Annotated in this window: 115 protein-coding genes and 1 tRNA gene (1 of these 116 running past the window's edge); 73 read left to right on the forward strand and 43 right to left on the reverse strand. The window is 56.9% G+C overall.

The window, feature by feature from the left end:
• Positions 1–250: 250 nt before the first annotated feature.
• Positions 251–1,603, forward strand: coding sequence for a dicarboxylate/amino acid:cation symporter (locus tag CUC55_RS09030; protein WP_103087633.1), 1,353 nt, complete (start codon positions 251–253; stop codon positions 1,601–1,603).
• A gap of 93 nt (positions 1,604–1,696) precedes the next feature.
• Here CUC55_RS09030 and CUC55_RS09035 read toward each other — a convergent pair whose 3' ends face one another.
• On the reverse strand, positions 1,697–3,712 hold the full coding sequence (locus CUC55_RS09035; RefSeq protein ID WP_067654006.1) for a methyl-accepting chemotaxis protein: 2,016 nt from the start codon (positions 3,710–3,712) through the stop codon (positions 1,697–1,699).
• 368 nt (positions 3,713–4,080) lie between these two features.
• On the opposite strand from CUC55_RS09035, the gene rpmH reads away from it, so the two are divergent.
• The 5 genes from rpmH (at position 4,081) to argB (ending at position 8,651) form a co-directional block, all read left to right on the forward strand.
• Positions 4,081–4,218: a 50S ribosomal protein L34 gene (rpmH, locus tag CUC55_RS09040; RefSeq protein ID WP_042616368.1), complete on the forward strand. Its 138-nt coding sequence runs from the start codon at positions 4,081–4,083 to the stop codon at positions 4,216–4,218.
• Between the two features lie 31 nt (positions 4,219–4,249).
• Entirely contained in the window at positions 4,250–4,633 is a 384-nt protein-coding gene (gene rnpA / locus CUC55_RS09045) for a ribonuclease P protein component (protein WP_067654004.1), read from the forward strand.
• Positions 4,633–6,438, forward strand: coding sequence for a membrane protein insertase YidC (gene yidC, locus CUC55_RS09050; protein WP_103087634.1), 1,806 nt, complete (start codon positions 4,633–4,635; stop codon positions 6,436–6,438). The genes rnpA and yidC overlap by 1 nt, the downstream gene beginning before the upstream one ends.
• Entirely contained in the window at positions 6,435–7,103 is a 669-nt protein-coding gene (yihA, locus tag CUC55_RS09055; protein WP_103087635.1) for a ribosome biogenesis GTP-binding protein YihA/YsxC, read from the forward strand. Before yidC ends, yihA begins: the two co-directional genes overlap by 4 nt.
• A gap of 663 nt (positions 7,104–7,766) precedes the next feature.
• Entirely contained in the window at positions 7,767–8,651 is an 885-nt protein-coding gene (gene argB / locus CUC55_RS09065) for an acetylglutamate kinase (RefSeq protein WP_103087778.1), read from the forward strand.
• Between the two features lie 19 nt (positions 8,652–8,670).
• Here argB and CUC55_RS09070 read toward each other — a convergent pair whose 3' ends face one another.
• Positions 8,671–9,573 carry a DMT family transporter gene (locus CUC55_RS09070; protein ID WP_067653995.1) on the reverse strand — a complete coding sequence of 301 codons (903 nt, stop codon included), beginning with the start codon at positions 9,571–9,573 and terminating at the stop codon, positions 8,671–8,673.
• Positions 9,574–9,677: 104 nt separating this feature from the next.
• Between CUC55_RS09070 and CUC55_RS09075 the strand changes: the two genes are divergently transcribed.
• From CUC55_RS09075 to cysK, 4 genes are all read left to right on the forward strand, one after another.
• Positions 9,678–10,397: a pyrimidine 5'-nucleotidase gene (locus tag CUC55_RS09075; protein ID WP_103087779.1), complete on the forward strand. Its 720-nt coding sequence runs from the start codon at positions 9,678–9,680 to the stop codon at positions 10,395–10,397.
• Positions 10,398–10,503: 106 nt separating this feature from the next.
• Complete coding sequence (locus CUC55_RS09080; protein ID WP_067653993.1) at positions 10,504–11,106, forward strand: EF-hand domain-containing protein; 603 nt, start codon at positions 10,504–10,506, stop codon at positions 11,104–11,106.
• 127 nt (positions 11,107–11,233) lie between these two features.
• On the forward strand, positions 11,234–11,851 hold the full coding sequence (locus CUC55_RS09085) for a LysE family translocator (RefSeq protein ID WP_103087780.1): 618 nt from the start codon (positions 11,234–11,236) through the stop codon (positions 11,849–11,851).
• A gap of 142 nt (positions 11,852–11,993) precedes the next feature.
• Positions 11,994–12,962: a cysteine synthase A gene (gene cysK / locus CUC55_RS09090; RefSeq protein ID WP_103087637.1), complete on the forward strand. Its 969-nt coding sequence runs from the start codon at positions 11,994–11,996 to the stop codon at positions 12,960–12,962.
• 475 nt (positions 12,963–13,437) lie between these two features.
• On the opposite strand, the gene CUC55_RS09100 is transcribed toward cysK, so the two are convergent.
• From CUC55_RS09100 to dut, 3 genes are all read right to left on the reverse strand, one after another.
• Entirely contained in the window at positions 13,438–13,629 is a 192-nt protein-coding gene (locus CUC55_RS09100; RefSeq protein ID WP_103087638.1) for a hypothetical protein, read from the reverse strand.
• Between the two features lie 906 nt (positions 13,630–14,535).
• Positions 14,536–16,068 (reverse strand): YifB family Mg chelatase-like AAA ATPase, encoded by a 1,533-nt coding sequence (locus CUC55_RS09110; RefSeq protein WP_103087639.1) that lies wholly within the window; start codon positions 16,066–16,068, stop codon positions 14,536–14,538.
• A gap of 152 nt (positions 16,069–16,220) precedes the next feature.
• Positions 16,221–16,691 carry a dUTP diphosphatase gene (gene dut, locus CUC55_RS09115; protein WP_067649121.1) on the reverse strand — a complete coding sequence of 157 codons (471 nt, stop codon included), beginning with the start codon at positions 16,689–16,691 and terminating at the stop codon, positions 16,221–16,223.
• Positions 16,692–16,781: 90 nt separating this feature from the next.
• Between dut and CUC55_RS09120 the strand changes: the two genes are divergently transcribed.
• Positions 16,782–18,365 (forward strand): peptide chain release factor 3, encoded by a 1,584-nt coding sequence (locus CUC55_RS09120; RefSeq protein ID WP_103087640.1) that lies wholly within the window; start codon positions 16,782–16,784, stop codon positions 18,363–18,365.
• A gap of 251 nt (positions 18,366–18,616) precedes the next feature.
• Here the strand turns inward: CUC55_RS09120 and gshB are convergent, their stop codons facing one another.
• The 9 genes from gshB to rsmI all read right to left on the reverse strand — a co-directional run bounded on the left by gshB (position 18,617) and on the right by rsmI (position 26,818).
• Positions 18,617–19,573, reverse strand: coding sequence for a glutathione synthase (gene gshB / locus CUC55_RS09130; protein ID WP_103087641.1), 957 nt, complete (start codon positions 19,571–19,573; stop codon positions 18,617–18,619).
• A 103-nt stretch (positions 19,574–19,676) separates the two neighbouring features.
• Positions 19,677–20,183 (reverse strand): cupin domain-containing protein, encoded by a 507-nt coding sequence (locus CUC55_RS09135; RefSeq protein WP_103087642.1) that lies wholly within the window; start codon positions 20,181–20,183, stop codon positions 19,677–19,679.
• Positions 20,184–20,285: 102 nt separating this feature from the next.
• Positions 20,286–21,389, reverse strand: a complete 1,104-nt coding sequence (locus tag CUC55_RS09140; RefSeq protein WP_103087643.1) for a sn-glycerol-3-phosphate import ATP-binding protein UgpC — start codon at positions 21,387–21,389, stop codon at positions 20,286–20,288.
• A gap of 11 nt (positions 21,390–21,400) precedes the next feature.
• Positions 21,401–22,243, reverse strand: coding sequence for an ABC transporter permease subunit (locus CUC55_RS09145; RefSeq protein WP_103087644.1), 843 nt, complete (start codon positions 22,241–22,243; stop codon positions 21,401–21,403).
• A gap of 12 nt (positions 22,244–22,255) precedes the next feature.
• The gene (locus CUC55_RS09150; RefSeq protein ID WP_210200673.1) at positions 22,256–23,227 is read right to left on the reverse strand and encodes an ABC transporter permease subunit; all 972 of its coding nucleotides are present in this window, start codon (positions 23,225–23,227) and stop codon (positions 22,256–22,258) included.
• Between the two features lie 304 nt (positions 23,228–23,531).
• On the reverse strand, positions 23,532–24,830 hold the full coding sequence (locus tag CUC55_RS09155; protein WP_103087645.1) for an extracellular solute-binding protein: 1,299 nt from the start codon (positions 24,828–24,830) through the stop codon (positions 23,532–23,534).
• Between the two features lie 128 nt (positions 24,831–24,958).
• Positions 24,959–25,531 carry a sugar O-acetyltransferase gene (locus tag CUC55_RS09160; protein ID WP_067649145.1) on the reverse strand — a complete coding sequence of 191 codons (573 nt, stop codon included), beginning with the start codon at positions 25,529–25,531 and terminating at the stop codon, positions 24,959–24,961.
• 11 nt (positions 25,532–25,542) lie between these two features.
• Positions 25,543–25,905 (reverse strand): YraN family protein, encoded by a 363-nt coding sequence (locus tag CUC55_RS09165; RefSeq protein WP_103087646.1) that lies wholly within the window; start codon positions 25,903–25,905, stop codon positions 25,543–25,545.
• Entirely contained in the window at positions 25,895–26,818 is a 924-nt protein-coding gene (gene rsmI, locus CUC55_RS09170; protein ID WP_067649802.1) for a 16S rRNA (cytidine(1402)-2'-O)-methyltransferase, read from the reverse strand. Before rsmI ends, CUC55_RS09165 begins: the two co-directional genes overlap by 11 nt.
• Before the next feature lie 272 nt (positions 26,819–27,090).
• Here rsmI and dnaN point away from each other — a divergent pair, with 272 nt between their 5' ends.
• The 20 genes from dnaN (at position 27,091) to guaA (ending at position 45,872) form a co-directional block, all read left to right on the forward strand.
• Entirely contained in the window at positions 27,091–28,209 is a 1,119-nt protein-coding gene (gene dnaN / locus CUC55_RS09175; RefSeq protein ID WP_067649151.1) for a DNA polymerase III subunit beta, read from the forward strand.
• Positions 28,210–28,401: 192 nt separating this feature from the next.
• Positions 28,402–28,995, forward strand: a complete 594-nt coding sequence (pmtA, locus tag CUC55_RS09180; RefSeq protein ID WP_067649154.1) for a phospholipid N-methyltransferase PmtA — start codon at positions 28,402–28,404, stop codon at positions 28,993–28,995.
• 15 nt (positions 28,996–29,010) lie between these two features.
• Complete coding sequence (locus tag CUC55_RS09185; protein ID WP_103087647.1) at positions 29,011–29,601, forward strand: histidine phosphatase family protein; 591 nt, start codon at positions 29,011–29,013, stop codon at positions 29,599–29,601.
• Positions 29,598–30,290, forward strand: coding sequence for an orotidine-5'-phosphate decarboxylase (gene pyrF, locus CUC55_RS09190; RefSeq protein WP_067649160.1), 693 nt, complete (start codon positions 29,598–29,600; stop codon positions 30,288–30,290). Before CUC55_RS09185 ends, pyrF begins: the two co-directional genes overlap by 4 nt.
• Positions 30,291–30,302: 12 nt before the next feature.
• A complete protein-coding gene (locus tag CUC55_RS09195; RefSeq protein WP_067649163.1) occupies positions 30,303–30,590 on the forward strand; it encodes a DUF1330 domain-containing protein in 288 nt (95 codons plus the stop codon).
• 116 nt (positions 30,591–30,706) lie between these two features.
• On the forward strand, positions 30,707–31,687 hold the full coding sequence (locus CUC55_RS09200) for a complex I NDUFA9 subunit family protein (RefSeq protein WP_067649165.1): 981 nt from the start codon (positions 30,707–30,709) through the stop codon (positions 31,685–31,687).
• A gap of 335 nt (positions 31,688–32,022) precedes the next feature.
• On the forward strand, positions 32,023–32,178 hold the full coding sequence (locus tag CUC55_RS22870; RefSeq protein WP_170063849.1) for a hypothetical protein: 156 nt from the start codon (positions 32,023–32,025) through the stop codon (positions 32,176–32,178).
• A 231-nt stretch (positions 32,179–32,409) separates the two neighbouring features.
• Complete coding sequence (locus tag CUC55_RS09205) at positions 32,410–33,102, forward strand: glutathione S-transferase family protein (protein WP_103087648.1); 693 nt, start codon at positions 32,410–32,412, stop codon at positions 33,100–33,102.
• Positions 33,103–33,137: 35 nt separating this feature from the next.
• On the forward strand, positions 33,138–34,325 hold the full coding sequence (queG, locus tag CUC55_RS09210; RefSeq protein ID WP_103087649.1) for a tRNA epoxyqueuosine(34) reductase QueG: 1,188 nt from the start codon (positions 33,138–33,140) through the stop codon (positions 34,323–34,325).
• Entirely contained in the window at positions 34,326–35,204 is an 879-nt protein-coding gene (locus CUC55_RS09215; RefSeq protein WP_103087650.1) for an SDR family oxidoreductase, read from the forward strand. It abuts the gene before it with no gap.
• A 394-nt stretch (positions 35,205–35,598) separates the two neighbouring features.
• Positions 35,599–35,967, forward strand: a complete 369-nt coding sequence (locus CUC55_RS09220) for a septal ring lytic transglycosylase RlpA family protein (RefSeq protein ID WP_103087651.1) — start codon at positions 35,599–35,601, stop codon at positions 35,965–35,967.
• Between the two features lie 102 nt (positions 35,968–36,069).
• Positions 36,070–37,359, forward strand: coding sequence for an RsmB/NOP family class I SAM-dependent RNA methyltransferase (locus tag CUC55_RS09225; protein WP_103087652.1), 1,290 nt, complete (start codon positions 36,070–36,072; stop codon positions 37,357–37,359).
• Between the two features lie 143 nt (positions 37,360–37,502).
• Entirely contained in the window at positions 37,503–38,780 is a 1,278-nt protein-coding gene (locus CUC55_RS09230; RefSeq protein ID WP_103087653.1) for an imelysin family protein, read from the forward strand.
• 59 nt (positions 38,781–38,839) lie between these two features.
• Positions 38,840–40,333: a di-heme oxidoreductase family protein gene (locus tag CUC55_RS09235; RefSeq protein ID WP_103087654.1), complete on the forward strand. Its 1,494-nt coding sequence runs from the start codon at positions 38,840–38,842 to the stop codon at positions 40,331–40,333.
• Positions 40,333–41,454, forward strand: coding sequence for an imelysin family protein (locus CUC55_RS09240; protein WP_103087655.1), 1,122 nt, complete (start codon positions 40,333–40,335; stop codon positions 41,452–41,454). Before CUC55_RS09235 ends, CUC55_RS09240 begins: the two co-directional genes overlap by 1 nt.
• Positions 41,455–42,549 carry a DUF1513 domain-containing protein gene (locus tag CUC55_RS09245; protein ID WP_103087656.1) on the forward strand — a complete coding sequence of 365 codons (1,095 nt, stop codon included), beginning with the start codon at positions 41,455–41,457 and terminating at the stop codon, positions 42,547–42,549.
• Between the two features lie 50 nt (positions 42,550–42,599).
• Positions 42,600–43,052: a TspO/MBR family protein gene (locus CUC55_RS09250; protein WP_103087657.1), complete on the forward strand. Its 453-nt coding sequence runs from the start codon at positions 42,600–42,602 to the stop codon at positions 43,050–43,052.
• A gap of 73 nt (positions 43,053–43,125) precedes the next feature.
• Complete coding sequence (locus CUC55_RS09255) at positions 43,126–43,575, forward strand: PaaI family thioesterase (protein WP_067649194.1); 450 nt, start codon at positions 43,126–43,128, stop codon at positions 43,573–43,575.
• Positions 43,572–44,210, forward strand: a complete 639-nt coding sequence (locus CUC55_RS09260; RefSeq protein WP_067649197.1) for a 5'-methylthioadenosine/S-adenosylhomocysteine nucleosidase — start codon at positions 43,572–43,574, stop codon at positions 44,208–44,210. The genes CUC55_RS09255 and CUC55_RS09260 overlap by 4 nt, the downstream gene beginning before the upstream one ends.
• 84 nt (positions 44,211–44,294) lie before the next feature.
• Entirely contained in the window at positions 44,295–45,872 is a 1,578-nt protein-coding gene (gene guaA / locus CUC55_RS09265; RefSeq protein WP_103087658.1) for a glutamine-hydrolyzing GMP synthase, read from the forward strand.
• Positions 45,873–45,984: 112 nt separating this feature from the next.
• Here the strand turns inward: guaA and CUC55_RS22875 are convergent, their stop codons facing one another.
• Complete coding sequence (locus CUC55_RS22875; protein WP_170063850.1) at positions 45,985–46,152, reverse strand: hypothetical protein; 168 nt, start codon at positions 46,150–46,152, stop codon at positions 45,985–45,987.
• A gap of 198 nt (positions 46,153–46,350) precedes the next feature.
• Between CUC55_RS22875 and CUC55_RS09270 the strand changes: the two genes are divergently transcribed.
• The 3 genes from CUC55_RS09270 (at position 46,351) to CUC55_RS09280 (ending at position 48,496) form a co-directional block, all read left to right on the forward strand.
• Positions 46,351–46,698 (forward strand): ArsC family reductase, encoded by a 348-nt coding sequence (locus tag CUC55_RS09270; RefSeq protein WP_067649203.1) that lies wholly within the window; start codon positions 46,351–46,353, stop codon positions 46,696–46,698.
• A gap of 9 nt (positions 46,699–46,707) precedes the next feature.
• Entirely contained in the window at positions 46,708–47,184 is a 477-nt protein-coding gene (gene ybaK / locus CUC55_RS09275) for a Cys-tRNA(Pro) deacylase (protein ID WP_067649206.1), read from the forward strand.
• Between the two features lie 73 nt (positions 47,185–47,257).
• On the forward strand, positions 47,258–48,496 hold the full coding sequence (locus CUC55_RS09280) for an aminopeptidase (protein WP_103087659.1): 1,239 nt from the start codon (positions 47,258–47,260) through the stop codon (positions 48,494–48,496).
• A 1-nt stretch (position 48,497) separates the two neighbouring features.
• On the opposite strand, the gene CUC55_RS09285 is transcribed toward CUC55_RS09280, so the two are convergent.
• A complete protein-coding gene (locus CUC55_RS09285; protein ID WP_103087782.1) occupies positions 48,498–49,361 on the reverse strand; it encodes an EamA family transporter in 864 nt (287 codons plus the stop codon).
• Between the two features lie 81 nt (positions 49,362–49,442).
• Here CUC55_RS09285 and CUC55_RS09290 point away from each other — a divergent pair, with 81 nt between their 5' ends.
• On the forward strand, positions 49,443–49,943 hold the full coding sequence (locus CUC55_RS09290) for a MarR family winged helix-turn-helix transcriptional regulator (RefSeq protein ID WP_103087660.1): 501 nt from the start codon (positions 49,443–49,445) through the stop codon (positions 49,941–49,943).
• Between the two features lie 15 nt (positions 49,944–49,958).
• On the opposite strand, the gene xseA is transcribed toward CUC55_RS09290, so the two are convergent.
• Positions 49,959–51,557: an exodeoxyribonuclease VII large subunit gene (gene xseA / locus CUC55_RS09295; RefSeq protein WP_067649220.1), complete on the reverse strand. Its 1,599-nt coding sequence runs from the start codon at positions 51,555–51,557 to the stop codon at positions 49,959–49,961.
• A 195-nt stretch (positions 51,558–51,752) separates the two neighbouring features.
• Between xseA and CUC55_RS09300 the strand changes: the two genes are divergently transcribed.
• The gene (locus CUC55_RS09300; protein WP_067649223.1) at positions 51,753–51,983 is read left to right on the forward strand and encodes a hypothetical protein; all 231 of its coding nucleotides are present in this window, start codon (positions 51,753–51,755) and stop codon (positions 51,981–51,983) included.
• A gap of 66 nt (positions 51,984–52,049) precedes the next feature.
• Positions 52,050–52,406, forward strand: a complete 357-nt coding sequence (locus CUC55_RS09305; protein ID WP_067649226.1) for a hypothetical protein — start codon at positions 52,050–52,052, stop codon at positions 52,404–52,406.
• Here CUC55_RS09305 and CUC55_RS09310 read toward each other — a convergent pair.
• Positions 52,403–53,389 (reverse strand): Gfo/Idh/MocA family protein, encoded by a 987-nt coding sequence (locus tag CUC55_RS09310; protein WP_067649809.1) that lies wholly within the window; start codon positions 53,387–53,389, stop codon positions 52,403–52,405. The two genes, CUC55_RS09305 and CUC55_RS09310, sit on opposite strands and share 4 nt — an antisense overlap.
• 183 nt (positions 53,390–53,572) lie before the next feature.
• On the opposite strand from CUC55_RS09310, the gene CUC55_RS09315 reads away from it, so the two are divergent.
• From CUC55_RS09315 to CUC55_RS09330, 4 genes are all read left to right on the forward strand, one after another.
• Entirely contained in the window at positions 53,573–54,133 is a 561-nt protein-coding gene (locus tag CUC55_RS09315; protein WP_067649229.1) for an isochorismatase family protein, read from the forward strand.
• The gene (locus tag CUC55_RS09320) at positions 54,133–55,125 is read left to right on the forward strand and encodes a GlxA family transcriptional regulator (RefSeq protein ID WP_103087783.1); all 993 of its coding nucleotides are present in this window, start codon (positions 54,133–54,135) and stop codon (positions 55,123–55,125) included. Before CUC55_RS09315 ends, CUC55_RS09320 begins: the two co-directional genes overlap by 1 nt.
• Before the next feature lie 111 nt (positions 55,126–55,236).
• Positions 55,237–56,172: an aldo/keto reductase gene (locus CUC55_RS09325; protein ID WP_103087661.1), complete on the forward strand. Its 936-nt coding sequence runs from the start codon at positions 55,237–55,239 to the stop codon at positions 56,170–56,172.
• A complete protein-coding gene (locus CUC55_RS09330) occupies positions 56,173–56,616 on the forward strand; it encodes a GNAT family N-acetyltransferase (protein WP_067649235.1) in 444 nt (147 codons plus the stop codon). It begins immediately after the preceding gene.
• A gap of 1 nt (position 56,617) precedes the next feature.
• On the opposite strand, the gene CUC55_RS09335 is transcribed toward CUC55_RS09330, so the two are convergent.
• The gene (locus tag CUC55_RS09335; RefSeq protein WP_103087662.1) at positions 56,618–57,508 is read right to left on the reverse strand and encodes a LysR family transcriptional regulator; all 891 of its coding nucleotides are present in this window, start codon (positions 57,506–57,508) and stop codon (positions 56,618–56,620) included.
• A 117-nt stretch (positions 57,509–57,625) separates the two neighbouring features.
• Here CUC55_RS09335 and CUC55_RS09340 point away from each other — a divergent pair, with 117 nt between their 5' ends.
• Positions 57,626–58,627, forward strand: coding sequence for an aldo/keto reductase (locus CUC55_RS09340; protein WP_067649241.1), 1,002 nt, complete (start codon positions 57,626–57,628; stop codon positions 58,625–58,627).
• 56 nt (positions 58,628–58,683) lie between these two features.
• Here the strand turns inward: CUC55_RS09340 and pheT are convergent, their stop codons facing one another.
• The 6 genes from pheT to infC all read right to left on the reverse strand — a co-directional run bounded on the left by pheT (position 58,684) and on the right by infC (position 64,574).
• Positions 58,684–61,107 carry a phenylalanine--tRNA ligase subunit beta gene (pheT, locus tag CUC55_RS09345; protein ID WP_103087663.1) on the reverse strand — a complete coding sequence of 808 codons (2,424 nt, stop codon included), beginning with the start codon at positions 61,105–61,107 and terminating at the stop codon, positions 58,684–58,686.
• 12 nt (positions 61,108–61,119) lie between these two features.
• Positions 61,120–62,202: a phenylalanine--tRNA ligase subunit alpha gene (gene pheS, locus CUC55_RS09350; RefSeq protein ID WP_103087664.1), complete on the reverse strand. Its 1,083-nt coding sequence runs from the start codon at positions 62,200–62,202 to the stop codon at positions 61,120–61,122.
• Positions 62,203–62,223: 21 nt separating this feature from the next.
• A complete protein-coding gene (locus CUC55_RS09355) occupies positions 62,224–63,072 on the reverse strand; it encodes a lipopolysaccharide kinase InaA family protein (RefSeq protein WP_245417731.1) in 849 nt (282 codons plus the stop codon).
• 123 nt (positions 63,073–63,195) lie between these two features.
• On the reverse strand, positions 63,196–63,600 hold the full coding sequence (gene rplT / locus CUC55_RS09360) for a 50S ribosomal protein L20 (protein WP_045230035.1): 405 nt from the start codon (positions 63,598–63,600) through the stop codon (positions 63,196–63,198).
• A gap of 40 nt (positions 63,601–63,640) precedes the next feature.
• Entirely contained in the window at positions 63,641–63,844 is a 204-nt protein-coding gene (rpmI, locus tag CUC55_RS09365) for a 50S ribosomal protein L35 (protein ID WP_045230036.1), read from the reverse strand.
• Positions 63,845–64,037: 193 nt separating this feature from the next.
• Positions 64,038–64,574 (reverse strand): translation initiation factor IF-3, encoded by a 537-nt coding sequence (gene infC / locus CUC55_RS09370; RefSeq protein ID WP_245417735.1) that lies wholly within the window; start codon positions 64,572–64,574, stop codon positions 64,038–64,040.
• A 186-nt stretch (positions 64,575–64,760) separates the two neighbouring features.
• Here infC and CUC55_RS09375 point away from each other — a divergent pair, with 186 nt between their 5' ends.
• Entirely contained in the window at positions 64,761–65,549 is a 789-nt protein-coding gene (locus CUC55_RS09375) for an alpha/beta hydrolase (protein ID WP_067649818.1), read from the forward strand.
• A 119-nt stretch (positions 65,550–65,668) separates the two neighbouring features.
• Complete coding sequence (locus CUC55_RS09380) at positions 65,669–66,277, forward strand: transglutaminase-like cysteine peptidase (protein ID WP_067649250.1); 609 nt, start codon at positions 65,669–65,671, stop codon at positions 66,275–66,277.
• A gap of 15 nt (positions 66,278–66,292) precedes the next feature.
• On the opposite strand, the gene CUC55_RS09385 is transcribed toward CUC55_RS09380, so the two are convergent.
• Positions 66,293–66,886 carry a TetR/AcrR family transcriptional regulator gene (locus CUC55_RS09385; RefSeq protein ID WP_103087784.1) on the reverse strand — a complete coding sequence of 198 codons (594 nt, stop codon included), beginning with the start codon at positions 66,884–66,886 and terminating at the stop codon, positions 66,293–66,295.
• A gap of 201 nt (positions 66,887–67,087) precedes the next feature.
• Between CUC55_RS09385 and CUC55_RS09390 the strand changes: the two genes are divergently transcribed.
• Positions 67,088–67,486, forward strand: a complete 399-nt coding sequence (locus tag CUC55_RS09390; RefSeq protein ID WP_067649253.1) for a RidA family protein — start codon at positions 67,088–67,090, stop codon at positions 67,484–67,486.
• 45 nt (positions 67,487–67,531) lie between these two features.
• On the opposite strand, the gene mbfA is transcribed toward CUC55_RS09390, so the two are convergent.
• A complete protein-coding gene (gene mbfA, locus CUC55_RS09395; protein ID WP_067649824.1) occupies positions 67,532–68,515 on the reverse strand; it encodes an iron exporter MbfA in 984 nt (327 codons plus the stop codon).
• 309 nt (positions 68,516–68,824) lie between these two features.
• Here mbfA and CUC55_RS09400 point away from each other — a divergent pair, with 309 nt between their 5' ends.
• Positions 68,825–69,928 carry a TRAP transporter substrate-binding protein gene (locus CUC55_RS09400; protein WP_067649256.1) on the forward strand — a complete coding sequence of 368 codons (1,104 nt, stop codon included), beginning with the start codon at positions 68,825–68,827 and terminating at the stop codon, positions 69,926–69,928.
• A gap of 32 nt (positions 69,929–69,960) precedes the next feature.
• Here CUC55_RS09400 and CUC55_RS09405 read toward each other — a convergent pair whose 3' ends face one another.
• A complete protein-coding gene (locus tag CUC55_RS09405; protein WP_170063851.1) occupies positions 69,961–71,013 on the reverse strand; it encodes a helix-turn-helix domain-containing protein in 1,053 nt (350 codons plus the stop codon).
• A gap of 144 nt (positions 71,014–71,157) precedes the next feature.
• Here CUC55_RS09405 and CUC55_RS09410 point away from each other — a divergent pair, with 144 nt between their 5' ends.
• The 3 genes from CUC55_RS09410 to CUC55_RS09420 all read left to right on the forward strand — a co-directional run bounded on the left by CUC55_RS09410 (position 71,158) and on the right by CUC55_RS09420 (position 76,250).
• A complete protein-coding gene (locus CUC55_RS09410; RefSeq protein WP_103087785.1) occupies positions 71,158–72,225 on the forward strand; it encodes an alpha/beta hydrolase family protein in 1,068 nt (355 codons plus the stop codon).
• 1,510 nt (positions 72,226–73,735) lie between these two features.
• Positions 73,736–74,929 carry a methyl-accepting chemotaxis protein gene (locus tag CUC55_RS23625; protein WP_425352809.1) on the forward strand — a complete coding sequence of 398 codons (1,194 nt, stop codon included), beginning with the start codon at positions 73,736–73,738 and terminating at the stop codon, positions 74,927–74,929.
• A gap of 226 nt (positions 74,930–75,155) precedes the next feature.
• Positions 75,156–76,250: a glycoside hydrolase family 25 protein gene (locus CUC55_RS09420; protein ID WP_103087668.1), complete on the forward strand. Its 1,095-nt coding sequence runs from the start codon at positions 75,156–75,158 to the stop codon at positions 76,248–76,250.
• On the opposite strand, the gene CUC55_RS09425 is transcribed toward CUC55_RS09420, so the two are convergent.
• Positions 76,247–77,125, reverse strand: a complete 879-nt coding sequence (locus tag CUC55_RS09425; RefSeq protein WP_067649267.1) for a DMT family transporter — start codon at positions 77,123–77,125, stop codon at positions 76,247–76,249. The two genes, CUC55_RS09420 and CUC55_RS09425, sit on opposite strands and share 4 nt — an antisense overlap.
• 83 nt (positions 77,126–77,208) lie before the next feature.
• Between CUC55_RS09425 and CUC55_RS09430 the strand changes: the two genes are divergently transcribed.
• Positions 77,209–78,648, forward strand: a complete 1,440-nt coding sequence (locus CUC55_RS09430) for an aminotransferase-like domain-containing protein (protein ID WP_103087669.1) — start codon at positions 77,209–77,211, stop codon at positions 78,646–78,648.
• Positions 78,649–78,733: 85 nt separating this feature from the next.
• A complete protein-coding gene (locus CUC55_RS09435) occupies positions 78,734–79,048 on the forward strand; it encodes a hypothetical protein (RefSeq protein WP_067649273.1) in 315 nt (104 codons plus the stop codon).
• A gap of 154 nt (positions 79,049–79,202) precedes the next feature.
• Here the strand turns inward: CUC55_RS09435 and lepA are convergent, their stop codons facing one another.
• Positions 79,203–81,041 carry a translation elongation factor 4 gene (gene lepA, locus CUC55_RS09440; RefSeq protein WP_067649276.1) on the reverse strand — a complete coding sequence of 613 codons (1,839 nt, stop codon included), beginning with the start codon at positions 81,039–81,041 and terminating at the stop codon, positions 79,203–79,205.
• Positions 81,042–81,235: 194 nt separating this feature from the next.
• Between lepA and CUC55_RS09445 the strand changes: the two genes are divergently transcribed.
• The 7 genes from CUC55_RS09445 (at position 81,236) to CUC55_RS09485 (ending at position 87,801) form a co-directional block, all read left to right on the forward strand.
• Complete coding sequence (locus tag CUC55_RS09445) at positions 81,236–81,817, forward strand: helix-turn-helix domain-containing protein (RefSeq protein WP_425352803.1); 582 nt, start codon at positions 81,236–81,238, stop codon at positions 81,815–81,817.
• 18 nt (positions 81,818–81,835) lie between these two features.
• Positions 81,836–82,378, forward strand: coding sequence for a GNAT family N-acetyltransferase (locus tag CUC55_RS09450; protein WP_103087671.1), 543 nt, complete (start codon positions 81,836–81,838; stop codon positions 82,376–82,378).
• A 74-nt stretch (positions 82,379–82,452) separates the two neighbouring features.
• Positions 82,453–82,764 (forward strand): Rdx family protein, encoded by a 312-nt coding sequence (locus CUC55_RS09455; protein ID WP_067649282.1) that lies wholly within the window; start codon positions 82,453–82,455, stop codon positions 82,762–82,764.
• Between the two features lie 150 nt (positions 82,765–82,914).
• Positions 82,915–83,001, forward strand: a tRNA-Leu gene (locus tag CUC55_RS09460).
• Between the two features lie 1,046 nt (positions 83,002–84,047).
• Complete coding sequence (locus tag CUC55_RS23630; RefSeq protein WP_425352810.1) at positions 84,048–84,767, forward strand: site-specific integrase; 720 nt, start codon at positions 84,048–84,050, stop codon at positions 84,765–84,767.
• A 60-nt stretch (positions 84,768–84,827) separates the two neighbouring features.
• Positions 84,828–85,172 carry a hypothetical protein gene (locus tag CUC55_RS09470; protein ID WP_067649289.1) on the forward strand — a complete coding sequence of 115 codons (345 nt, stop codon included), beginning with the start codon at positions 84,828–84,830 and terminating at the stop codon, positions 85,170–85,172.
• A 1,435-nt stretch (positions 85,173–86,607) separates the two neighbouring features.
• The gene (locus tag CUC55_RS09485) at positions 86,608–87,801 is read left to right on the forward strand and encodes a helix-turn-helix domain-containing protein (RefSeq protein WP_157940941.1); all 1,194 of its coding nucleotides are present in this window, start codon (positions 86,608–86,610) and stop codon (positions 87,799–87,801) included.
• A gap of 69 nt (positions 87,802–87,870) precedes the next feature.
• On the opposite strand, the gene CUC55_RS09490 is transcribed toward CUC55_RS09485, so the two are convergent.
• The 5 genes from CUC55_RS09490 to CUC55_RS09510 form a co-directional block, all read right to left on the reverse strand.
• A complete protein-coding gene (locus tag CUC55_RS09490; RefSeq protein WP_067649301.1) occupies positions 87,871–88,674 on the reverse strand; it encodes a hypothetical protein in 804 nt (267 codons plus the stop codon).
• Positions 88,675–89,305: 631 nt separating this feature from the next.
• The gene (locus CUC55_RS23745) at positions 89,306–89,782 is read right to left on the reverse strand and encodes a hypothetical protein (RefSeq protein WP_170063853.1); all 477 of its coding nucleotides are present in this window, start codon (positions 89,780–89,782) and stop codon (positions 89,306–89,308) included.
• Positions 89,745–89,906 (reverse strand): hypothetical protein, encoded by a 162-nt coding sequence (locus CUC55_RS22720; RefSeq protein ID WP_157940943.1) that lies wholly within the window; start codon positions 89,904–89,906, stop codon positions 89,745–89,747. The genes CUC55_RS23745 and CUC55_RS22720 overlap by 38 nt, the downstream gene beginning before the upstream one ends.
• A gap of 53 nt (positions 89,907–89,959) precedes the next feature.
• Positions 89,960–90,286 carry a BRO-N domain-containing protein gene (locus tag CUC55_RS09505; RefSeq protein ID WP_067649308.1) on the reverse strand — a complete coding sequence of 109 codons (327 nt, stop codon included), beginning with the start codon at positions 90,284–90,286 and terminating at the stop codon, positions 89,960–89,962.
• A gap of 671 nt (positions 90,287–90,957) precedes the next feature.
• Complete coding sequence (locus CUC55_RS09510) at positions 90,958–91,299, reverse strand: pilus assembly protein N-terminal domain-containing protein (protein WP_103087787.1); 342 nt, start codon at positions 91,297–91,299, stop codon at positions 90,958–90,960.
• Between the two features lie 495 nt (positions 91,300–91,794).
• On the opposite strand from CUC55_RS09510, the gene CUC55_RS09515 reads away from it, so the two are divergent.
• The 9 genes from CUC55_RS09515 to CUC55_RS09555 all read left to right on the forward strand — a co-directional run bounded on the left by CUC55_RS09515 (position 91,795) and on the right by CUC55_RS09555 (position 100,685).
• A complete protein-coding gene (locus CUC55_RS09515) occupies positions 91,795–91,980 on the forward strand; it encodes a Flp family type IVb pilin (RefSeq protein WP_067649314.1) in 186 nt (61 codons plus the stop codon).
• A 62-nt stretch (positions 91,981–92,042) separates the two neighbouring features.
• Entirely contained in the window at positions 92,043–92,555 is a 513-nt protein-coding gene (locus tag CUC55_RS09520) for an A24 family peptidase (protein ID WP_067649317.1), read from the forward strand.
• Between the two features lie 129 nt (positions 92,556–92,684).
• Positions 92,685–93,494, forward strand: a complete 810-nt coding sequence (cpaB, locus tag CUC55_RS09525; protein ID WP_067649320.1) for a Flp pilus assembly protein CpaB — start codon at positions 92,685–92,687, stop codon at positions 93,492–93,494.
• The gene (locus CUC55_RS09530) at positions 93,491–95,083 is read left to right on the forward strand and encodes a type II and III secretion system protein family protein (protein ID WP_103087676.1); all 1,593 of its coding nucleotides are present in this window, start codon (positions 93,491–93,493) and stop codon (positions 95,081–95,083) included. The genes cpaB and CUC55_RS09530 overlap by 4 nt, the downstream gene beginning before the upstream one ends.
• A gap of 5 nt (positions 95,084–95,088) precedes the next feature.
• Positions 95,089–95,778 carry a CpaD family pilus assembly protein gene (locus tag CUC55_RS09535; RefSeq protein ID WP_425352811.1) on the forward strand — a complete coding sequence of 230 codons (690 nt, stop codon included), beginning with the start codon at positions 95,089–95,091 and terminating at the stop codon, positions 95,776–95,778.
• Between the two features lie 37 nt (positions 95,779–95,815).
• The gene (locus CUC55_RS09540; RefSeq protein WP_067649329.1) at positions 95,816–97,105 is read left to right on the forward strand and encodes a CpaE/TadZ family protein; all 1,290 of its coding nucleotides are present in this window, start codon (positions 95,816–95,818) and stop codon (positions 97,103–97,105) included.
• Between the two features lie 39 nt (positions 97,106–97,144).
• Positions 97,145–98,617 (forward strand): TadA family conjugal transfer-associated ATPase, encoded by a 1,473-nt coding sequence (locus CUC55_RS09545; RefSeq protein ID WP_067649332.1) that lies wholly within the window; start codon positions 97,145–97,147, stop codon positions 98,615–98,617.
• A gap of 65 nt (positions 98,618–98,682) precedes the next feature.
• Positions 98,683–99,687, forward strand: a complete 1,005-nt coding sequence (locus CUC55_RS09550; RefSeq protein ID WP_103087677.1) for a type II secretion system F family protein — start codon at positions 98,683–98,685, stop codon at positions 99,685–99,687.
• 11 nt (positions 99,688–99,698) lie between these two features.
• Positions 99,699–100,685 (forward strand): type II secretion system F family protein, encoded by a 987-nt coding sequence (locus tag CUC55_RS09555; RefSeq protein WP_103087678.1) that lies wholly within the window; start codon positions 99,699–99,701, stop codon positions 100,683–100,685.
• 65 nt (positions 100,686–100,750) lie between these two features.
• On the opposite strand, the gene CUC55_RS09560 is transcribed toward CUC55_RS09555, so the two are convergent.
• Positions 100,751–101,575 carry a tetratricopeptide repeat protein gene (locus CUC55_RS09560; protein WP_067649340.1) on the reverse strand — a complete coding sequence of 275 codons (825 nt, stop codon included), beginning with the start codon at positions 101,573–101,575 and terminating at the stop codon, positions 100,751–100,753.
• Positions 101,576–101,717: 142 nt separating this feature from the next.
• Here CUC55_RS09560 and CUC55_RS09565 point away from each other — a divergent pair, with 142 nt between their 5' ends.
• Positions 101,718–103,115 carry a leucyl aminopeptidase family protein gene (locus CUC55_RS09565; RefSeq protein ID WP_103087679.1) on the forward strand — a complete coding sequence of 466 codons (1,398 nt, stop codon included), beginning with the start codon at positions 101,718–101,720 and terminating at the stop codon, positions 103,113–103,115.
• A 33-nt stretch (positions 103,116–103,148) separates the two neighbouring features.
• Here CUC55_RS09565 and pncB read toward each other — a convergent pair whose 3' ends face one another.
• From pncB to CUC55_RS09590, 5 genes are all read right to left on the reverse strand, one after another.
• Complete coding sequence (pncB, locus tag CUC55_RS09570; RefSeq protein WP_103087680.1) at positions 103,149–104,453, reverse strand: nicotinate phosphoribosyltransferase; 1,305 nt, start codon at positions 104,451–104,453, stop codon at positions 103,149–103,151.
• 158 nt (positions 104,454–104,611) lie between these two features.
• Positions 104,612–104,971 (reverse strand): hypothetical protein, encoded by a 360-nt coding sequence (locus CUC55_RS09575; protein WP_067649348.1) that lies wholly within the window; start codon positions 104,969–104,971, stop codon positions 104,612–104,614.
• A 90-nt stretch (positions 104,972–105,061) separates the two neighbouring features.
• Positions 105,062–105,922 carry a C40 family peptidase gene (locus CUC55_RS09580; RefSeq protein WP_103087681.1) on the reverse strand — a complete coding sequence of 287 codons (861 nt, stop codon included), beginning with the start codon at positions 105,920–105,922 and terminating at the stop codon, positions 105,062–105,064.
• 39 nt (positions 105,923–105,961) lie between these two features.
• Positions 105,962–106,306 carry a MarR family winged helix-turn-helix transcriptional regulator gene (locus tag CUC55_RS09585; protein WP_067649354.1) on the reverse strand — a complete coding sequence of 115 codons (345 nt, stop codon included), beginning with the start codon at positions 106,304–106,306 and terminating at the stop codon, positions 105,962–105,964.
• A 316-nt stretch (positions 106,307–106,622) separates the two neighbouring features.
• On the reverse strand, positions 106,623–107,729 hold the full coding sequence (locus tag CUC55_RS09590) for a DUF475 domain-containing protein (protein ID WP_067649357.1): 1,107 nt from the start codon (positions 107,727–107,729) through the stop codon (positions 106,623–106,625).
• Positions 107,730–108,168: 439 nt separating this feature from the next.
• Here CUC55_RS09590 and kduD point away from each other — a divergent pair, with 439 nt between their 5' ends.
• Positions 108,169–108,927, forward strand: a complete 759-nt coding sequence (kduD, locus tag CUC55_RS09595; protein ID WP_103087682.1) for a 2-dehydro-3-deoxy-D-gluconate 5-dehydrogenase KduD — start codon at positions 108,169–108,171, stop codon at positions 108,925–108,927.
• Here the strand turns inward: kduD and CUC55_RS09600 are convergent, their stop codons facing one another.
• Both CUC55_RS09600 and CUC55_RS09605 read right to left on the reverse strand, forming a co-directional pair.
• Complete coding sequence (locus tag CUC55_RS09600) at positions 108,928–109,857, reverse strand: DMT family transporter (protein ID WP_103087683.1); 930 nt, start codon at positions 109,855–109,857, stop codon at positions 108,928–108,930.
• A 92-nt stretch (positions 109,858–109,949) separates the two neighbouring features.
• Positions 109,950–111,293: a formimidoylglutamate deiminase gene (locus CUC55_RS09605; RefSeq protein WP_067649366.1), complete on the reverse strand. Its 1,344-nt coding sequence runs from the start codon at positions 111,291–111,293 to the stop codon at positions 109,950–109,952.
• An 89-nt stretch (positions 111,294–111,382) separates the two neighbouring features.
• On the opposite strand from CUC55_RS09605, the gene hutI reads away from it, so the two are divergent.
• The 4 genes from hutI to hutU all read left to right on the forward strand — a co-directional run.
• A complete protein-coding gene (gene hutI, locus CUC55_RS09610; protein ID WP_103087684.1) occupies positions 111,383–112,630 on the forward strand; it encodes an imidazolonepropionase in 1,248 nt (415 codons plus the stop codon).
• Positions 112,627–114,162 carry a histidine ammonia-lyase gene (gene hutH, locus CUC55_RS09615; RefSeq protein WP_103087685.1) on the forward strand — a complete coding sequence of 512 codons (1,536 nt, stop codon included), beginning with the start codon at positions 112,627–112,629 and terminating at the stop codon, positions 114,160–114,162. The genes hutI and hutH overlap by 4 nt, the downstream gene beginning before the upstream one ends.
• On the forward strand, positions 114,159–114,980 hold the full coding sequence (gene hutG / locus CUC55_RS09620; RefSeq protein ID WP_103087686.1) for an N-formylglutamate deformylase: 822 nt from the start codon (positions 114,159–114,161) through the stop codon (positions 114,978–114,980). Before hutH ends, hutG begins: the two co-directional genes overlap by 4 nt.
• Positions 114,977–115,343, forward strand: the beginning of a protein-coding gene (hutU, locus tag CUC55_RS09625; RefSeq protein WP_067649378.1) for a urocanate hydratase. The gene runs 1,319 nt beyond the window's last position; only the first 367 of its 1,686 coding nucleotides appear in the window; it begins with the start codon at positions 114,977–114,979; its stop codon lies off the right edge, out of view. The genes hutG and hutU overlap by 4 nt, the downstream gene beginning before the upstream one ends.

Here is a 115,343-nt window from a genome sequence, read left to right on the forward strand (position 1 = left end):
AAACTTGTTCGTTGTCTTGCTCATGGTGACTCCACTTTCTCAGAAGTTGGAGCCTCCGGCAAACCCGGCGCGGTTCAAATTGCTTCACAAGTGAGCACCAAGTTTTGAAGTTAGAACGAATTTTCAGTCCAGCCCTTTCTCACGCAATCACATTCGTTGATATTTTAGGCAATTCGCTCGATACAGAAACCATCTCCTCATTGTCACATTAGACGGTCCGCACCGTCTTCTCGTTCTCACGGAATACAAAATGCCTGCTTCATCCACTACCCGGGCACATAAGCCCTTCTATACGTCTTTCGGCTTTCAAGTCTTCGCCGCCATGGTTGTCGGCCTCGTACTAGGCTACATTGCCCGGCAGATGGGGGCGTCCGAGGCTGGGCCAAACTGGCTGGTTCAGACGCTTTCCACCATTGGCACGATTTTCGTTCAGCTTCTGCGCGCGCTTGTGCCGCTGCTGATTTTCACGGCTATCGTGGCCAGCATCGCCAATCTGCGCGAGTTGAACAATGCGGCGCGGTTGGTGTGGCAGACACTGTTGTGGTTCGCGATTACGGCTTTGATTGCCGTTCTCATCGGCATCGCTCTTGGACTGCTGATCCAGCCGGGTGTCAATTCGGGTGTGGCAGCAACGGCGGCGGCGGCACCGTCCAGCACGGGTTCATGGCTCGATTTTCTGAAAGGATTGATCCCGGCCAACCTGCTTGGCCTTCAGGCATCCACCCGCATCAATGACACGGGCGCGACGACCTCGCTCAATTTCAACGTCTTGCAGATATTGGTGATTTCGATTGCCGTGGGTATCGCCGCCTTGCAGGTGGGTGAGAAAGCGGAGCCGTTCCTGTCCTTCAACCGCTCGCTGCTGGCGATCACGCGCAAGATTTTGTGGTGGGTGATCCGCCTGACGCCCATCGGCACGATTGGTCTTCTCGGCAATGCCGTTGCAGTCTATGGCTGGGAAGCACTTGCGTCCCTCGGCTGGTATTCCGCCGCGATCTATATCGGCCTCGCCATTGTGCTCTTCGTCGTCTACCCTATTATTCTTGCTGCCAATGGGCTGAACCCGATCCGCNTTTTTGCGGGTGCATGGCCAGCCATTCAGCTCGCGTTCGTGTCGCGCTCTTCGATTGGAACCCTGCCCGTCACAGAGCAGGTTACGGAGCGCAATCTGGGCGTACCGCGAGAATATGCGGCCTTTGCCGTGCCTCTGGGCGCCACCACCAAGATGGATGGTTGTGCTGCAATCTATCCGGCGATTTCCGCTATCTTCGTTGCGCAGTTCTATGGCCTGCCCTTGGGCATTCAGGAATATGTGCTGATCGTCTTCGTGTCCGTCCTCGGTTCCGCAGCAACGGCTGGCCTGACCGGTGCCACGGTCATGCTGACACTGACACTCTCGACGCTTGGCCTGCCTTTGCAGGGTGTCGGCCTATTGCTGGCGGTCGATCCGATCCTCGATATGGGCCGTACGGCAGTCAACGTCGCGGGCCAGGCATTGATCCCCACCATCGTTGCCAAGCGGCAGGGCATTCTCGATCAGGAAGCCTATGATCGGCAGGAAGGTATAGACGCGCTCGACCCCGTGATGGCGCCTGCCGAATAAGCTGGCGACACGTTATGCACCAAAAGAAAACCCCTCGTCTTGGCGAGGGGNTTTTCAGTTTCAGATTACGCATCGAAGCCGGATTTCCGAGTATCAGAATTCCTGCCATTCGTCACGGCTCTGGGCAACGGCTGCGTTACCGTTGAAGGCACGCGCTACATTTCCCATCATCTTGCGTGCGGGCGAGGCAACAGGTGCAGAGCGCAATGACATGGCAACGGGTCTGACTGAGGCAGGGGTGTAAGAGGTCTTGTCGTTGCCCAGGTGGAACCGGCCGACCAGCGAGACCAGATTTTCAGCCTCTCCGCTCAGCTTGTGTGTTGCCGCCGAGGTCTCCTCCACCATCGCCGCGTTGCGCTGGGTCACCTGATCCATCTGGTTGATGGCGGTGTTAACCTCATGCAAGCCGGTCGACTGCTCCTTTGCGGCTGTCGCGATGGAGTGGATGTGGTCGTTGATACCGAGAACACGGGTCTCGATCTCATCCAGCGCCTCACCGGTGCGCTGCACCAGTTTCACGCCATTACCGACTTCATCGCCCGACTTTGTGATGAGCGCCTTGATGTCCTTGGCCGCGTTGGCGGAACGCTGAGCAAGCTCGCGCACTTCCTGCGCTACAACGGCAAAGCCCTTGCCAGCTTCACCGGCACGCGCCGCTTCCACACCGGCATTCAGCGCCAGCAGGTTTGTCTGAAAAGCAATTTCATCGATGACGTTGATGATCTGGCTGATTTCACGCGATGCCTGCTCTATCCGGCCCATGGCCGACACGGCGTCACGCACCACCTTGGCAGACTCTGCGGTCTTCTCCTTGGTTTCGGATACCATCGTGCTGGCTTCTTGGGCGCGCTGGGTGGAGTTGCGCACCACGGCAGTGATCTCATCAAGAGCTGCGGAGGTTTCCTCCAGCGCGGCGGCCTGTTGCTCGGTGCGCTTGGACAGATCGTCTGCCGCGGAGCGCAACTCATTGGCATTGCCGCTGATGCTTTCCGTGCTGCCACGAACTTCGCTGATCGTACCCTTCAGCTTGGCGAATGTTTCGTTCACGTCTGATTGCAGCTGTGCAAAGACGCCGTGGAACGTACCATTCATCGTCTGCGTCAGGTCGCCATGGGCTAGGCTTCCAATGACGCGGCCTGTTTCCGTCACGCCACTATCGACGCTGGTCAGCAAGGCATTGATGTTCTGGGCGAAACGGTTGAGGTTTTCGTCACCGTAATCCTTGGTGATACGATGGCTGAAATCACCTTCGGCAGCAGCGCCGACAACCTCAGCCATGCCCGCCTGCAAGTCGTCGCTCTTGGCGCGCATGGCGGTTTCCTGCGCATTCATGCGTCGAACTTCCAGACCGTTGCGCTTCAATACCTCAACGGCTGCGGCCATTTCACCGATTTCGTCCTTGCGCTCCAGGCATGGAATTACTGTTTCGAAGTTGCCCTCGGCCACGGAGTTCATCGCCTCCGATACTTGAAGGATTGGTCCGCTGAGCTTGGAGCCGACGTATAGGCCAAATGCGGCACCTGCCACGACACCGCCCACCGTCACCAGTACGACGACCAGGAAGATCGTCTCGCTGAAGCTTTCGATGCCTGCCTTGATTGTTTGGAGTTCCGCCAGGTCGCCTTTGACGACTGCGTCTATCTCGGTCTGATAAGCTTTGCGGTTCTCGCGATTGGCCTCGTTGTTGCCCTGCGTATTGGCGTCCTGTGGGCTTACCTCACGGCCAAGACGTGCCGTTTCGGTGCGAAACGTGCGAAACTCTTCGAAGCGTTTTTCCAGATTGGTGAATTGCGCGGTCTGGCTGGCGGGTACATCCGGCTTCCATTGTTTGAGCAGAGTGTCCATATCGGTCAGGTTTTTGGCAAGACCATCGGCAAACTTGGCTGCGGCGGCAGTGTCTTTGGCAGCATATATGCCGCGCGATTCCATAACCACAGCGGTGACAAGACGGTTCAGTGTTTCACCGCTACGTGCCCGGTCGGCCACCGATTCCAGTGTCAGCGTCTGCTTATGGTATTCATTGACGGCAAAAATCGACAAGCCGCCAATCGTACATGCCACAAGGCTTAAAAGCCCCACCAGAAGATTAATTCTGCCCCGTATTCTCAACTGCCTACTCCCCCCAAACGCCCCTCTCACATAAATGTAAGAGGAAAGTCGAAATAATTGTTTATCCCCACAACATTTACCCATGCTCCGTTAAGAAAGAATTTCAGATTTTAATTCGTTGAATATCGGCCCAGTCGATTGAAGGTCACAACGGAAGAGCCGGGTTTGCTTCATGCAACCCGATTATACGATGTCGGACGATTGCCAGGGGAATGACCGTCAGCGATTGACTTTGCAGGCCGTAAGCCCTTATAAGNCCGCACGTTCGGGCATTTTGTGCTTGCGCAGGTTTCTGAACGCCAAAACGAAACGCTCTTGTCCCAAAAGGGGCAAAGTCAAGAAGGGCCGCANCCCGCGGTATTAAATAAATGTCTAAGCGTACTTTCCAGCCATCCAAGCTTGTTCGCAAGCGTCGTCATGGTTTCCGCTCCCGCATGGCAACTGCCGGCGGTCGCAAGGTTCTGGCCGCTCGCCGCACACGCGGCCGCGCCCGTCTCTCGGCTTAATCTGGCCGAAGCCCGATGAAAGTCGTGGCACATGACGCATGAGAAGAAAATACCCGGTCGGTTGAAAAACCGACCGGAGTTTCTTGCTGTCCAGGCAGGAGAAAAAAGGCGAGGCGGTACTTTCCTTATGGAAGTTCTGGATCGTCAAAAACCTGAAACCGAACCCAGGGTCGGCTTCACGGTTACCAAACGCCAAGGAAATGCGGTTGAACGCAACCGAATGCGCCGCCGTCTGAAGGAGGCCGTCAGGCTTTCGGCAGGGTTGGCAATGAAACCCGGACATGACTATGTGATTGTCGCCCGTAGGGACGTACTGAATACCGAATTTGCCGTACTGGAACACTTGCTCATAGAGCGGATCAAGGGACGAGCGAAATCCGGACGCTCCCGGGAGACCCGCTCCAGGAAAGAATGATGGNAAAAAACCGCAACTACTTTATCGCGATAGGCCTTTCGGTTGTCATCGTGCTTGCCTGGCAGTTCCTCTACATGAATCCGCGCATCGAGCAGCAGCGCCGCGCCGAAGAGACACGACAGGCGCAACAGGCGACGCAGCAGACAACGACGACGAATGCCGCGCCCGGCACCGCCACAGCACCGACCGGCACTCTGCCCGGCGCTACCGGCCAGCAGGCAGCAACGGTTTCGCGCGAGGAATCGCTGTCGAAATCACAGCGCGTCCAGATCGACACGAATGCGGTTCAAGGCTCCATCAGCCTGACGGGCGCGCGTCTGGATGACATCCGCCTCAAGGATTATCACGAGACGGTAGACGACTCGAGCCCGCTAATCACGCTGTTCTCACCCTCCGATACCCATGACGGTTATTTCACCGAGCTTGGTTATATCGCTGGCGAAGCGACCACCGGTTCGGCCCCGGGTCCTTCCACAGTCTGGACAGCCCCTGAAGGTGCGAAGCTGACTGAAACCACACCAGTCGTGCTGACCTTCACCAATGATGTCGGCGTGGTGTTCACACGCACGATCGCCATTGACGATCATTATATGATCACCGTCACCGACAAAATCGAGAACCCTGGCCAGACGCCTGTGTCTTTCTCGACCTATGGCCGCATCACCCGCAACAACAAGCCAACGACCCCTGCCGTCTTCGTCATTCATGAGGGCTTTCTGGGCGTCGCCGGTACGGATGCGGGCCTGACCGAAGATACCTACAAGAACATCGAGGAAAAGCCTGTTACCTTGCCAAAGGCAATGGGCGGCTGGCTCGGCATTACCGACAAGTACTGGGCAGCAGCCATCGTTCCTCCGCAGAACGTCGCGGTCGAAACGCGCTACTCGCACTTCACGGATGGTCAGGCACGTTATCAGGCCGATTACCGTAGTGATGCCATGACTTTGGCCCCAGGCCAGTCCATCGAACTGAAGAACCTCGTTTTCGCCGGTGCCAAGGAAGTTCCGCTGGTCGACCGTTACGAGACGCAATACAGCATTCCGAAGTTCGACCGCCTGATCGACTGGGGCTGGTTCTACTTCATCACCAAGCCGATGTTCAAACTGATGGATTTCTTCTTCCGTTATTTTGGCAACTTCGGCGTTGCGATCCTGCTGACCACCATCGTCGTCAAGCTTCTGTTCTTCCCGCTAGCTTCCAAGCAGTACGCTTCCATGGCCAACATGAAGCGCATGCAGCCGAAGATGGAGGAGCTGAAAGCCAAGCATGGCGATGACCGCATGGCCATGCAGCAGGCGATGATGGCGCTCTACAAGGAAGAGAAGATCAACCCTGTCGCCGGTTGCTGGCCGATGCTGTTGCAGATTCCCGTGTTCTTCGCACTCTACAAGGTCATCTATGTCACCATCGAAATGCGGCACGCGCCGTTCTTCGGCTGGATACACGACTTGTCTGCGCCGGACCCGACCTCGCTCTTCAACCTGTTCGGTCTTCTGCCTTACGATGTTCCGCACTTCCTGATGATCGGCGTCTGGCCTATCGTCATGGGCATCACCATGTTCATGCAGATGCGTATGAACCCGACGCCTCCAGATCCGACCCAGGCGATGATATTTACCTGGATGCCGCTGATCTTCACCTTCATGCTGGCGTCGTTCCCTGCGGGTCTCGTCATCTACTGGGCGTGGAACAACACCCTTTCGATCAGCCAACAGGCTGTGATCATGAAGCGCCACGGCGCCAAGATCGAGCTGTTTGACAACATCAAGGGATTGTTCAAACGAAAGCCGGTGGAAACCAAATGACCAGCGATATCAATGGCGGTGTACCGGTAACGGAAAAGCCGCTCTTCGGTCGGCCCTGGATTTTCATTCGTGGCGTTCCCGCCATGAAGTTCCTACCGCCCGAAGGACCGCCGGAGATTGCCTTCGCCGGACGTTCCAACGTCGGCAAGTCTTCGCTCATCAACGCGCTCGTCGGCCATAAGGGGCTGGCGCGCACGTCCAACACGCCGGGTCGTACGCAGGAACTCAACTACTTCGTTCCTGAGGGCTACTCCGGTGAAGCTGGCGATATGCCACCAATGGCGCTCGTTGACATGCCAGGTTACGGCTATGCAAAGGCTCCGAAGGACCATGTCGATGCCTGGACGAAGCTGGTGTTCGATTATCTGCGTGGCCGCGCGACCCTGAAGCGCGTCTACCTGCTGATCGACTCCCGCCACGGCATCAAGGCCAATGATGAGGACGTTCTGNAAATCCTCGATAAGGCGGCCATATCCTATCAGGTCGTGTTGACCAAAACCGACAAGATCAAGGATGTTGCCGTGCCCCGCCTCGTCAACGAGACGTTGGAGAAAATCCGAAAGCGTCCTGCTGCCTACCCTGAGGTTCTGGCAACATCATCAGAAAAATCCGCCGGGCTCGACCTTCTTCGCGCAGAGATTTGCAAGACCGTGGGTATTGTCTGAGATTGGTGAGGTGGCGGCGTCAGCCGCCTCCCGCCTTACCGGCTACAGCTACTCAAGCAACAGAGAACAGTAGAACTGCGGCCCAAAGTAGCGCCGCAGATGTGGTCAACCGCCAGAACCGAACCGAATTCCACACCGCTGACAAAATCTCGAACCGCCCATATATGCCGCGGTTGAGCCTGTCACCCTGCCTGCGCAGGGCATGATCGTTCGACGCATTCATGTAATAAGAGAAACTGCGATGCTCGCTCGCAGTCGTGTGGCCAAGGNTTTCCTGCCAGCGACGAACCATGGCCGCAAACTGCCGGTCCGTCTTCATGCGTTTGGCAAGCTCGGCATTCACATCGGCGCTCAGTGCTCCCAGCACGTATTCGCCCGCGAGTACCTCGTCTTTCAAACCGCTTCGCTTCTCCCGATCCGGCGAGGTCATTCGTCTTCGAACTCCTGGCTTTATGCGCGGCCGNCCCAACGGTCCGTCAGCAATCTATCGCCGACGCGCGCTAATCCCCGTGCCAAAGCTGGTCCGATTGTCCGCATATGTCAATCATATTGGCCGTCACCATGCGTTCACGTTCGAATTTTCTGCGGCTGATCGGCTCTCCGTTGTTTCTTCCGTCAAAAACTTGGGTTAAAAGCGCGGCAATCAACGACGAGGTTATTCCCATGACGTCTTCCGAAAGCGAAATGCAGGCCCGGCTTCTCGCACAGGCTTTGCCTTTCATGCAGAAATACGAGCACAAGACCATCGTCGTGAAATATGGCGGCCATGCCATGGGAGATAACAGTCTCGGCAAGGCTTTTGCAGAAGACATCGCCCTTCTCAAGCAGTCCGGCATCAATCCTATCGTCGTCCATGGCGGCGGTCCGCAGATCGGCGCGATGCTGAGCAGAATGGGTATCGAATCGAAATTCGAAGGTGGCCTGCGCGTTACCGACGCCAAGACCGTCGAGATTGTCGAAATGGTTCTGGCCGGTTCGATCAACAAGGAAATCGTTGCCCTCATCAACCAGACCGGCGAATGGGCCATCGGCCTGTGCGGCAAGGATGGCAACATGGTCTTTGCCGAAAAAGCCAAGAAGACCGTGATCGATCCCGACAGCAATATCGAGCGCGTTCTCGATCTTGGTTTTGTCGGCGAAGTGGTGGAAGTCGACCGCACGCTGCTTGACCTGCTGGCCAAGTCCGAAATGATCCCGGTCATCGCACCGGTGGCCCCGGGCCGGGATGGCGCGACCTACAACATCAATGCCGACACCTTTGCCGGCGCCATCGCCGGTGCGCTGCATGCCAGTCGCCTGCTGTTCCTGANCGACGTCGAGGGCGTTCTGGACAAGAACAAGGAACTGATCAAGGAACTCACGGTGTCGCAGGCCCGTGCGCTGATCAAGGACGGCACGATTTCCGGCGGCATGATCCCGAAGGTCGAGACCTGCATCGAAGCCATCAAGGCGGGCGTTCAGGGCGTCGTCATTCTCAATGGCAAGACACCACATTCCGTTCTGCTGGAAATATTCACCGAAGGCGCAGGCACACTCATCGTTCCCTGATCTTGGCCGGAACGCGCNTTTACCAGAACAGCAATCCCAGGATGCCGCTGACGATCAGCAGGCATCCTGCAAGCTCCATGGCGTTGACCCGTTCGCGAAACAGGAACCACGACGCCATGAAGGTGAAGACCAGCTCAATCTGGCCGAGTGCGCGCACATAGGCCACCTGCTGCAGCGTCATGGCCGTGAACCAGCCCGCCGACCCCAATACCCCGGCGATGCCGACAAGGGCCGATGAGCGCCATGTCACGAGAACCTGCACGATCTCGCGCTTGTCTTTCCAGAACATCCACACCAGCATGAACGCCGTTTGAAACGTGGTGACGCAGGCAAGCGTCACCGCTGCCGACATGACGGGCCCTGCTCCGTGCAGCGACAGCGACGCGCTTCGGTAGGCCACCGCCGAGATGCCGAAAATGCCGCCCGAGGCGATGCCGATCAAGGCCGTGCGGCTGGTCATTGCTGTGATGGTATTGCGCCACGAGAGCGGCAGACGTGCCATGGAGATGACCATCACGCCGATGACGCCAACGATGATCGCGCCGACAGCACCCGGCGTCAGCTTTTCGCCCAATATGACGAAGCCGAACAGTGCGGCCTGGACCGGCTCCGTCTTTGAGTAGGCCGTGCCGACGGCGAAGTTGCGCAGCGAAAACAGATACACCAGCATCATGGTGGCGAAGATTTGCGCAAGCCCGCCTACCACCGCCCATATGAAAAAGCCGGTACTGAAGGTTGGAAAAATCTGCTCCGCACCGAAGCGCAGAAACATCACATAGGCGATGGCAATCGGGAAGCCGTAACCGAAGCGCACGAAGCTCGCCCCACGCGTGCCGAGCGAGCCCTGCAAATGTTTCTGCAAGGCCGAGCGCAGGTTCTGCATGAAGGCAGCGGCGATGGTGATGGGTATCCAGAGTTCCATACTCCATGATTATCACGCGTCAGCTTGACGCCCCAAGGTCGGAAAGCGGCAGGAACGTCGCCTTTTCGATTTTCTTTGCAGCGATGACAGGGCATAAGAGGGCCATGAGCACGAAACCGAAAAATGAACCAAACCCCGCCGAATTTACCCATGTTACCGAATGGGTGTTCGATCTCGACAACACGCTTTACCCCCATGAGGTGAACCTGNTTTCGCAGATCGACNAAAACATGACGGCCTATGTTGCCGAGTTGCTGCAACTGGAACCGGACGAAGCGCGCAAGCTTCAAAAGCAGTATTACCACGAGCATGGCACCACGCTTCAGGGCCTGATGATCCATTACGGCATCGACCCCAATGCCTTTCTGGAGCGGGCGCATGCCATCGATTATTCCGCTCTGCTGCCCAACCCGGAACTGGGCGAAGCCATCAAGGCTTTGCCGGGACGCAAATTCATTCTGACCAATGGCAGCGTGCCGCATGCGCAGGCCGCCGCTGGTGCACTGGGTATACTCGACCATTTCGAAGACATCTTCGACATCGTCGCCGCCGATTATCTGCCCAAGCCGGCCAGTGCGACCTATGAGAAATTCGCAGCCCTTGCCAAGCTNGACACGACCAAGGCGGCGATGTTCGAGGATTTGCCGCGCAACCTCACCGCGCCGAAGGCTCTGGGCATGAAGACGGTGCTGCTGGTGCCGCGCAATCTCGAAGGCATCATCATGGAGCGCTGGGAAATTCCGGCGTTGAGCGACGATCACATCGATTTCATCACCGACGATCTGACCGGTTTTCTAAAGGAGTTGACCGTCAGGGCTGGCTGAACCGGCAGGTTACCGATTTGTCATCCACATTGCTGATGTTTAACTGGTTAAGGTGCCAAGAGGGCACTACCTTTCAATCAGGGACAGCATTTGAAAGGTACAGACCATGACAATTCGAAAATTTGCGCTGACAGCTCTTGGCGCAGCACTGGTGCTCAGCACCACAGCACCCATGTCGATGGCGGCACCCCGCGGCCCCGGCCGAGACGGCCCGCCCATGCGCCCTGAACTGGCCTATGTCTATCTGCTGAAGACGGCCGATACCAACAAGGACGGCAAGGTTTCCAAGGAAGAGTTCGCAGCCCGCCAGGATGCACTGTTCACCGAGATCGACGCCAACAAGGACGGCTCGATCACGCCGAAGGAAATGCGTGATTTCCGCAGAGCCAAGATGGAAGCGTTCCGCGCCGCCAACCCACGCCCTGATCGCGCCAATGCGGACGGCAAGGACGGCAAAAAAGGCGGCCCCGAACAGGCGGACCGTGACGGCAAGCGCCATGAAGGCCGCAAGTCCGAAGGTGGTAAGGGTGGCAAAGGCGGCCACGGTGGCCGGGTGAACGCGATGTTCTCCATGGTCGACGCCGATGGCAACGGCCAGATCAGCAAGGCCGAATTTACCGCTGCTGGCGAGAAAATGTTCACACGCCTCGACAAGAACAATGACGGCGTCATCAGCATCGACGACATGCCGGACCGTCCGTTCCTGTAATCTCGCTTTCGATCCTGAGACCAGCAAGGCCCGCCTCACGGCGGGCTTTGTGCATTCGGACGTTTCCGCTTTTCAACATCCTTCCTCATGGTATATCGATGCCTGGAGATTTCAGAAGGACTTGATCGTGAGCATCGCCACCCTCCTCGCCTATGCCACCGCTCTCTTCATTGCCGCAGCCATTCCCGGCCCCGGCATGACGGCCATTGTTGCCCGGGCGCTGGGGTCTGGCTTTCGCGAAACCTTCTTCATGGGCCTGGGGCTGGCGCTCGGCGACATGGTCTATCTGACCGCCGTCATTCTCGGTCTCGCCTTTCTGGCGCAGGCATTTCAGGAAGCCTTCATGGTTCTGAAAATCGCCGGTGCCGCCTATCTCCTCTACATCGCATGGAAGCTCTGGACGGCTGGCCTGTTGCCGCAGAATCTGCAGGCNAAAAAGAGCACCAGCATCGCCATGTCGTTTCTATCAGGCCTGCTCATCACACTCGGCAACCCCAAGACCATGCTGNTTTACGTGGCGCTGGTGCCGACGCTGATCGACATTCGCACCATCGGCAGCAGCGAATATGTGGTTCTGCTGGCGGTTACCTTTACCGTGCTGATGGCGGTTCTGCTTCCCTATATCCTGCTCGCTTCCAAGGCCCGGCTGCTGCTGAAGCGCCCCAGCGCGCTCACCATTCTCAACCGCACCGCCGCCGGTATCCTGGCCGCCACGGCTGCGATGATCGCCANCCGCGCGACGTGACGTCATCANTTCGATAAATGCTGCATTTTGAGAACGATATACCAGAGACTGCGCTACATACGCATTCTCGTTCTCTAGCGTCATCAGACCATTCCTCCTATTCTGCGCAAAATTCCAAAGCATTGCACAATGGGAGCATGTCATGTCTGAAGCCAGAAAACCGGGACGCGGGCGTATCTATTCCTCGATTACCGAGACGATCGGCGATACGCCGCTGGTGCGCCTCGACAAGCTGGCGAATGAAAAAGGCGTCAAGGCTACTCTTTTGGCGAAGCTTGAGTTCTTCAACCCTATAGCCTCTGTAAAAGACCGTATTGGCGTCGCCATGATCGAGGCGCTGGAAGCGCAGGGCAAGATCACGCCCGGCAAAACGACCCTGATCGAGCCGACATCCGGCAATACCGGCATCGCTCTCGCCTTTGCCGCCGCCGCCAAGGGTTACAAGCTGATCCTGACCATGCCCGAAACCATGTCCATCGAGCGCCGCAAGATGCTGGCGCTGCTGGGCGCGGAACTGGTTCTGACCGAAGGTCCCAAGGGCATGAAGGGTGCCATAGCAAGGGCGCACGAACTGGCGGCAACATTGCCTGATGCCATCATTCCCCAGCAATTCGAAAACCCGGCCAATCCTGACATCCACCGCAAGACGACCGCCGAGGAAATCTGGAACGACACCAATGGCGCCGTCGATATCTTCGTTTCCGGCATCGGCACGGGCGGCACGATCACCGGGGTCGGCCAGGTGCTGAAATCCCGCAAGCCCGAGGTCAAGGTGGTGGCCGTCGAGCCAGCCGACAGCCCGGTTCTCTCGGGCGGCACCCCCGGCCCGCACNAAATCCAGGGCATCGGCGCAGGCTTTACACCCAGCGTTCTCGATACGAAAATCTACGACGAAATCATCACCGTCACCAATGAAGACGCGTTTGAGACCGCCCGCCTCGTCGCCCGCCTCGAAGGTGTGCCCGTCGGCATTTCTTCCGGTGCGGCACTCGCCGCCGCCATCAAGATCGGCGCGCGGGATGAAAATGCGGGCAAGACCATTGTGGTGATCATTCCCTCCTTTGCGGAGCGGTATCTTTCGACGGCGCTGTTTGAGGGCTTGGGGTTATAAGGTCTAATATTGGTAGCAGCATTATCCAGCGGTAAAACGATACATATTTGACGCAGGGGCAAGCTCGCCCCCCTCTGCCCTGCCGGGCATCTCCCCCACAGGTGGGGAGATCAGGCTCGGCGCGATGTCTTGGCCATCTTGAATATCGTGGATGAGCGAGAGCACGTTTTGCTGGTTGTCCTTCTGACGTCCCCGGATGGAGTGGCAAGCGTGCCTCTTGCCAATCTCCCCACCTGTGGGGGAGATGCCCGGCAGGGCAGAGGGGGTGAGCCACACCCGCAAACGCAAACATACACTCCACCACGAATCCCATCCCGTCAAAAANCCCGGCCACCACACACGCACGCTTCGCCGTTCACGCGGCAGCACCTGCCCGTGGTTTGATCTCTTCTCAGTGCCCATCGCCGGGTTCGGCCATGGTATTCGGACNGGGCGCTGCAAGCTGCCTCGTTGGGTAGTGTAAGAATGGCACCTTTCAGCGCCCCGTTCGGCGGTTGTTACCCGCCAGCGATCCCTTTGCCACGGCTGACTTGGTCCCGGATGGCGAAGGGCGAGCCTTGCCGGAAAGCCGGTCGGACGTGTTCAAGGTCCGACCCTTCCCACCCGGGCGGCAATATTGCGTTTCCGCACCATTGCCTGCCAGTTCGGTCACATCCGTGCGCATCATCTCTGACGCGGACGGATGCAGCGTGTTCCTGTGTACCGCCTGACTTTCGCTTCAATCCCGTATGGTCGCGTTCGACCAGAGGACGATGAGCTGTCGGTACACCCGGGGCTGGCGAAACGGAGCGGTGGCACCTTAAGTCTCGAAACCGGTTAGGGTATTCGAGGCAGGCACGCCGATCCGGTCCGAACATCGGGAGAGCAAGACCAGCCGGTCCGAAACCGATGCTGCTCCCCACCCGTTGCCCCNGGGGGATTCGCTGCCGGACCCCGGCGATGAAGGTTTGCGTATCCCTTCACCACCAGCGCCGGTCCCGCCTCGCCGCAACGCCTTGCGGTGTATCCGAGGGCGGAACGGGGTGATTGTGCGGGTGATTCGCGAGGTGTGGAGAAAACTGCGGGAGGATTTTTTGATGTTTTTGCGGGTTTTCGTTAAGGTATTGATTTGATTGGGGAGTANTTTTGTGGAGAGGTCAGAATATGCCGCTCANCCCCCTCTGCCCTGCCGGGCATCTCCCCCACAAGGAGGGAGATTGGCTAGGGGCGGGCTCATTGGGCATCTTGAAAGGTGCGGCGGGGCGACAGCATGTTTTGCCGGTGCATCCCTCTGACGGCTACGATTGGAGCAGTGAACGTGCCNTTTACCAATCTNCCCACCTGAGGGGGAGATGTCCGGCAGGACAGAGGGGGGTGAGCGGCATGCTCTGCTCTCATACATCATCCTGACTACGTCGAAGAAAATATGCTTTGGTACATGGGAAGGGCTTGATCATCCAGCTGCGGTCCTCCCTAACCCGCACCACTCGTCCTTCGAGGCCTGTACGGAGGAACCCCAGGAGGTGAGCGCTACCATCGGCGCCTCTTCTGTGACTGACTTAGGATGAGAATGAGAGTTGCTCGTGANTTTCCATCAAGCCGCTGCCGTCAATCGCTCCCCCGCGATACGATAGGAAATCGCTTCTGCCAGATGAATGCGGGTCACGGTCGCCTTGTCGTCCAGATCGGCGAGCGTGCGGGCGACTTTGAGGATGCGGTGGTAGCCTCGGGCGGAGAATTTTAGTTTTTCGGCGGCGTCGCGGAGCAATTGCAGGCCCGGGGCGTCGGGTTCACCGAATTTTTCGATGAGAGCCGTGGAGCAGCGGGCGTTGGTGCGGATGCCGGTAAAGCCTGCGCGCGCGAAACGGTCCTGCTGCAGATCGCGGGCGCGGGCGACGCGTCTGGCGACATCGGCGCTGGCTTCGGCGGCCATGGGGCGAATGAGGTCTGCGGCGGAGACGGCGGGGACTTCGATGCGGATATCGATACGGTCCATCAACGGGCCGGAAATGCGCTGCTGGTAATCTGTAACGCAGCGCTGACCGCGGGCGCAGGTAAAGCCGGGCTCACCCGCCATGCCGCATTTGCAAGGGTTCATGGCTGCAACCAGTTGGATTTCAGCCGGATAGCTGACGCGATGGTTTGCGCGGGCAATGATGCATTCACCGGTTTCCAAGGGCTGGCGCAAGGCATCCAGTGCTTGCGGCGAAAATTCCGGAAACTCGTCCAGAAAGAGGACACCGTGATGGGCAAGTGACGCCTCGCCGGGTCTGGCGCGCAGACCGCCACCGACGAGGGCAGCCATGGTGGCGGAGTGATGCGGAGTGCGGAACGGGCGGCGATCCGACAGCTTGCCGCCGGAGAGTTGGCCAGCGATGGAGTGGACCATGGAGACTTCCAGCAGTTCCGACGCCAACAGGGGTGGCAGAATGGATGGCAGGCGCGAGGCCAGCATGGATTTTCCCGAGCCGGGCGGGCCAACCATCAGCAGATTATGTCCACCGGCGGCGGCCACTTCCAAAGCGCGCTTGGCGCTTTCCTGCCCCTTGATATCGGCCAAATCAGGCAGGTTGGCGGGATTGGCACGAATGGCTGGAACGGGGCGTGACAGACGTTGTGTGCCGCGNAAATGATTGACGAGGGCAATAAGGCTGCGTGGCGCGAGAATATCGAAATCGACCCCCGCCCATGCCGCCTCTCCACCGCTATCTGCCGGGCAGATCAGGCCCTTGCCCTGCGCATTTGCGCCGATGGCAGCGGGAAGCGCCCCGGAGACTGCACCGATGGTGCCATCCAGATTAAGTTCACCTAAAACGACATAGGAACCCAGCGCATCAGCGGGAATGGCACCCAATGCGGCCATGAGCCCGAGCGCGATCGGGAGATCGAAATGGGAGCCTTCTTTTGGCAGATCGGCAGGTGCCAGATTGACGGTGACNTTTTTTGCGGGGAGCGCCAGGCCGGAGGCATGGAGAGCTGCCTGCACCCGTTCGCGGCTTTCCGCCACGGCCTTGTCCGGCAGGCCGACGATCTGCATGCCGACCTTGCCGGGCGCGACCATGACCTGAACTTCGACCGGCACACCTTCTATGCCCTGAAATGCCACCGTATTGACGCGCGCAACCATGTAAGCCCCCAACAGTCGGACTTTAGAAAACGCGCAATCAAGCGTGTATGTGTCCGCCCATGCAACCTTGCACAACGCAAATGATAAAACAAGAACAAGAAGTGAACAATTTCACTTATACCGGGCAGTAANTTTTGCGCNGTTGTGAGACGTCAGACACCGGTTGAGCCGAAGCCGCCGGTGCCGCGCTCGGTATTGGACGTCTCGCTAACCTCGAAAACCTCTACCTGTGTAACGGGCGCAATAACCATCTGGGCGATGCGCATGCCGCGCTCGATGACGAAATCCTCCTGGCCCAGATTGGCGAGAATGACTTTGACCTCTCCGCGATAATCGCTATCCACTGTGCCGGGAGTATTGAGACAGGTAATGCCGTTCTTGATGGCCAGGCCGGAGCGCGGGCGGATTTGCGCCTCGTAGCCGTCGGGGACCTCGAAGATGAAGCCGGTGGGCACCAGTGCTCTTGCGCCTGATGTCAGAACCATTGGCGCGTCCTTGGCTACTGCGGCGCGCAGGTCCATGCCAGCGGCACCGACGGTTTCGTAAGATGGCAGTTCTATGCCGTCTGCATGCGCCAGACGAAGGAGATTAAGGGCGGGGCGATTTTCGTTTTTTAGGGTCATGCGGCATTAGTTTGCCGCGTGGGTGCCAAGGTCAATTGCAAAAGCGGCCCCGAAACGCTAGATACCGCGCAATTCCACAGGATTTGTTTGATGCCCGAAACACTCGCAGAGGCGGTTTCCCGCCGCCGCACCTTCGCTATCATCGCGCACCCGGACGCCGGTAAGACGACGCTGACCGAAAAGCTGTTGCTGTTCGGTGGTGCCATTCAGCTGGCCGGTGAGGTGAAGGCGAAGAAGGATCGCATCCAGACGCGCTCCGACTGGATGAAGATCGAGCGCGAACGCGGCATTTCGGTCGTGACCTCGGTGATGACGTTCGAGTATGACGACAAGGTCTTCAATATTCTCGATACGCCGGGCCACGAAGACTTTGCGGACGATACTTACCGCACGCTGACGGCGGTGGATGCGGCCATCATGGTCATCGATGCCGCCAAGGGTATCGAGCCACGGACGCTAAAACTGTTCGAAGTCTGCCGCATGCGCGACATTCCGATCATCACCTTCGTCAACAAGATGGACCGCGAAAGCCGCGACATTTTCGAGATTCTCGATGAGATCGAGGAGAAGCTGGCGCTGGACACGGCACCGATTACATGGCCGATCGGTCGCTCCAAGAGCTTCTGCGGCTCTTATTATCTGACCAGCAACAAGGTGCGCGGTTCCGACAAGGAAGTCGAGGCAACGCAGGTGAATGGCCCGCAGGATGTGGCCAACCGGTTGCCGGNAAATGAGAGGGCAGCCTTTATCGAGGAAACGCAACTGGCGCTGGAAGCCTGCCGCCCGTTTGACCGCGAGGCCTTCCTGGAAGGCCATTTGACGCCCGTATTCTTCGGTTCGGCACTGCGTAACTTCGGCGTTCGAGACCTGATCAATGCGTTGGGCGATATCGCGCCGCCACCGCGAGATCAGGTTGCCGATACGCGCACCGTACATGCCGACGAAGACAAGATGACGGCTTTCGTCTTCAAGATTCAGGCCAATATGGACCCGAACCACCGCGACCGCATCGCTTTTGCCCGCATCTGCTCCGGCAAGCTGGAGCGTGGCATGAAGGCGCGGCTGGCGCGCACGGGCAAGCAGATGGGCCTGACGGCACCGCAATTCTTCTTTGCCTCACAGCGCCACATTGCCGATACGGCTTTTGCGGGTGATGTGGTGGGCATTCCCAACCACGGCACGCTGCGCATTGGCGACACGCTGACCGAGGGCGAGAACCTTGTGTTTCAGGGTGTGCCAAACTTCTCCCCGGAAATTCTGCGCCGCGTGCGGCTGGAAGATGCGATGAAGGCGAAGAAGCTGAAGGAAGCGCTGCACCAGATGGCCGAAGAGGGTGTCGTGCAGCTGTTTTCACCGGAAGACGGTTCACCCGCCATCGTCGGCGTCGTCGGTGCCTTGCAGCTGGACGTGCTGAAGGAACGGCTGATGGGCGAATACGGCCTGCCGGTTTCGTTTGAAATGTCGCGCTTTTCCATCTGCCGCTGGATTTCGGCCGAGCAATCTGCCGACATGGAGAAGTTTCTGACCATCAAACGCGGCGATATTGCCCGCGATCTGGACGGCGACCCGGTGTTTCTGGCGCAGGATGCGTTTTCGCTGCGCTACGAGTCGGAACGGTATCCAGCGATCAAGATGGCTGCGATCAAGGAGTATCACGTCGCAAAGGCGGCGTGATGTTGGGACAAGCGGTACGCCTATAGTAAGCAGCAGTGGGTGGGGCTTACCCCCCTCTGCCCTGCCGGGCATCTNCCCCTCAGGTGGGGAGATCGACTCGCGGATGCCACCCGGCCATCTCGAAGGCTGCGGATAGAGTGGGGAGCATGTCTCTAGCCGATCTCCCTCCTTGANGGGGAGATGTCCGGCAGGGCAGANGGGGGTAAGCCCCACCCGCTGCCGCGCANTTTCACACGTTGTTGGTTTTCGACTTAACCCTGCGCGTCGCGTTTGCGCTCGATGGCATCCCACAACAGGCTGGCAACATCGGCGCCGCCGAATTTCTTGACTTCACGGATGCCGGTTNGGGACGTGACGTTGATTTCCGTCATGTAATCGCCGATGATATCGATGCCCACGAAGAGGAAGCCGCGTTCGCGCAGGGCCGGGCCGATGCGCTCGCAAATCTCTTTTTCGCGGCTTGTCAGTTCCGTCGGTTCAGGGCGGCCACCGGCATGCATGTTGGAGCGGGCATCGTTTTCCGCAGGCACGCGGTTGATGGCACCGACCGGCTCTCCATCCACCAAAAGGATGCGTTTGTCGCCCTTGCGAACGTCGGGCAGATACTGCTGGGCGATATAGGGTTCGCGGAACATCTGGCCGAACATTTCCAGAAGCGAGGAGAAGTTGCGGTCATCGCGGGTGGAGTGGAAGACGCCAGCGCCACCATTGCCGTAAAGCGGCTTGAGGATGATGTCGCCCATCTCTTCGCGGAAGCGGGAAATTTCGGCCACGTCCTTTGTGATGAGGGTTGTCGGCATCAGATCGGCGAATTCGGTGACGAAAATCTTTTCGGGTGAATTGCGCACCCATGCCGGATCATTCACCACGAGCGTCTTGGGGTGAATGCGCTCGAGCAGATGGGTGGAGGTGATGTAGGCCATGTCGAAGGGCGGGTCCTGGCGCAGATGGATGACATCCATCGTCGAGAGGTCAACACGTTCCGGTTCCGACAGGGAGAAGTGGTCGCCTTTGATATCGCGCAGTTGCATCTGCTCGACGGTTGCGTAGATTTTACCATCGCGCATCGACAGGCGATCCGGTGTGTAATGGAACAGGCGGTAACCGCGGGCTTGCGCCTCAAGGCTGATCGCGAAGGTGCTATCGCCCGCAATGTTGATGCCGGAGACATGATCCATCTGGATCGCGACGTTCTTGATTTTGGCCATGCGCAATTTCCNTTTGAAAGCCCGAAATGTGTAGGGCAGGCAAGCTTCAAAGGCAACTGCTACGCGGTGGCGTATCTATGAGTTTTATTGACGTTATCGGCGCCTAGAGTGTCGGCGTTTTGGCGGGCAACAGCTTGTTCTTCAAGCGGTAGGCAAAGGCGATGGGCGCAGGGAACGGGCGACGCAGGAAAGCAACTTTGCGCACGTAAGTGTCCACCCGCCATGTGGCCCAGGTGCCAGCCTTGAAATAGGCGACATCGCCCGTGCGCAACATGTGAACGGAGCCATCCTCCGCCGTGACATGAACTTCGCCTTCGAGAATGTGGACGGTCTCGTCCCAGGCGNAAAACCAGCGGAAGGTGCCAGCCGTGCAATCCCACAGCGCGGTGTAGGCAGCGCGGTCTGCGCTTTTGGAATGGTCGGCCATGCGGGCAACGGGTTCGCCTGCGATGATCCAGTCCGGATTGATGGGGGCCGGTTGCATCTGCATGGCGCTGGACGCGGCAGAGACGACAGGCGCGGCCCTCTCACGCNTTTTCGGCAGCGCCATCGACGGCACGGAGCGTCCGGCCAGTGCCGCCACACTTGCGATTACGACATGTNAAACCATATTGCGTCCCCACTTTGCAACGGGAACGCAATAACACGATTGGCGTAAGAATGCTCTTCCATAAATTGAATCATATTTAATGGAAGTGTATTTTCAACAGACTTAGTGAGCCGCTGCCAGCTGTTGCGCTGGCTGCTGGATGGCGGCGGCAGCGCCCTCTATGCGCTTTCCGCTTTCCTTGTCGAAGAAATGCAGCTTTTCCGATGCGATGGACAGCGACAGTTCCTGCGGAATATCCGTCTCAGATGCGCAGGCAACGGTCAGTGCCTGTTCGCCCAGCATGCCGTGAATGAGGCGCTGCGAGCCAAGTTCCTCGATATATTCGACGCGGAACGGCATGCCCGGCGCTGTCCCATGAACAAAGCGCAAGTCTTCGGCACGCATACCAACCGTCACCAGACCGGAGGTGGGCGCATAACCGTTGAGCGACAGGACCGTCGGACCGATGGCAAGGCTATCGCCATGCAGCTCGCCGGATAAAAGATTCATGGCGGGCGAGCCGATGAAGCTGGCGACGAAGGTAGAGGCGGGCTTGTGGTAGACCTCCAGCGGCGCGCCGATCTGTTCAATGCGACCGGCGTTGAGCACCACCAAGCGATCCGCCAGCGTCATGGCTTCGAGCTGGTCATGCGTCACGTAGATGGAGGTGGTGCCGAGGCGGCGTTGCAGGCGCTTGATTTCACCGCGCATGGAGACGCGCAGCTTCGCATCCAGATTGGACAGCGGCTCATCGAAGAGAAAGGCGGCGGGCTTGCGCACGATGGCACGACCCATGGCCACACGCTGGCGCTGGCCGCCGGAGAGAGCACGGGGTTTGCGATCGAGATAGGGCTGAAGTTCCAGCATGCGGGCGGCTTCCGCTACGCGCGCATCGATTTCGGCCTTTGGCGTCTTGCGGNTTTTCAGGCCGTATTCCAGGTTCTGGCGCACCGACATATGCGGGTAGAGCGCGTAGTTCTGGAACACCATGGCAATGTCGCGGTCGGCGGGTTCCACGTTGTTGACGACGCGGTTGCCGATGCTGACGGTGCCATCGGAAATTTCCTCCAGNCCCGCGACCATGCGCNAAAGCGTGGACTTGCCGCAGCCCGACGGGCCGACGAGCACGATGAATTCACCATCCTTGATGGAGATATCCACATCGTGCACGGCGCGCATGCCGTTGGAGTAATCCTTGCAGACCTGCGTGATTTCGATCTCGGCCATTGTGGTGTCCTTTATTTGTCGCTCTCGGTGAGGCCCTTGATGAACCAGCTCTGGAAGATCACGACGATCAACACAGGTGGCAGCATGGCCAGAACGGCAAGCGCGAAAGCTTCGTTATAATCGGGGATTTGCGAGCCGACCCACACTTGCAGGATCGATTTGATGCCGCGCATGAGCGTGAAGAAGCTCTCATCATTGGTCATCAGCATNGGCCAGAGATACTGGTTCCAGCCGTAGACGAACATGATGATGAAGATGGCGGCCACCATGGTGCGCGACAGCGGCAGCAGGATGTCGATGAAGAACTTGACCGGTCCCGNCCCATCGATGCGGGCGGCTTCCAGTATTTCATCTGGTACGGATTTGAAGAACTGCCGGAAATAGAACGTGCCGGTGGCCGACGCCAGAAGCGGCACGATCAAGCCAGTATAGGAGTTCAAAAGGCCCAGTTTGCTCATGACTTCGTAGGACGGCATGATGCGCACTTCGAGCGGCAGAAGCAGTGTCGTGAAGATGATCCAGAAGGCGAACGTGGCGAAACGGAAGCGGAAATAGACGATGGCGTAGGCCGCCAGCATCGACAACACGATCTTGCCGACTGCAAAGCCGACGCCGAGGATCATCGAATTGACGAACATGTTGAAACCGGTGATCTGGCCCGTGAAACCGCCCTTCTGGGTCAGTACCTTCTCGTAGGTCGCGATGAAGTTATTGCCGGGCGTAATGGCAAGACCATTCATATGGATTTCGGTGGCGGTATGGGTCGACGTCATGAAGGACACGATGACCGGCATGATCAGAAACAGCGAACCGATCATGAGAATGAGATGGTCGAGGGGCTTTGTCTTGTACATGTCTGATATCCCTCAACCGTAATGGATGCGTTTTTCGAGGAAGCGGAATTGCAGCACGGTCAGCACGAAGACCACGATCATGAGAATGACGGATTGTGCGGATGAGCCACCGATATCGTTGCCACGGAAGCCATCCAGAAAGACCTTGTAGACAAGGGTGATGGGGTTGTTGGCAGCCTTGTCCTTCACCATCACGTCAATGACGGCGAAGGTATCGAACAGCGCGTAGGTGATGTTGATGATGAGCAGGAAGAAGGCTGTGGGCGCGAGCAACGGCATGATGACCGTCCAGAACCGGCGAAAGCCAGAGCGGCAATCGATGAAGGCGGCTTCGCGCACGGACACCGGCACGCTTTGCAGGCCCGACAGGAAGAAGATGAAATTATACGGGATTTGCTTCCAGANCGACACGAAGATCATGGCAAAGGCGGTGTCGAAATAATTGACGCCTACCTGCATGTGCCAGCCAAGCATCGCGGCCATCTTCACGAAGGGGCCGATGTGCTGATCGAAGAACATCATGCCAATGAGGCCCGCAACCGGCGGGGCGATGGCATAGACCGAAATCAGCAGCGTCTTGTAGGTGGCACTGCCGCGAATGATCGCATCTGCCTTGACCGCGAGCAGCAGGCCGAGCGCCAGCGAGAAGACGGTGACCAGCACGGTGAAAACCACCGTGAACTTGGCGATGTTGAGATATTCGGTGCTGAACAGCGCATCGGAATAATTGGCGAGACCGACGAAGGTGGAGCCGAAGCCGAACGGGTCTTCGATATAGAATGAGGACTGGACCGCCTGCACCGAGGGCCAATAGAAAAACACGAAAATGACGAGCAACTGCGGCGCGATCAACAGATAGGGCAGCGCGGATGACGAAAACTGCACCCGTTTCGCCGCTTCAGCNTTTACCGCAGGCNTTTTTGCCTTGGTCATGAAGCCGGACAAGAACCGCACGGGACGCGGTTGTGAAGACGTATAGGCCACGCGCGCAAACCTTTATGTGTTGTGGACTTCTCTTCGAGGGTGAAGGGACGCCGGGATTATGACAGGCTAGGGCTGCATCATTGATGCCGAACGCAGTTCTCCACTCTCCGTCATTCCGGCCTTGAGCCGGAATCCAGCAGCGCCGCGTCTGCGGTGCAGAAGAGTCTTTCGCGATCAAGGACTTGATCGCACTGGATCCCGGATCAAGTCCGGGATGACGGGAAGAAGATGCGCTTCGTAAACTATCGCAGACAGTCTACGGACCTTCTCTCATCAAGAGGGAAGGTCCGCTCGNTTTCAGTTATCAGCCAGCGGTCTTGGCAAAGCGGGCCAGAAGATCGTTGCCTTCCTTCTCGATGATGTCGAAGGCATCCTTGACGGAGACTTCGCCGGAGAAGATGCGGCCATATTCACGTTCCATGATGGTGCGGATCTGTGGGTAGAAGCCGAGGCGATAGCCCTTGGACCATTCGCCACCTGGAAGAGAAAGCTGCTTGATGCCGACTTCGGCAACGGGCTGCTTTTCGTAGTAGCCTTCCTTCTTGGCCAGCTCGTAAGCTGCCTGCGTGATGGCAACGTAGCCGGTTGCCTGGTGGTAGAACTTCTGGATTTCAGGCGATGTCAGGAACTGGAAGAAGTCTGCAACGCACTTGNTTTCAGCTTCAGACTTACCGGACATGGCAAACAGGGCAGCCCCACCGATGAAGGAGTTGGTGCCAGCGCCCTTGATGGAGCCCCAGTAAGGAAGGAAGGTTGCCGAGAACGGCATCTGTGCCGTCTTCTGCAGGCCACCGAAGGAACCGGAAGAACCGATCCAGAGTGCAACCTTGTTTTCTTCGAATGGCTTCTGGTTATCGTTCCAGCCAGCGCCGTAATAAGCGAAGTAGCCCTGATCTTTCCATGCCTTCAGCNTTTCGAACATCATGACGAGGTTCGGGTCGGTCACCTTCAGCTTGGTATCGACAGTGCTGTCGTAACCATTGTTGTTGGTCGCGAACTGGAGATTGTTGCGCGAGAAGAAGTTCTCGGTGAATTCCCAAGTCAGCTGCGTCTGAACGAGCGGGATGAAACCGGCTTCCTTCAGCTTCGGTGCCGCTGCTTCAAACTCTTCCCAGGTCTTTGGTGCTTCAACGCCAGCCTTTTTCAGGGCTTCCGTGTTGAAATACATGATAGGCGCGGAAGAGTTGAATGGCATGCCGACGAACTTGCCATCAGCGGCGGCAAAGAAGCTGCGCACGCCGGGAATGAAGGCTTCGCGGTCAAACTTGTAGCCAGCCTTGGTGATGATGTCTTCAGCAGGGATAACGGCGCCCTTGGCATTGATGATGGTGGCGGCACCGGCATCGAAGACCTGGAGGATGTTTGGCTGTTCACCGGAGCGGAAGGCAGCGATGCCGCTGGCCAGGGCTTCTTCGTAAGAACCCTTGGAAACCGGCGTTAGCGCGCACGCGCTCTGGGCGGCGTTGAACTTCTGGGACACTTCATTGATGACTTCGCCGTTGCGGCCACCCATGCCGTGCCACCAGGTGATGTTCGTCGCCGCCATGGACGACGTCGCCGAAAACGTGATGGCCATCGCGGCCATGGAAAATTTCTTGATCATAGTTTCGTCCTCTACCGCCCTTGTTGGCTGAGGATGCGAATAGGCCCCTTCCATGACGGGGNTTTTACAGTTTTATGGCAGATTTATTACGGCGCAACCTGGTCACGTATGCCGATGAAGAGGATACATCAAATGAGAGTATCGGCATCTTTGGGGATGATCTTTCGCGCCGGATTTCCGACGACAGTCTGACCGGGTGCCACGTCTTTCGTGACGACGGAGCCTGCGCCGACAATCGCGCCTTCGCCGATGGTGATGCCGGGCAATATGATTGCGCCGCCGCCAATCCAGGCATTGTTGCCGATCGTGACGGGTTTCGCGATCTCGATACCCTTGGAGCGTTTCTCTACATCCCTGTGATGATCGGCGCAGTAAATTTGCACGCCAGGCCCCAGCATTGCGCCCTCCCCGATTTTGACCGGAGCGGAATCCAGGATGACGCATCCTGCGTTGAGGTAGACGTTTTTGCCCAGAGAGATATTGAAACCGTAGCTGCAATGGAACGGCGCTTCGATGAAAGCGCCCTGTGCGACCGATCCGAAAAGGGTTCGCAGAAGCGGTGCCATTGCGCCGCGGGCATCCGGTGCCATGGTGGCGTGCTGATGTACCGCGAGCCTTGCTGTGGCGCGAAGGGCATCGAGCTGTTCATCAAGGCAGCAATACCATTCCCCGGCGGCCATTTTTTCCCGCTCGCTGCGCATAGGCTACCCTTTCAAAAGGCGTCGACAAAATGTTTCGGCAGGCGTCGCGGCAGGACCGCGACGATATCAAAGCGTAGGGACAAGGTACCGGCATCCTTGCGACGGGACAGCCACAGGTCTGCGGCAGCGCGAATGCGGNTTTGCGAAGCGTAACCGACGGCATCCACAGCGCCGGTCTCCGACGCCCGCGCCTTGACCTCGATGAAGGCGATCACGTCCTTCTTGCGGGCGATGATGTCGATCTCGCCCACTCTGGTGCGATAACGAAGGGCCAGAATGCGGTAGCCCTTCAACAGCAGATAGAGCGCTGCCCAATATTCGGCGATATGGCCACGCCGTTCGGCACGGCGTTTGCTGTTCGCCTCACGCGCCATCGTTGTCCTTGAGGTCGAGAATACGCTGGTAGAGCTCCTTGCGCGGCAGGCCGGTGAGTTTGGCGGCTTCTGCGGCGGCCTTTGCGGCGGGCATTGTGGAGACGAGGTCTTTCAACAGCTTTTCCACGTCTTCCATATCGGGAATTTCGTCGTAGGAAGGCGGCTCTATCAGCAGAACGATCTCGCCCTTGACGATGCGGTCTTCGTTATAGAATTCCGTGAGCTCGCCCAGCGTGCCACGGCGGAATTCCTCGAAGGTCTTGGTCAGTTCACGGCATACGACGGCGCGGCGGTTCGGCCCCAGCACTTCCGAGGCGACCTTGATGGTGGCGCAGATGCGGTGGGGGGATTCAAAGAACATCATGGTTGCCGGGATTTTCGACAGTTCCGAGAAACGGTCGCGCTTGCCCTTGTCTTTGACCGGCAGAAAGCCTGCGAACATGAAGGCATCGCTGGGCATGCCCGAACCGACGAGTGCTGCCAGAGGTGCAGACGCCCCGGGGATCGGTACGACGCGGTGGCCTGCGTCCAGCGCCATCTGGCCCAGGCGATAGCCGGGATCGGAGACGAGAGGCGTTCCGGCATCGGACACCAGAGCCACGGATTTTCCGGCATCCAGAGCTGCGATGAGTTTGGGACCTGCCTCTTCGGCATTGTGTTCGTGGTAAGAATAGGGGCGGTTGCGGATGCCGTAACGGTCCAGCAGAATGCGGGTGACGCGAGTGTCCTCGCAGGCCAGCACATCGGCCGAGGCCAGCGTTTCCAATGCCCGTACTGTAATGTCACCCAGATTGCCGATGGGTGTGGCGACGAGATAAAGAGCGGCATCGATAGGGCGCGCAGGAACCGTGAAGCCGCCAATCTTGAAACCGCGCCCTGTGCCGTCGGCATCCGTTGTAGACTGTTCGCTCAACGCTTCATCTGTCACTGCATCATTCCCGTCATGTCTCATTCCATGTCTTTATGGGCAAGACGGGGGCTTCGAACAAGGGCAGTTGTTGGCGCTCAAGCCATGTAAGGAAATGTATAGCGTGGAAAATTGAGGAATGACGCGGTCTGGCCCCTTGCCTTTTCCTCGATAACTCTGCCATTTTGCCGGTCCACATTATCCGGCCAAAATGCCGGAGACACTATCTTGGCGATCCGGCCTATCCAGGATCGCATCGGTTGAAAGCGGAAGTCTTCATGCGTATTACCCTCGAGCGGTCGAACCTTCTGAAATCGCTGAACCACGTTCACCGCGTGGTGGAACGGCGCAACACGATCCCTATCCTGTCCAACGTGCTCTTGCGCGCATCCGACGCGAAGCTCGACATGAAGGCGACCGACCTCGATCTCGAGATCACCGAGGCGACACCGGCGATGGTGGAACAGGCTGGCTCGACGACCGTGCCTGCGCATCTGCTCTATGAAATCGTGCGCAAGCTGCCTGACGGTTCCGAGGTGCTGCTGGCCACCAACCCTGATGGTTCGACCATGACGGTTGCGTCCGGTCGCTCGAAGTTTTCGTTGCAGTGCCTGCCGGAAACCGACTTTCCGGACCTGACGGCCGGCACGTTCAGCCATGTCTTCAAGCTGAAGGCAGCGGATTTGAAGATGCTGATCGACCGTACGCAGTTTGCGATTTCGACCGAAGAGACCCGTTATTATCTGAACGGCATTTTCTTCCACACGATTGAAAGCGGCAATGACCTGAAGCTGCGCGCTGTCGCGACCGACGGCCACCGTCTGGCGCGCGCCGATGTAAATGCACCTTCCGGTTCGGAAGGCATGCCCGGCATCATCATTCCACGCAAGACGGTTGGCGAGTTGCAGAAGCTGGTCGACAATCCCGAGCTGGAAGTGACCGTCGAGGTTTCCGATGCCAAGATCCGCATTGCCATCGGCGATATCGTTCTGACCTCCAAGCTGATCGACGGCACGTTCCCGGATTACCAGCGCGTGATCCCGACCGGCAACGACAAGGAAATGCGCGTCGATTGCCAGTCCTTCGCCAAGGCCGTGGATCGCGTTTCGACCATTTCATCCGAGCGTGGCCGCGCCGTGAAGCTGGCGATCACCGAAGGGCAATTGACGCTGACCGTCAACAACCCCGATTCGGGCAGCGCCACGGAAGAAGTGGCCGTGGGCTACGAGCACGACAGCATGGAGATAGGCTTCAATGCCAAATACCTGCTGGACATTACCGCGCAGCTGTCCGGCGAAGACGCGATTTTCCTGCTGGCCGATGCCGGTTCGCCAACGTTGGTGCGTGATACGGCAGGTGACGACGCGCTTTACGTGCTGATGCCGATGCGCGTTTAGAACTCTCTCATTTTAGATAAAGCGCAACAAAACGCCGGTGACACCATCACCGGCGTTTTTGTTTGCGCATTCGTCACAGTTTGTTAAGANTTTCCTATTGCGACATTTTTCATTTTCTTTACGACAGACCGAAACAACATATTGCCACAGTTTCACCAAATGTTGTTTTGACGGAACACAGAGGGGGACCGGATGGGACTGAGCCTGAAACAGCGCTTCGGCAGAAAATTCGAAGAAGAAATTCGTTTCTTCAAGGGCATGGTGAACCAGCCGAAAAAGGTTGGCGCGATAGTTCCGACCTCAGGCGTGACCGCCCGCCGCATGGCAAGCGTCATCACGCCGCAATCCGGTCTCCCCGTTCTGGAGCTCGGGCCTGGAACCGGCTGCATCACCAAGGCGATATTGGCGCGTGGCGTGAAGCCTGAAAACGTGACGGCGATCGAATATTCCACCGATTTCTATCAGCAGCTTCTGCGCAACTATCCCGGCGTCAACTTCATCAATGGCGATGCTTTCGATCTTGATACGACACTGGCTGCGCAGAAAGACCAGATGTTCGACTGCGTGATTTCGGCTGTGCCCATGCTGAACTTCCCGATGGCAGACCGCATCAATCTGCTGGACGAGTTGTTGAAGCGGGTGCCGCATGGACGTCCGGTGATCCAGATTTCCTATGGTCCGGTATCGCCCATCGTCGCGCAGCCGCATCTCTACCACATCCGCCATTACGACTTCGTCGTGCGCAACATTCCACCGGCACAGCTGTGGACCTACACCCGCGCTTGAGTTAGCGTCGGTGTCATGTACGCACTTTACATCACCCACCCGCAGGTCAGGATCGAGGCGAATGTCCCGGTCCCGGAGTGGGGTTTGTCCGACATTGGACAGGCAAGGACGCGGCGAGCGAGCGCCCTGCCCTTCGCCAAANCCCTCCGGCGTATCGTTTCCAGCACCGAGAAAAAGGCCACCGATACCGCCCAGATTCTGGCAGCGGCGAGCGGTGTCGCCTATGAGACCGCTGACGATCTGCACGAAAACGACCGCAGCGCCACGGGATTTCTGCCACCCGATCAGTTCGAACGGGCGGCGGACTGGTTTTTCGCTCATCCGCATGCCAGCTATAAGGGCTGGGAAACAGCAGTCGATGCGCAGGCCCGCATCGTAACCGCCATAGACGCCATCCTCGCCAGCCATGATCCGACACAGCCGATTGCCTTTATCGGCCATGGCGGGGTTGGCACATTGCTGAAATGCCACCTCGCAGGCAGCGAGATTACCCGAAGCGCCGACCAGCCACCGGGCGGTGGAAATCTCTTCTGTTTTACCCTTGCAGACCGGCGCATCACATGCGACTGGACGGCAATGGAAACGTGGCAGGGGATGACACTATGACCGCACGCGAGCGCCTGATCGTCGGGCTTGACCTTCCAACCGTGGCTGAAGCCGAGAGCATCGTCAGCGCATTGGGCGACGATGTCCTTTTCTACAAGATCGGCCACCAGCTGGCCTTTGCGGGCGGGCTGGAATTCGCCAGGGAACTGGCGCAAAGCGGCAAGAAAATCTTTCTCGACATGAAGCTTCTCGATATCGACAACACTGTGGCCTCAGGCGTGGAAAACATTGCCAAAATGGGCATGTCGATGCTGACGCTGCACGCCTACCCCAAAGCCATGCGGGCAGCGGTGAAGGCAGCGGAAGGCTCTGGGCTGACGCTGCTCGGCGTGACCGTGCTGACGTCAATGGATGATGCCGATTTGATCGAGGGAGGATATCAAGGTGACGCCCGTTCGCTGGTGTTGAAACGGGCAGCCCAAGCGCGGGATGCTGGCATGGGCGGCATCGTCTGCTCGGCGGAAGAATCTGCTGGCGTGCGTGAGATCGTTGGAGCCGACATGGCGGTGGTAACCCCCGGAATTCGCCCTATTGGTGGCGATGCAGGCGACCAGAAGCGGGTTGTCACGCCGTTCGATGCGATCAAAGCCGGTTCCAGCCACCTTGTCGTTGGCCGCCCTATCGTGAAAGCCGCCGATCCGAGGGCTGCGGCACGCGCTATTCTGGATGAAATGACAAAAGCAATCTGAAAGGNAAACATCATGGCAAAGGGCTACTGGATTGCACAGGTGGATGTGCGTGACGCCGAGCGTTACAAGGATTATATTTCCACCGCCAAACCGGCATTTGAACGCTACGGCGCAAATTTTCTGGCCCGTGGTGGCGTCGTGACGCAGCTCGAGGGCAAGGGCCGGGCGCGCAATGTCGTGATCGAGTTTCCCTCCATGCAGCATGCACTCGATTGCTACAATTCGGATGAGTACCAGCAGGCGCTGAAAATTCGCCAGGAAGTGGCCGACACCGAACTGATGATCATGGACGGCGCCTGATCTTAGCCAGCATCCGTTCATTCTGGTTGGGGCGGATGTTGTTCTCTCTTCCCGTTGTATCGGCTTTAAGCTAAGAGACGGAAACACCTCTATTCAACGCTTCGCAGGAGCCTCCCATGCCTTTGGCCAACCTTCCCCCTCTCGTCACCGTTTTTGGCGGCTCGGGCTTTGTCGGACGGCATGTGGTGCGCTTCCTCGCCAAGCGTGGCTATCGCATACGGGTCGCCGTTCGCCGCCCTGATCTGGCTGGCTTCTTGCAGCCGATGGGCAATGTCGGGCAGATTTCCTTTGCGCAGGCCAACCTGCGTTACAAGGATTCGATCAACAAGGCTGTCGAAGGTGCCGACCACGTGGTCAACTGCGTTGGTATTCTGTTTGAAAGCGGACGCAACACATTCGACGCCGTTCAGGAATTCGGTGCGCGCGCCGTGGCCGAAGCCGCCAAGAACGCTGGCGCGACACTGACGCATATTTCCGCCATTGGTGCGGACGCGAATTCGACTATTGGTTATGCCCGCACCAAGGGCCGTGCCGAAGCCGCGATCCGCTCTGCTTTGCCGGATGCCATCATTCTGCGTCCTTCGATCGTGTTCGGACCGGAAGATGATTTCTTCAACAAATTTGCCGGCATGGCGCAGCGCATGCCTTTCCTGCCGCTGATCGGCGGCGGACACACCAAGTTTCAGCCCGTCTATGTGGAAGATGTGGCCGAAGTGGTGGCCCGTAGCGTCGATGGCGCGTTGAAGGCTGGCGCGACCTATGAACTGGGTGGGCAGGACGTCATGACGTTCCGCGACTGTCTTGAGGCCGTTCTGGCCGCAACCTATCGCCAGCGCCCGATGGTCAACCTTCCCTTCGGCATTGCCTCACTTATCGGCAAGATCGCATCCATGGTGCCGCTGATCACACCGCCTCTGACATCCGATCAGGTTGCCATGCTGAGAAACGACAATGTCGTCTCTTCCGAGGCCGCACATTCCGGGCTGACACTCGATGGTCTCGGCATCACGCCGGTGCGTGTCGCCTCCGTTCTGCCGTCCTATATGGTGAGCTACCGCACCCATGGGCAGTTCAGCAATGCTGGTAAAGCCGCTTAAACGTTATCGTATCTGGACGGNAAATCGGCATCCGCTTTTCCGTAAAATACTTTTGAAAGATGCGTGCAACCAAATTCAAACTGGTGAGTTATGCACCCAACGGGCAGCGATCACGTTCGCTGCCTTTTCNTTGTATGTGGGGGCACATCATGAAACCAGCAGAGCGTAAGACAAAGCGTGGCACATGGGCAACTGTGGACAAGAGTTCGCATTAACCCGGTGTTCAGCAAGGTCCTTTATTGCTAAACGCCACATCCTACACACAATCCAGAACCTAACAATCATCGTACGGCGGCTGATGTCGCCACGTTCATCGTCTGAAAGGCAAATATAAAATGGGCAAGTCTATCGCACTCNTTTTTGCGTGTGCGGCGTTGGTTGTTCTGGCAGGTTCGTTCATGGCGCCGGGCACGGTTGCAGCTGGCAAGACCGGTTGTTCGCCAGCCTATGGCGTCGATCCATGCGCCACGAGCTCGATCTCGGCAAACTGATCGATTTCAAGCAAAGCGCTTGGGTATGATTTTNAAAAAAGCGCCATCGAGTTGATCGAAGGCGCTTTTTTCATGGTTGGGTGCCGGTTTTCAGCAAGAAAGTGATGCACCAATCGCCCGGATGTTAAACTTGTCTTAAAAAAGCTGAACTTATAGTTTCTGCACAGGCCATACCTGTCCGCCCTCTGGCGATAAAGACAACCTTTCCTTTCATCAAAAATTTGAGTGCCGATGCCAACCCNTTTTCATTCTCCGATGTCGACTGCCTCACGATTCGTTCGGCTGATCCTGACCGAATACGGTTTCCAGGCTGATCTGGTCGAGGAGCAGCCATGGGAAAAGCGGCGCGAGTTTCTGGCACTCAACCCGGCGGGAACGCTGCCGGTCTATCTGGATGACAATATGCGCTCGCTGTGTGGGCCATATGTTCTCGCAGAGTTTCTGGACGAGACGCATGGTGTGTTGAAACGGGACAGGCGTTTGCTGGCTGAAGACCCGTTCCAGCGCGCCGAAATCCGCCGCCTGACGGAGTGGNTTTTGCAGAAGATGGAAACAGACGTGACCCGCCCGCTGGTGCGCGAGCGCGCCCACAAGCTGCAAATGTCCACCGCACAAGGCGGCGGTCCGCCAGACAGCAAACTGTTGCGCACGGCGCGCTCGAATGTCCATCAGCATATGAAATATCTGGAATGGCTGGCGGGATCACGCACGTGGCTTGCGGGCGACCGGTTGAGTTATGCCGATCTGGCCGCCGGTGCATCAGTCTCCATTCTCGACTATCTCGGCGAGATCAATTGGCTGGAAGCGCCGATTGCCAAGGAATGGTACCAGCGCGTCAAATCACGGCCCTCCTTCCGCCCTCTGCTGGCGGAACGCGTGCCGCGTCTCGCGCCCTCGTCCCATTATGCGGATCTGGATTTTTAAGCCTGCGACATGGGCTTGCTATATAATGACGCGCAATGCGGGTTCCTATCCGCATCAATTGCGGGAGAAGCGCCATCGACACAGCTTTGCAAAAGCAGCAGTTGCGCGCCGGCAAGCTGACGGACTTCGTTCGCGCAGAAGCACTCTCGCTCGGCTTCGATCTCTGTCGCGTCACTTCTGCCGACAGCATTCCACTTGCGCCGGAAAGGCTACGGGAATTTATCGGCAACGGCTTCCACGGCACGATGGGCTGGATGGAAGAAACGGAAGAGCGCCGGGCCAGCCCGAAGACGCTGTGGGGCGACGTGCGCTCGGTGGTGATGTTCGGCCTGAACTATGGCCCCGACGAAGACCCCCGCGACATTCTGACCAAACCCGACAAGGCGGCCATTTCCGTTTATGCGCGCAATCGCGATTATCATGACGTCATCAAAGGACGGCTGAAGGAGATTGCCACGCGCTTTGCCGCACGAGCTGGCGAAGACGTGAAGGTTTTTGTGGATACCGCCCCGGTGATGGAAAAACCCCTGGCGGCAGCGGCGGGTCTGGGCTGGCAGGGAAAGCATACCAATCTCGTCAGCCGCACACATGGTTCCTGGCTGTTTCTGGGTAGCATGTTCACGACAGCGCAACTCCAGCTGGATGAGGCGGAGCGGGACCATTGCGGCTCCTGCCGGGCCTGTCTCGACGCCTGCCCGACCAATGCCTTTCCGGAACCCTACAAGATCGATGCGCGGCGCTGCATTTCCTATCTGACGATCGAACACAAAGGCCCGATACCACCGGAATTCCGGCCGATGATCGGCAACCGCATCTATGGATGCGACGATTGCCTTGCTGCCTGTCCGTGGAACAAGTTTGCCGCAAGTGCTTCCGAGATGAAGCTGCAGGCGCGTGAAGACCTGAAGGAACCCTCCATCGCTTTTCTGTTGACGCTGGATGATGCGGCGTTTCGAACTTTCTTCAGCGGGTCGCCTGTAAAGCGGATAGGTCGAAATCGTTTCGTGCGTAACGTGTTGATTGCAGCAGGAAATTCCGGCGACAGCGACTTCATCGCCCAGTGCCAGACACTGGCACGAGATAGCTCCGCGGAGGTCCGCGCCATGGCGGTCTGGGCGCTTTCAAGGTTGATGGATGGGAAAAGCTTCACTACCTACGCAGCGGCCCNGGCGCCCGAAAGCGATTCGAATGTGCTGGACGAATGGCGGATAGCAGGAGTGTAAATGTCGCATCTGATGANTTTCGGCGCCGGATATTCCGGCAAGGCCATTGCCAGAGCGCTTCAAGGCAAAATGGCCAAGGTTTCGGGTANGACACGCAGCAGACACAATGTGACCGGCCTTCAGTGTCAGGCGATTGCACCCTTCATCTTCGATGGTGAGACGTTGAGCGAGGAGTTGCGCACGGAACTCAAAGGCGTGACACATTTCGTTCAGTCCATCGCGCCTGGTACCTCCGGTGACCCGCTGCTGCGGCTTTGCGCGCGCGACCTCAAGAGCCTGATGCCGGACTTACAATGGGCGGCCTATCTTTCCACCGTCGGCGTCTATGGCAACCATGATGGCGCGTGGGTGGATGAGAACACGCCCTGTCGTCCGGTGTCAGTGCGCTCGACGGAACGGGTGGAGGCGGAAAGTTCCTGGCTAGCAGCGGCAGAGACGGCAGGAGTACCGGTCTGCATCCTGCGGCTATCAGGTATCTACGGACCGGGGCGCAATGGCTTCGTCAACCTGGAAAAGGGAACGGCACGGCGGCTGGTCAAGGCAGATCAGGTGTTCAACCGCATTCGCGTTGAGGATATCGGCGGGGCAACGGACTTCCTGATCGACAAACATGCAGGCGGTATTTTCAACGTGACGGACGACGAACCGGCTCCGCCGCAAGACGTCGTTGCATTCGCGGCAGACATGATGGACGTCGAACCGCCGGAAGAGCAGGCATTCGAGACCGCCGAGCTCAGCCCGATGGCACGCTCGTTTTATGGGGAGAACAAACGCGTCTCCAACCGCAAACTGAAAGAACTTGGTTTTAACTTCACTCACCCGGATTACCGGCAGTCACTACGCCAGCTTTGGCAAGATGGTGTATGGAGAGATGAATAAACGTTCATCTTCATTGCAATGNAAAATCCTTCCAATGGCACTTTTCAGGAAGGAATTAATCTCATTTTGGCCTTTTAACCTTTCGTTAATGCGCAAATTTGGCTAAAATTTTCATACGGTGGAAAATTATTTCAACATGATTTCGTGATCCAGGCCATGCTACTTGGCCCGCGCAACGAATTTCTTGCTTATTGTTGATTCTAAATAAATTTTTGCTGGAAGCATCGAAGGCTATTTAAATTTCAATACCTTCTTTCAATCACGAATGTTACAAGCTGTAACACTTCGTGATTAGCGCTCGGCCATTTTTTGCCATTTTTCGCTCGCTCTACACTCACCTCAGTTCAGTTAGCCTAGTTTATCGGCGCGGGGCCGAGTATCAGGGAAGCACAGTTTGACGAATATCCGACGCATGACTTTTGCGGCTGCGACTATAGCCGCATGTTCCATCCTCACTCCACTTGCAGCGAATGCAGCAACTGGCTGTGGCGGCGCATCCTGGTATGCGCTGAACTCCAAAACAGCCTCTGGCGAGCGAATGAATCCTGCAACGCTGACGGCGGCGCATCGTTCCCTGCGGTTCGGCACCAAGGTCAAAGTAACGAACGCCAACAATGGCAAGGCCGTTGTTGTTCGCATCAATGACCGTGGTCCGTTCATCAAGGGTCGCGTTCTCGATCTTTCCAAGGCTGCCGCCAAGAACATCGGCATGGTCAGCTCCGGCACGGCGAAGGTCTGCTACGAAGTCATCGCTTCCAAGTAAGAGCGCGGGCGAAGCCGCTGTTGTTGAGCGAATTCTTCGCAAAGACTTGCCCTCGCCACCATTCGCGTCTACCAACCGCCATTCATAATGATGAGGTAGACAATGCGTTTGGGCGGGCGTTTAGCCGGGGCTATAGAAGTACTGGCGGATATCGAGGCGCGTAGACGCCCCGTCGCCGATGCCCTGAAGGACTGGGGACTGGCACATCGNTTTGCCGGTTCAGGCGACAGGGCTGCCATAGGCAACATTGTCTATGACGCGTTGCGCATGAAGCTTTCCCACGCATGGCTGATGGATGACGATAGTGCGCACGCACTTGGCTACGCCGTCATGTTGCGGCAATGGGGCAAATCCGCCGAACAGTTGGTGGCGGAATTCGATGGCGACAAATTTGCGCCCGAACCCCTTTCCGAAACCACTTTGAGCGCCTTTGCATCTCGCGCGCTGTCCGATGCGCCTGCCCATGTGCAGGGGGATGTTCCCGACTGGGTGCAGGCATCTCTCGAGGCGTCCTTCGGTGAAGACTGGTTGCGGCAGGCGCAGGCGCTGAACCAGCGCCCGACGCTCGACCTGCGCGCCAACACATTGAAAGCGACCCGAGAAAAGGTCATCAAGGCGCTGTCTGACGCCGGTGCCGCGGCCACCCGCCTTGCGCGGCAGGGCGTGCGCATCGCCGCTGGCGAAGGTCCATCACGCCTGCCGAACGTGACCGCGGAGCTTTCCTTTCAGAAGGGCTGGTTCGAGGTTCAGGACGAGGGATCGCAGATCGTTGCCGATCTGGCCGGTGTGCAGGAAGGCGAACAGGTTCTCGATTATTGCGCGGGCGGTGGTGGCAAGACGCTGGCCTTGTCTGCCAGCATGAACAATAAGGGGCAGGTTCACGCCTTCGATACAGACCGCAAGCGTCTCGCCCCCATCATCGAGCGGCTGAAGCGTGCGGGGACGCGCAATGTGCAGGTTCACGACCGCGCCGAAGGGCTCAAGAGCTATGTCGGCAAATTCGACCGCGTTCTGGTCGATGCACCCTGCACCGGCACGGGCACATGGCGCCGCCGCCCGGACACGAAATGGCGGCTGACACCGCACAATCTGGAAGAGCGCGTCGAGCAACAAACCCAGGCGCTGGATCAGGCCAAGACCTTCGTGCGGCCCGGTGGTGAGTTGCTTTATGTGACATGTTCGGTTCTGCCCGAGGAGAACGAGCGCCAGATGGAACGTTTCTGCACGCAGAACCCGGAANTTTCCATGCGGCCGGTGCTGGACCGGTGGAACAGCATATTTGGCGCCCAGGCCATCAAACCGCATTCGACAGATGGACATTCCGTGACGCTGACGCCCGCAACGACGGATACGGATGGCTTCTTCTTCTGCGCCATGAAGCGTACCGCCTGACCACTTTCTATCCAGCGGGTTGCCGGATCTGATTCCGGCATCCTGCTTGGAAAGCTTCTAAACTAGAATATTTGACACAAGTTTGTGATTGGTTCAGAACTCGCCTTCACGGCCTCGTTACGAGAGGGCTGATAGGAGAGATCATGTTTCGCNAAACCGTTCTTAGCGCCAGCGCGGCGCTTCTGGCCGCTTCCGTTACGTTCAGCGCGCTTCCAGCCCGGGCCGCGACCGATCCGGCCGCCGTGGTAAAGCACTACGCAGAACTGGGCTACGCAAAATATCAGGATTCACTGACGACGGCGCAGGCGCTCGACAAGGCTATCGATGCCTTGATCGCGACACCAAGCGAAGCCAATCTGAAGGCCGCACGCGAAGCCTGGATCAAGGCCCGCGTTCCCTATCAGCAAACGGAAGTTTACCGCTTCGGCAACCCGATCGTCGATGAATGGGAAGGCAAGGTCAATGCCTGGCCGCTGGACGAAGGCCTGATTGACTATGTTAACGGCTCCTATGGCACCGAAAGTGACGAGAACGAGCTTTACACCGCCAACATCATCGCCAACAAAAAGATCAAGGTTGGTGGCGAAGAGGTCGATGCCTCCAAGATCACGCCGGAGCTTATCCAGAGCCTTGCGGAAGCGGGCGAAGTGGAAGCCAACGTGACCACCGGTTACCACGCCATCGAATTTCTGCTGTGGGGCCAGGACCTGAACGGCACGGGACCGGGCGCGGGCAACCGCCCTTACACCGATTATGACACCAAGAATTGCACCGGCGGCAATTGCGACCGCCGCGCCGATTATCTGAAGGCAGCATCGACGCTGCTGGTGGCCGACCTTAAGGAAATGACGGGCAACTGGGCGCCGGATGGCGAAGCGGCGAAAACCGTCGAAGCTGATCCGAAGAAGGGCCTGACGGCCATTCTCACCGGCATGGGTTCACTCTCCTACGGCGAATTGGCAGGCGAGCGCATGAAGCTTGGCCTTCTGCTGCACGATCCCGAAGAAGAGCATGATTGCTTTTCCGACAACACCTACAACTCGCATCTGAACGACGCCATCGGCATCGCATCGGCCTACACCAGCGAATATACCCGCGTAGACGGCACCAAGATGACCGGCCCTTCCCTTTCGCAACTGGTCGCCGCCAGCGACAAGACGCTGGATACCGAAATGCAGGGCAAGCTGAACAAGACGCTGGATGCCATGCACGCCATGGAAAAACGCGGCCAGACGGTCGAGGCTTACGACCAGATGATTGCCGAAGGCAACAAGGACGGCAATGCCGTGGTGCAGACCGCGATTGACGGGCTTCTGGACCAGACCAAGACCATTGAGCGCGTGATTGCAGCGCTTGACCTTGGCAAAATCCAGCTCGAGGGCTCCGAGAGCCTTGATAGCCCGAACGCTGTGTTCAAGTAGCACGATTATGCGGGCCGCGTGAGGAACGCGGCCTGCCCCTTCCCTCCCGGTCAATCATCATGACATGCTCGCGGTCGCTTCTTTTTCTTTGTCCGCTGCTGATCGTGGCCGTTACTGGCGGTTTGCCAACAGCGGCTGAAACCAGCAAGCGGCTCGACCTTTCCGCCGAAGACAGAACGCGCATTCAACACGTCACTCGACCCACGACAGACTTTTCNAAACCAGAACCCTTCGAGGCCATGTCGGCGGGGGCGGCAACCACGACAGCGACACGCGACCCATTTTCGCAACCCTCCGCCAATATGACCTTCGAGCGCGGACAGGATTTCAAGCTGGGCAACGCCCTGTTCCAGAAGCTGTGGGTTTCCTCGCCCTCCTCCACGCAAGCGTCGGATGGGCTGGGACCGCTTTACAATGCGAGGTCGTGCCAGACATGCCATATCAACGACGGTCGCGGACGTCCGCCGGTAGGAGGCGAGGATGCGGTTTCGATGTTTCTGCGCCTTGCCCGCCCTGCCCGCACGCCTGAAGAGATGAGGGCGATAGCCGACCATGATATCTTGAANTTTCCGGATGCGACCTATGGCGGGCAGCTTCAGAATCTTGCGGTTCCAGGGCTGAAGGCCGACGGCACGCTTGTCGTATCGTATGAGGAGCAGACGGTGACGCTTGATAGTGGCGAGACCGTATCGCTCCGCAAGCCAACCTATGGGGTAGACCGACTGAATTACGGGCCGCTGGAGCGCGACACCACGCTGTCTGCCCGCATCGCTCAGCCGACGCTCGGTCTGGGATTGATCGAGGCGATTGCTGACGAGGATATTCTGGCCAATGTGGGCGAAACCGGCAAACCAGCATGGGTGCGCGACCACCGCAGCGGCGCGTTGAAGCTGGGTCGCTTCGGTTGGAAGGCTCAGAATGCCAGCGTGCGGGATCAGGCCGCCAATGCGCTTTCTCATGATATCGGCATTTCCTCGCCGGATGCGCCCAATGCCTTTGGCGATTGTACCGACAAGGAACCCGACTGTCTTTCCATGCCGACCGGGGTGCAGAAGCGGCTGGGCGATGTGGAAGCACCCTCCCCGGTTCTCGATCTGATGACCTTCTACACCGAAAATCTGGCCGTGCCTGCGCGCCGCAATGTCGATGACCCCACCGTACTGCGCGGCAAGCAGCAATTTTATGCGGCGGGATGTGCATCCTGTCACGTGCCGAAATTCGTGACGAGGCGTGATGCGAACGACCCGCTGCATTCCTTTCAACTGATCTGGCCCTATTCCGATTTTCTGCTGCATGACATGGGCGATGGCCTAGCGGATGGTCAACAGGTGGGTGAGGCAAGCGGGCGTGACTGGCGCACCCATCCGCTGTNGGGCATCGGCCTGACGCAAGCCGTGAACGGCAATGGCTTTTACCTGCATGACGGACGGGCGCGCAGCCTGACGGAAGCAATATTGTGGCACGGCGGAGAAGCGCAAAAAGCGCGCGATACTTTTGCTGCCTTGCAAAAGTCTGACCGGCAGGCTTTGCTGACATTTCTGGAGTCTCTGTGATGGACAATGCGATGCGAAAATTTCATGCCCTTCTGCCGCTCGCTTTTCTGATAAGCTTCGGCACGGCACTGGCGCAAGATGTGGAGCTGATGCCACCACCGCCTCTTGACCCGGTCAAGGTGCGCAGCGTGATGGCAAAGGCCGTGGATGGCTTTATCCGCCCTAGCTATGACGGTTTTCGTGATAGCGCCAAGGCGCTGGAGGGCAAGATGCAGGCGCTGTGTGCTAGCCCATCCGCGGACACGATGGCAGCGGCAAAAGCAGGCTTTGCCAATGCGACGCACGCATGGGCGGAGATCGAGATCGTCCGCGTCGGTCCCGTTATTGAGGAGAACCGTTTCGAGCGGGTGTTGTATTACCCTGACAAAAAGGGTCTTGGCCTGAAACAGGTGCAGCGTTATCTCTCGGNAAAAGACGAGAGCGTAACGACGCCGCAGGGCGTTGCGGCGAAAAGCGTAGCTGCACAGGGGTTCGGCGCACTGGAATATGTGCTTTACGGCACTGGCGCAGATGACATCGTGGCTGAGNAAAACGGTTTTCGTTGCCGCTATGGCGCAGCCATTGCCGGCAATGTCGCCAATATCGGCACGGAGCTTTCCGATCTCTGGGACGCGCCGGATGGTACGGCGAAGAATTGGAAGGAGCCGGGGCCGGACAATCCGGTATTTCGTGACGAGAGAGAAGCGCTGGTGGCGCTGCTGGGCATTCTGGTGCACGGCTCGGAAGCCATTCGCGACCAGCGTATCGAAACCTTCTACAAAGGACCGGACAATGCCAAATTTCCGCGTACCGCGATCTATTGGCGTTCCGGCCTGACATGGAAGAGCATCGGCGACAATGTGTCTGCCGTGCAGACGCTGTTGCACAAGGCTGGCATGAGCGATCTTCTGCCGCCCGACCAGCGCTCCATCATCAGTTCCATCGACTTCATTGCCAAATCCATGGTTCGAGTAGCCGGAACCATTGAACCCGATGTGGAAAAGGCGCTTGCCGACGACAAGCAACGCTCCAAGGTCGATTATCTACTGCTGAACGGCAAGGACCTGATCTACCGCATCAACGATCAGTACGGCGGAGCCATTGGCCTTAGCTCCGGCTTTTCCTTTTCGGATGGGGATTGAGTGGTGGCGCGCGACAAACGGCTGCTGATCGACCGGCGCGCCTTTATCAAAGCGGCGGGATTGCCGTTTCTGGCATCGCTTGCGCCGCGTTCGCTTTATGCGCTGGAGCGCACGGACGCGGTCTTCGCCTCGGCCTTCCGCGACCGCGATGGCGCTTATGGCGTGGCGACTGTGAGCGAGGCGGGCGAGATCATCGACCGGCTGATTTTGCCCGCCCGTGCGCATGGCATGGCGACCAGCCGCGCGACGGGTGTAACGGTTGCCTTTGCGCGCAGGCCCGGAACTTTCTTCATGGCTTTCGATCCGGCCAGACGCCGCGAACCCATCGTCATGCACACGCCGGAGAATCGGCATTTCTACGGCCATGGGCAGTTTTNCCCCGACGGATCGATCCTTTATGCGAGCGAAAATGACTTCGACCGCAATCGCGGTGTGATCGGCCTTTATGACGCCCGCGATGGCTTCAGGCGCATTGGTGAATATGATGCGCGCGGCATCGGTACCCACGACATGACGGTCAGCGATGACGGGCGGATGATCATCATCGCCAATGGCGGCATCGAGACCCACCCGGATTTCGGGCGCACGNAACTCAATATCGATACCATGGAGCCTTCGCTGGTGCTGCTGGATGCGGCGACGGGACGACTGATCCAGCGGCACGGGCTTGCGAAAGATTTGCGCCAGCTTTCCACCCGCCATGTCGATCTGGGCCGCGACGGGCGCATCTGGTTTGCCTGTCAGTACGAGGGACCGCGCAACGACATGCCGCCGCTGGTGGGGTANTTTTCCAGGGGCGACGATCTCCGCTTCATCGATCTGCCGGAGGAAACCACCGTTCGGCTGGCCAATTATGTCGGGGCCATCGCCATCAACCGGCGCGACGGTATCGTCGGCCTCACCTCGCCCAATGGCAATTCCACCGTAATGCTGGACGAAAAAAGCGGCAAGGTTGTCAATGAGACGACGCTTCGCGAGGCTGCGGGCGTTGCNGCGGCCGCAAAGGGTATCGTCACCTCATCCTATGACGGGCAATTCGCGGCGAAAACCAGTGCTGTGGCGTGGGACCAGCACATCGTCAGACTTGCCGGATAAATTGCTAAAATAACACCGGAACAGAAGGCACGTCTGCGCATTTCATGCCTATGNAAAAAGCTCTGGTCTATCTCATCTTCGTCTTGGCAGTCGTCACCATCGGTGCGTTCGTCGGTATGAACAATGTCCCAGGCGAATGGTACCAGTCGCTCAACAAACCCTTCTTCAACCCGCCCAACTGGATTTTCGGGCCGGTTTGGACGGCACTTTACGTGATGATTGCAATTGCCGGTGCACGCACATGGCTGCAAAGCCGGATGGGCGGCCGCATGCAGCTGTGGGGCAGCCAGATGCTGTTGAACTTCATGTGGTCGCCGATCNTTTTTACGATGCAAAGCCCCGCTGGGGCTCTTATCCTCATCGTACCCATGCTGATCTGCGTCATCGCCTTCATCATCATGACAGCAACGCGCGACCGCATCTCCATGTGGCTGTTCGTTCCGTATGCTGTGTGGGTGGGCTTTGCCACGCTTCTCAACGCCAGTATCGTCTATCTGAACTAGCAAACGCGCTCGCCCTTGCCTTGTGGCCCTGCACACGCCATGTTTCGATAAAGAAACAGGGAAAGGCAGGGGAATGAATTTCACCGATCCCGGCGATTACCGCCAGCGGATAAAGAAGAGCTTTGCTCGCCAGGGCGTCGTTCAGGCCATCAATGCCGAGATATCGCGCATCGAGCACCGTCTGGTGGAAATCGAGCTGCCGTTTCACCCCAAACTGACGCAACAGCACGGCATTTTGCATGCGGGCGTGATTGCGGCTGCCCTCGACACCGCCTGCACCTATGCCGCCTATACGATCATAGAGCCGGATGCCTCGCTGCTGACGATCGAGTTCAAGGTGAACCTGATGTCGCCTGGGCGCGGCGAGCGGTTTCTGTTTCGTGGTGAAATCACCAAGCCGGGCAGCAACATCATCGTGGCAGATGGCCGCGCTTATGCGCTGTCAGATGGGCCAGCCAAGTTGATCGCTTCCATGACCGGAACGATAATGGTGATGAAGGGCCGCGAAGGTTTCGAAGAATGAGTTATGAGATTGTCGAGGTGGCGGGCAAACGCCTGCTGTTCGTCATGGCTGCCGATGCCGAATACGGCCCGCATCTGAAGGCGCGCTTCAAGCCGCTGATGACGGGGGTCGGCCCGGTGGAGGCGGCGGTTTCGCTGACGGTGGCGCTGAGTGATCTCCGTGCCGCCGACAATCGACCCGAACTCGTCGTGTCGCTTGGCTCTGCCGGTTCGCGCACGCTGGAGCAGGCGGAGGTCTATCAGGCCGTCTCCGTTTCCTACCGCGATATGGATGCCTCGGCCTTCGGTTTCGAGAAGGGCCGCACGCCGTTTCTCGATCTGCCCGCCGAGATTACCCTGCCGCTGCGCATTCCCGGCGTTGGGGAAGCGCGGCTTTCCACCGGCGCCAATGTCGTCTCCGGTGCCGCCTATGACGGGGTGGATGCGGATATGGTTGAGATGGAGACATTTGCCATTTTGCGCGCCTGCCAGCGCTTTGATATTCCGCTGATCGGCCTGCGGGGAATCTCCGATGGTAAGGCGGATGTGCACCATATCTTCGACTGGACGGAGTATCTGCATGTGATCGACGAGAAGCTGGCTGATGCTGTGGGCAGGCTGTACCGAGCAATAAAAGACGGAAGCATTTCGCTCTAAATCTCTTGCGCAACCGCTTATTTTCTGGCTTTTCAGGCCATGTCACGGGTTGCCTAAAGCCCCGGATTTCTTTAAAGGCTCGCCATGACCCAGATAGCCCATCCCGACAGCATCCTCATCATCGATTTCGGCAGCCAGGTGACGCAGCTTATTGCGCGCCGTGTTCGCGAAGCCGGAGTCTATTGCGAAATCCACCCGTTTCAGAATGCCGCGGACGCGTTCGAGACACTGAAGCCGAAGGGCGTGATTTTCTCTGGCGGACCGGCATCCGTAACAGCGGAGGGAAGCCCCCGCGCGCCGCAGGCGGTTTTCGATTCAGGCATCCCGATACTCGGTATTTGTTACGGCCAGCAGACGCTGTGCACCCAGCTGGGCGGCACTGTTGAAGGTGGGCATGCAGCGGAATTCGGGCGCGCCGATATCGAGATCAAAAAAGCAAGCCCACTGTTTGACGGCTTCTGGGAGCTGGGCGGACGTTATCCTGTGTGGATGAGCCATGGCGACCGCGTAACGCAATTGCCGCATGGTTTTGAAGTGGCCGCGACGTCCGAAAACGCGCCCTTTGCCATCGCCGTCAATGAAGAGCGCCGCTACTACACCACGATGTTCCACCCGGAAGTCATGCATACGCCCGACGGTGCGAAGCTTCTGTCCAACTTCGTGCACAAGATCGTTGGCCTGAAGTCCGATTGGACGATGGCTGCCTATCGCGCCGAGATGATCCGCAAGATCCGCGAGCAGGTCGGCACCGAGCGCGTGATCTGCGGTCTGTCCGGTGGCGTCGATTCCTCCGTTGCTGCGGTTCTCATTCACGAAGCCATCGGCGATCAGCTGACCTGCATTTACGTTGACCATGGCATGATGCGGCTTGCCGAAAGCGAGCAGGTCGTCACCATGTTCCGCGACCACTACAATATTCCGCTGGTGCATGTGGATGCGTCCGACCTGTTCCTGACGGAGCTCGCCGGCGTTTCCGACCCGGAAGTGAAGCGCAAGACCATCGGGCGCCTGTTCATCGAAACATTCGAGGCCGAAGCCGCCAAGATCGCATCCGATGGCAAAGGCGCGCCCGCGTTTCTGGCGCAGGGGACGTTGTACCCGGATGTTATCGAAAGTGTTTCCNTTTCCGGTGGCCCATCCGTCACCATCAAGAGCCACCACAATGTCGGCGGTCTTCCCGAGCGCATGAACATGAAGCTGGTGGAGCCGCTTCGTGAGCTTTTCAAGGACGAGGTTCGTGTTCTGGGCCGTGAACTCGGTCTTCCCGAAAGCTTCATCGGCCGCCACCCCTTCCCCGGTCCGGGCCTCGCCATCCGCTGCCCAGGCGTCGTGACGCGTGAAAAACTGGATATTCTGCGCAAGGCCGATGCCGTCTATCTCGATGAAATCCGTAAGGCCGGTCTCTACGACACCATATGGCAGGCCTTTGCCGTGCTGCTGCCGGTGCAGACCGTTGGCGTCATGGGCGACTACCGCACCTACGACTTCGTCTGCGCGCTACGCGCCGTGACCTCTGTGGACGGCATGACGGCAGACTTCTATCCTTACGACATGAACTTCCTGGGACGTGCGGCAACCCGCATCATCAACGAAGTCAAGGGCATCAACCGCGTCGTGTATGACGTGACCAGCAAGCCGCCCGGCACGATCGAGTGGGAATGAGGTCAGCTCTTCTGCAATAGGAAAAGCCGGTCGATGAAAACTCATCGACCGGCTTTTTGTTGGGTAATATGTATGAGGCGAAACGTTATCGTCTCGCCATCAAATGTCAGCCTTAGAGCTGAACCTTGTCGAACGCTGTACGTTCGATGCCAAGGGCGTCAAGGTCTGCGCCAGCTGGCTTGCGGTGGGAGCGGACAGCTGCGGATACTGCCAGAGCCGCGCCGAAAACGGCAAATGTTTCGCCAAAGAATTTACGGGATGTCTTAGCAACGTTACGCATGTGGGTCTCTCCTTCGTGTTGCCCAGAATATGAGCATTTGAAGCGCTTTGCACAACTCACGATATAGCAGGCAAGCCATGCAGCTTAGCTCGAACTCATTTGGATGACTGGTCATGCAAATTTGCATAGCTAGCCGAGATTTGAATGCGGCGGANTTTTTGCTATGCCTTTCGGAGAGCATGGAAAAGGCTGACGGATATGACGATTACGATCTACGGGATCAAGAACTGCGACACGATGAAGAAGGCCCGCACATGGCTGGAAGCAAAGGGCATCGACTATGTGTTTCATGACTATAAAAGCACCGGGATCGATGAAGCGCATCTCAATGCGTGGTGCGATGCCGCTGGTTGGGAGACCGTGATGAACCGCGCTGGCACCACTTTCAAGAAACTGGATGAGGGCGATAAGGCCGACCTTGACCGCGAGAAAGCGATTGCCTTGATGCTGGCGCAGCCGTCGATGATCAAGCGCCCGGTTCTGGAAGCCAAGGGAAAGATAACGGTCGGCTTCAAGCCTGAATTCTACGCCGCGCTGTTCTGTTAGGCGTGGCCCATGTCGAAGACCACGCGCGCGACCCAGACGCTGACCAAAGCGGGTATTTCCTTCACGACGGTGACCTATGAGTATGATCCGAATGCAGAACGCATCGGCCTTCAGGCAGCGGAAGCCATCGGGGCCGAGCCGCATCTGGTGTTGAAAACGCTGATGGCGGAGGTTGATGGCAAGGCGGTCTGTGTTGTGGTGCCATCCGACCGTGAGGTCAGCATGAAAAAGCTGGCGACGGCCTTTGGCGGCAAATCTGCCCATATGATGAAGCCCGCTGATGCCGAGCGCGCAACGGGATATCATGTTGGCGGAATCAGTCCTTTCGGCCAGAAAAAGCAGGTGCCGACGGCGATTGAAGTGCAGTCGATGGGTCATGAACTCGTCTATATGAATGGCGGGCAGCGTGGATTGCAGGTGCGCCTTTCACCGGGGGATGCACAGGCGGTCTTGAAGGCACTGGCGGTTTCCCTGGTCACCGAATAGCAGAAATCCGGTTGGCTTTCGCAGCGAATGGGCTATGTTTTGCGCCTCGCAATGAAGACATTGAAGGCGTACCATGACAGTCTCCCCTATCGATCCCGTCAAACTGGNAAAGCTGGCTGAAGTTGCCATCAAGGTCGGGCTGCAATTGCAGAAAGACCAGGATCTGGTCATCACTGCACCGCTTGCGGCGCTGCCGCTGGTGCGGTTTCTGACCAAGCATGCCTATATGGCTGGCGGCGGTCTGGTGACGGCTTTTTATTCCGACGAGGAAACGACGCTTGCGCGTTACAACCATGCCAGCGATGCCAATTTCGACCGTGCATCCGGCTGGCTTTATGAAGGCATGGCGAAGGCCTATGCCAATGGTGCCGCCCGCCTCGCGATTTCAGGCGACAATCCGATGCTGCTCGCGGATGCGGACCCTGCCAAGGTNGCGCGCGCCAACAAGGCCAATTCCATGGCCTACAAGCCGGCGCTGGAGAAGATTTCCAACTTCGACATCAACTGGAACATCATCTCCTANCCCAACCCGTCCTGGGCCAAACAGGTGTTTCCCGGCATTCCAGAGGATGAGGCCGTAACGAAGCTGGCGGATGCAATTTTTGCCGCATCGCGTGTCGATCTGGCCGATCCTGTGGCGGCGTGGACGCAGCACAATGCAAACCTTGCCAAGCGCTCCAAGTGGCTGAATGACGAGCGTTTCTCCTCGTTGCATTTCACTGGCCCCGGCACGGATGTGACCATCGGTCTGGCAGACAGCCATGAATGGCATGGCGGCGCATCGATGGCCAAGAACGGCGTGATCTGCAACCCCAATATTCCGACCGAAGAGGTCTTCACCACGCCGCATGCGCTACGGGTGGATGGCTACGTCTCCAGCACCAAGCCGCTGTCGCATCAGGGCACCCTGATCGACAATATCCAGGTGAAGTTTGAGGCAGGCCGCATTGAGGAGGCCAAGGCTTCCAAGGGTGAAGCCGTGCTAAACAAGGTTCTGGATACGGATGAAGGCGCACGACGTCTGGGCGAAGTGGCGCTGGTGCCACATTCCTCCCCCATCTCGGCCAGCGGCATATTGTTTTACAACACGCTGTTTGACGAGAATGCGTCCTGCCACATTGCGCTGGGACAGTGCTATTCCAAGTGCTTCGTCGATGGCGCTTCGCTCACGCCAGATCAGATCAAGGCGCAAGGCGGCAATTCCAGCCTCATCCATATCGACTGGATGATCGGCTCCGACAAGGTCGACATCGACGGTGTCAGAGCAGATGGCTCCAAGGTTCCTGTCATGCGCAAGGGCGAATGGGCCTGATTTAACGAGGGATCTGGCTTTTCTGGCTGAGCCAAACGCTGAACAATACCATAACAAACCCTGCAATCTGGACTGGAGCGAGGCTTTGACCGAGCGCCATCCAGCCCAAAAGCGTGGCGGTGACGGGGCTTAGGAAGCCGAGCGATGCCGCCACGGATGGCTCGATGCGTGAAAGGACACGAAACCACAAGAGATAGGTAAAGGCCGCGCCGATCAGGCCGAGATATGCCAGGCCAAGTATGNTTTCCGTACTGAGTGGGGGCAAAGCGGGTTCCAGACACCAAGCGACCGGCACCAGCAAAATACCGCCCGCTGTGAGTTGCCATGCCGTGAAGGTCAGACTGGAGACCGGCGGCTGCCATCTGCGCGACAGGACCGTGCCGAAGGCCATGGAGACCGCACCGGCAAGAGCGGCTGCAATGCCAACGGGGTCTAACGCCGCATTTGGTGTCATCACCAAAAACGCCACGCCTGCCATGCCGATGATGCCAGCGACGATCGCCAGTGCGCGAATGGGGCGTGCAAGAAACACGTGGGACAGCCCGATAACGATCAAAGGCTGTACCGCGCCGACCGTTGCGGCCACGCCACCGGGCAGACGATAAGCTGCAACGAAGAGCATCGCCCAAAAGAAAGCGAAGTTTAACGCGCCAAGAAAAAAGGCGCGGCTCCACCAGATGCCGAAGGGCAGTTTACGAACAAACAGCAGCAACAGCAGACCCGCAGGCAATGCGCGCAGCATGGCAACGTGCATGGAGTAGCCATACGGCAAAAACTGCGTCGTGACGAAATAGGTACTGCCCCAAATGGCCGGGGCGATTGCCGTCAAGGCAATATCAGCGATGTCGTGTGAATTTTTCTTCATTTCAAGAATCTCTATATCAAGATAAATATAGAATATGCGNTTTTGTCTTGACGTCAAGATACCCAATGCTATCNTTTCTCCATGGCCGAAAAACCCGCAGATGATCACGTCGACAGAATTCTGGCGCAATGGGCGAAGGAACGCCCGGATCTTGATGTCGAGCCGATGGGTATCATGGGGCGTCTGCACCGGCTGGCCACCCATCTCGGCCGCGAGGTGGAGGCCGTTCTGCTGCAACACGGATTGTCATCTTCGGCTTTCGATGTGATGGCAACCTTGCGGCGCGCAGGCGCGCCCTACCGCCTCTCCCCCGGCGAATTACTTGATATGACCATGGTCAGTTCCGGCACCATGACCAACCGCATCGATCAGTTGGAAAAAGCAGGACTGGTGGAGCGAATCAACAATCCCGAAGACCGGCGGAGTGTGCTGATTGCGTTGACGGACAAAGGGTTTGCCACAGTGGACGCGGCGGTGACGGCGCATGTGGNAAACCAGCACCGGCTGCTTGCCGCCATAAGTGAAAAAGACAAGACAGAATTCAATCGGCTGCTGAAAACGTTTCTCGCTGGCCTTGAGTGAGCCAGTGACGACCGACTAAAACAGGCTGCCCTGACCTGCCGGACCTGATATCGGGGCCTTTGCGGGCTTTTTCTTCGGCGCAGATGAGACGCCTTCTTCTGTCGGCCCACCCTCTCCAGTAGCTATTGCGGAGACGATGCCATCGGCGAACTCGATAGACAAGGCAGCACCTGATGTGACGGTCGCAGCGCGTGTCAACGGGCGGTTTTCGTCATCGCGAATGACAGCATAGCCGCGCCTCAGCACGTTTTTGTACGAAAGAGATTGCAGAATGCGATCATGAGCGGCGATGCCGGAGCGGTTTTGGGACATACGGTGCAGCACGGCAGTATCGGTGCGTCGGGCAGCACCCGCCACCCTCTCCCTCTGGCGTTCCAGTTGACCAAGGAGCCGGGCCGGCAGTGCGCGCAGCGACGAATCCGACGATGAGACGCGCGATTGCGCCTGTAACAGCCGACGTTCCACGAGACTCTCGGCGCGCTGCATGCGCTCCTGAATGCGTTGGCGTTGCTGCTTGAGGCCATGGGCCAGCACATCCGGGCGAAGACCCGATGTGGTGCGCTCGAAGCTGCGGCGTTTGTTGAGCGTATTCAGCTCCAGCCCGCGACCGAGACCGCTCGCAGCCTCGTCAAACCGGCGGCGCGGCAGAGCCAGCAACTGATCCAGCGACGGAAGCGCACGAACGAGCGCCCTTACGCCCTGCCGGCGATTGTCCATCTGGCGCGACATGGAGCTGGAAAGACGGGCGGAAAGGCCTGCAAGCTGGGCTTCCAGATCGGCCCGGACAGGCACGGCCATTTCCGCAGCACCCGTGGGGGTCGGCGCACGAACATCGGCGGCATGATCGATCAGTGTCGTATCGGTTTCGTGGCCAACGGCCGATATCAGCGGTATTTCACTTTCAGCAGCAGCGCGCACGACGATTTCGTCATTGAAGCTCCAAAGGTCTTCCAGACTGCCGCCGCCACGCGCCACGATCAAAACGTCGGGGCGCGGAATGGCACCACCAATCTCCAAGGCATTGAAGCCCCGGATGGCGTTGGCCACTTCCTCGCCTGAGCCCTCACCCTGCACCTTCACCGGCCAGACCAACACGTGCACGGGGAAACGATCCGATATACGGTGCAGAATATCGCGGATGACGGCACCGGTTGGCGAGGTGACGACGCCAATGATCCTTGGCATATAGGGCAGACGGCGCTTGCGTGTCTGATCGAAGAGACCTTCGGTGGCCAGCTTTCTACGGCGCTCCTCCAGAAGCGCCATCAGCGCACCAGCACCGGCGGGCTCCAGGCTTTCGATTACGATCTGATATTTGGACGAACCGGGGAAGGTGGTGATCTTGCCGGTAGCAATGACCTCCATACCCTCTTCCGGGCGGAATTTCAGCTTGGAAAAACTACCCTTCCAAATGACGGCATCAATGCGGGCCCGATCGTCTTTCAACGAGAAATAGGCGTGACCCGATGTGTGCTGGCCGCGATAACCGGAAATCTCGCCGCGGACCCGCACCTGGTCGAACGCCGTTTCCACCGTGCGTTTGATGGAGCCGGATAGCTCCGACACCGAAAATTCGGCGAGGTTGGTGAGAGGCTGGCTGAAAATATCGCTCATGCCCGTTTCTACCCGATGGGCTGCGATTCGCAAATCGCATCCTCCGATCAATTCCGCGTTTCCACGTCAGATAAAATTTCACAAAATTGCAACAATTTGCTAGCGTGTGGGTTGAGAGTGCATGCATGGAGGAGAATAAGGGCTTTTGAGGATGACGGTGCCTTTCCTCAAGCCCCCTGGAGGAGGAGCGGCATCATGGTATTTATTCTTGGATTGTCACTGGGCGTCACCGCGCTCTTTTTTCGCTCCGCAATGGTAATTGCAGCGGTCGGATTGCTGGTTGTAGCGGCGTTCTCCGTTGCGGCGATCGTCTCATACCCTGCGTTTCATCTGCTTCCACTGTTGATTGCCTTGGCAGGCTATAATGTCGGCATCGCAAGTGGCTTTATTGCAGCGATAACGATCCGGCGTTTCGGCACTGTGTAAGCGCTGACCGTTCGTGGAAATTGCGTTATGCAGATGGCATCGCAATTCGAACATCGGAATTAAAGCGTGCCACTTCTGCCATTCACTGCGCTGAACCTTGCCTTAGTGGCTTTTGACGGACTTGCGACATATGGCCTGATCGGTATTGCAGGCTTGGACATTATTGTTGCCCGTTTGTTGGGCCTGTGTGTCGCGTTTGTTTCTCTTGTCCTGTTTCAGCGCTACGCACAGCGAAAAGACGCATTGGCTACCATCATAAGTGGCATCACCATGCTCGTAAGCTCCGGGCTTTTTGCGCTCATACTGACGCGTAACCCGGCGATCCAATGGCCAATTGCCTTCATCGTCGCGTCCTTGGCGTCGCTCGTGCTCGGCGTATTTGGATATCGCCGAGCCCTGAAGCGACGCGAGAGCGTGGTTTAAACCGTTTCCCACCCGTCCTTCTCAGCCGCCCGATAGATCGCATCGATGAAACGCTGGCTGTTTCTGGAGCTTTCCAGCGTCACGACATCCGCAGCCTCACCGGTGGCGGCCTTGGTAAAGGCTTCGATCTCGCGCCGGTATTGTCGGCTATCCTGAAAGCGGAATATCTGTGACACGCCGTGGTTCTGGTTGGTGAGTTCCACCTCTTCGGCACCCCAGCGGTCCGCATTGAAGGGTGACTTGACCTCGATATAACCTTCGGTGCCGTGCAGAACCATGAGCTGGCGGCCCGCAAGCTGGGTGGAGATGTAGAAGCTGAGTTCGAAATCACCAAAATCTGCCTTCACGCTGGCATAGATATCAGTGCCAAATTCCGGGTCACGCTCGACAACGGCCTGAACACGCTTCGGCTCTTTTCCGGTCGCGAAGCGTGTGGTGATGGTGGGGTAGACCCCGATATCCGGCAAAGCGCCGCCACCAAGTTCGGGGATGTTACGCATATTGCCGGGATCGCGGTTGAAATAGGTGAATGATCCCTGCACATGCTTGAGCGTGCCGATGGCACCGGCGGCCAGCAACTCGCGCACTTTCAGCCACACCGGCGCGTAGGTCACCATATAGGCTTCTGATATCAACACATTGTTGCGGTCTCGTGCGGCAATCAGGCTGTCGATTTCATCTGCCTGGAGCGCAATCGGCTTTTCACACAACACATGCTTGCCCGCATCGGCGGCCTTGATCGACCACTCCACGTGCTGGGCGGTGGGCAGCGGAATATAGACGGCATCGATAACATCCGAGGCCAGCATTTCCTCGTAGGACCCAAAGGCATGTGGCACGGAGAAACGGTCGGCCAGTTCCCGCGCCTTGCTAAAATCACGGCTGGCGATGGCGGTGACGACAGCATTTTCCGCGTCCTGGATGGCAGGAATGACAAGCTCCCGACCGATTTTCGCCGTCGATAGAATTCCGAAACGCAACATTCTCATCTCCCNTTTTCTGGGCGGCACCTTACCACGCGAAAGCCGCGAGGCAACACGGTGGCGCCACAGCCGATCAGCTGGGTGTATCATGGCTGAAAACGTCCTTTCTTCGGCAATATCCTGTCTTTCGCCTTCCAAGTAAAAAGGAAAAACTGTATTCACACTGAACCGGAGATACAGAAAATGTCCCATGATAACACAGCGCTTCTGGTCATCGACGTGCAGGAATCGTTCCGACAAGCGCCCTATTTCGATGAAAGCGGCCTATCCACTTTTCTTTCCGCCCAGCAGAAGCTAATCGATGGCGCGCAGGCAGCGGGAATTCCGGTGATCCAGATATTCCATGTCGATGGCGACAAGGCCTTTGCAGAAGAAAGCGGATTCATTCGAGTGCTCGAAGGCATTCGCCTTACCCCGACGGTCACCTTCCGCAAGAGCCGCCATTCGGCTTTTGTCGGCACGGGCCTAGATGTATGGTTGACGACACACGGTATCAATCGCCTGATCGTATCCGGCATTCGCACGGAACAATGCTGCGAAACCACAACGCGGCACGGCTCCGATCTCGGCTACACCGTCGATTACGTCACTGAAGCGACGTTGACATTTCCGATGACGCACGCTTCCGGTGAGATATTTTCCGCTGAACAGATCGCCACCCGTACCGAGCTTGTTCTGTCTGGACGTTTCGCCCGTATCGCGACCGTGGATCAAGCTTTGAGCGCGCACAAGAAAGCAGCATGATGAGACCAAGCGGCGGCACCAGCACCNAAATCATTTCGGTTTTCGTCGTCTTGCCGCCGCAAACCCTACTGCTGGATGTCGCCGGTCCTCTCGAAGTTCTGCGGTATGCCAATCAACAACAGAGTGCGATCCGCTACGATTGCACCTATATCGCGGCACATCCCACCCAGACCACCACGATAGGGCTTTCTCTGTCAGGGCTGCTGGCCTTACCAGAGACACTGCCTGAAGACGCTATGGTGATCATCTCCGGCAGTTCCTCCCAGGAACACGCGCAACCCGCCGCGCAAAACGAACGGCGCATTCTCGCGGACTGGCTGCGGGGCACGGTCAGAGACGACACCACGATTGTCTCCATCTGTTCAGGCGCGCTCATTGCTGCCGAGGCTGGCGTGTTCGATGGCCATCAATGCACCACCCATACGCATTGCGTCAGCGACCTTCGACGCATTGCGCCGCTGGCGCAGGTTCTGGAAAACCGGCTTTTCGTGGAAGATCGCAAGCGCTTCTCGAGTGCCGGTATTTCGACCGGTATCGATCTTTTGCTACACATGGTTTCCAATCTCACCAGCCCGGCCATTGCGGCCCGCATCGCGCAGATCATGGTCATCTATATTCGCCGCACGGCAAATGATCCGCAAATGTCTCCCTGGCTGTCCGGTCGTAACCACATCCATCCCTCGGTCCACAAAGTGCAGGATGTGATTGTCGCCGATCCCGCTGCCGATTGGTCACTTGCCAGACTTGCCGATGTGGCAAATCTCAGTGAACGCCATCTCTCCCGGCTGTTTCGAGAGCATACAGATGTCAGCGTTGTCGATTATATCAATCTGATGCGCGTCAATCTTGCCCGCGATATTCTGGAACACTCCCGCCTGGATATGGAGGCGGTTGCGGAGCGGTCCGGCTTTGCCTCTGCCCGCCATCTTCGCCGTGTCTGGCAGCAACATCATGCACAGCCGCCGAGTTTTTACCGAACCGTTTCAGCCTGAGCGCTGTTTGCATCACAGACGCGACATCCGGTCATCAAGGAAATTCAATGGTTATGCGCGCGCACGATTGCTAACCTCACTCTCAACAGAAACGACATTGGGAGAATCTCCATGGNAAAACGTGCACTTGGGAAAACCGGCCTATCCGTTGCCCCGATTGTCTTTGGCGGCAACGTGTTTGGCTGGACGGCGGATGAAACGATGTCCTTCCAGTTGCTGGATGCCTTTTTCGACGCAGGCTTCAACACCGTCGACACTGCGGATGTCTATTCCGCTTGGGTGCCGGGACATGANGGGGGTGAGTCGGAAACCATCATCGGCAAATGGCTGAAACGCGGCACCGTTGCCCGTGAGAAGGCGGTGATCGTTTCCAAGGTTGGATACGACAAAGGCCTCAAGGCAGACCGGATTGCAGAAGCAGTCGAAGCATCGCTACGCCGCCTGCAGACCGATTATATCGATCTCTATCTGGCCCATAAGCCTGATGCCGAGACACCAATCGAAGAGACGCTTGGCGCTTTCACCAAGTTGAAAGAGCAAGGCAAGGTCCGCGCCATCGGCTGTTCCAACTATGATGCGCCGGACCTGCAAGCTGCCCTCGACGTCTCTGCAAAAACAGGATTAGCACGCTTCGATGTTGTGCAGCCGGAATACAACCTCTACACCCGCGAACGCTTTGAAGGGCCGCTTGCGGAACTGGCTGTCAAAGAAGACATTGGCGTCATCAACTATTACAGCCTTGCGGCTGGGTTCCTGACAGGCAAATATCGCAGCAAGGCGGATACGGAGGGAGTGGCGCGCTCTTACCGGGTTGGTGACTACGTCAACACACGCGGTCTGGCCATTCTCGGCGCGATGGACACGATTGCGGCCGAAACGAACGCAAAGCTCGCGGATATCGCGCTGGCATGGCTGTTGCGTAAAAAGGCAGTGACCGCGCCAATTGCCAGCGCCACCAGCCTTTCACAACTGGAAAGTTTCAAGCGCGCCACAGAGCTAAAACTGACGGACGAAATGATGGCTCTTCTGGACAAGGCAGGCGCATAAATGGACCTGGAAATTCGCGATGCCCGTCCGGAAGACCGGGCGGATTGGCTGACGCTGTGGAATGATTACCTCAACTTCTACAATGTCGATCTCGCCGAGGATGTAACCGCCCACACATGGGCGCGCATCATCGACACGACCTCTCGCGTATCTGCGCGTCTTGCCGTTCTGGATGGACGGGTGGTTGGCTTCGCCATTCACCACTTCCACGATTCCACCTGGGTCAAAACGCCGGACTGCTACCTCGAAGATCTGTTCATCGATGCCACCATTCGCGGCAAAGGCGTCGGTCGGGCATTGATCGATGACCTCATTTCCATCTGCAAGGACAAGGGATGGTCGCGCCTCTACTGGCACACCAACGACGACAATGCCCGCGCTCGCAGGCTGTACGATACCTATGTCCAGAGCGACGGCCACATCCGTTATCGGCTCAAATTCTGACTCACGCCCTGGCGCGGAAAAAATCCAGNAAAGCCCTCAGTGCCGGACGCATCTGCCGGCGTGAGGGGTAATAGATGTAAAAACCGTCGAACGGTGCGCACCAGTCCTCAAGCACTCTGACCAACTTTCCATCCNTTATATCGTCTTCGATGCGCTGCTCAAACACGAAGGCAAGGCCCGCTCCATCGATCACCGCAGAGCGTATGAGGCTCTGGTCGGAAAGGATCAGCGGTCCTTGTACGTCAACGACCAACGGCTTTCCGTTCTTCTCCAACTCCCAGCGATAGATGAGGCCGCTTGAGAACCGACGGCGAATGCAGCGATGCTGCATAAGATCACGCGGGTGCTGTGGTGTCGGATGCCTGCTGAAATAGGCGGGAGAGCCGACGATTGCGCCGCGCCATGCACCGCTGGCGCGCACGGCAATCATATCGGCCTCAAGATTTTCTCCCAGCCGAATGCCCGCATCGAACCCTTTGGCGACGATATCCTCGAACCGGTCGTCAGTGGATATTTCCAGAGAAATCTCAGGATAGAGCATCAGGAATTCGCCGAGCCTGGGCAGAACAATGTCTTCGGCGGCAAGACGTGGCATGGTGACCCGCAAGGGACCGGCGGGCCTTCCGCCGTGTTCGGCAAGGGCGCTGATCACCGCATCGATATCGGCCAATGCCGGGGCCAAGGTTTCCAGCAGCCGCCTGCCCTCTTCCGTCGGCGAAACGCTGCGTGTGGTACGATGGAGAAGGCGAAGGCCAAGGCTCGCCTCCAGCGAAGATACGGCGTGGCTGACAGCAGAGGGCGCGACGCCAAGCTCCGCAGCCGCCTTGCGGAAACTGCGCCCTTCGGCCACGGCAGCCAGCACAGCCAATTGGGAAAGTTGTACACGGTTCATTGTTCTNAATGATAGAACAAGCTGACAAGAATTGCAGCGATTANTTTTGCCGTCTTGCCACGCTATCTTCGTCATCATGCTGAATAACGGGCGGTTCCGTTATGGAAGGACAGACAGATGCACAACAGAACTCTTGGAAAAAATCTCTCGGTTTCGGCACTTGGCCTTGGCTGCATGGGTATGAGCCATGCCTACAGCCCCTCCTCCGATGAAAATGCCTCGATTGCGACCCTGCACCGCGCCGTCGAACTCGGTGTGACCTTTTTCGACACGGCGGAAGTCTACGGCCCCTACACCAACGAAGTCCTCGTTGGAAAGGGTTTGAAGCCCTATCGTGACAAAGTCACCATCGCCACCAAATTCGGTTTCAAGATCGATGCCAGCAAGCCAGCGGGACAGATGATGGTGGGCACTGACAGCAGTCCGGAAAATGTTCGCGCCGTGGCCGAAGCCTCCCTCAAACGTCTGGGTGTCGACGTCATCGATCTCTTCTACCAGCACCGCGTCGATCCCAACGTGCCGATAGAAGATACTGTTGGCGCCATGGCAGAACTGGTACAGGCGGGCAAGATCAGGCATCTCGGTCTTTCGGAAGCCAATGCCGAAACAATCCGCAAGGCGCATGCCACCCATCCCATCACAGCACTTCAGAGCGAATATTCGCTGTGGACCCGCGATGTAGAGACGAATGGCGTACTCGACACCTGCCGAGACCTCGGCATCGGCTTCGTGCCGTTCAGCCCGCTAGGACGTGGTGTGTTGACCGGAGCATTGAAGAAACTCGACAGCCTCTCCGACACGGACTTCCGCCGTTCGCTGCCTCGTTTCCAAGCCGAGAATTTCGACGCCAATCTGGCACTCATCACATTGCTGGAAGAGATGGCTGCAGAAAAAGGTGTAAGTGCCGGGCAACTGGCTCTGGCATGGGTGATGGCGCAGGGCGACTTCATCGTCCCCATTCCCGGCACCACCAAAATAGCCAATCTGGAAAAGAACATCGCAGCGGCTGATGTTTCTCTCAGCAGGGAGGACGTGACGAAGCTGGGCGATTTGCTGTCTCCAGCAAAGGTCGCAGGCGGGCGTTACCCCGAACAAATGGCGGCTATGGCGAACCGTTAAAAGCAAAGGCCGAGGAACATTTCCTCGGCCTTTTTAATCTTATATGACGTAGGTCTCTAAGCGCGCAGCACGCCACCGGTCGATTTCTCGACATTGCCGACGATCTTTGCCGTCAGAGCTTCGAAGTCTTCATCCGTCAGTGTCTTGTCGACTGGCTGGATCTGGACTTCGATGGCGACCGACTTCTTGTTCTCTCCGACAGACGCACCTTCGAAGACGTCGAAGACATTGACGCCCGTGACGAGTTTGCGGTCAGCGCTGGTGGCTGCCTTGATGATGGAGCCCGCTTCGACAGAGCGATCCACAACGAAGGCGAAGTCACGCTTGACGGTCTGGAAGGGTGAAAGCTCAAGCGCCGGCTTGGTGCGCGTGGCCTTCTTCTTCGGCTCAGGCATGGCGTCGAGATAAATCTCAAAGCCGCTGTAGATGCCCGACACATCCAGCGCAGAAAGCGTCTTTGGATGGAATTCGCCAAAATAGCCGAGAATGACCTTTGGTCCCATTTTGATGGTGCCAGAGCGACCGGGATGATACCAGCCGGGAGCGCCCGCTTCGATTTGCACATTGCTCATCGGCAATCCGCAGGCCTCGATGACGGCCAAGGCATCGGCCTTGGCATCATAGACATCCACCGGCTTGCCGCCGCCCTTTGCAACATTCGACCACATGCGACCGGAGCCGGACAGCGATGCTGTGCCACGGCGGACACCGCCAGCCACGCGTCGTTGAGCTTCCGGCGTATCGCCCTCATAGGTGCCGGAGACTTCAAAAATTGCGACGTCGCCATAACCTTTATCGGCATTGCGCTGTGCGGCCGTCAAAAGACCTGGCAGCAGAGAAGGACGCATATCCGACATGTCGGCAGCGATTGGGTTGGCAAGCTTCAGCGCTGCCGAACCACCACCGAAGAGCCTGGCCTGTGCTTCTGGAATGAACGACCATGTAACGGCTTCGAGCATGGCGCGGCTGGCCAGCGCACGGCGCGCGGTGCGGGTGCGGATTTGCAGCGTGGTCAGGATACGGCCATTGACGGCACCGAAACTTTCCAGCGGTTCCGGCTTGATGTTATCGACGCCATGAATGCGCATAACCTCTTCCACCAGATCCGCCTTGCCATCAACATCCGTGCGCCACGAGGGAACGGAAACACTGACGCGTTCGCCTGAGCCTTCGATACCGAAACCGAGGCCCTTGAGGATATCAAGACTCTCGTCGGTGGAAACCTCAAGGCCGGTCAGCCGCTTGACTTCGGATAGCGGGAAATCGACGATCTTGGGCTCAAAAACCTTGTAACCGACGACCTTTGCTTCACCCGCCGTGCCGCCACAAAGCTCCAGCACCAGTTCCGTCGTGCGCTCCAGACCAGCCACCATATATTCCGGGTCAACGCCACGCTCGAAACGGTACCGCGCATCGGTGATGATACCGAGCGAACGTCCGGTCTTGGCAATATTGATCGGGTCCCAGAGCGCGGATTCGATCAGCACGTCGACGGTGTTTTCATCACAACCGGAATGCTCGCCGCCCATGACGCCGCCGATGGATTCGATGCCGTTATCATCGGCGATGACCACATTGTTCGGACCGAGCTTATATTCGCGCTGATCGAGCGCAAGGATGGTTTCGCCGTCATTGGCACGACGAACGACGAGGTTGNCCTTGACCTTCGCAGCATCGAAGACGTGCATGGGGCGACCCTGATCGAAGGTCATGTAGTTGGTGATATCCACCAGCGCGTTGATGGGACGAAGACCGATGGCGAGCAGACGCTGCTGCATCCATTTAGGGCTGGGGCCATTCTTCACCCCGCGCACAAGGCGCAAGCCGAAGCCGGGGCAAAGTGCCGCGTCGTCCAGATCGAGTGTCACATCAATCGGGGTTGCGCCTTCGACCTTGAAGCTTGGAGCGGGCTTTGTCTTCAGCGTGCCGAGGCCCGACGCTGCGAGATCGCGTGCAATGCCATAGATGGACGTGCAATCCGGGCGATTTGGCGTCAGATTGATCTCGATGACAGGATCGTCAAGACCGGCATAGGTCGCGAACGACGTGCCGACCGGCGCATCGTCCGGTAGATCGATAATGCCGTCATGGCTATCGGACATGTTGAGCTCTTTTTCGGAGCACATCATGCCATGGCTTTCCACGCCGCGAATTTTGCCGACAGCCAGTGTCACATCAATGCCCGGAACATAGTCACCCGGACGCGCCAACGCGCCGACAAGACCGGCACGCGCATTTGGCGCACCGCAGACGATCTGCACCGGCTTACCCTCGCCCGCATCGACAGACAGCACTTTAAGTCGGTCAGCTTCCGGATGTTTTTCAGCCGTTAAAATCTTGGCGATGACGAAGGGTTTGTAAGCCGCCTTATCATCGACATCCTCGACTTCAAGACCGATGGCGGTCAGCCGTTCGCAAATCTGTTCGAGAGACGCATCGGTTTCGAGATGCTCTTTCAGCCAGGAGAGTGTGAATTTCATTTGTCTATCTCCTTAACTGCTCAAACCGCCAAACAAGGTAGGCATGTCGAGCGGGCGGAAGCCGTAGTGGGTCATCCAGCGAACGTCGGCGTTGAAGAAATCGCGCAGATCAGGCATGCCGTATTTCAGCATGGCGATACGGTCGAGNCCCATACCCCAGGCAAAGCCCTGATATTCATCCGGATCGAGGCCACCAGCGCGCAGAACGTTGGGGTGGACCATGCCGCAGCCGAGGATTTCCATCCAGTCCTTGCCTTCGCCGAACTTGACGATGGGGCCGGAACGATCGCACTGGATGTCCACTTCGAAGCTCGGCTCCGTGAAGGGGAAGAAGGAGGGGCGGAAGCGCATGACGACACTATCGACCTCNAAAAAGGTCTTGCAAAACTCTTCCAGCACCCAGCGCAAATTGCCGACATTTGATTTTTTGTCGATGACCAAACCTTCGACCTGATGGAACATCGGCGAGTGCGTGGCATCGCTGTCCTGGCGATAGGTCTTGCCGGGAATGACGATGCGGATCGGCGGTTTCTGGGCTTCCATAGTGCGCACCTGCACCGGCGAGGTATGTGTGCGCAGCACCTTGCGCTCACCATTCTCGTTTGGTGGAAAGAAGAAGGTGTCATGCATTTCGCGGGCCGGATGTCCCTCGGGGAAGTTCAGCGCCGTGAAGTTATAATAGTCGGTCTCGATATCCGGGCCCTCAGCGATCGAGAAGCCCATATCGGCAAAAATTGCGGTAATCTCATCTACGATCTGGCTGATCGGGTGAATGCGACCACGCTCTGCCGGTGATTGGCGCACCGGCAGGCTGACATCCAGTGTCTCGGCCTTGAGGCGCGCCGTGATGGCAGCGTCTTTCAGCTCGGTCTTGCGCGCGGTAATTAGATCCGTCACATCGGTCTTGAGCTGGTTGATCGCTGCGCCGCGCGTCTGGCGCTCTTCCGGCGTCATCGAACCCAGTGTTTTCAGAAGCTCTGATACCGAGCCCTTTTTGCCCAATGCAGAAACACGCACGGCTTCGATGGATGCTTCATCTCCAGCGCCTGCGATGTCCGACATCAGTTGTGATTTCAAGGTATCCAGTTCGGTCATTTTTTCCTGCCTCGCCGGGCTTTAGCCTGCGGCTTCGGGTTCAACAGCATTCTTCAGATAATCGGTCGCCACGATAAAGCGTTGCAGATCACTACCCATCTGCACGCGCCCAATCAACCGGGCGAGCGGCNAAAAACGGCCAAGAACACGCACCAGCCGCCGCAATTCAATGATTGCAGCTTCAGGTGCACGCGACGCCCATGCCTGATAGGCCGCATCCAACGTCGCACGGCCGTTTTGCGCGAGTATGCAAAGCGGTAGAAACAGCAACCAGATATCCCGCGCCTGCGCGGTCTCGAGTGGCATAACGGCTTGTGGCTCTTCTTCGAAATCCATGAAACCGATGCGGCCATCGCGCAAAAAGAAATCGCGGACATGGGGACGACCGTGACACAGGCTGGCTGCATGCAAATCCCCGATCGCCGCAGCACAGTCGATGAGAAGCGCGTCATGATCTGTTTCGCCCGCCCGCCGTTTCCATTTCAAAATTCTTTGAACGGTGGGACCAACATCGGAAATGACGATGGCCGTCTGCGAGGAATAGATGATGTCGGGAACGGGAAAACCCTTAGCGCCAAACTCCATCATCCGCCGCCTTTCACGCTCCATCATCTCGACGGGCTTGAGGATTGGTGACGGCTTTAGAAACTTATACGGCAGAGCCGACGCCGCAAGCGCCTGGAGCTTTATCCACCACGGTGCTTTTTCAATGCCCTGGCGTTTGATCCAGACAGATCCCGCAGACAGGTTAAGCTGCTGTATGCGGCCATCACTCGCCAGCAGCACCTGCATCAGGGCAGCAATATCCGCGTCCTCGAGATGGACGTGAAATCCCCGTGCTTGCTCCTGTGGGTCGGCGGCTTCCAGCATTTGGAACTCATATATGGGCGTTTGCCCGGTTTGTGATATCCGTAGGACGGTGATCNAAACGGCNAAACCCGCACCGGTGACCGGCGCGGGTTTCAAATGAACAACAGATTGTCCGCGCCGTAATTACTTTACAGCGGTTTCAAATTCGTTGGTGGTGCCTGCATCCTTGAGGTACTCAAGAGCCTTCTTGGCGCTATCGACGAGAACGCCGAAAGCAGCTGGCTCATGGATAGCCATGTCGGACAGAACCTTGCGGTCTACTTCGATACCAGCCTTGTTCAGGCCGTCGATGAAGCGGCCATAGGTCAGGCCGAATTCGCGAACAGCAGCATTGATACGCTGAATCCACAGAGCGCGGAAGTTGCGCTTGTTAACCTTGCGGTCGCGGTAAGCGTATTGCTTGGAACGATCCACAGCAGCCTTGGCTGCGCGGATGGTGTTCTTGCGGCGGCCGTAGAAGCCCTTGGCTGCCTTGAGTGTCTTGGTGTGCTTGGCGCGGGAAGTTACGCCACGTTTTACGCGTGCCATGTCATGATCTCCTTAAAATGTCCAAAAATGCGGAAAAGTCTTAAAGACCGTTCGGCAGGTAGTTCTTGACGACCTTCTTGGCGTCAGCTTCGGCCAGAACCATGGTTCCGCGCGCGTCGCGAATGAACTTGTTGGACCGTTTGATCATGCCGTGGCGCTTGCCGGCNGCAGCTGCGAGAACCTTGCCGGTGCCTGTGATCTTGAACCGCTTTTTAGCGGCGGACTTCGTCTTCATCTTGGGCATTTTGCTACTCCANTTTTTGTATCGAAAGACAGGCAGACGAAGCCTGCTTTCAAGCTATTCTAGAACGGACTCGGCATGCCCTGCCGGACCGTTCGGACGCGCTCCTATAACCGTAGTTATNAAAAAGAGCAACGGGGAATAGGTAATCCTCCTGCGGATTTGTCAAAACGCCTGCGATACAGACGCTCTCACATTANTTTGGTGCCAGAACCATCATCATCTGACGGCCTTCCAGCTTTGGTTCGGCCTCGACCTTGGCAATCGCCAGGGTGTCTTCCTTAACCTGCAGAAGAAGCTTCATGCCGAGTTCCTGGTGAGCCATTTCGCGGCCACGGAACTTCAGAGTCACCTTTACCTTATCGCCTTCGTCAAAGAAACGGTTCATCGCCTTCATCTTCACCTCATAGTCATGGGTGTCGATGTTGGGGCGCATCTTGATTTCCTTGACCTCAACGATCTTCTGCTTCTTGCGCGCTTCTGCCGCCTTTTTCTGCGACGAATACTTCAGCTTGCCGAGATCAAGAATTTTGCATACGGGCGGTTCTGCGTTCGGCGAAATCTCAACGAGATCGAGACCGGCGTCTTCCGCCATCTTCAGAGCCTGGTCCGTCGCCATGACGCCAAGGTTCTGGCCTTCTTCATCAANCAGCTGAANTTTGGGAATTCGAATTTCCCTGTTGGAGCGCGGGCCCTCTTTGACGGGGGCATCGGCTTTGAACGGTCTGCGAATGGTCGTATTCTCCTGATCTGTTTCGGGATCGCGTCGGCAAAAACCAGCTTGTCGGTGCAAATGGCGGAAATGTCGTGAATGCCGCCGCGAAGTCAATAGCATACCCACGCNAAAAAATCACCTCCTGTCGTGCTTTTTCCGAATTTACGCTACATGGAGAGCAAAATGCAGGAGATTCTCACCGATATGACTGAGCAAACGATTCAATACTTGACGGTTGGCACTGCCGATGAGGCTCGCGACATCGCCATACTCTCACGCGCAGCGACAAATGGTGAGGATGCTCCTGCTCTCGTCTGGCTCGGCGGCTATCGCTCCGACATGACCGGCACCAAAGCCGCGGAGCTCGACCGATTTGCCGAAGAGAACGGCCTCGCCTGCATCCGCCTCGATTATTCCGGCCACGGTGCATCCAAGGGCGACTTCAACAAAGGCACGATCTCGCGCTGGCTGGAAGAAACAATGGCCGTGCTGCGTCACACGGCACCGAGACGTATCGTGGTCGTCGGCTCCTCCATGGGCGGCTGGATTGCACTGCGGCTGGTCGAAGAGCTGCGCAAGGCTCAAATCGGTCCGGAAATAGCTGGCCTGCTTCTCATCGCCCCCGCTCCGGATTTCACCGTCGAACTGATAGAGCCCAATCTGTCAGATGAAGAAAAGACATCACTAGAGGGCAGAGGTTATTTCGAAGAGCCGTCCGAATACAGCACAGAGCCGAACATCTTCACCCGTGACCTGATCGAAGACGGACGCGACAACCGCGTGTTGCAAGGCATTATCCAGACCGGATGCCCGGTCTACATTCTACAGGGCATGAACGACGAGGATGTACCCTATACGCACGCCCTCAAACTGCTTGAGCATCTGCCTGCCGACGACGTGGTGCTGAGCCTTATCCGCGATGGCGACCACCGACTGTCGCGCCCACAGGATATAGAGCGCATGCTGGCAGCGGCGAAAAGCCTTGTTTCGTAGGCAAACTGGCTACAGTCTTAACCATATTATTCATCTTGCGTTCATGGACACCGAGTTCCGATTGACACATACCCCCACCGTCTCTTAACTTTTCATTAAGATTTTAAGGGACGGGTTTCATGATGAACGCAGCGCGGGCACTGCTTCTGGCAGTTGCGGCCGGAATACTTTCTGTGGCCTCTGCACAGGCCGAGAACAAGGGCAGCCCGGCCATGGTCACCGGTGGCATCACGTCCCAGCCTATCGGTCATTACGAGTTCTGCCAGAAGTACATGGCCGAGTGCGATATTCGCAGCAAGCTGACCCCTCCCCCGCGTGTCACTGAATATGGCTGGAAGGTCATTCGCGACGTCAACAAGGAAGTGAACACGACTATCGTCGCCATGACCGATCTGGAAGTTTACGGCAAGGATGAAGTCTGGGAATATCCCAAGACCGCTGGTGACTGCGAAGATTTCGTGCTTTTGAAGCGCCGAAAGTTGATGGAACGCGGCTTTGCCGTGTCCGACCTTCTGATCACCGTCGTTCGCAAGCCGGATGGAGAAGGTCATGCGGTGCTGACGCTGCGCACCAATGACGGCGACTTCATTCTCGACAACCTTTCGGATGACGTAAAGCTCTGGACGGATACGAACTATACATATCTCAAGCGTCAGGCCTCGTTCAACACGGGCCGCTGGGTTTCCATCGAGGACGGTCGAGACGTTCTGGTTGGCGCGTTGCGATAATATCCGAGACGAGCGTCAGGCATCTGCCAGCAAGCCTGAAGCCATCTGGCGNAAAGCCTGGACGGCTTTGGGAAAGGCTTCGCGCGGATCATCGGCGGCGGCGATCCAGAGCGCCGCGTTCAACACAGCACCATTCAGCAGCCATGTCGTGGCTCTTGCATCGACCGGCTTTAACGTGCCGTCATCGACCAGCGCCTGAACCGTTTCCTCGATCCTCTTGAGGCAGGCCGTCTGGTTCGGCCATTTGGCGGGGTCACCTAACACTGCCGGGCCGTCCAACAGCATGATGCGTTGTATGTCCGGCTCCAGGGCCATTTCGATATAGGCCACGCTTTCGGCCAGCAGACCCAGCCAGGGCGTGTCCGCCTCCTGCTGCACGACACGCAATCTCGCCAGCATTTCGGCATCGATCTGGTCGATCACGGCCTGAAGCAGCCCCNTTTTGTCACCAAAATTATGATACAGCGCACCGCGCGTCAGTCCGGCTTGCGCTGTCAGGTCATCCATGGACGATGCGGCATAACCCTTTGATGCAAAGGCTTTTCGCGCCTCCGCGATGAGTTTCGTGCGCGTCTCTTCGACCATTTGCGACCGGGTTTTTGGTGTCATGTTCCACCCCACGATTAACATACGATGCGTATACCTATTGACATACGTTCCGTATGTTTACATATTTAGACATACGGAACGTATATCAAAATTCGTCCCGAACAGTAAAGTCATCAAAGGCCTGACCATTCGACCTCGCAAGGCGCATTTGGCGCATTTACGAGGACTGGACGCTGCTGCCTTGAAATCTGGAGTTNAAAAATGAGCAAACGCGACGCAATTTTTCCCGCCAATCGGCATGCGCTTTATGAAAAGCACGGCTACTCGGCAGCAGTCCGCGCTGGCGACCTTCTGTTCGTCTCAGGACAGGTCGGCAGTCGCGATGATGGTTCCGCCGAACCGGATTTCGCCAAGCAGGTGCGGCTTGCCTTCGAAAATCTGAAAGCTGTTCTCGCAGCAGCCGATGCGACCTTCGATGACATCATTGATATCACCACATTCCATACCGACCCGGAAAAGCAGTTCGACACGATCATGGCTGTCAAGGCCACCGTCTTCAGTGAAAAACCCTACCCCACATGGACTGCCGTTGGCGTGAATTGGTTGGCGGGTTTCGACTTCGAGATCAAAGCCATCGCCCGCGTTCCGCAGGCTGCATAGTTCATTGAAGAGGGCTCAAACAACGCGTTGAGCCCTCCCTTCGCCTCAGCCGTGACCGATGATTATGCCTGCCGCCAGCACCAGCGAACCACCCAGCACGACCTGAAACACAGCGCGCAGGAACGGCGTTTCCATGTAGCGGTTCTGAATGAAGGCGATGGCCCAGAGTTCCATGAAGACGATGACGGCAGCGACGGCAGTGGCGGTCCAGAAATGCGGAATGAGGTAGGGCAGCGTGTGGCCGAGACCACCGATTGCGGTCATGATGCCGGACGCAAGACCACGCTTGAAGGGTGAACCACGGCCGGAAAGCTTGCCATCATCATGAGCCGCTTCTGTAAAGCCCATCGAGATACCGGCACCGACGGAGGCTGAGAGACCGATCAGGAATGTTTGCCACGTATCCTGCGTGGCGAAGGCGGCGGCAAAGATGGGGGCGAGTGTCGAGACCGAACCATCCATCAGGCCCGCCAAACCCGGTTGGACGTAAGTCAGTAGAAATCGGCGCTTTGCGGTTTCCTCTTCTTCGGATCTGGCGTCTTCCGGTAGATGCTTGCCTTCCAGCATCCCGGCAATGTCCTGATGCCCACGTTCCGCCTCGGCCAGATCGCCCAAGAGCTTGCGGGTCGATGCATCAGTGACATGTTTGACTGCCTCGTCATAGAAGCGGATCGCTTGACCTTCCATCAACTCGGCCTGTTCGCGCATGGTCCCGACAGACAGGTTCTTGACCAGCCAATCCGGCTTGCGCTCGTAAAAGCCGCTGACATGTTCGCGGCGAATAAGCGGAATGACGTCGCCAAATCTTTCCTGGTGCATCCCGATCAGCATATTGCGATGCGCCTGCTCCACCTCCGCCATCTCATCGAACACCTTGGCCGATTGCGGATAATCCGCTCGCAAATGTCCGGCATAGGACCGGTAAATGCGGGCATCGTCTTCTTCTGACGATATTGCCAAGGCCAGGATTTCCTGTTCGCTTAAAGACGAGAAAGGACGCTTGGACCGCGAAAAGAGGTTGAGGAGCATGAGAACCATCCAATTTAGAATAATTCTAAATACCCTCGGTCAGGAATTTTGGCAAGACAATTTAGAATAATTCTAAAACTCAATGGAGTCAGATAATCAAATTCGAAACGAGGCGACGACAAGAGCCTCGCCCAGACCGCTCATTCACGTCAAGGTTGATATTGAACCCTGCCTCTACTGGNAAACAGAGGGACCCACCTCAATATGATCAAGATTACCTTGAAGACTGCAACCGGACATGGTTAGTAGTCCACGGGAGGCGTACCAGGCGGTTCGCCTTAAATCTTCATATTCAAGGCTTAATCGAACATGGATCGCAGATCATTCATCCGCAAGGCCGGCGCCGTTGGTGCAGGTGTTACAGCAACCGCGCTCGCCGCGCCCGCCATTGCCCAGGAAAACCCAAAGATCACCTGGCGCATGACGTCCTCTTTCACCAAGGGTCTCGACATCCTGTTCGGCGCCGGGCAAATCGTGGCCGATCATGTCAAGGAAGCGTCCGGCGGCAATTTCGTCATTCAACATTTTGCCGGTGGCGAGATCGTTCCAGCCCTTCAGGCGGCCGATGCCGTGACGACGGGCACAGTCGAAATGGCGCACACCTGCTCTTACTACTATGTCGGCAAGGACCCGACCTTTGCGCTTGGCACCTCCGTACCTTTCGGCCTCAATGCCCGCCAGACAAACGCGTGGTTCAACCAGGCTGGTGGCAACGAATTGATGAACGAGTTTTTGGCCAAGCACAACATCTATTCCATTCTGCTGGGTAACACCGGCGCGCAGATGGGCGGCTGGTTCCGCAAGGAAATCAACACCATAGACGACCTCAAAGGTCTGAAGATGCGCATTGCGGGCCTCACCGGTCAGGTCATGCAGAAGGTGGGCGTCACCCCGCAGCAGATCGCAGGCGGCGACGTCTATGCGGCGCTGGAAAAGGGCACTATCGACGCAACGGAATTTGTCGGTCCCTACGACGACCAGAAGCTTGGCTTCTACAAGGTCGCGAAATATTACTACTATCCCGCATGGTGGGAAGGCGGACCGGCTTGCCATGCTTTCGTGAATCTGGAGAAATTCAACAGCCTTCCGGACAATTACAAGCGCATTCTGAAAGACGCTTGCGCGGCCGGTAGCGCTTCCATGCTGGAACGTTACGATGCCCGCAACCCGAAGGCGTTGAAGGAACTCGTCGCACAAGGCGCGATTCTGCGCCCGTTCAGCCAGGAAATTCTAGACGTCTGCCACAAGGCGGCGCTCGAAACCTATGCCGAGATTTCTGCCGTCAACGAGAACTTTAAGAAGATTTACGAAAGCCAGCAGGCATTTAAGAAAGATGCCTATCTTTGGGCTCAGATCGCTGAATACACCTACGACACCTACATGATGATCCAGCAGCGTAACGGCAATCTGTAATCATCTTCTGTCCATATTTGATGGCCATCCGGTTACGCCGGGTGGCCATTTTTATGCGCTGACACCAGCTTCCAAACCTCCCGCTCCCGCCACGCCAGCGGGTTCATGCCGGTGATGCGGCGAAATTCCCGGTTGAAATTGGACTTGGTCTGGAAGCCGCTTTCGAACATGATGGACGTCACGGATTGATCCGTCTCCTCCAGCAATCGGCATGCATCTCTCACGCGCAGTTGGTTGATATATTGAGAGACATTACCGCCCGTTGCGCGGTTGATGGCATTGGAAATCTGGCGGCTGGGCAATGCCAGCTTGCGGGCTAGGCGGGAGAGATTGAGATTTTCGTCTCTGTAGAATTGATGCCGCGCCATCAGTTCTTCCAGCCGCGCCATGATCTCATGGTCTTCGGTGGTGGCGCTCACTGGCTCTGTTTCCGTTAGCGCCGAAAANTTTTCAGGCTTGCTGTCGCCCGCAACCCATGCCGTCAGCCCAATCAGGAGCAGGCCGAGCACATTGCAATTGCTGATGATGACACCGGCATTCTGACCCCGCGTCCATTCGTAGTCGAGAAGGATCACAATATCGAAGGCTGCGGAAAGGCAAAGGGCGGCAGCGGCGATATAGAGTGCGCGGTGAACGGATGTGACGCTCGCAAATTGCGCCTCCTCCAGCCCATCCGGCCCACGCCGTCCCAACAGGATGATGGCCAGCGCATAGCCGACAAAAAGAGAAATGAGGGCAAAATCGATAGCAACCGGATAAAGGATCAGCAAGGCTATGATGACGAGTGGCGGAACAGCAAGGCTGGCAAGCGTTTCCGCACTTTTCAAACGCCAGTCGTTCATCAGGCTGCGGAAGCTGGCATAGGCCAGCGGCGGCAAAAGAGATGCCGTTACGGGCAATGAAAATTTCAGCCAATCGACTTGATAGCCCCAGCGCAGACCAACAAGTGCCGACTGAGTGGCGCTCAGCACGAGCAACGCCAGAAACGGTAGATTGGCCTTTCCTTCGCCATTGGCTCGAAGGATCGAGATCAACATCAGACAAAGAAGTAGGGCGACAACAAGGGGTAAAGGCAGGAAAATCAAGGCGAACGACCCAGGTTGGAAATGATGAACCCTTTCTACATGGACCAGATCGCGTTCGCGAACGACCTCAAACGTGTTTCAGGGCGTNAAAAAACGGCGATGCGCAGACATCAGCCTCGTTGTTTCATTTCAAGAGGCTTTCCCATGCGCTGCATTCTTTCCGCTACCGTATTATTCGTTCTCGCCACACCGCCCGCTTTTGCAGGCGAAAATGTCGGCACCCGCGATATAGCCATCCAGTCCTCTTCTCGCGGCCGGGATTTATCCGTTACCGTCTGGTACCCGTCTGGAGGGATGAGCCAGAAAGTCAGCGTGGGTGACAACAGGATTTTCGAAGGAGCGCCCGCTTTCAAAGATGCCCCCATCCAACCGCATCGCCTGCCATTGGTGTTGCTATCCCATGGCTCCGGCTCGCGCGCGATCGGTATGGCATGGATTGCGACAGCTCTTGCGCAAGCCGGTTTCATTGTTGCCGCACCAGATCACCCCGGCACGACCAGTGGCGATTCCACGCCGGAAGACACACCGAAAATATGGGAGCGCACCGATGATCTCTCCACCATCATCACATCGCTCACAACCAATGCCGAATGGTCAAAATCCATTGATGAGAGCCGCGTTGGCGTTCTGGGATTTTCGCTGGGCGGGAGTGCTGCGATGGAGCTTGCAGGTGCGCGCGCCGACCTTAATGCCTACGTAAAATATTGCGTGGACTATGCCACATCCATGGATTGCCAGTGGNTTTCGGGTGGACGTGGCTATAAGAACGATGAACAGATCGTTGTTCCGAAGTTTGATTTGCGCAGCGTCGATAAGGCACGCTTTGAACAATCCAATCGCGACGCGCGCATCCGGTCTGCCGTGCTTGTCGACCCNGGGCTGGAGGCCGCCTTCACGAAGGACAGTCTTGAGACTATCGACATTCCGATGACATTCATCAATCTCGGCAGCGTCGGCGACATTCCTGTCTCTGTGCTTTCGGACCAGTTGGCTAAGGACGTGCCGCATGCAACTTACATGCAAGTCGATGACAGCAACCATTTCAGCTTTTTGCCCGTCTGCNAAAAAGATGCAGACGCATTTTTGAAATCGGTCGGTGAAATCGATCCGATTTGTGAGCAGACGCATAAGCGTGACAGAGCAGACATTCACAAGGAACTGGTGAAGCTAATCATCGATGCGTTCCAGAGCACGCTCAAAGCAAGCGACTGATCGTGCAGCAAATGCCCGTCAAAGAAGCCGGTTCAAGCATACCGGCTTCTCCCTTGGCATTATTCGCGAAATATCGAACTCACTGAATATTAACATTANTTTCAAACCTCGGTTGCAGAAGTGTAGGCACGCTGATCTTTTCGGCTTCAAAGAAATTGAAGGCCAAAAGCGGACTTTGGGGAAAATAATGATGATCGATAACTTGCTGGCACGTTTCAAGATACAAACGAAAGTCATCGTGTTCATAGCGCCATTTATTGCAAGTATTCTCGCAGTGGGATTGTCGGGGCTTTACGCATCAAATCTACTGCAAAGCCGCATGGATGTTTCCAACACGATCCTGCAATCCTTGACCGGATTCAAAGAAGTGTATGGCGGCATGACATCGTTTCTTACCAACACTAATGAGGAGACCCGCACCACCTTGCACCGCCAGCTGGCCGAACAGGCCAATTTTCTGCGCGCGACCGAAGATGGTAACTCCAGCGAAATAAAAGACGCGATTGACAGAACAAAAGTCATCACCAATCAGGTCGATGAATTGTGGTCGAGCCACCAGAAAGAGCAGGCACTTCGTGCTGGTATGGATACCGACCTTTCAGTCATCAAGAAGGAACTGAACGGCCTTCTGGCGAACGCAACCAACATCCGAAATACGCTTCAGACCGACGAAGCCAAAGCCAAGCTGCTGTTGCGCGAAGCAGACAAACTTAATCGCGGCGCAAACCTCATTGCCACTGTGGTCACAGACTTCAACAGAGTGACATCGCCCGAGGAAAAGACGGCTGTCGTAAAGGCAGCCATTTCCAATCTGGAAACAACGGCCAAGGAACTGGTCAGCATCGCCTCCGTCGATCAGAAAATGATTATTGACCAGCTGGCCGAGGGCGTGACCCAAATCCGCGCCCAGCTCGATATCGGCCTCGTCAATGACGCGACAGTCGGCACGATCGACCGCGTGGTCAACATCATGCGCCCGTCGACCATTCGACTTCAGGGTTTTGCTACCGTCAAATCCCGCCAGGCGACTGAGGTTTTCGGCAAGCTCGACCAGCCTATCGAACAGGCAACAGCATTTCTTGCCACCGCACGGCAGATTGCCGAAGACGCNAAAAATCTAGAGCTTGAAATGGCAGGCTTTGTTGCGGCCCCAGCCAAGGCGTCATTGGAGAAATTCAGAGATGTCGCCTTCCGCCTGAACGTCTCTGCCGGCGAGATGATCGGCGACAAGACGATGTCTGAGGCGACGCGCAAGAGCGCCGAATCGATCGACGCCATGGCCACCAAGCTGGACCGCGCATCGGCAGACCTGTTCGCCATGTCTCAGCAGCGTCAGGTCGCGTTCCGCATGGCGGAAGACGAGATCCGCAACGTTTGGACCAGTCTGACGAGTTTTGCCGAAAAGCAGCGCACTGCCGCCGATACCGAGCGCATCAAGGCGGATGGCATCTCGCTTTCAGCCATGGTGATCGGCGTACTCGTTGCCATCTTTGCCGGTATCGGCCTGGTGATGACGTTCAAAGGCCCTATCCTTGGGATCGTCGGCGCCATGAAGCGGCTGGCAAAGGGCGATATCGATATTCCACTGACGGGCAAGAACCGTTACGACGAAATCGGCGACATGGCGCGCGCGCTGGAAGTGTTCAAGGAAAATGCCGAAGAGCGCATTCGTCTCGAAGCCTCCACGCAGGAACAGCGCGCCTCTGCCGAAGCAGCACGCCAGTCCAACGATGCAGAGCGGAAAGAGCTGGACCGCCAGATCCAGTTCGCCGTTGCGGCCTTGGCCGGTGGGTTGGAGCGCCTGTCCGCAGGCGACATTTCCACCACCATCGATACGCCATTCAGCGACCGTCTCGAGCAATTGCGCGTCGACTTCAACCAGTCCATGCTGCGATTGCGCGAAACCATTGGCGGCATTCTCGAAAACGTCGGTGCCATCCGCGGTAACGCGCAGCAAATGTCGGAATCCGCTGTTGATCTGGCGCGCCGCACGGAACGTCAGGCCGCTTCGCTGGAGGAAACGGCAGCAGCCGTGGATGAGGTCAACTCCAACATGCGCAACGCCGTGGATCGTGCCCGGGAAGCGAACACCATTGTCGATAAGACACGCCGCAATACCGATGAGTCACTTGTCATCGTCGGCAATGCGATTTCGGCCATGGAGCGGATCGAGAATGCATCGAAGACCATCGGCAACATTACCGAGGTCATCGATTCCATTTCGTTCCAGACGAATTTGCTGGCTCTGAATGCGGGCGTTGAAGCAGCGCGCGCCGGTGAGGCGGGCAAGGGCTTTGCCGTTGTCGCCCATGAGGTTCGCGAGTTGGCGCAAAGATCGGCCGCAGCCGCCAAGGAAATCCGTCAACTGATTGCCGTTTCGAACAAGGAGGTCGCCGCAGGTTCCAGCCTCGTTACCCAGACAGGCGAAGCGTTGGCCCAGATCGGCACGCAAATCTCCCATGTCAGCGACCATGTGCAGCAGATCACGCAATCAACGCAGGACCAGTCGATTGCCATGCAGCAGATCAATAGCTCCGTTGGTGAAGTTGATCTGCTGACGCAGCAGAATGCGGCGATGGTGGAAGAGACAAGTGCGGCCAGTGAGCAGCTGAATGAAGAGACGGATCAGTTGCTTGGTCTGCTGGAGCAGTTCCGCCTCGACAGCGCGCAGGATAGCCGCCGGGATCATCGGCGCGCTGCCTGATCAGNAAAAACGGGAATTTCGAACATGAGCGCGGGCGGTTTCGTCCGCGCTTTTTGCTATCATGCTCACCGCAGTCTCACGCAAATGTCAGCTCATCNTTTTTATCANTTTCCGATCGTAAAGATTGGATTCAGCCNTTTTTGATAATTTGTCGTTAGTCATCNTTTTTCAAGGTTCCAGGGCGGTGCGTTTTGTGTTTGCCCGTCTGTTTTGCGTACGGATTCTCATGTATCGATCGACAGTGCCAGCCATTATTCTAGCCTGCCTATCCCTCACGGCCTGTACGTCCAGTTCTGGGCCGGAAAGCCTGATGGCGGGAATTCCTTCCAAGGAAACGACGAGTTCCGTAACGCCTTCGGCGCCTGTGCCGCAGGCCAGTGTTGGCCAAACGCGTGCGACGCTTCGTGCCGAACCTGCCCAGAAGGTCCTGGCCTGGGGTGGGCCGCTTCCACAGGAACCAAAAGCCTTTGCCGCTGTGGACCAACAAGCCGAACCCCGTCGCGCCATGCCCCAGATCGACACGTCGATGTCGCCACAGGCTGGTGTCGGTCTTCCAGATGAGAAGTCGGTGCAGATGGCCATGGCCGCAGCGCCTGCCATCAATGCCGGACCAGCCGTACGCTCCCGCATCTTCCGGTCCAACTTCAGCGATGCCAAGCCGATCAATTTCGGCAAGGTCACGCCTCGGCATTTTGCCGTCCACGGCGTCGATGTTTCCCGCTGGCAGGGCAATATCGATTGGGAGAGGCTGAGATCACGCGGCGCCAACTTCGCCTTCATCAAGGCGACCGATGGCGGTGATCATCTGGACCCCATGTTCAAGACCAACTGGAACCGCTCCAAGGCAGCAGGGCTGCGCCGGGGTGCCTACCACTTCTTCTACTGGTGCCGCCCTGCAAGCCAGCAAGCAGACTGGTTCATTCGTAACGTGCCGCGTGACCCGGATGCGCTGCCGCCTGTCATCGATGTGGAATATAATGGCGAATCCAGCTGCAAGATGCGCCTGCCGCGCGCCAAGGTGCTGGNAAAGATGCAGGTATTCATGGACATGCTGGAACGCCATTACGGCCAGCGCCCGATCATCTACACTGCCCCGGATTTCTACAAGGACCATCTGTCGGGTGAATTCCTGAACTACCCCTTCTGGCTGCGGGCCGTGGCCCAACACCCGTCCAAGGTCTATCCAGACCGCAAATGGATGTTCTGGCAATATTCCGGCTCTGGCCTGTCCCATGGCGTAGAGGGCAAGATCGACCTCAACGTCTTCAGCGGCAACGAGGAAAGCTGGCTTCGCTGGACATCCCGACGCGGCAACGGCTAACAGGGCTGTGGCTTCGTCGCGGATTTCTTTGCACCGACGACACAGGCCACGACGCCAACCGTTGTCAGCAGCATCGGGATGCTGACGGCTTCGCCCAGCAAACTCGCCGCCAGCACAAGGCCCATGAAGGGTTGGAGCAATTGCAACTGACCAACGGCGGCAATGCCGCCCAGCGCCAGTCCACGATACCAGAAGATAAAGCCGATCAACATGCTGAACAGCGACACGTAGATAAGCCCGGCCCATGCGCCACCTCCAATAGTGCTCCACGACGCTGGCATGGTGAAGAGTGCGAGCGGCAGCATGATGGGCAAGGACAGAACCAGCGCCCACGAAATGACCTGCCAACCGCCAAGCTTGCGAGACAAGGCCGCCCCCTCCGCGTAGCCAAGGCCACAAAGCGCGATGGCCGCCAACATCAGTAGATCACCGGCCAGCGACGCCGAGCCGCCCTGCGTCATCGCGAAACCAGCGACCAATGCGCTGCCCAGACATGAGTAGAGCCAGAAGGCCAAACGCGGGCGCTCGCCTCCGCGCAGCACGGCAAATATGGCCGTCGCCAATGGCAGCAGACCGATGAAGACGACAGAATGGGCCGAGGTGATGTGCTTCAACGCCATGGCTGTCAGCAGCGGGAAGCCGACCACGACACCCAGCGAAACGATGGCCAGTGACAGCACGTCATTCCGTGCAGGACGCTTCTGCCGAAAGACCGCAAGCAGCGCGACCCCGAGCAACCCGGCAATGCTGGCCCGCGCCAATGTCAGAAACACGGGATCGAACCCCGTAACCGCCAAACGTGTTGCTGGCAAAGAGCCGCTGAAAATAACCACGCCCACAAAACCGCTCACCCAACCAGCCGACTGCCTATCCATTCCAATGCTCCATTTCGATGGATTTATGAACCGGAATGGATGGTGCAGACAGCTACACTGCGGTACAGTTTTGTAAAACTGTTATGGTATTGAGAGCAATACGGATGAATCTGATCCCGAGCAAAACTCACGATAACGCGCCTCGCATCAACAGCGTGATGGCGGAAGTTCGAAAGCGTATCTCGGCACGCATCCTCGCGCCGGGATCAAAACTTCCATCGGTTCGCGCCTTCGCCAAGACAATGCTGGTTTCAACCTCAACCGTTGTCGAAGCCTATGAACGGTTGATGGCAGAGGGCACCATTCACTCCCGCCCCNGGTCGGGATTTTATGTGGCGGCCGCCCTGGCTCCTCTTTCACTTGCCGAAATAGGCCCGAAGCTCGACCATGCGGTTGATCCCTTCTGGGTCTCGCGCCTTGCGCTGGATNGGCAGAGTGGGATGATCAAACCCGGTTGTGGCTGGATGCCGCCTTCATGGATGCCGGAAGAGGCAATACGCCGTGCCATGCGCAGCGTGGCCCGCGCGGACACAGACCTGTTGACCGACTACGGTACTCCGCTCGGACTTCTACCATTGCGGAAATTGCTTTCGCGGCGACTGTCGGAGAACGGCGTGCACGCTGCGCCGGAACACATCATGCTGATGGATAGCGGCACGCACGCTATAGATCTGCTCTGCCGTTTCCTGCTGGAGCCGGGGCAGACCGTTTTGGTCGATGACCCCTGTTATTTCAATTTCCATGCTCTGCTGCGCGCCCACCGGGTCAAGATCATCGGCGTACCCTATACACCATCCGGACCGGATGTTGCGCTGTTTGAAGAAGCTCTGAACGAACACAAGCCCCGCCTCTACATCACCAATTCTGCAATCCACAATCCCACCGGCGCGGTTCTTTCTCCGGTTACAGCGCATCGGGTGCTGATGTTGGCGGAACGTGCCGGACTGACGATTATCGAGGACGATATTTTCGCAGATTTCGAAAACCAGAAAGCGCCGCGACTTGCTGCCTTCGATGGTCTGAGCCGGGTCGTGCAGATCGGCAGTTTTTCCAAGACGCTCTCGGCGTCCATTCGCTGCGGTTACATCGCAGTACCACAACCTTGGATAGAGCCGCTGACCGACATGAAGATAGCCACGAGTTTTTCAGGCAACCAACTATGTGAGGCAGTGGTGCTGGCAGCGCTTAAGGATGGCAGCTACCGGCGACACATCGAGACCGTGAAAGTGCGACTGTCCAGAGCTAGAGTGGAAACAACATCACGGCTTCGCGCGCTCGGCATCACACCGTGGATCGAGCCGCAAGCGGGTATATTTTTATGGTGCATCTTGCCTGAAGGGGTCGACGCGGCAAAGGTCGCTCGCCATGCTCTTTTGAAACATGTGGTTTTGGCGCCCGGCAATATTTTCAGTCAGTCATACGCCGCATTGACCCATATGAGGTTCAACGTTTCGCAATGCGACGACCCGNAAATGATGGAGGTTTTGAGTGAGGCGATCGATACGGCGCGTTCGATACTGTAAGGGTACCAGTTTTTACCATTTATAGATTTCTGGAACCAATCACGCAGAATCGCATTTTCTCCCCATAGTAAGAGGAGAAAACATCATGACATTCGATCCAAATCTGCCACGCGACCCCAATCTTCGTCCAGATCGCCCTGAACTTCGCACAACGCCAGAAGCTGCCCGCAAATCTGCGGGTTGGGCTCCCTGGGTTGCGGTCATCGCAGTTCTCTTGGTCGGCGGCTTCATCTGGATGCAGATGAGCGCTCCATCGACAACTGACCCAACGACGACGTCGTCAACAACGCCCCCAGCCGTCAGTGATCAGGCTCCAGCGCCTGCCCCCATGACACCGGCTGCACCCGATAATGCGACGCCTGCTTCGCCTAACACGGGCGGTACGCAGACTCAGCCTTAAGAGGTTGATGTCGTCAATAGTTGAAAGAGCCGCTTGCTTTCGGGCAGGCGGCTTCTTTGCGTGAACGGTACGGCATAGCTGTCTTCGATAAAAACTCGCGGTCGATAAGCAATTGCCATCATAACAAAAAGGGCGCCTCAGCGCCCTTTTCATATCAATCATCGCTCATTTTCAGCGCTGCAATGAACGCTTCTTGCGGAATGTCCACCTTGCCGAACTGGCGCATGCGCTTCTTGCCTTCCTTCTGCTTGTCCAGAAGTTTGCGCTTGCGGGTGGCATCGCCACCGTAGCACTTGGCGGTTACGTCCTTGCGCATGGCAGAGATCGTTTCACGCGCAATGACGTTGCCGCCAATGGCCGCCTGAATGGGGATCTTGAACATGTGGCGCGGAATGAGATCTTTCAGCTTTTCGCACATGTCACGGCCGCGCTTGTCGGCTGCGGTGCGGTGCACGAGCATGGAGAGCGCGTCCACCGGCTCGCCATTGACCATGATCGACATCTTCACAAGGTTGCCTTCGCGGTAACCATCGAGATGGTAATCGAAGGATGCGTAGCCTTTGGATATGGATTTCAGGCGGTCGTAGAAATCGAACACGACTTCGTTGAGCGGCAGCTCATAGGTGAGCATGGCGCGTTTGCCGACATAGGTTAGTTCGGTCTGTACGCCGCGGCGGTCCTGACAGAGTTTCAGGATACCACCGAGATAATCATCCGGCGTCAGGATAGTCGCCTTGATCCACGGTTCGCGGATTTCAGAAATCTTGACGACATCAGGCATGTCAGCCGGATTGTGCAGCTCGCGCTCGGAACCATCGGTCATCGTCAACTGATAGACCACCGAAGGGGCGGTTGCGATGAGGTCCAGATCGAACTCGCGCTCGAGGCGTTCCTGAATGATTTCGAGATGCAAGAGGCCGAGGAAGCCACAGCGGAAACCGAAGCCGAGAGCGGCGGACGATTCCATTTCAAACGAGAAGGACGCGTCGTTGAGGCGAAGCTTGCCCATGGCGGCGCGCAGATCTTCGAAATCGGCAGCATCGACCGGGAACAGGCCGCAGAACACGACCGGCTGGGCAGGCTTGAAGCCCGGCAAAGCCTTTGCTGTGGGGCGCTTGTCTTCGGTAATGGTATCGCCGACGCGGGTATCGGCCACTTCCTTGATGGAGCCGGTGATGAAACCGATTTCACCAGGGCCGAGGCTATCGACAGCCACCATCTTAGGGGTCAGAACGCCAACGCGTTCCACCTGATATTTCGCGTCCGTGCCCATCATGCGGATGGTCTGGCCCTTGGTCAGCACACCATCGAGAACGCGCACCAGAACCATAACGCCGAGATAGGTATCGTACCAGCTATCGACCAGCAGAGCCTTCAGCGGACCTTTCTCGCCAAGCTCGCTCTTTGGCGGCGGCAACTGGTGCACGATGGCTTCAAGAACATCCGGAATGCCAAGACCGGTCTTGGCCGAAATCAGCACGGCCTGAGACGCATCGATGCCGATGACTTCCTCGATCTGTTCACGGATACGATCCGGTTCAGCAGCAGGCAGGTCGATTTTGTTCAGGACGGTGACGATCTCGTGGTCGTTATCGATGGCCTGATACACGTTTGCCAGTGTCTGCGCTTCGACGCCCTGAGACGCATCCACCACCAGCAGCGAGCCTTCGCAAGCTGACAGCGAGCGCGAGACTTCGTAAGCAAAGTCGACGTGGCCGGGGGTATCGATGAGGTTCAGCACATAGATTTCGCCGTTATTCGCCTTGTAATGCAGGCGCACGGTCTGTGCCTTGATGGTGATGCCACGCTCGCGCTCGATATCCATATTGTCGAGCACCTGCTCGGACATGTCGCGCTCAGCAAGGCCGCCCGTCGACTGGATCAACCGGTCGGCTAGCGTCGATTTGCCATGGTCGATATGGGCAACGATGGAAAAGTTGCGGATATGGTCAAGCGGGGTGCGGGTCGAATTTGTGCTCATGCCCCGCGCTATAGCAGGGGCTTTTGCGCTGGAAAAGCGGGAATTTGGTTAAAAGCCTTTTAAGTTGGGCTTTTCAGCCCTCTGGGCCAGCTTACAGTGCCACAGCGAGCGTTGGGGCAGAGTGGCGAGCCAGATTATCCTGCCACCAAGACCTGAATTCCACTAAGATGGATGTTGACTCCATTATATAGGATTATTATTCTTATATGATGGNAAATAACATCGACACTTTCGAACAGTCAATCGCTGAACGCATCAAGCATCTGCGAGCACAGGGCAATCTGACGCTCGAACAGCTGGCCACCGCATCCGGCGTCAGCCGCGCCATGATTTCCCGCATCGAGCGCGGAGAAGCCAGTCCGACTGCGGCGCTTCTGGCACGCATCTGCGCGGCGCTCGGGCTCTCGCTTTCGGGCTTCTTTGCCGAGGACAGAGAAATCGTCTCGCCCTTGGTCAAGAGGCAGGACCAACCGACATGGCGGGACCCTGACACGGGCTATGTGCGTCGCGCCGTATCTCCTCCCTACGTCGGCTCCGATGTCGATATTGTTGAAGTCAATTTTCCCGCCCACGCAAAGGTCAGCTTTCCGCCGCATGCCGCAAGCCGTGGAATGACGCAATATGTGTGGTTGTTGGAAGGCAGCATCGAGATGACGACGGGCGCGGGTGTGTATCTGATGGAAGCAGGCGATTGCCTGTTCATGCCCGTTGGCGACGGGCACACGTTCCACAACCCGACCGACACCCCTGCTCGCTACGCCGTGGTGCTGGACCACCGCAAACGCTGATATTTTTAGGAGCTTCAAATGACAATCATCCGCACATTGACAAGTAGCGAGACCTTGGCCGCACTGCCAGACCTTTCCGAGATTCTGTCCGATTGCGTCAATGGCGGCGCCTCCGTCGGCTTCATGCTGCCTTTCGCACCGGCTGATGCGATGACGTATTGGNAAAGCGTGGCGGAGGCCGTCGATCATGGCGACACAATCCATGTGGTGGCTGAGTTGGATGGCAGAACGGTCGGCACCGTTCAGATTGGCCTTGCCTCCAAACCCAACCAGCCCCACCGCGGTGACCTGATGAAGCTTCTGGTGCACCGCTCGGCCCGTGGTCTTGGCGTGTCCCGCAAGCTGATGGCACAGGTAGAGGCAGAAGCTGCAAAACGCGGACGAACACTTCTGGTTCTGGACACGGCAACCGGCAGCGAGGCAGAGGCGATCTACCCTCGTTTTGGTTGGGAACGCGTGGGCGTCATCCCGGACTACGCGCTGTTTCCGAATGGCGCATATTGTGGAACCACTTTGTTTTACAAGCGAATCGCGGAACGCTCGATTTCTTCGCCGATGTAAAGAGCCGCGCCGTTCACTACTTGCAAACGTGTGCCTGCTGAAGAATTATTCCTTCAGGCACGAACGAGGGCAAGATGGCAAACGCAATCCGCAAACCACGTATTTCCATTGTCTATTGCACCCAGTGCAACTGGCTCCTGCGCTCATCCTGGATGGCGCAGGAACTGCTTCATACCTTCGCCGATAGCCTCGGCGAAGTCGCTCTGGTGCCGGCGACAGGCGGGCGTTTTGAAATCCTGGTGGACGGAGAGGTCATCTGGGAACGCAAACGCGATGGTGGCTTTCCTGGTGCCAAGGAACTCAAGCAACGCGTCCGTGATGTCATCGACCCGGACCGGGACCTCGGCCACCTCGATAGATCGAAGAACGAAGGTATGGACACCTGATTCTCAGAAGGCGGTGATGGATGCTGTCGCCCCCGCACGCGAGCCAACCACCGCAAACATCGANTTTTTCACTGNAAAATCAATGATCGTCACAAAACTTCAAAATCTCTGTTGACACCAGACGACTGCCCCCGTACATGGCTCCTCGTCGCCCAGATGGCGGAATTGGTAGACGCGCCAGCTTCAGGTGCTGGTACTCGAAAGGGTGTGGAGGTTCGAGTCCTCTTCTGGGCACCATCCGNTTTTACTCCCCTTGAAATCGTTAAACAAATAACCNTTTCAAGGGGATGTAGCTCTTCACCTGAGGCACAGAAGTGCGTCACATCATGGTGATTAGAATGGTCAGACCCGTCAAGCGTTTGGGTACAAACAACGCTCAATTCAGACACCGCATACCGCTCGACTTGGTGGAAAAGCTCAAGGGCCAACACTTTGCGGTTGACCTTCCGCTTACTCTTGACGCCCTTGATGAGCGCGCTACGTTCCGTGTCTCTTGCACGATTGGCGCTGAGATNAAATTCTCTCTCAAGACAAAAGACCCGAGACTGATCAGCGTACGTCACGCCGCCGCTCTCGGAGCCGTAACAACCTTTCTCGACGCCGCGAGACGTGGGCCGGTAGACTTGAACCATCGCCAGCTGCAAGCCGTCCTTGGGCTAGCCTATCGCCAGCTGATGGCAAAGCATGAGGACAATCCGCCGCCTATAACGAAGGATGCGGAGTGGTCGGAGTTCGAACAGTGGAAGGCCATTCTCATTGCGACGGAGGAATGCTTTGCGTTGAGCAAGTCTTTCGGCCTTCCGCGCGCCGTTGACACGATACGTCCGTTGTTTGAGGTCGATATTTTCCTAGCATCCAATCAGATACAACTTACTGNAAAAAGCTACGCAGACTTCGTGAGAGCGTTACCAGAGACCGTTGCCGATGCGATGGGTACTTTGATGGATCGCGCGCGCGGAAATTATAAGCCAGATCAGGTCGCGGCAAAGTTTCCTGAATGGAATACGGGCCGACCGGGAGCGCATACAGCGCCGTCGAAGGGGCAAGTTAAAACCTTCGACGATTTGTTTGATCGTTGGAAAGCTGAAAGCAAAAGGGCAGCATCTACTATCTCGACATGGCGCGGCTATATCAACCGCTTCAAGACGTTCGTGGGCCACGACGACCCGCACAGAGTCGAAAGAGTCGATGCGCAGCGATGGAAAGATGCGCTCGTCAATGAAGGGCGTAAGAAGGTCTCATCGACGTATCTTGCGACTTTCAACACGCTCTATCGTTTTGGCATGAGCAACAGTGAAACGACCGGGATAAGGCACAATCCATTCGATGGCGTGAAGGCAAAGCAGAAAGTTCTGGCAGGGACCACGCGCCTACCTTTCTCCACCGCCGAAGTTGCCACAATCCTCAATGCAGCGCGCGCCGCGCCTCTCAATCATCTGAGGTGGATACCGTGGCTTCAAGCTCAGACAGGCGCGCGTGTAGCTGAGGTGGCGCAGCTTTGGGGTGGAATGATCGTGACTGATGATCACGGACACCCTTGCATCCGTTTCCAACCGGCACCGGACGGCGGCACCTTAAAGAATGTAGGTTCTGAGCGCATTGTACCGCTCCACCCGCATATCATTTCAGCAGGGTTTATGGACTTTGTGCGTGCACGCGGTGCAGGGCCGCTGTTCTATGGTGCGCGCTCAGGTAAAATAGCGATCAAAACGCGCGAAGAACAGAAGCATCCATCGAAAGGCGTCAGCAACAGGCTCGGCGCTTGGGTTCGAAACCTAGGCATCACTGATGAACGTAAGGCCCCGACGCATTCGTTCCGCCATTGGTTCAAATCGGAAATGATGCGGCTAGAGGTCTCGGATAAGCTGGTTGATAAAATTCAGGGACACAGCGACAAGAACGACTCAAGTGGGTACGTACATGCCGATACGTCNATGATGCTTGCGGCAATTTCAAAGTTAGACCTTAACGCTATAGCGGACAGAGCGCCGAAACAGGCGTAGGCCCTTCTCGGAGAGATCAACCTAAGATAAGCTTCACGCCAATCATCGGGGGTTTTGGTTATGGGGCGTGTAGCTTTTCTTTGCGCAATCTTCCTTTCGGCTCCTAATTTGGCACTGGCATTTTGCTCTCAGCCGTATGGCGATGTGACGCTACCTGATGCACCGGGAAGCTTCCACAAGCCGACTGCTCCTTATTGTCTCTCTGGCTATAAGTTTTCCGGCAAGCATAGTTGCTCTGATTGGGAGATAACCAGCTATCAGAACGAGGTGGAGACCTACCTCACCAAGTTGCGCAGCTTTGCCAATGAAGCCGTTGACGCAGCGAACGAGGCCATAACCTTCGCTAACGATGCCAAAGCGTACGCCAAGTGTGAAAGCCAGAACGTCCTTGCTGAGTTGAACTAAGAGCCACCTTATGGACTTCCTCTCAATTATCTTAGCGGCATTAGGCATCCAGCGAGAGCGGGCAAGTAAAGCCAGTGACCGGAGGATAGAAGCCTACCGCCTTGTCTCTGAGGTGTCAGCAGAGGCTGCACAAGCGGCCAACATGGTGGCTACAGCAATGCCTGGCATCATGCGGCGGCTTCAAGTTCTCTACCCAGACCAACCGGAGATACCAGCAAGCTGTTCTACCACTCTGACCACGATGTTCACCCAAGCGAAACAGCTGCATGAAATGGCAGAAGGCTACAAGCCGACGGTTGAGAAGGGCAGCAATTGGGCTGACTGGGAGCTGGCCTTAAGGAAGCTGCACGAATGGCGGTCTACGGCTTCCTTGCTGCGGCCTCAGACAGAGACAATCATCCGGCGATACGAAGAGCTACTGACCCAAGCTGAGCTGGATTGGGATGAGCCCCTGTCACCCCCGCAGCAGCCCCCACGGTCTGAGCGCGACAGGGGGTGGGATGCTCCCCCATTATGAGAGCGGGGCCGGGGGAAAGCTCGCCGCAGCTGCTACGTGATTAACTCTGAGATACGTGACCCCTGTGGAAGTCGGAAGGCTATAATTCCTGTGGTAAGAACATCAAGGCGCTTGCAAAGTGCAAAATTATGTGGCTATTTTCCGCTTAATGCNAAATCGACATGCATAGCATAAGGAAAGCTACATGATTCCCGATGAGCGTAGATTAGAGTTTGAAGCCGCGATAAGACGAGACATTCCCCGCAATGCGCTCGTTGAAGTGAAGACAATGTTCCCCTGTGCTGCCGAGCAAGCAGACGTTGCCGTAAGCACCTCGCACACAGCCATAGTGGATGGGGTGCCATTGTCCCGTTTCCGCCAAAGTAGGGCGGTGGGTCTTATGCGACACAATATTATCGATGAAGCCTTTGAGGGGATACTCGCCCGGAACGGCGCTGAGTTTGTGAAATCCGTTCCTGTGGAGTACGCACCCGATGAGATTGCGCTTGCCCCTGTCCACCTCACTACCGGCGTCTTTGGCCATACAATGGTCGGCTTCGCCTCGCATAGAGAGCTAACAGATACACCTGTTAAAAACGCAACACGCAGGGCCCTTTGCTATCNAAACCGTGGCCTTTCGGCTGATCNTTTCCATCCGCCTGAAATGTTCAGTGATAGGAAACGAATGGCCGTTATCATGGTGAGGCGCGATCCCAACGTGCTTGGAAAGCTGGCGTCTCTAACCTTGTCCGTTTTGGATAGCAGACAGGAAACCTTCATCTATCAATCGGATATCGATGAATTTCTTGCTGGTTACGGTGTGGGAGCTGTTCCTGTCGTTAAGCGTCCCGTGATGCTCAAACCCGTGAAGGGTAGCTTCAAGGACACAAATGGGGATGCGTCACGCGATCAGAGCGAGAAGTGATTTAGGAATGAGAAGTGCGTAGCGGAATACAGACATTTGTGGGAGCCAAGCTTGCCGAAGCACGACAAGCACGGGGCATTTCATCGCGAAAAGCTCTTGCCGATATGATGCAGCGTGCAGCTAGCACAGTGCAGCGCTGGGAAGAAGGTGACTCTTTCCCGGAGCCGCAAGCGTTGTCTGAGCTTTCCACACTACTTGCTGTCCCAGAGGACTTCTTTCTAACGCCGCGATCAGATGGCGCTGGTCCTTCTTTCTTTAGATCATTTGCTGGCGCTTTGAAAAGTGACAGACTCATCCAGCATGCGCGGCTGGCGTGGCTGGAAGACATCACAGCGGTAGCTGAGCACTACGCTTATCTGCCGGAAGTGAATGTGCCGGATTTGATGGGTGGTCGAAGCTTTAAGTCGCTCAGGAATGAGGATATAGAAGCCCTCTCACAAGCCGCAAGAGAACACTGGGGACTTGGCCTCAAGCCTGTACTGGACGTAGTAGCGTTCGTTGAGGGTATTGGCATCATCGTAGCGGCTGAGCAGATGGAAACGGATAGACTGGATGGTCTCAGCCGTTGGGGCCAAGACGGAAGGCCCTACATACTCTTAGCTAATGACAAACAATCTTTCGCACGCCGTCAATTCGATACAGCTCATGAGCTGGGCCATATCCTTCTGCACAGGCAGATAACCGAAAGCGAGTTCGAAGAAAACTTCAAGCTCATTGAGGATCAAGCGCATAGCTTTGCGTCGGCATTCCTGCTGCCCGCAAGTCAATTCAGTGTCGAGGTTGACTCTGGAGCTATATGGGAACTTGAGCGCCTTAAGGCACGCTGGAAGGTATCGATAAAAGCTCAGATCATGCGGCTCAAGCGGCTGGATATTTTAGACCCCCTATCCTCACAGCGACTCTTTAAAATTTATAGCTCTAAAGGATACTCTTCGAAGGGCGAACCCTACGATGATGTTTGGCCGCTGCAGCAACCCAGCTTATTAGCTGATGTCTTTCGGGCTTTGGTCGATGAAGGCCAAATCAGTAAAGAGGCTCTTTGCCACGACCTTCCGCTGTTCCCCCATGATGCCGAAAGCTTATCTGGGCTCCCAGCTGGCTGGCTGACGCTGGAAACGGCTAGAATTGTTGAGTTCAAAACTGATGCACTCAGACGCCCTAAGGACGGCAGCAATAGTGCGCAAGTTATTCCTCTGACGAGAAAGTAGCCTTTTCAGAATTCGAATCCCACACCGCGACGAGATTACCTAATTGCCTCCTGATGAGGTCGCGGGAGGTCAGCGCAGTCCTGCGAACAACCTGATGAAGCCCATGCCGCTGGTAGCAGACAGCAAGGCAAGCTCAATGGGAGCTTCATGAACTTGCTCAAACGGTGCCCCGTGCCTGTATGGATGGGCCTCCCTGACCCAAGCATTAAGGGTCTCCAGCACGCGGGCTACCTTGTCCTCAGCTTCGGGAAACTCTTTGTATCGATCAAGAAGGATTAGCTTCAAGCATCCGTCCACTGACTGCTTGTTTAGACGGTTCGCGGTATTGGGGCCGATCACCACGAGGAAGGAGCTTTCCACGGCTTCGAAGACACCCCGGATCAATCCTTTGCCGCTCTGCTTTACAGGTGAAAGCGCTTTTAAACCCTCTTGTAGAGCCGCTCGTGCTGCCGTGAATTCAGGCCTGTCGAGGCCAGAGAGAGCAGCCTCCACGGCGGATGAGAACTCCGCATCGACCAAGAAATGAATGCCACCCCTATCATCCATTTTGTAATGTAAATCCTCTTGCTCCAAAATATCACGGGCTACCGTAAGCTGATTTGGAGCTTGCCGTATCCACAGAGTTATTGCGCTAAGGAAGTCGCTAACGTCTGATTTTTCCCAAAAGCCGTTGTGAAACCATCCATTAAAATACGGGTACTCAGCGCCAAGCTCTCCCTTAACGATGAGGGGAAACTTATTTAGCTGGTCCACGCTCATACTGGCCAAAAAGCGAGCCGCCACTCTTCTCCGGGCCTTTATGCTGTCAGAGAGCTTTGTGGGGCTTCGCTGATAACTCCTAGTGAAAAGCTCACCCTCTTTCGCTTCCGCCACTTTCGCCCTCCCCCTGATTCGAACTTCTGTATGCCACGATGTCGCGGGCCTCAATAACCGAAAGGCCAGACGCTACTAGCTGGAGCAACTCGTCACGCATTCTTATGTGATGCTCAGGGTCTTTCCTCAAAGTCTCAGGAAGCACCTTGCCGTGTCGGTAAGCAACACGCGAAACCCCATCGTCAGCATCCCGCCACTCTATACGGGCGTCTGGGACGAACTCGAAGCGTGGGGCCAGTTCTACTAACTGCGGCGTGAGGCAGAGCCACTGGCTACCCATCTTGACCACAGAATGCAGTATCAGATCGGAACCACAGACCATCCACCCAAAGACATGACGACTCAGCCTACTGGGGTCATTTGCTTCTTGCGTAGAGCAATTAGTGTGGCAGTCGTACGGCACCATGTCAGCCGCTAAAAGTTGATCTCTTGGTGGGCGAGTTACGACCACGCGCGGCAGGGAGATTACCTCTGTATAAGCGCGCTTCTCCCACTCGGTAACTGGNAAAGCAAAGAGTGCAGCATCACGCAATATTAGCTCGTCTAGCTGTAGACTAGTCTTAGGGGCAATTGCATTGGGNAAAAGATCGTTTTCCATTGCCGATTTGTCTCATCCTGCCCCACACTTGCTTCAGAACAAGCCCCCAGTGCCTGTTCCCTTACGCCGGGTTTCCGTTGTTCGCTCTTCCCAAACCTCCTGCCAAATCCTGTAGGTGTCGGCAACCATGCTTTCTAGCTCATCAAGGGNAAAAAGCTCAACGCCTGTGTCAGTGTACAACTGCACAGACCGTCCATCACCTTCGTCGTTATCTTGGAAACGAACAATGCCCAACCTAACGTCTGCAAAGTCATCATCAGCTACACGGATACGCTCATGCATCATTGAAAACGCAAACCTGCGGCCTACCTTGGTGAGCCCTTTTGTTCGGCGTGGGTCGACNAAAATCACATGCGGCTGCTGCTCTACTGCCAGCACCATCGGAAGCCAAAAGCTAACCTTTTTGCCAACACCGACATGCATGGGGAAAAAGTCCTGCTTTCTTCCAATCACGCTGTACCCAGATGCAAACTCATGCAGGGCTTTCGCTATCTGCGATGCAGAACGCATGTGCCACGGTCAGGAAAATATGACGCTGAAAACGTCCAAGGTTATCGACACCCAACCAACGGGCAAGCTCGATGTCGAGAACGCGCGGGCCTGTGTCGGTGAGAGATAGAGTGAAAGGTGTCATGATGTCTCTTTCCAGAAATCGGATTGTCGAATGATTGTCCCAGTGGGTCACTCTTATTGGTCAGCACAACGCGGAAAGCCGACAGCGCGGAGCCAGTAGCGCATTTCATGGGCAATCGGCTTTTTGCTGCGCGATAAGAGCGCGTCGAGACCAGCCGTAGAAATGATGGTCATGTCCCTGCCAGCCGAGAAGCCTATGGTCTCTCTCTTGATGATACGGCGTTGGCTCTCTTTCAACGCCAAGTACGAACGCCAGTATCCGACATCCGTGCCGTAGAGGGTCTTGAGAATATCTGTCCCAAGAAACCAGAAGACGCCGTCGATCTCTACGGTTCTGATTTCGCATGTTTGGAACGCATACGATGTGGTGTGGGGTGTCATGTGCAAGCTTTCGAAATTTGGCCACGCCTGGCTTCGGGAGCGCATTGGCGTAATCGAGAAGCCCCTTCGCTAGAGGGTTACGATAAAGGCCACAGGTAGTGAGACTGTGGCCTTTTTCATTTATGGTGATGGTCCCGTGTTGGTCAGCATCGTTGATGAGTTAGTCGTGAACTAATCCGGCCCGGAACTGGCCTTGCCTGTAAGCGCGGCGCTTGTAAGAGTAATATGATACTGCGAGTCCTATACCTCGCGTCCAACAAATCTCATTTTTGAATAACTTTGCGTAAAAGCCACTCGGTAGTTTTTCAAAAACGACGGACTCGCCGATTTTTATGTTCATTCCTATGTACCCCTACATGATAACAAGCGTCTTTCGTTGTTAACGATACTGATACACNAAACTGATACACACATCAATGAGAAAATCAGGNAAAACACAATGNAAACAATATCACTATCGAGAGTGAGACCCGTCCTCTTCTGGGCACCATTCCATTCTTGATCTTAGCCAGATCAACAACTTACCTGAAAATTTGATGTGNAAAAGCACTGNCCGACGGGCGATTAAGTGCCGTTTGTGGGCATATATTTGACGTTGGACGGGCGTTAAAGCGAGCAAACACAGCTCCGCGCGCTCGTCATGCTCNTTTCCAAAAATACAGTGATAAATATTACTGGCCACCGCCAGTAGCACCCTCGTTGGTGGAGTGCTCTTCGCAATTGGGTGTGCAGGAAAGAACCGTGCGCGCCGTTTGACGGAAAACGCGAACCGTGTTGCCTTCGTCGATCGACACCAGCACACGCTCATCAACGATCGCATTCCCATCTGCGTCCAGAAGAACCAGATTTGTGGTGCCAAAGCTGCGCCCAGTGAGGACGATTGTGGTTGCATCTGCGACCGTCGCATCTGCGACTTTGGAATTACCGATGATGACCTTGCTGACGGGACGATCAAGTTTCAGGACCCGCGCATGGTTCATAGACACGCGCAACATGTCGTTTTCTGCAGCCATAATTGGTGATGACGTTGCGATAAGCACCGTCAAGGTAGCCGCAATTCTTGCTATAAAAACGGACAGCATGGATATAGACAGCCTCGGTTAACTCGTTACGCATTTCATCGAAATCACCATGCGCGGCATTGGTGAATGAAGCGTTAAGTCAGAATCCCAATACGATACTGCCTCGACCATGACAGATGGATGCGGGTGAACCATTATATGCCATGCGCCATAATGGAACACGATATGCGCCACCTTGAAACGCATTTGGGAACATTAAACGAAAGTCCAAAAGCTGGAGGAGTAAGGATTGTGGACTGTGTATAAAAATTGAATTTCTACTTTGATCTATTGTTTACTATGCTCAACTACANCCCCCATTAACTAATTTTTAACGAGATTTTTTAAGTCGTTGGAAATCGACCTTCTATAATTTGGGATCAACCGAACAGCGGAAAACAGTTGTCGGCGTGCTGAACAACAATCGAAGAGTTTAGGAGAACCCGCATGACAAAGATTTTCGCTCGCTTCATGAAAGACGAGTCCGGCGCGACCGCCATCGAATACGGCCTGATTGCAGCGCTGATTTCCGTTGCTATCATTGCTGGTGCTACAACGGTTGGCGACAAGCTAAAGATCGTATTTGACAATATCGCCACGAAGATGACCACAGCTTCTGGAAAAACAACCTGATATAATAACAAATCGTCGCCCTTAGAGATGAGGGCGACGTTTCCGATATTGGAGGAACAATTGTGAGCACATTAGCCATATTGCTGATACCTCCATTTTGTTTGGCGTTTGCCGCGATCACTGACCTATTAACAATGACTATCCCCAACCGCGTCTCGGCGATTCTTTTCGGCTCCTTCATTGTAATCGCTTCAATTATAGGGATGGATTGGCAAAGCATAGGCATGAGTCTTGTCGCAGGCCTTGCCGTTCTATCAGCTTGTTTCGCGCTGTTCGCAATGAACACAATGGGTGGGGGCGATGCCAAACTTTTGACGGCATCGGCTGTTTGGTTTGGCTTCAACACTTCACTTGCAACATTTTTGATCTGCGTTGCTATTGTTGGTGGAGTTCTTACTCTCGCGATTTTACTACTGCGCTCCCGTAAGCAAGAAATCATGGCAAGCGGCTTGCCAATTCCTGATTCACTTCTAGTTGCAAAGAAAGTGCCTTACGGCATAGCTATCGCTATCGGGGGCCTCCTGACCTACCCCGAAGCGCCCATCGTGCAACTCGCCATGCAGCACATGCTTTGACGGCACATTTCCAATAATCGTGTTGTTTATTTCTCATTAACCACGACGCGACAGATTTTATTAACTATAATTACACCAATGGCGGGCCAAGGTTGAGATCAGAGATTCTGACTCCCTCAAGGCCCAAGCATGAAACCGTCACGTGTCATCATACTCTCCGTTGCTATTGTTGCCGCTGGTCTTGCCGGTTTGCTGGCGATGCAGCTTGGCGGTCCTCAGCAGGTCGTTGAACAGGCGGAAGCCATCATCCAGAAAGAGCCGACGGTCAATGTGCTGGTTTCCTCGGTCAATCTGCCAGTGGGAAGCCGTCTGAGTGCAGACTCCGTGCGCTGGGCGCAGTGGCCACAAGGCAGTATCAACGATAACTTTGTCACCGAAACCAAGCGACCAGACGCTATCACAGAATTGACCGGGTCCATCGTGCGCCTGCCTTTGTTCGAAGGCGAGCCGTTAAGACCAGAAAAAGTGGTCGATTCCAGCACACGCATCATGTCCGCTCTTTTGCCGGCGGGGATGCGTGCCGTCGCCACGGAAATTTCCGTCGCCACGGGTGCCGGTGGCTTTGTGCTACCGAACGACCGGGTCGACGTGATCATGGTTCGCAAGGGTGACGCTGGAAGTTTCCTGACCGAAAACGTTTTGAACAATGTCCGCGTCCTTGCCATCGATCAGCAGATCAAGGAAGGCGAAGACGGCACGACCGCTGTCGTTGGCGCAACCGCAACCCTGGAACTGACGCCCGAGCAGGCNAAAATCATGATTGTCGCACAGCAGATGGCGGACCGCTTGACGCTTTCCCTGCGCTCAGTTGCCGACGCTCAGGACAGCGATACGACATCGGCCAATTATCTCTTGAGCGGTGGCTCGGGGCGACCGGCCATTCAAGTTATCAAATCCGGCTCGATCGTCCGGGAAGGACAGGGAGGGTCGTCACAATGATCGTATCTCATGGATTTTGGCGCCTGAAACAGGTTATGCGCTCCTCCGTTACCGGCGGCATCGCTTTTTGCATCGCCTTTTCTGGNTTTCCCGGAATGAACATGCCTTCCGGCCTGTCGACGCATGAGGCGCTTGCCCAGAGCGCCAGCATCGTGCGGATCAATGAAAGTGGCCAAGGTGTCCGCAAGCGCCTGAAGCTGGGCTTGAACAAGGCACTTGTCATCGACCTGCCGCAGGACGCCCACGACATTCTCGTTGCCGACCCCAGCATGGCAGATGCCGTAACGCGCAGTTCGCGGCGCATTTATCTGTTCGGCAAGTCGGTTGGCCAGACGAATATCTTCATCTTCGGTGACCAGGGCCAGGAAATCGTCAGCCTCGATTTGGAAGTCGAGCGGGATATTTCCGGCCTTCAAGCCAACTTGCGCCGGTTCATTCCAGAATCCGACATTCGAGTCGAGATCGTCTCAGACAACATCGTGCTGTCGGGCAGCGTGCGGACGCCGCAGGATTCCGCCCGCGCCGTTCAGCTGGCCTCCGCCTTTCTGAAGGGCGGTGAGGCCACCACGCGCAATATCACCGAGACAAGCCAGAGCAATGGCGACGGCGCTGTCGCGATTTTCGCCGAAGACCGTCAGCAATCCTCCATCGTCAACATGCTGACAATCGAGGGTGAAGATCAGGTCACGTTGAAGGTGACCGTTGCCGAAGTCAGCCGTCAGGTTTTGAAGCAACTCGGCTTCAACGGATCGATCAGCGGTACGGGCAGCGATTTGGGTGGACGTATTTCCTTCTCCAACCCGTCGAACCTCGGCAACGCAATCGGCCTTGCTGGTACGGGAAATGTGGCCGGTACCATCGGCAAATTGACGCTTGGCAGCTATTTCAACGCTATGGAACAAGCAGGTGTCATGCGCACGCTTGCAGAACCAAGCCTCACCGCCATTTCTGGTGAGCAAGCCAAATTCTATGTTGGCGGGGAGTTTCGCCTGCCCGCTGAGCAGCAGGTTTCGATTGACGATGCCACTGGGCGGCCAACCGTCACGCGCTCGACCGATACGGTCGATTACGGCATCGAGCTCAATTTCCGGCCAGTTGTGCTTTCTCCTGGACGGATCAGCCTGNAAATCGAAACCAATGTGTCCGAGCCGACCTACGAAGGCAGCGCAGTGACGGGCAATGGCAGCAGCATCAATGTTCCCGGCAGCACCTATTTGTCGATCCGCAAGCGCGAAGCGTCCACAAGCGTGGAGCTTCCATCCGGTGGATCGATCGTGATCGCTGGTCTGGTGCAAGACAATGTTCGCCAGGCCATGTCCGGCATACCCGGCGTCTCCAAGGTGCCGGTCCTCGGAACACTGTTCCGCAGCAAGGACTTTATCAGGAACGAAACCGAACTGGTCATCATCGCGACGCCCTATCTGGTTCGCCCCGTGTCGCGCAATGAAATCGCCCGGCCTGACGACAACTTCAACCCGGACAATGATGCGGCGATGTATTTCATGAACCGGGTGAACAAGGTTTACAGCAAAAAGCAACAGGCTCAGACACAGCCCTATCAGGGCTCGGTAGGGTTTATCTACAAATGACAAAGATGCATCAGATGAAACCTTTCTTCGATAGTCCTTCCATCCGCCGTGGCGGGTTGTTACTCGCACTTTTGACGACGGCGGCGCTGGCGCAAGGCTGCGCGCGCGACCCGATGTCGACGGGTGCCATACCTGATGATTACCGCACCCGTCACCCGATCACGCTTTCGGAAGCCCAGCACTCCCTGGATATTGCCGTATCGGCTGGTGACAACCGCCTGACCGTGGGCGTGGCAGACAATATCAAAGGCTTTGCCCAGAGCTATACCGCGACATCATCAGGCGTCGTCCAAATCCAGGTGCCGACAGGCTCTGTGAATTCGGCGGCGGCATCCATATTTAAACGCCAGGTCCGGTCTGTACTTGCATCGTCAGGCATACCGGCGGGAAAAATCGTCGAGACACCCTACCGCGCCGCGCCATCCGGCGATGCCGCCCCTATCCGCCTGAGCTACATCGCCGTTACCGCGATGACCGGGCAGTGCGGACAATGGCCGGAAGACTTGTCCGACAACACCTATTCCAACAAGAATTGGTACAATTTCGGCTGCGCCTCCCAGAATAATCTGGCTGCGCAAGTGGCAAATCCGATGGATCTCGTCGGNCCGCGCGGCATGAGCCCAATCGATGCGGAGCGACGCTNCGTGGTGATCGGCAATTATCGTTCAGGCAAGACCACCGCAACAACAGAATGACGTCCAGTACGCAACGCACGCGGCGACAGGAAAAACAATGAGCCCGGTAAACTACGATATCCAGCACGCAAATCCGGACGAGGTTTACTCCGAAGAGCCCTTGCGCGTAGGAGATATGGACGATTTGCGGCCACTGCCGCGTATCTCGATCCATGCCTTTTGCGAAAGCGAAGGCATGCAACGGCTGATGGAACGTCTGTCGGGCGACCGTCGTATGAACAAGGTCAGCTTACGTACCACCAATGGTGAAGTCGAAGCTGCCGCAACCATGTTTTCGTCCAGCCCGACGCCCAACCTGATCATTCTCGAAACGGCGCGCGAACCTTCGACCCTGCTGAATGATTTGGCCCCGCTTGCGGAAGTCTGCGATCCGACCACACGCGTTATCATCATCGGCCGCCACAACGACATCACGCTTTACCGCGACCTTATCCGCAACGGTATTTCCGAATATCTGGTCGCTCCCGTCAAGATGCCGGATTTGCTGGCGTCGATCTCGGCGATCTTCGTCGATCCCGAGGCGGAGCCACTGGGTCGCAATATCGCTTTCATCGGAGCCAAGGGCGGTGTCGGCTCCTCCACGATTGCTCACAATTGCGCCTTCGGCATTTCGACGTTGTTTTCGACCGAGACCATACTGGCCGATCTCGACCTGCCTTTCGGCACCGCAAATATCGATTTCGATCAGGACCCGGCACAGGGCATTGCGGAAGCGGTCTATGCACCGGAGCGGCTGGACGAGGTTTTCCTTGATCGTCTATTGACCAAATGTTCCGAACATCTTTCCCTGCTGGCCGCCCCCTCTCTCCTCGACAGGTCCTACGATTTCGAGCGATTGGCGTTTCAGCCACTTCTCGAGCTCCTTCAACGCAGCGCGCCCGTGGCAGTTCTCGATGTTCCCCATATCTGGTCGGACTGGACGCAGACCGTGCTGGCGGAAGCGGACGAGGTGGTGATTACAGCAGTGCCGGATCTTGCCAATCTCAGAAACACCAAGAACCTGCTGGACGCGCTCAAAAAGCTGCGGCCCAACGACAAGGTTCCGCATCTGGTGCTCAATCAGGTTGGCATGCTCAAACGCCCGGAGATCGCGCCTGCGGATTTCTTCGAGCCGTTGGAAATCCAACCTGTCGCCATTATTCCATTCGATGTGCAGCTGTTTGGCAATGCCGCCAATAGCGGGCGTATGATCAGCGAAATCGATGCGAAATCTCCCATCGCCGAAACCTTCTCGCAGATCGCTCACATCGTGACGGGACGGTCCTCCACCCGTAAGACGAAACGGGCGGGCCTTGGTAAATTCATGGACTTGATCAAACGCAAGTAAGCGCGTTCCGCGCCTCTAGCGACATACCGGAAGAAACACATGTTCGGAAAACGCGGCAACGAGGGCTCTCCAAAAAGCCAAAATACCGGACAGGTGGCATCCACCCCTGCCCCGTCGCCTGCTATGGCGACGCCGCGCCTGGACGCGACAGACACGCTGGTTCTTACACCACCTCCGACTGCCGCATCTTCACATTCGGCAGCGCCCCTGCCGCGCAAGCGGACACGGACGGATGACTACTATCAGACCAAGGCACAGGTCTTCTCGGCGCTGATCGACACGATCGATCTGTCGCAACTCGCCAAACTCGATACAGAGAGCGCACGCGAGGAAATTCGCGATATCGTCAATGATATCATCACCATCAAGAATTTCGCGATGTCGATTTCCGAGCAGGAAGAACTGCTGGAAGACATTTGCAACGACGTTCTGGGTTACGGTCCGCTGGAGCCACTTCTGGCTCGCGACGACATCGCCGATATCATGGTGAATGGCTCCGGCCAGACCTTCATCGAAGTCAACGGCAAGACTATCGAATCCGATATTCGCTTTCGTGACAACGCTCAGCTTCTGTCTATCTGTCAGCGCATCGTCAGTCAGGTCGGACGTCGCGTGGATGAATCGAGCCCGATTTGTGACGCCCGCCTGCCGGACGGCTCACGCGTCAACGTCATCGCGCCGCCTCTTGCCATCGATGGCCCGGCACTGACCATCCGAAAGTTCAAGAAGGACAAGCTCACACTCGACCAGCTGGTGCGCTTCGGTGCGATCACGCCGGAAGGAGCGGTTCTGCTGCAGATCATTGGTCGTGTGCGTTGCAACGTGGTCATCTCAGGCGGCACAGGTTCGGGTAAAACGACGCTCCTCAACTGCCTGACGAGCTATATCGACAAGACCGAACGCGTTATTACCTGCGAAGACACTGCCGAACTTCAACTTCAGCAGCCGCATGTGGTACGGCTGGAAACGCGCCCGCCGAATATCGAGGGTGAAGGCGAGATCACCATGCGTGACCTCGTCAAGAACTGCCTGCGTATGCGGCCTGAGCGCATCATCGTCGGCGAAGTTCGCGGACCCGAGGTCTTCGATCTGCTGCAGGCTATGAACACCGGTCATGACGGCTCCATGGGAACAATCCACGCCAACACGCCGCGTGAATGCCTGAGCCGAATGGAATCGATGATCGCCATGGGCGGCTTCAGCCTGCCTTCAAAAACCGTGCGAGAGATCATTTCGTCATCGGTGGATATCGTCATTCAGGCTGCGCGCCTTCGCGATGGCTCACGCCGCATCACCCAGGTGACAGAGGTTCTGGGCATGGAAGGTGACGTGATCATCACCCAGGATCTGATGCGTTACGAAATGGACGGTGAAGACGCCAATGGCCGGATCATCGGTCGTCACGTGTCGACCGGTATCAGCAAACCGCATTTCTGGGACCGCGCCCGCTATTTCAACGAGGAGAAGCGGCTTGCCGCAGCGCTCGATGAAATGGAAAGCAAGTCTCAATAGAGTAGTGAAAGAGAGTTTTTCCGGCGTCGTGATGATGTCACGCTCTCAGGCCAAGGCGAATGAAAATGAACATGACGGTGATGCTGCTTGTGATCCTCGTCGCCGTTTCGGCAGGAGCGATGGCCTATGTCTTCCTGTTCCCGCAGATCGAAGTCGAGAAGAAAACCGCAAGCCGTGTCAGCCGCGTCAAGGCCGCGGAAACCGACAAGGACAAGATCAAGGTTGCCCGCGACCGCGTTCAGGAACTGAGCAAGCGGCGCAAATCCGTGCAGGACAACCTGAAAGATCTTGAAAAGAAACAGAACGAAAAAAACAAGGACAGAAAAGACAAGAGCGTGCGCGCGAGGCTCATTCAGGCCGGTCTGACGATGTCTGTCAAGAAGTTCTATGTACTGGGTGGTGGTCTTGGGCTTGCTGTTTTTCTGGTCGCCCTGATGTACGGCGCACCTCTTCTTCTGGCGCTGGGTGGAGGTATCGTTGGCGCACTCGGCCTGCCGCGGTGGGTGCTCGGCTTTCTGGTCAAGCGAAGACAGAACAAGTTTCTCGAAGAGTTCCCCAACGCGCTTGATGTGATGTATCGCTCCATCAAATCAGGTCTGCCGTTGAACGACTCTGTTCGGTTGATTGCTTCGGACGGGCAGGAGCCGGTCAAAAGCGAGTTTCAGCGAGTGGTGGAAGCGCAGCAAGTGGGCATGAGTATTCCGGAAGGGATCAACCGTATGATGCTGACCATGCCTTTGCCGGAAGTGAACTTCTTTGGCACCGTCATCACCATCCAGGCACAGGCAGGCGGTAACCTTTCCGAAGCGCTGGCCAATCTTTCCAAAGTGTTGCGCGAACGGCGCAAGATGAAGGCCAAGGTGGCCGCTCTTTCCATGGAGGCCAAGGCATCCGCCGTCATCATCGGTGCCCTTCCCTTCATCGTGGCGACGCTCGTCTATCTCACGTCGCCGGACTATATCATGGTGCTGTTTACCGATCCGCGTGGTCATCTCATTCTGGGTGNCTCGGCAATCTGGATGTCCATCGGTATCGTCGTCATGCGCCAGATGATCAACTTCGATATTTGAGGCGGAAAAGCATGTCGCAAGAACTCGTATCGAACCTGACCAACCCGCACCTGATCATCGCCATTCTCGTTTCTGTCGCCGTGTTTGCGACGTTTTATACGCTTGCCATTCCGTATTTAGAAAAAGGCGATCTGAACAAGCGCATGAAGGCAGTGTCCACGGAGCGGGACCAGATCAGAAGCCGGGAACGCGACCGCATGAACGAAGCGGCCAAGAGCAGCAAGGCATCGCTACGCGCCAACAACAACAAGTCGGCGAGCCGGATTGTCGAGCGCTTCAACCTGCGTGAAGCTCTGATTGACGCCAATACCGTCAACAAGCTGCGCGCTGCGGGCTATCGATCCCAGAATGCGCTGAACACGTTTCTCGCAGCACGGTTTATTCTTCCGTTCGTCTTTCTCATATTGGCCTTTTTGTGGGNTTTCGTCATGGGAAACCTGCCTGAACGACCATTTGGCGTGCGCCTGATGGTGGTTCTGGTCGTTGGTTACCTTGGCTTTTACGCGCCCAACATCTTTGTTTCCAACCAGATGTCCAAGCGCCAGAAATCCATCAAACGCGCTTGGCCTGATGCCTTGGACCTGATGCTGATCTGCGTGGAGTCAGGCGTCTCCATGGAAGCCGCGATGCGCCGTGTAGCCGAAGAAATGGCTGACCAATCGCCTGCGCTCGCAGAGGAAATGGTTTTGACGACAGCGGAACTTTCGTTCCTGCAGGACCGGCGTACAGCACTCGAAAACCTCGGGCTTCGCACGCAGCTGGATGGTGTTAAAAGCGTTGTCCAGGCGCTTATCCAGGCTGAGCGCTATGGTACACCCTTGGCTCAGGCGCTACGCGTTCTGGCGCAGGAAGGTCGTGACGAGCGCATGAACGAGGCGGNAAAAAAGGCCTCTGCACTACCACCGAAACTGACGGTGCCGATGATCCTGTTCTTTCTACCCGTCCTGATCGCGGTTATCCTCGGCCCTGCCGGTATCCGCGTATCCGACTCGTTCTGAGATCGGCCCCGGCGCAAACGAAAAAGGCGGCCATGGTGGCCGCGTTTTTTGTTTGCATAGAACCATCAGTTCGTAGCGGTTTTCTTGTTTTTGTCCGAGAGTTGCGACCATGCGTTCTGCTGGGACAACATACCTCTGAGATACGTCAGATTGGCCTGTGCCTGCTGAGCCGACAGTTCTTGCACGGCGATGCGTTCCGCCTCTTCGAAGCGTCCTTGAAGGCCGACGACAAGCGCGAGGTTCTGCCGGATTCGGCTGTCGGCTCCCGGCTGCGACGCTGCGGAGCGCATATAGGTTTCAGCTGTGCGTGGGTCGCTCTGGAGCACGTAGGACATGCCGAGATTGGAAAGAATGCTGGGATCGTTGGGCTTCAGGTCTAAAGCCTGACGATACTTGGAGCGCGCCTCATTCGAGCGGCCGAGTTGATCCAGAACCGCACCTTCGGCGGAATAAAGACGCCAGTCGGGGCGATCCGGTGTCTGCGCGCGGTTGATGGTGTTGAGCGCCTGCTCCAGTTGCCCGGCAGCGGCCTGCGCCTTACCATAGGATGCGAGCACTTCACGATCAGACGGGTAGGCGATAGCAACCTGCTGCATGACGGCGAGCGCTTGGGTGTTCTTGCCGGTCATCATGAGAAGGTTGGCGTAGTTGAGACCGGTGTTGCGGTCCTTCGGATTTGCGGCATAAGCTCGTCCGGTGGATGCTTCCACTTGGCGCAACTGATCCATGTTCATCTGATCATAGGAGCGCGAGACCGCCGGGATAGACCCTGTCGACATGCGATCCGGTTTGGTGGTGGAGCAGCCTGCGAGAGCAAGGGCCAGCGCAGCAGCGCACACACCGCGCAGTAACGTCGTCGAACGGGCTGAAATGTTGGAAACAGCAATCATGACATTGCCCCGGCTCTCGGGTTGGATCGGAAAATTTTCGGCGCGACGTGATTTCCCTCGACGCAACCCTCGCTCCAGCAATAATCTGTTAACCCTAACAGAGTGTTAATTTGCTGATTCCATACCTTTACGAAAGCAGCCCATGNCCCCCTATCAATTTATTGAACGCACCACACCTTTCAGTTCAAAAGCGGGCAAAACGCTACCGGTCTTCGCCGTCACGCCTGCCCATATCGAACAGGGTGCGATTGATCCGATTGCGCTGGATTGGGCCCACAAGGCGGGCTTTAAAGCCGAGGCAGGCGCGATTCTTCTGATACCCTCGGCGGAGGGCGCATTGGGCGGCGCACTTCTCGGCCTTGGTACCAACCCTTCCGAGCTTCCTTTCATTACCGGCAAACTGGCGAGGGAGTTGCCCGAGGGCGACTGGCATATTGAAACCGCGCCACTCACGGTCAACCGTCTGATGCTGGGCTTTGGCCTTGGCGCCTATCGTTTCGACAAGTACCGCGCGGTGAAGAGCAACGGCGCAAAGCTGCTCATTCCACGCGATGCCGAAGATGCAGAAATCAAGCGTATTCTGGCCGGTGTCTATCTGGCGCGCGATCTTATCAACGTCCCCGCCAACGACATGGGGCCGGACGAACTAGAAATCGCATTTCGCAGTCTGGCTGCCCATTACAAGGCGCAGTTTAGCGTCATAGCCGGTGAAGACCTGCTGAAAGAAAACTTCCCATTGATCCACGCCGTTGGCCGCGCAAGCGAAAGCGCGCCACGTCTGTTGGAAATGACCTGGGGCAAAAAGGGCAATCCAAGCCTGACTCTGGTCGGCAAGGGCGTTTGTTTCGACACGGGCNGGCTCGATATCAAGCCGTCATCGTCCATGGCTTTGATGAAGAAGGACATGGGCGGAGCGGCTAATGTTCTCGGCCTGGCGCTGATGATCATGGATGCGCGCCTTCCTATCAACCTGCGCGTCATTGTGCCGGCGGTCGAAAACTCCATATCGTCTAATGCCTTCCGCCCCGGCGATATCTATCAAAGCCGCAAGGGCCTGACGGTTCAAATCGACAACACGGATGCCGAAGGCCGTCTCGTTCTGGCCGATGCACTGGCCTATGCCGATGAAGATGCGCCTGATTTGATGATCGACATGGCAACGCTGACCGGCGCTGCCCGCGTTGCGCTCGGCCCGGACGTACCACCATTTTTCACCGATGACGAAGACCTTGCGCACAGCATTGCCGATGCCAGCATAGATATGGACGATCCCTTGTGGCGCCTCCCGCTTTACATGGGTTACGACAAGGACATCCGCTCACGCGCAGCCGATATCACCAACGCGCCTGCCGGTGGCATGGCGGGTTCGATCACCGCAGCCCTCTTCCTGAAGCGTTTCGTAACGCAGACCAAGAAGTGGGCGCATTTCGATATTTACGGCTGGTCTTTGAGCGAACGTCCGTACTCTTCCATCGGTGGCGAGGCACAGGCGATACGGGCGCTGTTCCACTACATCTCGCGCAATTTCGCTAAGAAGTAGGCTNAAAGATGAGGGTGGAAAACCGCCCTCATCTCACACCTTCACATCTTGGTTCTTGCGGTCTTCATGACCNAAAAACTTCAGGTAACGCTGAACCTCTCCAGGTTCTCCGGTTGCCTTTTGCGGATTGTCGGACAGTTTCACGGCAGGTCGGCCATTCGCATCGATAACCTTGCAGACGATGGAAATCGGTTTCAGGCTCTCGATTGTCTTGGGTGCGCAGCCAGCGAAATCATTTGTCAGGTTGGTACCCCAGCCAAAGCCCATCCGCACCCGGCCTTCGAAATGCTTGTAGGTGTCGATGATGGCATCCACATCAAGACCGTCCGAGAAGATCAAGAGCTTCTTTTTCGGGTCACGGCCCACCTTCTGCCACCAGTCGATGATCTTCTCACCGCCTTCGATCGGGGGCGCACTGTCGGGGCGGAAACCGGTCCAGTCCGCCACCCATTCCGGCGCGTTGCGCAGAAAGGCTGCGGTTCCGAACGCATCGGGCAGCACGATCAAAAGGTTGCCGCCATAGAGCCGGTTCCAGTCCTTCATCACCTGATAGGGCGCAGCGGCCAGTTCCTCATCANTTTGCGCCAGAGCAGCCACAACCATTGGCAATTCATGCGCATTGGTGCCGACGGCCTCAAGGTCTGAATCCATGGCAAGCAATACGTTGCTGGTACCGGTAAAGGCAGGACCAATGCCTTCTTTCAGGGCTTCCACACACCAGCGCTGCCATAAAAAGCTATGACGACGGCGCGTGCCGAAATCCGAAATGCGTAGACCCGGCAGCTCGCGAAGGCGCTCCACCTTTTCCCACATCTTGGCTTTCGCGCGGGCATAGAGAACGTCGAGTGTGAAGTAGCCGAGGGATCGCATGGCGCTGCGCGACCGCAACTCGTTGATGATGGCAAGGGCCGGAATTTCCCACAGCGTCGTGTCCATCCAGCGTCCGTGAAAATTCAACTCGTACTGGCCATCACGCTTGAAAAGCTCGTATTCCGGCAGTTGATAGCTATCCAGCCAAGACAGGAACTCAGGATCGAATATCTGCGAGCGGCCATAAAACGTATTACCTGCCAGCCAGATTCTCTCCTTTTTGGAAAGCCTCAACGTCCGGGCGTGGTCCAGTTGCTCACGCAGTTCCGTCTCATCGATTTCATCGGCAAGCTTGACTGTCTTGGTGCGATTGATTAGCGAAAATGTCGCGTTCACATCCGGGTATAGTTTCCAGATCATCTGCAACATCAACAGCTTGTAGAAATCCGTATCGATGAGGCTGCGAATGATGGGGTCCAGCTTCCAGGTGTGATTGTGCACACGGGTCGCTATATCTGTCTTCGTCATTGCTGCTGCTATCCCCCGCACCGGCAGAGCCGGTTTTGCCGCGCATTTGAGAAGGCATCACGCCTCCCGAAGCCTGATCCGCTCCCGACACAAGACTTATCTGATAAAACCTTGGCAAGTCCAGACCGGTTCGGGCAAAGACGGTTCTGCCCTACCGATCAAAAATCGACAGCAGGAGGATTGATGCCGGGATACCAGTCTTTCGACGTCGGCACACGCGTTCCTGTCATTGAGACCCCTGGCGAGCCTGAGCACCGGTAACCTTGCACCGGCAAACCACGGCTCCCGAACACGTCACGATAGGGTCCATCGGGATAACCGGAATTCACCGTGGTTGAATGGCAGGTGTAACGCTCCTTGGGTTGAAGCGTCTTGGGGTCCTTTACACCGGGAAGATTGGTGTAGGCATCAGGAGCAGGCATATAACCGTTCTCATAGACTGTCTGAGCCTCCGCGGCTGTCGCCGAGACGAGTCCCGCGAAAACCAGAGCGGAGATCAGTGTTGCTAGCCTTGCCATTTATCACGCCCTGCCTTCAGTTGCATTTCTATCATATAGGGGCAGGAGAAACGAAAACAGCAGCTCCAACGAAACGTTTTCGTGAAAATATCAGGGGCGGCGGAAGCCTGTCGGCATCTCGTAGAGCCAACCAATACGCTTGATCGCCTCATCCAGATTTTCCCGCGACACATTCATGGTGTGGCCATTGGCATGAAGCAACGTTTCTTCGTCTTCCATGATACCGACATGACCTTTCCAGAAAACGAGATCGCCACGGCGCAGTTCGTCACGGTCAATCGGTGTCCCGAGCGATCTGACCTGCATGTCTGTATCTCGCAGAACCGACCTTCCCGTCATAGCCATGGACAGTTGCACCAAGCCGGAGCAATCGATACCGAAACCGGAACGTCCACCCCACAGGTATGGTGTTTCCAGAAACCGTAGCGCCACCGAAACGTAGTCAGTCGTTGCTGGCTGGTCTACAGCAAGGCAATGGGCGGCGATGACGCCCTGGCCTTTTTCCGTCATCAGATAACGCGTACCGCGTGTTTCAGCCTCTCCCACGAAGGTCACGCAACTACCCATGGATAGTGCCGCAACNGGGGGCTTTCGAAGTTCAGCCTCTGGATAAAGAAACGTGCGCGGAGCGACGATGCGGTGCGTGGCGGCGACACTCTCGCCAATCGTAGTCTCCGGCAGATATCCGGCATAGCCATCCGCGTCCGCCTGAACCCATGCCCAGCCATTGGCCCTTTCGAAAACATGCAAAGTCTCACCAAGCAGCAGTTCTGTATCGATCCCTGCGGTCATATCCGGTCTAGGGCGAAGACCGGTTACTGGAACCATCACCTGGGCAGGCGTGCCTGTTGCAAAAATCGAGGCCTYGACCTGCCCCTTCAATCTCTCGTCGGCCAGATCAGCACGGAAGATATGCAGACGGCGGTCGAGTGGCGGGTTTGCGAGTGTCATCTTGACGTCCTGATATGTTGGTCTCAGTGTTTATCGGTACTAAGCTTTACGTGCCTGATGGATAATAAGATCGCCTAATTTTTCGAGATAAAGCGCGCCTGCGACCGTGCGTTTTATCACCACATTGCGTTTGTCCCGCTGATCGCGCTCACGCTCCACCAGACCAATCGCGCCCATACTGTCCAACGCTCTGGTAATCACAGGCTTGGTGACGCCGAGCACCGAGGCCAATCCGCGGACGGTGTGGGGCGGCGGGACGAGATAGATATGCAACAAAACCGCCAGTTGCCGGGATGTCATATCCGGCGCGTCATCCTCGACCTGCGCCAGCACCACCCGATGCCAAAGGCTCAGCGCTTGCGTTGGCGATAACTCGACAGACAATTTCCCTCTCCGTCTACTTGGTGCTTCGCCCACATTCACTCTGATCTTCCCGCAAATCAATGAACAAAACAAAACCGCCGCCACTGTGACCACGCTGGAGCGCAGATAGTGGCGGCGGTTTCTTATCGCTCGTTCGAGCTTTGCGTCCCCTCTGGACTTGAATGTAGACATGCATGAAGCATGCCAGTTCAAAAAACCTTTAAATCAGGCTCACAGGAAGCACGACATAAACGAACGTCGCTTTANTTTTATGCAATGCACAAGTAATACGCATTCTGATCTCCCACCTGTAGAGGCGAGAGACGTTCTCAGAGGATCAAATCGCAGCAGTCTTTTTGGCTTCGACTTCATGCGCACGTTCACGCTTGTTATAACGGATCGAAGACCAGAGTGAGATGCCGATGAGCGTTGCGCCACCTAGGCCCGTGATGACTTCGGGAATATGGACAAGGCTCTGCACATACATGATAACCGACAGAATAAGGATGGCATAGAAGGCGCCATGCTCGAGATATCGGTATTCCGCCAGCGTTCCCTTTTCGACCAGCATGATCGTCATCGAACGCACATACATGGCACCGATACCAAGTCCGATGGCAATGATGAAGAGGTTCGAGGTTAGCGCGAAGGCACCGATGACGCCATCGAAGGAGAAACTGGCGTCGAGAACTTCAAGGTACAAGAACGCACCGAAGCCGCCCTTTGCCGCCCCTTCCAGCACCTGCTGGCTGCGATCGAGAATACCGCCCAGAACTTCGACCAGAAGAAAGGTCAAAAGGCCCCAGATAGCCGAGCTGAAGAAGACGTTGGCCGCTTCCGGCCCAAGAGCCGGATCAGCGCTGTTGGCTATAATGCGCGAGAACACCAGCATGATGATCAGCACGAAAGCGATCTCGATGCCCTTGATGGAGGAATAGGTCGCGATCTTCTCTTCGAACCAGCGAACCCAGTGGACGTCTTTTTCATGATCGAAGAAGAAGCTTAGGCCCACCATCATCAGGAACGTACCGCCGAAGGCAGCGATCGGCAAATGCGCGTCCTTCATGATCTGAGCATAGCGATCTGGCTCGGTTGCCGCCATGACCATGGCCGTCCATGGGCCGACATTGGCCGCGATGACGACGATGAGCAGCGGAAAGACGATGCGCATGCCGAAAACGGCAATGAGAATGCCCCAGGTTAGAAAGCGATGCTGCCATTCCGGCGTCATGTCTTTCAGCTTATTGGCATTGACGATGGCGTTATCGAAAGAAAGCGAAATTTCCAAGACGGCCAGAACCGCGCAGATAAAGAAGATGGTGGCCGTACCGCTGACGGTACCCGTCATCTGCCAGCCGAGATAACCGCCGAGGATGAGGCCGATAATCGTAACGATGAAGGCCCATTTGAAATAGGTGAGTGTGGATTTCGTGGCAGCAGTCATTACAGTACTCCCGCGCTAGCTGGGCGAACAGGAAAACGTGGAGCAGGCATGGCACAAAGCGCACGCATGGAATGCATGGTCAGATTTTTCATGGGTTTAAATCCGCCGGCGTCATAAGCAGGCGGTACCGACATCGCGAGAGCGCCGTAAAACTCTCGCCAGAGGGGCCCGGCACCAAAGTTCGGTTCCCAAATCCCGATGTCAGGGGATGGGAATGCCTTTGTTAGTCTCTCAACTTTTTGATCTCGTCAAGGTAAAAGTTGTTTTATCTGTCGTTTCATCAGCCAAATTCNAATGATTCATTCCATTTTGAAAATGGAAGTTGCGCTCCAGCATGTTGTCATATGATTTGATAAAGAGATATTATTTGTTCATTGCGAGCTTGGGCGCGATGCGATAGAGAAAAAGCCAGCGAATTTTCAATGGATGGAGACACGGGATGACGATTTCCTTCGACTTGACCGGTAAGACGGCCATCGTAACAGGTGCCAATACCGGGCTGGGACAGGGTATCGCCATAGCACTTGCAGGCGCGGGAGNCACCGTGGCTCTTGTTGGACGCTCGTCCATGATGGATACAGAGGCGGCAATTGCGGCAATTGGCGGCCAAAGTCACAGCATCAACGCTGATCTGTCATCCATTGCGNCCGTCGGGGACATCATCAGCGAAACCGTGCGTCTGTCTGGTAGCGCCGATATTCTGGTCAACAATGCCGGCATCATCAAACGTGCCGACTCGCTGGACTTCACCGAAGCAGACTGGGATGCGGTGATGGATGTGAACCTGAAGACGGTGTTTTTTCTCTCTCAGGCTTTCGCACGGCATCTCGTGGCGGAAAACAAACCGGGTAAGATCATCAACATCGCCTCACTTCTATCCTTTCAGGGCGGGATTCGCATTCCTTCCTACACGGCGTCCAAAAGTGGACTTGCCGGCCTGACCCGCCTTTTGGCCTGCGAGTGGGCGGGAAAGGGCATCAACGTCAACGCCATCGCACCCGGCTATTTTGATACCAACAACACCGAAGCCCTGCGCAATGACCCCGAGCGCAACGCGGCCATTCTGGCCCGCATTCCCGCGGGTCACTGGGGCAAGCCGGAGGAGATTGGCGGCGCAGCGGTGTTTTTGGCATCCGCAGCGTCGAACTATATTCATGGCACGGTGCTGCCAGTCGATGGCGGCTGGCTGGCGCGTTGATTAGATGATGTCATCAAGCGGCGGGCTCGCCAATTTTGCCTGCCGCCGCTTCAACGTGNTTTCGCGAAAGAAAATATAGAGGCCAGCCACAACGATCAGCCCCGCGCCGATGACGATGCTTGGCTGCGGAACATCCCCGAAGATCAGCCAGCCGAATACCGCTGCCCACAGCAACAACGTATATTGCAACGGCGCGACCGTAGCGGCATCCGCAAGCTTCAACGACCGATTGACCAAAACATGCGCCGTCATGGCGACAATGCCAAGGAGTGAAAGAAGCATCAGGTCGAAACTGGATTGTAACGGGACCCAGCCGGATGACGTCACGAAGACGGCGACGACACCGGCCAGAGCAGCACCAATAATCTGCCAGAAAGCCAGAACAGTATCCGGCGTATTTCTAAGCTGCCGACCTGAGAGCATCATGAACGCGAAAGCGGCACTGCCGAGAATGGAAAACAGGGCCGCTGGCGTAAGACTGGCAGCACTTGGCTTCAGAGCGATCATAACGCCGATGAAACCGATACCAATGGCCGTCCAACGCCGCCAGCCAACCTTTTCACCCAAGAGGAAGGGAGACAGTGCCGCGACGTAGATGGGTGCGGCCAGCCAGTAGGTCATGACATCGGCAAGGGGCAATGCGGTTACGGCGAAGTAAAAGCAGAAAAGTTCGGCCGTGGAGAAAAACACGCGCGCCGCTTGCAAAACCGGACGTTCGACCTTGATAAGACTGCCCAACCCAGCCCGCCACAAAATCGGCAACAGCACGACGATGGCAGCGGCGCTACGCACCATAATGACTTGGCCCAGGCTATAGGTCGAGACCAGCCACTTTCCCATGGCATCGTTTAACGCAAAAAGAAACATGCCGAGCAGCATGACGACAACACCCAAACCCGTGGGCGAAAGCTGGCGAAGGAAATTGGGCATTTTGTTTTTGAACTCCCTGGACGCCCATGACTCGGCGAGCCATCGCCCCAAGTCAAGCCCCGCAGAAAGGTGTATAAGCCTGTTTGCCCGGGCTACATCGACAAAAGCTGCGTCATCGCCGCTTGGAAGCGTCGGGAGATCGCTTCACGCTCGATATGCCTGCCTTGGCGCACGACTGCTTTGCCATTGATCCAGACCGTGTCGGGCTTGACCAGATTGCCGAATATCCATCCATCGAGCAAATGATCACCATCGAGATAGGGTGCGTTTTCGACACTCAACGATATGAAATCAGCCGGGTGATCTTTCGCTATATGGGCCTTCGCGCCCAGCGCCTGCGCGCCGCCACGAAGCGCGGCATCAAACAGGGTACGTCCAGTGGAGCCGTTGGCCGGTGCAATGACGTTGCGGGCACGCTGCGACAGGCGCTGAGAATATTCCAGTTGACGCAATTCGTCGCTAGCACCGATCAGCACATTGCTATCGGACCCGATACCGAACACACCGCCAGCGGCCAGAAATTCAGGCGCGGCAAAGGTGCCGTCACCGAGGTTCGCTTCGGTAATGGGACACAGTCCGGCCACCGCGCCGGCCTGTGCCACACCCGCCGTTTCCTCCAGCGTCATGTGCGTGGCATGGATAAGGCACCAGCGATCTGTGACATCGCTATTGTCCAGCAGCCACTGCACGGGGCGGTTGCCAGACCACGCAATGCAGTCTTCAACTTCTTTCACCTGTTCGGCAATGTGAATGTGCAGGGGTGCATCGGGCGTAAGCTGCGCCGCAATTGCCAGTTCTTCCGGTGTCACTGCTCGCAGGCTGTGGGGTGCCACCCCGACCACACTGTTTGGCATTGCGGCAACCGCATTACGGCAACCATCCACCAAGCGCGTAAAACTATCCGTGGAATTGATGAAGCGTCGCTGCCCCTCCACCGGCTCAAGACCGCCAAATCCTGAATGGGCGTAAAGCACCGGAAGCAGCGTCAGTGCAATCCCGGTTTGGGAGGCAGCAGCGGCGATGCGCTCGGCAAGCTCGGCGATATTGGCATAATGGCAGCCATCCGTATCGTGATGGAGATAATGGAACTCGCCGACACGGCCGAAACCGGCTTCGAGCATTTCCATGTAGAGCTGGGCGGCCACAGCCTCCATCTGGTCCGGCGTCATGGTCAGCGCGAAGCGATACATCAACGTTCGCCAGCTCCAGAAACTGTCCTGCGTGGCTCCACGCGTTTCCACCATGCCTGCCATGGCTCGTTGAAAAGCGTGGCTGTGCAGGTTCGGCATGGCAGGAACAATGACCTTTGCCCGCTCGTCACCCACCTGCGCCGCGACATCCGTTTCGAGCGAGGCGATTTGTCCATGCATGATTTTCAGGCGGACGTTTCTTGCCCAACCATCTGCCAACAAAGCGGTTTCAGCATGAAGGATCATATTGGCTCCTCANTTTTTAAGATCGTAGCTCTTGCCTCGCAATCCATTATGTATATACATATTNAACATAAGGGAAGGGAAAATCGAGCATGACCAGCAACTCCATTCCACACAACCACAGCAAGATTTCACTGTGGCGCAATGCCCATATTGCGACGCTTGCTCCGTCAATATACGGCCTCGGCATTATCGAGAGAGGTGCCATTGCGGTAAGAGATGGTCGCATCATCTTCGCAGGCCTTGAAGCGGAACTTCCGAGAGAATACGCAAGCCATGCCGACAGCTTCGATTGCGAAGGACGCTGGATCACCCCTGCCCTGATCGATTGCCACACCCACCTCGTTTTTGGCGGCAACCGCGCCATGGAATTCGAGATGCGCTTGAATGGCGCAAACTACGAAGACATTGCCAAGGCGGGCGGCGGCATCGTGTCGTCCGTTCGCGATACGCGGGCGCTATCCGAAGATGAACTGGTCGCGCAAGCCTTGCCGCGACTGGATGCGCTGGTGGCAGAAGGCATCTCCACCATCGAGATCAAATCCGGCTACGGGCTCAATATAGAGACGGAGCTGAAAATGCTGCGTGTAGCCCGCAAACTCGCAACGCTGCGGCCCGTGCGCATCGTCACCAGCTACCTTGCCGCCCATGCAACACCGGTGGAATACAAGGGCCGCAACGCTGACTATATCGCCGACGTCGTCTTGCCCGGACTGGAGCGCGGCCACGCTGAAGGCTTGATCGACGCCGTCGATGGCTTCTGCGAAGGCATTGCTTTTTCCGTTGAAGAGATGCGCTCGGTTTTCGATAAAGCCAAGTCGCTGGGCCTGCCAGTGAAGCTGCATGCGGAGCAGCTTTCCAATCTCGAAGGCTCGAAGCTTGCTGCATCCTACGGCGCTCTGTCTGCCGATCACCTGGAATATCTGAATGAGGCCGGTGCCGAAGCGCTCGGCAAAACCGGAACCGTTGCGGTATTGTTGCCCGGCGCGTTCTATGCGCTTCGCGAAACGCAGCTTCCGCCGGTTCAGGCTCTTCGCGATGCGGGTGCCGATATCGCGCTCGCCACCGACTGCAATCCCGGAACCTCGCCGCTGACCTCGCTGCTGTTGACCATGAATATGGGCGCGACGTTGTTCCGGCTGACGGTCGAGGAATGCCTGACAGCCACTACGCGCAATGCCGCCAAGGCACTCGGTCTGCTCTCTGAGACCGGAACGCTGGAGATTGGGAAATCCGCCGACTTCACGATCTGGAATATCGAGCGTCCCGCCGAGCTTGTCTACCGCATCGGTTTCAACCCACTTCATGCCCGTANTTTCAAGGGACGGATCACATCATGACCATCACTCTCCACCCCGGCTCCGTGCAGCTTGCAGATCTCGCAAATATCTACTGGAACAACGGTTCGGCAAAGCTCGATCCCTCCTTCGATGCGGGCATCGAGCGCGCGGCAAAACGCATCGCTGAAATCGCGGCGGGCAATGCCCCTGTCTATGGTATCAACACCGGCTTCGGCAAACTGGCCTCGATCAAGATCGATGCCGCCGATGTGGCAACGCTTCAGCGCAATCTCATCCTGTCGCATTGCTGCGGCGTGGGAGCCGCGCTGCCGGAAAATGTGGTGCGGCTGATCATGACGCTGAAGCTCATTTCGCTGGGTCGCGGTGCGTCCGGCGTGCGACTGGAGTTGGTACGACTGATCGAAGGCATGCTGGNAAAGGGTGTGATCCCTTCCATCCCGGAAAAGGGCTCCGTCGGCGCGTCCGGCGATCTTGCGCCATTGGCGCATATGGCTGCGGTGATGATGGGTGAAGGCGAAGCTTACTATGGCGGCGATCTGTTGCCTGCGGCAGAAGCGCTTTCCAAGGCTGGGCTGGAGCCTGTGGTGCTCGCCGCGAAAGAGGGCCTGGCGCTGATCAATGGCACGCAGACCTCCACCGCACTGGCGCTGGCCGGACTGTTCCGCACCCATCGTGCTGCGCAGGCGGCGCTGATTACGGGTGCGCTATCCACCGATGCGGCCATGGGCTCATCTGCGCCGTTCCACCCTGATATCCACACCTTGCGCGGCCACAAAGGCCAGATCGATGCAGGCGCTGCTCTCCGCAATCTGTTGGAAGGCTCGGAAATCCGCGTCAGCCATATGGAAGGTGATGAGCGCGTGCAGGACCCCTATTGCATCAGATGCCAGCCACAGGTGGATGGCGCCTGCCTCGACCTTCTGCGCCAAGTCGCACACACATTGCAAATCGAAGCCAATGCCGTCACCGACAATCCGCTGGTGCTTTCCGATAACTCGGTCGTGTCAGGCGGAAACTTTCACGCCGAACCTGTGGCGTTCGCTGCTGACCAGACGGCACTCGCCATCTGCGAAATCGGCGCCATTGCCCAGCGCCGTGTCGCATTGCTGGTCGATCCCGCCTTGTCCTACGGCCTGCCTGCCTTCCTTTCCAAAAAGCCGGGGCTGAATTCCGGTCTGATGATCGCCGAGGTAACCTCTGCCGCATTGATGAGCGAAAACAAGCAGATGTCCCACCCCGCATCCGTGGATTCTACGCCGACATCTGCCAATCAGGAAGACCACGTTTCCATGGCCTGCCACGGCGCACGCCGTCTTCTGGTGATGACGGACAACCTGTTTGCCATTCTCGGCATCGAAGCACTGTCTGCCGTACAGGGCGTGGAACTGCGTGGCCCGTTGNAAACCAGCCCGGAACTGCAAAAAGCCATGGCCGTGCTGCGCAACGTCATTCCGCCGCTGGATGACGACCGCTACATGGCCCCGGACCTGAAAGCAGCCTCTGAACTCATTGCGTCCGGTGCGCTGGTGTCGGTTATCTCAGACGGCATTCTGCCGAAGCTGGAGGCATGAGCATGCCTGNTTTCGAAACTCACCAAGGCTCCTCACCGATCATTCTCGGCCTGCCGCACACAGGAACCGATATGCCCCAGGATATCCAGGAGCGCCTGAACGACACCGGCAAAATGCTAGCCGATACGGACTGGCACATTCACGATCTCTATGCAGGGCTGCTGGATGATGCGAGCACCGTGCGCGCGACCTTCCACCGGTATGTCATCGACGCCAACCGCGATCCGCAGGGTTCCAGCCTTTACCCCGGCCAGAATACCACAGGGCTCGTGCCGACAACGGATTTCGATGGCAAGCCAATATGGAAAGCGGGCGAAGAGCCAACGCAAGCGGATATTTCCCATCGTCTGGCAACATTTCACGCGCCGTACCATGCAGCCCTTGAAGCGGAAATTGCGCGGGTGAAAGCCATCCACGGCATCGCTATTCTCTATGATTGCCACTCCATCCGCTCGCACATTCCGTTCCTGTTCGACGGTGCGCTTCCAGATTTCAATGTCGGTACGGATATGGGCCGCACCTGCGACCCCGCCATCGAAGCCATCGCCGTCGATGTGACAGCGAATGCGCGAGGCTACACCTCTGTACTCAACGGGCGCTTCAAGGGTGGCTGGACGACGCGGCAGTACGGACGGCCAGACAGTGGCGTTCACGCCATCCAGATGGAGCTGGCGCAATCCACCCACCTCGTCACAGAAACGCCGCCCTTCGCCTTTGACACCGAAAAGGCAACGAAGCTTCGCATTCACCTCAAAGACATTCTGACGCGCATGGAAGACTTTGCGCTGCACGCCAACGATAAGGGGAGACCATCATGACCAATCCACGCCACAACGAACGTGAGGTTCGCAGCCCCAGAGGCTCTGAGCTCAACGCCAAAAGCTGGATGACTGAAGCGCCGCTGCGCATGCTAATGAACAATCTCGACCCAGAGGTGGCCGAGCGCCCGCATGAGCTGGTTGTCTATGGCGGCATTGGCCGCGCCGCCCGCACCTGGGAAGATTTCGATCGCATCGTCGCCACGCTGAAGGACCTCAATGAGGACGAGACGCTGCTGGTGCAATCCGGCAAGCCGGTCGGCGTCTTCCGCACACACAAGGATGCGCCACGCGTATTGATCGCCAATTCCAACCTCGTGCCACATTGGGCAACGTGGGAGCATTTCAACGAGCTGGATAAGA

This window comes from Agrobacterium bohemicum (genome assembly GCF_002896715.1).
Classification (GTDB): domain Bacteria; phylum Pseudomonadota; class Alphaproteobacteria; order Rhizobiales; family Rhizobiaceae; genus Agrobacterium; species Agrobacterium bohemicum.

Coding starts and splice junctions, on each gene's coding strand:
- rpmH (WP_042616368.1), top strand. CDS start 4,081: ATGTCTAAGCGTACTTTCCAGCCATCCAAGCTTGTTCGCAAGCGTCGT.
- rnpA (WP_067654004.1), top strand. CDS start 4,250: ATGACGCATGAGAAGAAAATACCCGGTCGGTTGAAAAACCGACCGGAG.
- CUC55_RS09070 (WP_067653995.1), bottom strand. CDS start 9,573: ATGGAACTCTGGATACCCATCACCATCGCCGCTGCCTTCATGCAGAAC.
- CUC55_RS09080 (WP_067653993.1), top strand. CDS start 10,504: ATGACAATTCGAAAATTTGCGCTGACAGCTCTTGGCGCAGCACTGGTG.
- CUC55_RS09100 (WP_103087638.1), bottom strand. CDS start 13,629: ATGATGCGCACGGATGTGACCGAACTGGCAGGCAATGGTGCGGAAACG.
- dut (WP_067649121.1), bottom strand. CDS start 16,691: ATGACCCTAAAAAACGAAAATCGCCCCGCCCTTAATCTCCTTCGTCTG.
- CUC55_RS09160 (WP_067649145.1), bottom strand. CDS start 25,531: ATGCGCAGCGAGCGGGAAAAAATGGCCGCCGGGGAATGGTATTGCTGC.
- dnaN (WP_067649151.1), top strand. CDS start 27,091: ATGCGTATTACCCTCGAGCGGTCGAACCTTCTGAAATCGCTGAACCAC.
- pmtA (WP_067649154.1), top strand. CDS start 28,402: ATGGGACTGAGCCTGAAACAGCGCTTCGGCAGAAAATTCGAAGAAGAA.
- pyrF (WP_067649160.1), top strand. CDS start 29,598: ATGACCGCACGCGAGCGCCTGATCGTCGGGCTTGACCTTCCAACCGTG.
- CUC55_RS09195 (WP_067649163.1), top strand. CDS start 30,303: ATGGCAAAGGGCTACTGGATTGCACAGGTGGATGTGCGTGACGCCGAG.
- CUC55_RS09200 (WP_067649165.1), top strand. CDS start 30,707: ATGCCTTTGGCCAACCTTCCCCCTCTCGTCACCGTTTTTGGCGGCTCG.
- CUC55_RS09255 (WP_067649194.1), top strand. CDS start 43,126: ATGAATTTCACCGATCCCGGCGATTACCGCCAGCGGATAAAGAAGAGC.
- CUC55_RS09260 (WP_067649197.1), top strand. CDS start 43,572: ATGAGTTATGAGATTGTCGAGGTGGCGGGCAAACGCCTGCTGTTCGTC.
- CUC55_RS22875 (WP_170063850.1), bottom strand. CDS start 46,152: ATGCGTAACGTTGCTAAGACATCCCGTAAATTCTTTGGCGAAACATTT.
- CUC55_RS09270 (WP_067649203.1), top strand. CDS start 46,351: ATGACGATTACGATCTACGGGATCAAGAACTGCGACACGATGAAGAAG.
- ybaK (WP_067649206.1), top strand. CDS start 46,708: ATGTCGAAGACCACGCGCGCGACCCAGACGCTGACCAAAGCGGGTATT.
- xseA (WP_067649220.1), bottom strand. CDS start 51,557: ATGAGCGATATTTTCAGCCAGCCTCTCACCAACCTCGCCGAATTTTCG.
- CUC55_RS09300 (WP_067649223.1), top strand. CDS start 51,753: ATGGTATTTATTCTTGGATTGTCACTGGGCGTCACCGCGCTCTTTTTT.
- CUC55_RS09310 (WP_067649809.1), bottom strand. CDS start 53,389: ATGTTGCGTTTCGGAATTCTATCGACGGCGAAAATCGGTCGGGAGCTT.
- CUC55_RS09315 (WP_067649229.1), top strand. CDS start 53,573: ATGTCCCATGATAACACAGCGCTTCTGGTCATCGACGTGCAGGAATCG.
- CUC55_RS09330 (WP_067649235.1), top strand. CDS start 56,173: ATGGACCTGGAAATTCGCGATGCCCGTCCGGAAGACCGGGCGGATTGG.
- CUC55_RS09340 (WP_067649241.1), top strand. CDS start 57,626: ATGCACAACAGAACTCTTGGAAAAAATCTCTCGGTTTCGGCACTTGGC.
- rplT (WP_045230035.1), bottom strand. CDS start 63,600: ATGGCACGCGTAAAACGTGGCGTAACTTCCCGCGCCAAGCACACCAAG.
- CUC55_RS09375 (WP_067649818.1), top strand. CDS start 64,761: ATGACTGAGCAAACGATTCAATACTTGACGGTTGGCACTGCCGATGAG.
- CUC55_RS09380 (WP_067649250.1), top strand. CDS start 65,669: ATGATGAACGCAGCGCGGGCACTGCTTCTGGCAGTTGCGGCCGGAATA.
- CUC55_RS09390 (WP_067649253.1), top strand. CDS start 67,088: ATGAGCAAACGCGACGCAATTTTTCCCGCCAATCGGCATGCGCTTTAT.
- mbfA (WP_067649824.1), bottom strand. CDS start 68,515: ATGCTCCTCAACCTCTTTTCGCGGTCCAAGCGTCCTTTCTCGTCTTTA.
- CUC55_RS09400 (WP_067649256.1), top strand. CDS start 68,825: ATGGATCGCAGATCATTCATCCGCAAGGCCGGCGCCGTTGGTGCAGGT.
- CUC55_RS23625 (WP_425352809.1), top strand. CDS start 73,736: ATGACGTTCAAAGGCCCTATCCTTGGGATCGTCGGCGCCATGAAGCGG.
- CUC55_RS09425 (WP_067649267.1), bottom strand. CDS start 77,125: ATGGATAGGCAGTCGGCTGGTTGGGTGAGCGGTTTTGTGGGCGTGGTT.
- CUC55_RS09435 (WP_067649273.1), top strand. CDS start 78,734: ATGACATTCGATCCAAATCTGCCACGCGACCCCAATCTTCGTCCAGAT.
- CUC55_RS09455 (WP_067649282.1), top strand. CDS start 82,453: ATGGCAAACGCAATCCGCAAACCACGTATTTCCATTGTCTATTGCACC.
- CUC55_RS09470 (WP_067649289.1), top strand. CDS start 84,828: ATGGGGCGTGTAGCTTTTCTTTGCGCAATCTTCCTTTCGGCTCCTAAT.
- CUC55_RS22720 (WP_157940943.1), bottom strand. CDS start 89,906: ATGACACCTTTCACTCTATCTCTCACCGACACAGGCCCGCGCGTTCTC.
- CUC55_RS09505 (WP_067649308.1), bottom strand. CDS start 90,286: ATGACACCCCACACCACATCGTATGCGTTCCAAACATGCGAAATCAGA.
- CUC55_RS09510 (WP_103087787.1), bottom strand. CDS start 91,299: ATGGCTGCAGAAAACGACATGTTGCGCGTGTCTATGAACCATGCGCGG.
- CUC55_RS09515 (WP_067649314.1), top strand. CDS start 91,795: ATGACAAAGATTTTCGCTCGCTTCATGAAAGACGAGTCCGGCGCGACC.
- CUC55_RS09540 (WP_067649329.1), top strand. CDS start 95,816: ATGAGCCCGGTAAACTACGATATCCAGCACGCAAATCCGGACGAGGTT.
- CUC55_RS09545 (WP_067649332.1), top strand. CDS start 97,145: ATGTTCGGAAAACGCGGCAACGAGGGCTCTCCAAAAAGCCAAAATACC.
- CUC55_RS09560 (WP_067649340.1), bottom strand. CDS start 101,575: ATGATTGCTGTTTCCAACATTTCAGCCCGTTCGACGACGTTACTGCGC.
- CUC55_RS09575 (WP_067649348.1), bottom strand. CDS start 104,971: ATGGCAAGGCTAGCAACACTGATCTCCGCTCTGGTTTTCGCGGGACTC.
- CUC55_RS09590 (WP_067649357.1), bottom strand. CDS start 107,729: ATGACTGCTGCCACGAAATCCACACTCACCTATTTCAAATGGGCCTTC.
- CUC55_RS09605 (WP_067649366.1), bottom strand. CDS start 111,293: ATGATCCTTCATGCTGAAACCGCTTTGTTGGCAGATGGTTGGGCAAGA.